Genomic DNA, 115,343 nt, shown 5'->3' on the forward strand with positions numbered 1-115,343 from the left:
TCTAATCTTGATGAGATTATCTAGTTGTTCCTTGGTCTTCTCATTGTAGATTGGGTAGTTTTGTGTCATCTTGATATGCTCTTCGACACGCTGAATTTCTTTTTCAAAGTTAAGCAGATTATCAGGATTTGTGCAGAAGTTTGGACAAGTCAAGCAGGGCGTCACCACATATGGACAACCTTCTTTTTTAGAAGCCAAGCAAAACCCAAGAGGTACTCGTACCGCCTCTACATTACTGAGTATGTACTCCCAATGGATCAGGTCTTCATCCATAGTCATCTCATTGACTTGACCCTTATCCAAATTAATACGAAGGAGAGGACCTTTTTTTTCTTGTGCTTTTTCCCATTCTCTTCTTAGTGTATCATCTTGAATCTCGGCATAGATGAGTGTCATTTCAGGAGAAGAATGAGCAAACCATTTCATAATATGAGTCAGATTCATACCTAGGTTAATCAACTCCACACCTTTGGTGTGGCGGAAAGCATGGTTTTCAAAGTGGTAAATATTTCCGTGTTGATCTACAATGTTATATCGCTTATCCGCCAACCAGTAGCCATGAGCAAAATCACGATAGGGATATATTCTTTATCATTCTCCTTCATGGGAGGGTTAAGCCTATCAAAATTCTGACTTAATATCATTTCTAACTGACTCATAATAGTGTCAGGAATATATTTGATCCCATTTTCATTTTGTCTTCGTTGCTTAGGAAAATCTTCTTTAAAAAACAAAGCAGAAACAGGTATAGTAGGAGATTCGGGGTGTTCCGAACGTTGAAGATACTCTATGAAAGCTTTTATTGAGTATAGGTATTTGCCTTTTCTGCCAACTGAAAAATCCCCAAAACTCTGATTGAAATAAATCAAATACTCTTCAATATGTGATCTCTTTAAAGTAGTCAAGTTATTCCAATCAGGGTGATTCCTCTGTAAGAATTCTGTGAAATATCTTATCCCAGTTAATTTAATGTTTAGCTCTGATTGGCTCAAATAAGTTATTGCATATTTAAAATATTTTTTCACCGTCTCTCTGTAAACAGGATGAACTCTATCAAATCGAAGAAGATATGCGGAATGGTGTTTGGAATAACAAGCATTCGGTATTTTCCTCACATCCCAGACATCTTTCTCAAATTCTATTCTTGTATCGTATAAATCAAAAAAGAACTTATAGACCCGAGTGAAGGCTCTGATATAAAGAGAGTTGTGCCCTTCAGAAGTTGTAATTTTGGTTCTGGTGCAAAAATCATTTGATAGAGACATAGAAACCTACATAGACTGTTCAATGGCAGATTATGATGCAATTCCAAACAATTTATGTATGAACCTAACTTCATTTTGGGCAGACTTCACCTGTGAGTGAAGTTGTCCTTTTTTCATCATATGCATGGCTTCAACACCACTCAATATAGAGGTTGCTGTTTTAAATGACTTGAATCCCAACATAGAACGCACGCGTTTCTTAATAAAACGATGATCCTGTTCCACTATATTATTGAGATATCTAACTTGCCTTAGTTGTATACCTTCAGGCATATGTTTCTCTTCTTTCAACTCTTGAATCGCTACAGGATAGGCAGGATTCTTATCTACTGTTATCACGCGAGGTTTAGAAACGTACGAAAAAGCCAAGGCTTTCTTGAAAAAGCGCTTGGCTGCTTGTTTATCTCTTGATTGACTTAGATAAAAATCAATTGTATCCCCTTCTGAATCGACTGCACGATATAAATACATCCATTGCCCTTTTACTTTGATATATGTTTCATCGACTCTCCAAGAGTCATTTGTTGACTTAAGATGATGTCGTACTTTCTCTTCTAATTGAGGTCCATATTGATGAACCCAGCGCATAATCGTTGTGTGAGCAATTGATAATCCTCTTTCCTCCATCATTTCCACCAGGTTACGAAAGCTCAAATTGTACCGTAGGTACCACCTTACTGTTAATAAGATTAGTTCAGGCTGATAATGCTTCCATTTGAAAAAATTCTCCTTTTCCATACTGATCACACACCTTTTGTAGAGTAGTAATATCAGTATGTCCAAGTTTAAGAGATTTTTTGCACCAGAACCAAAAACGCCATCCTTTCCTATGATTCTACAGAAAGAATAGCGCATTTTTTCATTTTAGGGGCATTTCTTTTTATTAGCTTGATAGCGATGGGGTATCGCCACATTTCTATCAAGCTCCTTATAGAAGCAACGGGGGAACTTTAATATAATAAGAATTAAAGATAGTATAAAGGACCAAAAATTAAATATATTAAAGGTGGAAAATGACATGGAAAGAAAGTACCGATTATATCAAATTGATTCATTTACGAAGAAAAAATTATCAGGTAATCCGGCTGGTGTAATAACAAATGCAGATGGTTTATCCTCGGGTGAGATGCAGAGGATTGCTAGAGAGCTTAACAATTCGGAAACGGCATTTATCTTTAAATCAGACAATAGCGAATCTGATGTACATATTCGTTTTTTTACGCCTACTCATGAGGTCCCTATCTGTGGACATGCGACGATTGCTGCCCACTATGCTCGTGCAGTTGAAAATAGTTTAAATACAGTTAAAGTTTATCATAAAACTGGTGCCGGCATTTTACCAGTCGATGTGATTAATGAAGATAATGATTACAAAATTATTATGACGCAGGGTAGTATAAGTTTTGAAACTGTGATTGAAGGTGTAGCTTTAGAGAATATATTTACAGCTTTCAATATTAGTGAAAATGATTTATTAGAAGATTGTCCAGTACAAATCGTTTCAACCGGGCATTCTAAGGTGATGATTGGAATTAAAAATTCGGAACTTCTTAACCAATTAAACCCTAATATGGATTTACTCACAAAAGTCAGTGGATTAATTAATTGCAATGGTTTCTATGTGTTTACGATGAATGCTCCCGACTCTGATATTTTAATTCATGGAAGAATGTTTGCTCCTGCAATTGGTATTAACGAAGACCCTGTTACAGGTAATGCGAACGGTCCTTTAGGCGCATACTTGATACATCATAGACTTGTCAAACATGATAATACTTTATTTAGTTTTAAAGCAGTGCAGGGCGAAGCTATAAAACGGGCGGGTATCATTGATGTTCAAGTGAAAATTTGTAATCAGGAACCAGAGGAAGTAAGAATTGCAGGAAATGCTGTAATCGTATTTAAGTCCGATTTATTACTTGATTAGCAATTCATATGCAAAGTTCGAATCGTAAATGGAGGTCTTTATTAATATGAATTTCAGTCATTGTAAACTGTAAATCATAATAAAGTTATTTCTATGACGGGGAATTTGTGAAATAATACATTCAAACAAAAAGGTGCTTTTGTTAAATAGAATAAATAAGAAAAGTAAACACCCCCAGAACGAAAATTTTGTGCATGTTGCTCGTATTTATTGTTTGGGGATAAATCGTTCTTTAAGATTGATGGCGAGTTGGTGCTATCCCTAAAACATCTGGACTTTAATAGCCAACTAAAAAATGCAAACAAAACGACCTTTAATCAGTCGTTTTGTTTGCATTTCCTTTTTCTAAAACCACAGAAAAGATAAGTACTATAGTTAACACCATAATAAACCTTACTTCACTTCCATCACTTACAAAAAATGAATACAAAGTATAAATTAAAATTAATATTCCATAAATAACTTTGTGCAATGAACTCCCCCCTTTTTGCCGTATATATTTTAGTGTAAAAATTTAATTCAAGCCCTATATCAAAATGAAAAGCACCTGTGATATACACAAAGTGCTTTTCTCTTGTCAATTTATCTATTTTCTTTTTATAACTCAAATTTCTTTGAATCGTACTTTTCTAGAGTTTGCTGCAATTCATTTTGTTCATATGGAATATGTTTATCTGTCTGCACATCTTCAACATTTTCTCCACCTGTTAATAATCTCCTGTACCTAAAAGAGTGCCCTGTTAATACTGTTTTAATCATTTTGTATTGCCCTCCTTTTGTTTGATTACTTGTATCATAAAACAAGTATCTGAAGTTGATATGTAGTCTATCTAGAGTGTGTGTAAATTTAAAAAATCTCTAATAAAATGTTTATGTTGTAACGTTACCACCAAAACTAGTGCTTCAAACACCATAATTTGAAGAGACAGTAACCCATATTCTAGCTTGAATTCCCTCTACAGTTCTATATTGAGTAAAACCAGTTGATCCCTATAATATAAAAAGAGCACCACTTTTTGGATGCTCTTCGTTATAACTATATAGTATTTAATTTCCTTCTTTTGTTGGTACCATTTTTCCTTCTTGAGAACCTGTACCTTCTGTTCTTTCAACAGTTTTTGCATCTCCTTTAGGAGTTGCTGGCACTGCATCTTTAGGTACATCAAAGTTTTGTGAGAAAGACGTTGTTCCATCTGCACTCCGTGTAATTACTTGATTTGAACTATCTTCATTTGATTTTAAATTGTCCATTTTCGCATCATCTGCACCTACTGCACCCCCCGCTACCAATCCTGTACTTAAAAGTGCTCCTGCTAATAATGTTTTAAACATCTTTCATTACCTCCTGTTTATTTGTAATATTCATCAAAAAAGTATCTAGAGTTAATGTTTTAGTCATTATCTTTATCTACTTACTTTTTGATTACATTTAGCATAAGACAAGAATCTATAGTTGATATGGACTGTATCTGGAGATTATGTAAAGAAAAATAGATGGTCGCTTGGTGTGTAGGCAAGAACATATTATTAAAATCAATTTTGAATTAAGACCATAATGGGGCCCCACCACATCGCTATCAACTTAAGAAATTAAATGTTCCCCAAAACGAAAATTTGATATCTCTACGGTTATTTATGAGAACTTAGCCCATTTTTTTCGTTTTGTGGAAAGTTATTCTGATTAGGTTGATGGGCATAGGGTATCACCAGCATTTCGGAAAAAAAACACGCTAAGAAAAATAAAATCCTTGCTGCATATGAAATGTAGCAAGGATTTTTTAAGTTGTTTCATTCTTATACTACTAATGTCTTTGTTAGCTAACAATTTAATTGTTTTAATAGCCTTTTGTTTAATTCCCACAATGCTGTTTTGTTGCTATCCCATTTCAAAAGCGTTACTGCTTCCTCAAAGCATAACCATTTAAAATTGAAGTGCTCTTTGGATAATGAAATATTTTTTGTAGGCACTTTAACTCCAAAAGAAAATTCTTTTATTACATAAACATCTTCTCCCCAAAGGAATCCTCCAACTACATCCTCTACTGGTAGTGAAGACACAGAATCTAATTTTATATATGGACATTCTCTTATAATACCAGCCTCTTCAAACGCTTCCCGTTTTGCTGATTCAATCGGAGTCTCACCATCTTCTCCACCACCAGCTATTCCTTGCCAATAACCATAATCACTTCGGTTAAAAATAGCATATTGAATAGAATCGTCAGTTTTTATATAAGGAAATACCAATACTTGATATGGTGCTCTCATTGCTTAACCTCCTCCCTGTGTAATGATAATAAAGTTGTTTAATTTCAGCTCAAAAAACACAGTAGCCTTCTGTATATTTGAATGACAGAAAGCTTTCAAAGTTATTTGGAAATCTAGTTGTGTCATAGAAAATGGATTTTTAAATTAATAATAAAGTTGTTTCATTCGAGAGCCGAAAAACACGAATTAGCCCCATGCCATCAAGCTAAAATTTTATAGTACCCCCAGAACGAAATTTTGTACTAACTTGTAACAAAAAAGCTCATTTTTTCGTTTTGGGGTATTTGCTTTTCTTAACTTGATGGCGATGTGACGCTACCCCATTATACAAAAGACAAAAATTAGAAGCCGATAAATGAAAAATAATAATTCCTTATTCAACTAACGAATGCATTATTTGAACAACCTAAGGCTGCTTCGGTAGCCATTTTTTGTACCAACTGGCAGTTTAGTTTTCAATATGTGAAAAGGGATTTCTAAGCGATTAATTGAATATATATTTATTGTTTACTAATTTTTAGGAGGTCCCTTTATGGGAGATAAGCTTTACTGTATTGCTGCATATCAAGTTCTTAATGAAGAAAGACTAGGAGCTTCGCACGGTTCTATAATAACTTATAGTGATGCTGTGACAGGATCTCCTGTTAGTGAGCTAGGGTATTTTTTAATTTATTTATTATAGTAACGTAACCGAAGAGGTTGATATGGTGACATATCAACAAACTGAGGTGGTACACTCTCGTCCTCAAGAATTATTTCCTTGGGGTGAAAGTTTTTTTGTTATGTCATAATTTAAAGTTTTTGAGAGGAGAAATTATATGAATCCTATTTTATTAGATGTTCCGTTACAAATAGAAACAGACAGACTAATTCTTCGAGCGCCACTTCAAGCTGATGACGGGAATGTAGTATACCAAGCTATTAAGGATTCAATTAATGAGTTAAAACAATGGTTGCTTTTATTCCAGTCAATTCCTACTGTTGAAGAAACGGAAATTATCCTGAGAAATGCCCATATAGATTTTTTGAAAAGAGAAAGCTTTCGCTATCTTATCTATCATAAAGGTACTAATGATTTTATTGGAACTGCTAGCCTTCACGGAATTAATTGGAAGATTTCTAAATGTGAAATTGGATACTGGATTAACACGCAATTTAGTGGCAAGGGATATATGACAGAAGCAGTAAGTGAGTTAACAAACCTTGGATTTCAGTTACTCAAATTTAGAAGGATTGAAATACGATGTGAATCTAATAACACTAAAAGTCGTATGATCCCTGAAAAACTAGGTTTTGAGCTTGAAGGGATATTACGTAATGAAGATCTTTCAGCTGACGGTAAAAAACTAACTGATACCTGCATCTATGCAAAGGTAAATTAGATTAAAATTTTAATACTCAATTGAGTCTGTGTACATAGTTTATTCCCCTTCTAATTCATTATTGTGATTTGTTTAGAACTATAGTACATCAATATGTTTAAAATGAAATGTACTGAAATGGGTATATTCTATTAAAACAAGAAGATTTACTTCTCATAATAATATCAGTATTATATACAAATGTTACAATCATTTTATAAATAAATTACTTCATGAAGTTATAAAATTAGGACCGTACATATTAGACATATCTAAAATGTACGGTCCTTTTGTTTACTAGTGGTTCACTTATCTAACCTAAAGATAAGTATGTGGTCCTTTTACAATTTGAATTTCTGTTTAAGCTTCTTATATTTTCTATATGAACGTCTAACAATGTTTAACATGAAATACGGTATTTTAACAGGGAAAGGCAATTTATAAATGAAAGGCAAGTAAAATGTAAAATATGCCTTTTCTAAGTCTCTCCACTTACTATCTTCTTTTGTTTTTAAGAAATCAGATACATCGACTACATATCCCCTTCCGTTTTCCATCATCACATTTTTCCCGTGAACATCACAAGGAGTTAATCCTTGTTCCCTTGCATACTCTATAGCTTCATTGATATCAAGGATTACCTGCTTAGGAATTTTAATCCCCTTATGAATAGCATCGTATAAGGTAATTTCTTTTAAACGTTTCAATACTATGAAATTTCCCCCTTTATATATAAGATTCGAATAAGAAGGATGATTTCCGATTCTTCGGTATACTTCTGACTCTTTTTCAATTCCTTCTCCTTCTCGCGCGTAAACTTTCACTACCCAATCTTTGTATTCTTTGTGCATAAATACTGCGGCATAATTACCTGTCCCTAAACACTTCCAAAGTCTAGGAATATCTTTAACTACTACAGGCTCGAATTCATCCTCACTTCTTATGCTTACCTCTTTTAATAATTCGTCCTTTATCAATCCCACAAAACTATTTATACTCATCATTCCCACTCCGGTTTTGCTAAAAGGGGTACTACCCCATACCCATCAAGTTAAAAAGTACCTTCTTCCCTAATACGAAAAAATGAGCAGACTTCACTAAGTAACTAACTTTAGAGAAATAAATTTTTCATTTAGGGGGGTACTTCAAAACCTTAAAATGGATATTCTACGCAAATATATACTATTGATACAATAAGTTATGTTAACTTCACATGATTATATTATACAAAAACTCAGCAAATACCGTTACAAAAAGTGTACAAGCCATATCTACTCTCTCTAAATAGTTTATTGCGAATCTATTTTAAGGAGATAAGTAAATGGCATATTATGTAGGCTTAAATATATTTGTTGCCCAAAATGCCAATAGTAGTAATGATAGACTTGCTCAAATGTTTATAGGAGCTCAAGACTATTGATTTGCCTATACCAATGAAGAGTATTCCGCAGATAAAATTGACTGTTTTAATCCAGATACTTTAAATAATTTACTCCCATATACTCAAGGAATTAACCAATGGATTGGATTATTTTTTGTCGGAGGAAATAGATTAGCAGATGGAGAAAGCTCTGGGTGCACTTCGTATGTACCGATTGTTCAGAATGGTGAAATAACTGATTTTCAAGCTAATATTGTTGTCACTGATGAAGCAGATCATTTGTTACTTGCTCATGAAATCGGACATGCATTATTTGCTAGAATGGTAGGAAACAATATAGAAAGCACAGCACCTTGTTCTCCAAATGATCCTACAGGTCATAGTAACGAAGAAAATGATCTAACGCTTCCGATAGTACCAGGAATTCCCAATCCTATTCTCACACAAGAAGAGGTAGAAAAAGCTCTGCAAAGTCCTAAAGCTTTTTATGTTCAATAATTAATATAAAAAAGAGGAAAAGAAAATTCTTACATCACAATTCCCCCCCATTTCTCTACTTATCAAGTAACATTAATAAATGAGGTACCGTCACATTTTCATAAATCTAAGGTTACACACTATTCATTAAACAAAAAAGACCGTATCACTACGGTCCTTTCCTCTCTCTTATGCAAACACTATGACTGTGTAACTTTATTAGAAACAAGTAATTTTTCAATACATATAGGTAACATATCTAATAGCGTTTCAAATGCGTAATTTATGTCCAGACGCTCCGTCCATTGATGTGCATCTTTTCCTACTGGCCCCATATTTAATACTGGAACGTCAAACTCTTCTAATTCCTGAAGTGGAATCGAATAACCTTTATCCCATAATGGCATATTGTCTACAAGGGAACTCATTGAATCCAATGGGTACTGCAAGCCCACATAGCTCAAATCTGAAATTCCTCCAAAATAATTTTGATTTTCAAATGTAATACTATGATTATAGTGGGCATACTTTTCCATTTCTACAACTACCTCTTTAATTAAAGGATTGTTGCGTGAACTCACAGCTGGATAGTACGGCGGAGCAAAGAAAAGTACAATCATCGGAGCCTTTTCTTTACATAAGATAGATAATTTGTCTACTAAATCAATGGTTACCGCACGATCATCTTTATCTTCTCTATTTTTTATAATATTAGATTGAATTTCATCTATTTTTTCTCTTCCATGTTGTTCAATTGCATAAGTGATAAGCTCTTCATACGTTAATACATTTACTTTGAGATTAGGCGGTATGAACGGATTATGCTTAGAAAAATGATACGCTCGCTCCTCATACGATTCTTCGATTTTCTCTGCTACTTTCGTTACTTTTTGACGTAATAATGAAACTACATCTGTCATCGTTTTTTCTAGTAAAAACAAGTTAAATAATGTGACAGCACGATGAGGAATTTGTACAGAATAATCCTCCTTTAAGTCTCTTTGAAGCAAGTTAGTTGGTGGTGGACTCGCTTCACCATCTACAATATCACAAAGGTCCGTATTCAACTCTAATTCTGCTGTTAATAATGCAGCCATATAACTCCCATTTAATCCTGCAAAAGGTTCGCCTACATGTGTCTCTTTTCCATAGCAAAGGAAACCAGGTAACACCTTACCAATAGAACCAGTATAAATATACTTATTTTGGTCACCAGGATGCCTTGAAAACATAGGCTCTGAATTTAGAACCGTTTTATACTCTAAGTCATGTTCTCTTGCTAAGTCTAATAATCTCGGAACAGCAGCCCTCATCCCTACAGAGTTCACTTCTTCATCTGGAACAGCTAATAAAAGAACATTCCCATCAAATCTTCCTTCACAAGCTTGCTCAACCATTGCCATTTGTAAAGCTAGACCACATTTCATATCCATTGTTCCTCTACCAAATAGCCAATCTCCTTGTTCTATATCTTCACGTACGTGATCTGGTAGCTCATCTTTATGAGAATAAAACATAGATGTTAACTTTTTAGGGTTAAATGCATCTTCTTTCCACACTCCGTAATCTTGTACATCTACAACATCAAAGTGACTAACAAGAATTACGGTATTTTTCGTACTATCACTTTTCTTTACTAGCGCTGTAACAAAATATCTTCCATCCCCGGTCGGATTTTTTTGCAAATGATGCGGATTTTGTTTAAAATACTGTAAGTCAGATAATTGTTCTACAACAAAGTCTGGCAATATAACTTCAGCCTCTGAACCTGTAATACTAGGAATTTCAACAAGATTGCTTAATAATTGAACCAATTGTTCTTTAGATTGCCACTTTGACATATAAATCCTCCTATTTTTCCGCATTATGAAAATCAATTCCAGTATATGAATAAAAAATGACGACAGCTATCAAAATTATAATTCTGATGTACTGCCGATTTTTATTGATATTTCATGAGCTGCTTGTTTTACCTTACTAATAAGAAAAGATAGTCGATCATCATTAATGCGATGACTAATTAACCCAACACTTAATGCTCCTACTACTTTATGATTAAATCCGATAATAGGTGCAGCTACTGATGCTGTCCCTTCTGTTTTTTCACCATAACTGACAGCATATCCTTCATTTCTTATTTGCTTTATTTGATCGAAAAGAATTTGCTTTTGTTCTGGTAAAGAAGAAAGTAAATGTTCTACAATGTGTTCCATTTCATTCGTGTTCATATTGGCAAGCATCGTTTTATTTGCGGCGCCAATTGAAAGTGGAATCTGTTCCCCTAAGTTATCGATAACTCGAATTTTTAAAGGGCTATCAATTCTTTCAATGATAATAGAATGTGTTCCATTTGGAATGTTCAAATAAACACTTTCTTCAACTTCAGAGGCCAAACGCTTCATTACTTCTCTTGCAACAGATCTGTAGTCTACCTTCTCCAATTGACGTAATCCTATTTCCATCCACATTGGCCCAATCTTGTACTGTTTTGTTTCTGAAATTTGCGTAACTAACCCATGCTCCATCAAAGAGTTCAGTAACCTATGTACTGTACTAACCGGGAGATGTGTTCTATCAGCTATATCAGAAATAGCCCAATACTCTTTTTCATTTGTAGAATTCAGTAACTTAATAATACCTATCGCTCGATCAATGGACTGTACCATAACTCGCCTCAACTTTACTTGTAGTATGTTTAGCCTAATTAACTATCAATTTAACAAAAATTCAAACTGAAATCAATTAATTTATTTAATTTTCTAAAAATAGAGATATAACACTATCAAAAAAATGAAAACGTAAACAAAAAAATATTGACTTTTCTTTTTAATTATCTGAAAATTAGAACAAGATTTCACATCACGGAATACATTCCATAATACGGAAAAACATCAATCTTCATACTACCAATTATGAAAGTGAGGAAAACAATGACGCAAGTAAACAATACAAACAATGAATTAAAGCGCACGATGAAAGGTAGACATTTATTCATGATTGCACTCGGTGGTGTGATTGGAACGGGGTTATTTAACGGATCTGGTTTTATTATAAGTCAAGCTGGACCTGGTGGATCCGTACTTGCCTTTATGGCCGGTGGATTATTAATGTATCTCGTTATGCTATGTCTTGGTGAGCTTGCTGTAGCAATGCCAGTTTCAGGTTCCTTCCAGGAATATGCCACTAAGTTCATCAATCCCGCAACTGGATTTACCATCGGATGGTTGTATTGGCTAAGCTGGGCGAATACGACTGGTCTTGAATTTACAACTGCTGGTATTACAATGCAGCGATGGTTTCCTGATATTCCTGTCTGGGTTTGGTGTTTAATATTTGGTGTTACAATATTCACTATTAACGCATTATCCGCTCGTAGTTATGCAGAAACAGAATTTTGGTTTTCAAGTATAAAAGTATCTGCCATTATCGCTTTCATTATTCTTGGCGGCGCCGCTATGTTCGGTTTTATTGATTTAAAAGGAAACGAACCCGCTCCGCTTCTTTCAAATTTCGTAAATCATGGTGGTTTATTCCCAAATGGACTTGCCGCTATCTTATTAACAATGGTTACAGTCAATTATTCCTTCCAAGGTACAGAACTTGTTGGAATCGCAGCAGGTGAAAGTGAAGATCCAGCAAAGACTTTACCTCGTTCTATTAGAAATATAATATGGCGCACGATGTTTTTCTTCGTCTTAGCAATCTTTGTTCTCGTGGCTTTAATTCCTTGGGAAGAGGCAGGATTAACAAAAAGTCCGTTTGTTGCTGTATTTGATAATATAGGTATTCCATATGCAGCTGATATTATGAACTTTGTTATTCTTACTGCTGTTCTTTCTGTCGCAAACTCAGGACTGTACGCCGCAACTCGAATGCTTTGGTCATTATCAAAAAATGATATGGCTCCAGCCTTTTTAAAGAAATTATCATCACGAGGGATACCTCTAAACGCTTTACTCTTGACGATAGCTATTTCTGCTTTTTCTCTTTTGACAAGCGTTGTAGCTGCTGAAACGGTTTACTTATGGCTGATTTCAATTTCTGGAGTCATTACAATTATTGTTTGGATGTCAATTTGTGTTTCTCAATTCTTTTTCCGTAAACATTATTTAGCCGAAGGTGGAAAATTAGAAGACTTAAAATTTAAAACTCCACTTTATCCACTTGTACCAATTCTTGGTTTTGGATTGTATGGCATTATATTAATAAGTCTTATCTTTATCCCAAGTCAAAGACTAGGAATCTATTGCACTGTACCATTTATCATCTTTTGCTACACCTACTATCACTTTAAGATAAAGAAAAGAATTGCTACTAACACTCATACAGAAACTAAAATTAGCGAAACTTCGTAATACTATGCTTAAAAGCCCGCACATTACTCTTACTTAATGTACGGGCTTTTATCATTCCTTCATTCATTTTCCCAGAAACAGTTCCCCTATTTTTTCTATACTATTGAAAGGAGTATTTATAAGCGTTTTGGATTGTTCAGGCGAACTTTGAGTTGAAGAATTATCCTCAAACGAGTCAGTATTGTTATACTCCTTTGCTCGGACTTCAATTGTATCTTGCTTTTGTTTCTCAAATTCTGCAAAGGATGATGTCGGTATCGTTAATATAGTAAATGCTACACCAGCAATTATGATTTTTTACTGTTCATAAGTTGCTGATTTTCCTTACTATTCCTGTTTTGTTTTGATATATTAAATACATACTACGTCACATTAAAAATTAAAAGACAGACAGGAGTTAAATACAATGATAAAAGGTTTCGGAGGAATATTTTGGAGAACTAAAAATCTTGATGTTATAAAAAAATGGTACAGTGAAGTGTTGAAGATTGAAATAGAAAATTGGAATGGGACTGTGATTAAACCCGAATTAGGAACTGCGACTATCTTTTCTTTCTTTACCGAGAATGACAGTTATTTTCCAACAGAACAACAAGTGATGTTAAATTTCCAAGTACATAATCTAAACGAGACTATTCAGCATCTTGAACATATTGGTGTACCTCTTGAAAAGAAAGAAGAGATTAGTGAATTCGGAAAGTTTATTTGGATTAAAGATCCTGAAGGGCGATTAATTGAACTTTGGGAGAAATAGCGGATTATAATCATTTGCTATTAAGCTAATGGGTGCTTTAGTTCAATAAATAGCGGGATAAAAAAAGTTGATTCCTTTAAAGTGCACCTCCGATTGTTAGCAACAGTCTAACAATCGGAGGTGCACTTTTTTATAGATTAAAACTTCTTAGTGTTATCCGTATTTTCCTGATTCTCCCCCTTGTCGGGATTGATTATCAAAATGATTATATTCATTGAATAATGCTTATTTACTCTAAAAGTTAGAATTAGAACCGATAATGACAGTAGCATCCAGTTCCTTGTTTCTAGCCACTTTCGTGGTAAGCCCAGCGCCAGCAAAGATTTTAAAGGCCTCGGGTGCCTGAACTTCGCTCGTCTCTATCAAAAGATGTCCATCCAAAGCTAACCAGAGTAATGCTTCTTCTGCCACTCTTCGCAGAATATTAAGGCCATCTTTACCTCCGTCAAGCGTCACATTGGGTTCATGTAGGCGTGCCTCCCGGGGGAGAAACTTTATTATTTCGGTAGGAACGTAAGGTACGTTCGCAACTAGGATGTTTACATTTCCCTTAAGTGAGCGGGGTAGAGCTTTATATAAGTCACCTTCAAAAGCATGACCGCCAAAATTCATTACATTGCGACTAGCGCATTGTACTGCGATAGGGTCAATATCAACAGAATACAATTCAACTCGTCCCAAAGTTGCTGCCAGTGCTGCACCCACAGCACCTGACCCACAACATAGGTCAACAATGATATCGCTAGAACGTGACAACGCCTCTGTTTGATGAACAAGGAACTCGGTACGTTTACGCGGTACAAAAACGCCTCGATCCACTTCTACTCGTAAACCACAGAACTCCGTATATCCAACAACGTATTCCAGAGGTAAACCGTTGACTCGCATTTCTACCATTTTCATAAGGTCCTCGGGAGTTAGTGCCTCTGAAATAAGTAACCGGGTCTCATCTTCTGCGAAAACACAACCGGCGCTCCGAAGCTTGCTAACTATATATTTTTCCATTTTCATATCCAAAAAGAAATTTGTTTTATTCCCTATATTATCTCACCACTTTTAATAAAGTTTGTTTGTAATTCAGAATTCGTTAAAAATAGCTGATATCCTTCTTGAAGGGTATTAAAAATATTGACTCGTAGCAGCGTCCATTCTTACAAATTTTTGCTGTTCTAACATGTACATTAAATACAGTATTTTACTTCAGTTTCCGTTCTACGCAGGAATTATGGGGATGATGATTGGAGTAAATAGTGAAGGTCTGTCGCTTGGAGGAGCTATTTCTACTTTCTTTATTAGCATTTCAAATGAAACTACATTCCCGCTCTTTACATTTTTAAGTGCTGGCATTGTAAATATTTTCGTTCCATCTGGAGGCGGTCAATGGGCAGTGTAAGCACCCATTATGATTCCAGCTGGCGCTGAACTTGGTGTACCTGCCGCGAAAACAGCGATGGCAATTGCATGGGGCGATGCTTGGACAAATTTAATTCAACCTTTCTGGGCATTACCGGCATTAGCGATAGCTGGTTTAGGCGCTCGTGATATTATGGGATTTTGTGTTGTTAACTTACTATATGCAGGATTTATCATTAGTCTATGTTTCTTATTTATTATCTATACAGCTTATTACCTTCCTCCACTCTACCTCTGCATGATTTAATGCTTCATATGTAAACAAATCTTCACACACTTTTTCAATCATATGAGGATTGTTCTTAAGGAAATTCCACTGCAATACTTTAGGAAGAAAATATGTTTCATATTCTTTACTTCCCTTTATTACCTCATCAACTTCTCTTTCACAAATCCCTCTTATTAAATAATCATTTCTTAATTGTATTTGAATTTGTTGAAACGTTTCGCTGTATTTCTTCAATTGGACTAAACAATTAATATACGTACGCAAAAGTTCGTCATCACAATTGCAACACTTTATAATACGATCTATTTCATTCATAATGTACGAGCCTTTTCTTCTATTTGTAATAGCCATTTTTCACGCTTCTCTAGTTTACTCGTTTTCACAGATTGAAAAACTGACCGTTTTATATCGCGAATACCACAAAAACGTAAAACCCCTCGTTTCATCATAATCCAATCCGCTGATCGATATAATAGGGCCACATACCATAACGGTGAGTCTAACGTATTAATAACCCACGCCTTCTTTCCTTTCAATAACCCTTTCGGTAATGACCCCTCATATTTATAAGCAAATCCAGCTACAAAAATACGATCGATAAATCCTTTTAAAATAGCAGGCATGCCCCACCACCATATCGGATATATGAAAAGAAGCATATCCGCCTTCTGCACTAATTCTCTATATCGCTCCGTCTCTTCTTCATGTAATAAATCACGTCTTTTTTTCTCTTCATTAAATACAAGCACTGGATCAAATTGTTCTCTATACAAATCAAGTATTGTAACAGAATGATTTGTTTCCCCAAGTCCTTTTTGCACATGCTCTAAAATTGCCCCGTTTAAGCTTGAAGGATTAGGATGAGCATATATAATTAGTACGTTCACTACAAAACAACTCCCTCTTTAGTTAATCTTTCCCCTTCTTTAACATCTTCTCTACAATTCGCACATTTTTCGAACTTTGTAACAAACGATTTAATACTGTTAGTAACTCTTCTTTTTCTAAACCGTTCACTTTCTCTTTAACCGTACTCTCACCAGCACCTTGAATATCATACACAACTGCCGCCATATGCTTACAATAATTTTCATACGGACACTCACAGCTACTTTCTGCAAAATCTTCAAGATCAATAATCACTTCATAATTCCCTGCATTTCCAGTAACGAACGCAAATACTTTCTTGTCGTGTATTTCAACATCTTCTACATGTCCCTCTTCATAATATTCATATCCTCTATCTATAATGTACTTTGGAATCCATTTCATTATATCTTTTAATAAGTACGCATACATCACAATACCTCTTCCTCTAATTCCCTTTTGACTTCCAAAATCCTGCATGTTATTCTAATAACTGTCAAGTAGCGAGTCTACGTGACAAAACGACTGACACCTATTCGGCGGAGGTGTCTCTTTTCATTTGCAGCCGATATGAAGTGCCTCTTTCAGGCACATTCAATCTTTGACACTACACACTCAACACCATTCCCTTGTATCAGGCTGCTTCAGCAGTCTTTTACTTTACATACTTCAAAAAAAAGAGAGCCTAGCTCCCTTTTCCCGCTTTATAAAATACCCCTTTTTCAGCATAGCGATATTCATCATCAGCTAAAGTAATTTTCCCATCCAGTTTGAGTTCATCTAATAGTCTTGATAAATAAAATTGATGTAACATTTTTTTAGTGAATTTTCCTTCATGATGCGAAACGATATGTTCTTGAATATCTAACAATGATATTGGCTTATCTTGCTCTATCATATATTCATAAACTGTACTACGCAGTTTTACGTATTTTTCGAGTGTCACAGTACTTCGCAACCCCTTTCTTCTTATTATATGTTTTCGTAATCGGTTTTTTTGCAACAAAAAAACCTCTCCGATAAGAAGAAGTTACGTATATCTTCGTCTTATCTCCCAGAACAAAAATGTTCTGCTGGAATTAGCACCTGCATCGCGGTTGCTGGGTTTCATCGGGCCAGTCCCTCCACCTCTCTGGATAAGAAAATATTCACTTTAAATTTAACTATACGTAATTTTATTATAATTGTCAAATAAATATAAAAATTATATTTTCTTCTTTATTGTTCATACTACAAAAAGATGTACAAAAGGAGGCTACTACGTTGCAAAAGAATGCTCGTGGATACGTACAAGATTCTTTTCAATCATTACAAGAAGCAAAACATTGTTTAGAAGATGCATTACAAACTGTTGAAGAAGATTTTAATCGTGCACGTATTGAACAATCCCTTTACGCTGTAGAACAAGCATTACAAAGATGCGATTATACCGTTCATATTTTAGAACAAGAATGAAAACTTCCCATCAAAAGATGGGAAGTTTTTTTTCAAATGGCATACTTCATCATTATTACCGTTATGATTAAAAAATATACAGAATTAACAATTTCTAAAATCCCTACTTTTAATATAGAAATCTTTTTGCCATACAACATAATGGCCCGAATTACACTTGGTACAAATATGAGTGAACACCACGGATTTATAGTAAATACGATTACCGTTAATATAATATGATATCCCCAAGATATAAAACGATACTTCGGATTATTTTTTTCACGAATCATCGTTTTCACATAAAACGTACTTCCTAAAAAATATAGAAATGAAATAAGCGCAATGAATAATGCGGTTCTATCAATAAATTTCATTGAGAAATAATAACTTATTAAGCCACCTATACAAAACACAATAATCGCGCAAATATCATTTAGTAATGCTCGTTCATTTTTTTGACGAGCGTAATACATATTTACAATAAACAATGGAATCATTAATACTGCGAATAAAAGAATTCGCCATTCATATAATAAAGAAATCATCCCAAATACAAATGCAATGATAAAATAAACAATTGCAGCGTGTAGAAATTCTTTTTTTCGTCTTTGCCTTATGTACATGAGAAATGGATAAGTAGCTAGATAGATAAAGAACCAGGCTAAAAACAATGGGATATGATAAAAAGTAGGTTGACCAAGTAATACACTTAATAGAAATGGTATGACAAGCATCGCCCATGCTCCATGTTGCTTCGGAATAACTAACTTCATTAACTATACACCTCCCTCTTGAAAATAGTTCTCACCTACTATTATACAAATAATTTCATATAATAACGGATATATATTGAATCTATTTTTTGACAATAAAAAATGCTTCTTACAATATGTAAGAAGCATGAAAGAGGCAAACGAATATGTAAGTCGCGACCCTACCTTATATGAGTATGCTTTTCTATGTCACGTTATGCTCATCTAATATACCGTATTTCTTTTTAAATCTTGTGAGGATCGTAATCCATGACGTGCTAAATAACAGAAGGAAAATAACATTCGATATCGCATGACTCAGATCAAAGTAAAAACTTGCGACATAGTAGGCAATAACTGTTTCCCACGTTGCTTCTTGTATAAAACCAAGAAGACCCCACAAATTCATAATCCAGCCAAATAGAAATCCAACGGCAAATCCATATATGAGTCGTCCCCATAGTTTTTTCATCAAAAATGTATTTCGGAGTAATCCTGCTATAAAACCGATCATGCCCCAAGAGAACATTTGCCACGGAGTCCACGGACCTTGTCCTAAAAAAATGTTAGATACAATAGCCGCCGTTGCCCCAATCATAAAGCCAGTTTCACTCCCAAAAACAATTGCAGCAACGATAATGACAAAAGAAGTCGGTTGTACACTTGGTAAAATAGAAAATGGTACCCGGCTAACCGCTGCAATCGCCGCTAACACAGCAACGATAACAATTTCACGTGAAACAAACGCCTTCCTTTCAAAACGGACGTAGAAAGGTAGCATAATGACAGCTAATAAAAACAAACTACTTACCATGTAATACCCGTCCATAATAAGAGTCGTAAAGAGTAGTGTACATATTGCAACGGCAAAAATAAATATTATAAATGCGACATATCGTTTGGACACGCTTCGTACACATCCTCCCACGTTAATGCAAATGGCAACTCTCTACGGATGAATCGGTTAATAGATGTTGTATAAAAGAAGTTACCACTAAAGAACTCTTTCTGTGCATCATTCATAATGACTTTCCCGTCAAATAACATCATACATTGATCAACGTATTTCGCTGCAAACTCAATATCGTGCGTTGCCATTACAATTGTTGTACCTTCTTTTTGCAACTGTTTAAATAGCTCTCCGACTCTTTCCTTTTTCCATGGATCTAGTCCCTTTGTCGGCTCATCCAGTAATAATAACGTTGGCTTTGACAATAACGTTGTACATAATGCGAGTAGTTGCTGCTCTCCGCCGCTACAATCATGTGGATGGCGCTCTTTAAGTGAATCTAACCAGAATTTTTTCAACATTTCTTCTGCTATTACTTTTCCCTCTTCGCCATATAATTCATTAGCACGCTCATAAACCTCTTCCCATACTGTATCAAATGTAAAATGATAGTACGGATGTTGCGATACGTACCCTATACTTTTAAATCGTTCTTTCGAATCAATTTTATGTATCACTTTTCCATTCCACTTTACCTTACCTCTTCTAGCTTTTTGCAATCCTGCTAAAATCGTTAACAGTGTAGACTTCCCAGTTCCGTTTTTCCCAACTAGAGCTGTCCATTTTCCCTTTTCGATGTTCACTGTTAAATCTCGTAAAATAAGTGGACTATTTTTTTCATATTGAAAAGATATATGTTCTGCACTTAAAATTACTTCTTGCTTTTCACATTGTTCTACTTGCCCATTCCTATATGATATCGCTGAAAAATCATTCATTTTCATTTGCGCTTCTCGCACTGTAAATGGAATCTCTTTCACATTCCACTCTAAAAACAATCTTGGAATTTGCGGAATGAATGGACGGAACTTTTCTACTTCCCACATGTTCGCTATAACCGTTTTAGGGCTACCATCATAAACGATTCGGCCCTTATCCATACAAACGACACGAGTCGCTAGCGACATCACTTCATCTAAACGATGTTCACTTAAAATAATCGTAATTCCAAGTTCTTCATTAATACGCTTTAACAATCCTAAAAACTCTTTCGCTGCAATCGGATCTAGTTGTGCTGTCGGTTCATCCAGTAATAGTAACTTCGGCTGCATGACTAATACCGCCGCTAAATTTACTAGTTGTTTTTGACCACCAGATAAAGTATGAACAGATTGATGTAACAAATCTTGAAATCCTAAAAAACTAATGAGTTCCGCTATTCTTTGTTGAATAATATGTGATGGTAGCCCGATATTTTCTAAGGAGAATGCTAATTCTTGAATAACTGTATCCATTACGAGCTGATTTTCTGGATTTTGAAATACCATACCAATTTCTTGTGCAGATAATAAATCAGGTACTTCTTCTAATAAAGCACCATCATAATATGTATGTCCAGAACGCGTGCCAATTGGAAGTAGCTCCTTTTTGAAATGCTTTAATAAAGTTGTCTTCCCAGAACCTGAACCACCAGCAAGTACTATAAATTCTCCTTTTTGAACAGAAAGAGAAATATGCTGTAACGCTTCTTCATTTTCATCAGCATATATAAATGATAAATTCTTTATTTCTGCATGCGCCACCATATCCATTCCCTTCCTTCCATCATAATTGGTAAACTAATAAACATCATAAATAGGAAAAACATCATTCCATCGTATTGCTGGAATAGTATTGATTCCACTTTCGGGTAAATGATCAATTTCCCTCCACCATAATAACTAAATATGAATGAGGTTATAAGTAGAATACTTAAATAACTTAGCGTGTACCAATCGCGTCTTTCCATTCTATATCGAATATAAGTCGTACGCTTCGTTACACCAAATCCGCGAGCTTGCATAGAATCTGCTGTTTGTAGTGCATCTTCTAACGAACAAACTAATAACACTTGCAGTAACTTCATCCCATTTCTTATACGCTCAATGAGTGAACCTGAATCTAATTGTACACCTTTCGTTTTTTGGACGAGTGTAATTTTCTTTAACCGCCTAATAAACAAAGGAACAAATCGCACTGTAATCATCGTTAACAATGCAACTTTCGGTGAAATTCTTGAAAACAAATATAAAAATTTATGACTCGAAATAATATCGTTATAAGAAGCAAACGTAAACATAATCGTAACTAATAATAGCCCCATAACAAGCCCAAACATAACTGCCTCAAGCTTAATCCGGCTATCTCCTAACCAAAATAACGTAGTCGCCCCTCTATGTGTTAATAAAGAATTAAATAAAATTACCATTAGAAAGAATACGATAGTACTAGGCAGCATGTTTCTTATTTTCTCGCCATTTCCTTGCACTATATTTAAGATTACTATTAGTACAATCGCTCCAATTAAAAAAAGAGGATGAAGACACATCATACATAGTATCATCACCCCAATATAATAGAAAAAATTCACAAAAGGATGTAAAGAAGAAAAGCTTATTTTCATAGTCCTTTACCGAAGGTCCTTTCTTATTTTAATACATACACCCATTCAATTGTATCTCCTGGTTTTACTGTAACTACACCAGCACTACGATTCGGAAATGCACCGTTCACACGGTATTTCCAACCACTTGTATCACTTATATCTTTTTCGTATAAATCATTAATCCCTTTTACGTAAACATCACCTTTAGATCCACTTGCATCAACATCTAATCCTGTACTATTTAGTACACTATATACAGTAGCACCTTCTTGTACATCAACCTTTTTCGCACCTAATAAGTATCCTTCATGTCCTTTTACCGAGATAGTGACTTGTTTCGCTTGCGGTTTCGGTACTGGTACTGGATCTGGTTTTGGTGGTTCAGGAGTTGGTACTGCCGGAGTCGGTATCGTTTTCTCCTCTTTATTCGGATCTTCCTTTTGCTCCTGCTTCGGTGTTTCTTTCGGCTGATTCACAACCTTTGCTTCTTCTTTTACTTCTGGTGCTTTCGGTTGCTGAGGTTTCTCTTCTTGTACTTTTTGTTGCTCTGGTTGTTTATTTGCAGCAGGCTGTTCCTTTGGTTTCTCTTCTTTCTTTACTTCAGGTTGTTCCTGCGCTTTTTCTTCTTTTTGTTTCTCTTCTACTTTTTGTTCTTGTTTATCTTTCTGCTCTTCTTGTGGTTTCTGTTCCGGTTTAGCTTGTGTCTCTTCCGGTTTCGGTACATCTTTTTGTTCTTCCTGTTTCGCTACTTCTTTTTGCTCTTCTTGCTTCGGTTCTGCCTTCTTCTCAGGTTTTACAGCCGTTTCTTCACATCCAACTAATAATCCCAATGAAAGAATTAAAGAAATGAACCATTTCATCTTACTCATGCTGCCCCTCACCTTTCATAATAAAGTGAAACTTTAATGAGTGGAGATTTTGTTCATCTCCACTCATTATTAGCCCTCACCTTTTATAATAAAATTAGGAGCAAATGATTGCTCCTAATTTTTGTTAAGCTGCTTTACGTCTCCATAATACATATGCAGAAGCGATACATAATACACCCATACCTACTTGTGTAGCTGCACTATGAGAAGATGCTCCTGTTTGTGGTAATTGATTCTTATTCTTATTTGTTTCTTTATTAACTCGTTCGTTATTTACAACAACTTTCAGATTTTCATCTTTTGGTTGTTTTTGTAATTCTTCTTGTTGTTTCGGCTGTTCTACAACTTCTTTTTCTTCTACAGTTGTCTCTGGCTCTACAATTGGTTTCGTATCGATTTCATTCTCTACTACATTTGACCAATCATAAATCGATTTCCCAAGATCTTTAAACTGAAGTAAAGCTAAAAATGCTTGCTCTGTAGCCATTCCACTACCGTTTTGATCACTTGGTAACCATTTGAACTCACCATTTGGAAGCTGATATGACATTAAATTTTGTACTGCTTTATTAAGACGATTGTGATCTACATCTTTAACTAGCGATAGTCCAATAATTGCTTGTGCAGTACTATTAGAATTCTCTTGTCCATCAGCAGCAAAACCACCATTACCTAACTGCTGCTTGTATAAGTAATCCACAGCTTTTTGAATAGCTGGCTTAACGTCTTGTTGTTCTTGATAAGGAGCTAATGCTGCTAATACCATACTTGTTACATCAACGTTACTAGCACTTTCTTTACTACTTGAACTATTATACGTCCAGCCACCGTCTGTATGCTGCGCCTGTAAAAGTGCTTGTACTAAAGCAGCTCGATTCCATTTCGCTTCAACTGGAACCTCATATTTCTTTGTATCTAATGCCAGTAATGTAAATGCGTATCCTGTAACGGAATTCACTTTATCTGATTCAAATAAATTTTGTACTAAATTTTGTCCCTCTACCTTTGTAGGATCTACGTTCATTGCATTCATCATAATAATCGTTCTAGCTAAATCTGTTGCTGAAAAACGATTTAAACGCTTCTTAACCTTTTCAGCTACTGGCTTAACATAGTTTATTTTCGTTTCAAGCGGAACATTTACACCTGAACGAGCAAGTCCAATCGCAACCCAATCACTACCAATTCCATCTTGTAACATCTTTTCTGACGTTTTAGAAATCGCTTCGTTTAATTGTGCTGCTGGAATTTCGACTTTCTCTTGCTTTGGTTGTTCTGTTACTTTATCTTCTGGTTTACCATCTGGTTTTTCTGTTTTCGGTTCTTCTGGTTTACCATCTGGCTTTTCTGTTTTCGGTTCTTCTGGCTTACCATCTGGCTTTTCTGTTTTCGGTTCTTCTGGTTTACCATCTGGCTTTTCTGTTTTCGGTTCCTCTGGTTTACCATCTGGTTTTTCTGTTTTCGGTTCCTCTGGTTTTGGCTCTTCTACAGTTTTACAAGTGCCAAATTTATCTAACGTTTGTTGCAATGTTTCTTGACTCATATTGCTCCAGTCTGCGACGTAACGAAATGCAACAACATCCCCAGACTCTAATTTATAACTATCCGCCCCAACTTCTGCAGATTTGTCATTTACATCATACAACCAACCGCTCGTTGCTCCGGCCATTAATCCATCGATGCCCTTTATATAAGTTCCAAATGACATACTTTCAGATGTTACTTTGTCACCCATGACTTTTTGTAGCAAACTAAAAGCTGTTTCTCCATCTTCAATGGAAACTTCTTTCGGACATAACATAATTCCTTTTTGTGATTCACCAATAATTGCAAGTTTCGCTGTCTTTCCTTCAGCAAACGTAATATGTACTGTATTCGAAAAAGAAACAAATACAAGTGCCACTGTCATTAATGATGTAAGCAGCCATTTCTTTAACATTGCCATCCCAAAATTCCCTCCCTTTACTAACATTCACACAAAAAAAGACCCTTTAAGGGTATGCGGTTGACACTCTCTTTTTGTAAGTGTCGAACAAAAATGTACAACACCTCCTACCCGCATTAACGAGCAGTAAGACCCCCACCTCAAATTCAGCGAAAGCAAAGAAGTTAGGTGGGGATCAACTGCCCGTAAATGCCCGATTGGTGAAGGCTAATAATCAGTGGGGATGAACAAAATCCCCACTGATTAAAGTTTCACTTTATCGTAAATACGATAAACCTATACATTCTGCAAATTTTGATTTTCTGTATTATTTTACTATTGACAAAGAATTTTGTCCATGCTTTATCGGATTTATTTTCTAAGAATAATAGCTTAATAGCCTTCCATTAATAGAAGTCATCCCTCACTATGTAAGCTTTTATCACTAACAATAATTCCATCTTCATCTACATAAACATATTCATTCGGTTTCCATTCAACTTCACCAAATTGCAATGAAATATTTCGCTCTCCTTTTCCTTCTTTTACACTTCTATTTGGCATCGTCCCCAATGCTAAAATACCGATATTAATATTTTTTAGCTCCATAGAATCACGAACATATCCATTTACAATAATTCCTGCTAAGTTTCTTTCTTCCGCAATAGCTGCTAAATTATCACCAAGTAACGCACAATTTTTAGAAGCTCCACCATCAACCACTAATACCGTTCCTTCTGGCAGTGTTTGTAACCCCTCTTTTACTAGTACATTATCATCCTTCACTTTTACTGTTGCGATTTTCCCGTAAAATTGTTCTTTCTTTCCATAAGATTGAAAAGACTGGCGACATATTTGTAGTTCTTGTTCAAATTCATCACATAGATCGGTAGTTTTCCACATCTCTTTCCCTCTTTTCCTTTTATATTACATATTCTTGGATTTTTTTCGTTTCCCTGTCTAATGTTGCAATAATTTGTATGTGCGGTGAAAGTCATATATAAATGAAGTAAAATAAAGCTTACCACTTGAAACTATTGCTTTAAGTAAAAAGCTTTATTATAATCTATTGCACTCCTATGAAAAACATTTATTCTAGCATAAACATAAGAAGGGATGGATCATAATGATCCATCCCTTCTGTCAAAGTATAATGTCACTAAAAATTCTTTGAAAATCTTAGTTCCAAATTTTATTTACCCATTCAGGATGATCAATAAAAGGATTACGATTATGTTGATATTTTGTAAAAATCACTTCATTACGCTTTCGCTCTAAATCATCGACAGGGTCTTGTTCATTCCATTTTAGTAAAACAGATAGTTTCCCCATGTATGGATCTTTGTTGTTATTCACCTTTTCATTTAGTTCTAAGTCTATTTCGCCGTTGTCTCCTTCGTAACGAACAGCCATGTAAAACAGCATTCTAGCGATATCTCCTTTTACACTATCACGAGGTTCCCAAGAATCACTATCATATTTACATTCTGTTGCTTCCGAATGATTCATACCACCATTATCAAAATCCAGATTTCCACGTGAACTATTTACAGATACATCTGTCGCTCTTAAATGATGCAGATCTGTTCCTGGTCCTGCAGCCGTTCCAAAATCACCGTGTGATTTTGCCCAAACATGCTCTCGGTTCCAGTTATCAACTCCTGAACCATTCGTAAATTTCTCTTGCGAACGCCCAGTATATAAGAGCAACACATTATTTTTATTATTTGGATCTTCATCAGTATCTCTTAGCGCTTCCCAAACCGCACTGTATGATATCTTTGTATGATTATCAATAACATTATGAAGTTCCTTCTTTAATTCTAAACCCGTTTTTCCTATAGCGTTATTATAATATGTATCGTCATAGTTTTTTACAGTAATCTCTTGTGCTGAAAACGTATCTACTTGTGGAGATGCAGAAACTACTTCACCATGTATGATATCTGTGAATGATAGAGATGCAGAACCTAAAATAAAAAATGATGATAGTGTAACCATAGCAAGTTTTGTGTTTCGGAACTTCATATACCCATTTCCCCTTTAAAATATAATTTGAATTGATTAATCAAAAAAGCCTATGTACATAGTTTCTTTTTCATACTGTTCTCCTAAATTTTAGTTTCTTCAATTACATAAACAATTTTTATTTTCACAAAGAATATTCTTCTCTAGTAAAGACTATTAAAATATTCTCTTACAGTAAAAAGTAGTTTAATGATAACTTATAAACTTCAATTTCTTTATGCAATTATACATATTTATTGAATAGTTCATAAAAAAAATTTACATAAAAAAGCTCATTTCTTATCTTTTCAAATAAGAAACAAGCTTTTCTTTTCCAACTACTAATCCTAATATAGGTCTATCTGTCTCGAAAACTTTTGGAGTTACTTGATGTTTATGTTGAGAATAGAACTACCTTTATTTACTTATTCATTTGGCATCGAATCTATATACTTTTTAACTACTTCATATACATATTCTTGATTTGCCGCTGCTGTATTCGGGTTGTATTTTCCGCCGTTTGTTTTATTGTTAGATAATACTCGAATTCCTAAGAATGGTACGTCATAAGCTTTTGCGATTTGCGCTGCTGCAGCGCCTTCCATTTCTTCTACAGATGTACCGTATTTTGTATGGAACCACTTAATTCGATCAACTTCATTATTCCAAACGTCTGCTGAACCTATAGTACCTTCTACCACTTTACCTTTTGTATACTTGTCTTTTACTGCATTAGCTGCTACAAGTAAATCCTTATCTCCCTCGTAATATCGGATTTTCTCAGCATTTGGATCTTCTCCCGCACTTCCTTCAGAAGCCATTAAATCCATAGATATCCATTTTGCCGGCTCAATTCCTTGGTTCTCATCCATATTTGTTGTTTTTAATGAACCTATATTCGCGACTTTTTTTCCTAAAACAATATCAAATACGTTTAAATTAGGATCATGCCCGCCTGATGTTCCTTGGTTAATAATCGCTATAGGCTTATATTTTTCAATAGCCACTGCTGTAGCGGCTGCTGTATTTTCCATTCCTTTACCTGTTTTCGCAACGATTACAGGATAATTGTCTACAGTACCTTTATAAAATACAAAAGTTCCAGATTTTTCTTCTTTCACATTTTTTAACCTTTTTGCAAATTTTTCAGCTTCTATTGGCATTGGGCCTTGAATTAAGATAGGATTTTGAGTACTTTTCGCCTCTGCTGCTTGTTTTGGACTAGCATTACATCCTGCAAGTATTGAGAATGATAATGCGATAGTAGTTGCTAGAGCACCATATTTTTCCAACAGGTTTTTCTTCATAAATAATCTCTCCTCTTTCTCTTGTTGTTTTCTATACTCGATGTTTTGGTCCAAAGAAAAAAGCTCTAGAAATTGTAGAAGAATCTCTACTTTCTAGAACTACGGTAGTCAAAGTTAATTAAGCAAAAGATGAGACCATTGCTAAATTATAGATCGGTAGCGCTCAATACAGAAAGCGACCGAATACTTTAACCCGTAGTCCAGTTCTTTCATTGGGAACTAGGTAGAAACGCTCGGACCATATTACCGAGTATATACGAGTGATGTTATTTAAAATTATTATATTGCTAATATAACAAACTATTTGTGAATATACAACAAAAATATGAACATTTTTGTTTAATTAAATAAAAATGTTCGTCTTTAAAAGTATAACAGGTGAAAAATATTATTTTCCGATGAATTAATCCATTAAAAACCATAAATACCTTTAGAGTTATATAACGGTATACCTAGTAAAAGTTTTATCTTTTTCTTTCCATACACGATATTTTAAAAATAATGCAGTTGTTTAATTTTACATTTCAAGCAGAAAAATCCCACAACATATTTAATATGCTGTGGGATTTTATTTCAAATTCGCTGGTTTACTAGCACTTCTTTTTTCAAATATGTAAGGATTCTACCTTTAAATTTCACTATTTACTTCGTTACCTCACCAAACTGCGCTCTCGTCACTTTCGCTAAGTCATCAACTTTAAGCTCAATTTGTGTACCAATTTTCCCGCCGCTTACAATGATTGTTTCAAGTGATTGAGCACTCTCATCAATACATGTAGAAAATAACTTCTTCATCCCTACTGGTGAACAACCACCGCGAATATACCCTGAAACTTTCGTAATATCTTTAACAGGAATCATTTCAATCTTCTTTTCACTTACTGCCTTTGCTGCCGCTTTTAAATTTAGTTCCTCATCTACCGGGATAATGAACACATGATAATCTTTACTATTCCCTTGAGCGACAAGTGTTTTATATACTGCTCTCACTTCTCGTCCAATCTTCTCCGCTACTGATACACCATCAATTTTCCCATCGTCTGGATTATATGACATCATGGAATATTCAATTTTTTCTTTATCTAATATTCGCATCGCATTTGTTTTATCTTTTTTCATGAGCTTCTCCTTAAAAGTTATTTCATATTATTAAGTTTTCTTTTATTATACACTCTTTTCAATTTCTCCTACATAACTTCACGTATTCTTCAAAACTGAAAATATTGATATTTCCAAATTCATCTGATATAATTTGGAAAAACTTATGTTAAGGAGAGATTTGTAATGCGAAATTTTAATACTTCTTTCCAAATTCATCATCATACGTAACGCCGTGTATCCGAAGAAAAATTTTTCTTCGTGGGTACAGGGCTTTTCCTGTTAACCCACGAAGCGTTCATAAAGCTATGTGGGTATTTTTATACCTGCATAGCTTTTTTAAATTTAAAAGAGGAGTGATTATGGTGGAAATGAAAAATGTAAAAGGAACAAAAGACTATTTACCAGAGGAACAAGTACTGCGAAATAAAATTAAAAGAGCTTGTGAAGATACGTTTGAACGTTATGGATGTAAACCGTTAGAAACACCAACGTTAAATATGTATGATCTTATGTCATATAAATACGGTGGTGGTGATGAAATTTTAAAAGAAATATATACACTTCAAGATCAAGGAAAACGCGCTCTTGCCTTACGTTACGATTTAACAATTCCCTTCGCAAAAGTTGTCGCGATGAATCCGAACATCCGCCTCCCTTTTAAACGTTATGAAATTGGTAAAGTATTTCGAGATGGTCCGATTAAACAAGGAAGATTCCGTGAGTTCATTCAATGTGATGTTGATATAGTCGGTGTAGAGTCTGTCCTGGCAGAAGCTGAACTCATGAGTATGGCATTTGAACTATTCCGAACGTTAAACTTAGAAGTAACGATTCAATATAATAATCGAAAATTATTAAACGGTATTCTCCAGTCTATTAACATTCCTACCGAATTAACGAGTGACGTAATTTTATCATTGGATAGAATCGAAAAGATCGGGATTGACGGTGTACGAAAAGATGTATTGGAGCGTGGAATTTCTGTAGAAATGGCCGATACAATATGTAATACCGTTGTATCTTGCCTAAAACTTACTATTGCCGACTTTAAAGAAACTTTCAATACTACACTTGTTACCGAGGGAGTAAACGAATTACAACAATTGCAGCAATACTTACTCGCTCTCGGAATAAATGAAAATACGATATTCAATCCATTTTTAGCAAGAGGACTCACAATGTATACAGGCACTGTGTATGAAATCTTTCTAAAAGATGGCACGATTACATCTAGTATCGGTAGCGGTGGTCGTTACGATAATATTATCGGAGCCTTCCGTGGTGATAATATGAGCTATCCAACTGTAGGGATTTCATTCGGTTTAGATGTCATTTATGCAGCTCTATCACAGAAATCAACAACATCATCTACAGCGGATCTTTTTATCATTCCACTCGGGACAGAATTACAATGTTTACAAATCGCCCAGCAATTGCGCTCTACTACTTCCTTAAAAGTCGAACTTGAACTAGCAGGACGCAAATTAAAACGTGCCCTGAACTATGCAAATAAAGAAAATATCCCATACGTACTTATAATTGGTGAAGAGGAACTATCTACAGAAACAGTTGTGCTGCGAAATATGAAAGAAGGTAGTGAAGTAAAGGTTCCCCTTTCTTCTTTACGTAATTATTTATAATACGAACCACCCTCATTTGGGTGGTTTTTCTAGTGCATAAATAAAGAGTCATTCAGTTTACATAATATAATTATCGATTGCTATAAATATGATTTTCAACCATATACAAAAAAAAGGGCAGATATGCATCTCCCTCTTTTGTCTAACTATTATTATTCTTGTTCTTGCTCGTCCATAATCTTCTCAAACGCAGCAGATACTTTTTCAAATTCCTCGTCATTCTCTATGTATGAGAATTCATTATCTTCTTCTACTTTTAAAAAGAAGATATCAATGTCTTCCTCGGTTTCTGTTTGAATGTCTTCTACAAAGGCAACCGCAATGTATTCTGCTCCTTCGACATCCATCGCTCCAAGCACTTCAACTTCCTGTTCTTCATTATTCTCATCGGTAAGACTAAAAATTTCGCCTACTTCAATTGCTTCCATATTCATTCTCCTCCTATCATACTCTAAAAAATAAAACGTTCAAATTGCACACTTACTAACATATCTTTCCATAAAAAAGTTGAATTCATACAGAAAGAACAACAAATTCTTGCTGGTTCAGCAAAAGTATTCAACTATAAGGATATCATTTATGAATAGGAATGAACATATTTTTAATTGGATAATTGGATTAACTAATTTTAAATCCTCTATGTTCCATAACGATTCTTTCATATAGGTAGCAGATATGTCACCTTTCAATCTGTAAGTAACTACTAAAATGGTACCTCATACCCTGATTCGTTTCCGTACGTTTTTAGGATGAGAGATAAATCCTTCTATATAATAAACTAAAGAGACTTATGCAGCAATTCCAGTACATCTTTCATCGCAAAAGGACCGTCTTTTTTTACATGCTCAGCGAATTCAGAAACGAGACGTAATGTTTTCACACTTTCAATTGGATGATCCCCTGACGCGCTTTCAGCAGAAAGCATAACAGCATTCGTTCCGTCCAATACAGCCTGAAATACATCAGTTACCTCAGCTCTTGTAGGAATAGAGTGATCTACCATAGATTGAAGCATTTGTGTCGCTGTAATTACATATGTATTCGTTCGATTGCACTCACGAATCATCATTTTTTGTAAAAGCGGAATAAATTGATACGGCAGTTCCACACCTAAATCTCCCCTTGCAATCATAATGCCATCTACTTCTTTGCATATGTCTTGAAAATTCTCGATTGCTTCCATCGTTTCTATTTTTGCAATTAAATTCGGGGAAGTTTCTTTATGTTCTTGTATAAACTCTCGTATTTCCTTTATATGACTAGGTTTTCGCACAAAGGAACACGCAATAAAATCAACATTCTCTTCTAATAGAAACTGAATGTCTTTTTTATCTTTCTCTGTAATAGCTGGTAAACTAACAATTGCACCTGGTAAATTCACCCCTTTATGAGAGGCAATATTTCCACCTGTTTTTATCCTCGTTTCTATTTTGTCCGCACTTACCTTTTCAGCGATTAACTCAACTTCTCCATCATTTATAAGAATCCTACTACCAACTTTCACGTCATTCGCAATCTCTACATAATCAACACTTGCCTCTTCTTTATTCCCTTGTACTGGATGAGTATGTAAAATAAATAACTCCCCTGCTTCAAGTGTAATTTGTTCCTCTTTCATTTCACCCAATCTTATTTTAGGACCTTGTACATCCCCTAGAATTTTAATAGAATCGTCTAACGATTTTACTAAACGAATGATATCTTTATGACTTTCATGCGTGCCATGTGATAAATTCAACCGAACAATTTTCATACCATTGTTTATTAACTGCGCTAATGTTTCTTTATTATTACTTGCTGGACCAATTGTACAAACTCGATCAATTGTCATTTTCCCACCATCCTTTTTTAAATGTTTCCCATAAAATAAAGAGAAGATTCTTTTTATAGGAAAGACCGTGCAACTAAGGGTACACAGAGGTTTATATGAGGAGAAGCGATTGCTGAGTAAGTAGCTTAAATTTAACTTTTTGACTCCATAGTTATTGTTAGTTTCGTTGCAATAGGGTACTACTAATAATAAATCTTGTTAACATACGAACGTTAGATTCGGATATTGAAAACAACCTATGGAGGAACCACAATGACTACTCTTCGTAAAAAAATAATAGGACTAACTTTAGCGGGAACGGTAGCACTATGGTCATTAGCAGCAGGAGTCATGATGAACGATAACGAGGTAAAAGCTGAGGTGAAAAAAGCAGGAAAGCAACCTAAAAATGTAATTTTTATGGTTATAGATGGGACAAGCTCTTCTGCTACAACATTAGCCCGGTGGTACAAAGGTTCATCTCTTGCACTAGATCAAATTGTATCCGGAGGTGTTCGTACGTATTCAGCAGAATCAGCTATTACGGACTCTGCACCGGCAGCCACAGCTTTAGCGACCGGAAATAAATCTAATTCAGGCTACGTGGGCGTATTACCTTCTGTTGTGAATTCACCTGGCTTAGAACCAGTGAAAGAAGACTGCAAGTTTCGTCCAGTTGCCAACGTCTTAGAAGGCGCAAAACGTTCCGGCCGCGCGACAGGAATCATTGCTACATCAGAAATTCAGCATGCTACTCCGGCTAGTTTCTCTGCCCACCATGCTAACCGCAAGAATTTTGAAGTGCTTGGTGAACAGCAAGTTTATCAAAATATAGAAGTTGTATTAGGTGGTGGAAAGGCAGCACTTCAGCCTACGACAAGCAATGGAATTCGTAAAGACAACGAAGATTTAGTAAAAGTGATTCAAGGAAAAGGGTACGACTTTGTCGAAACAAAAGATGCGTTATTAAACTCCAACTCAAATAAAATCTGGGGTTCTTTCTCTAATACTGCCCTTGCGTTCGATATGGATCGTGAAGAAAATAATCCTGAGCAGCCCACTCTTTCCCTGATGACGAGAAAAGCAATTCAAACATTATCAAAAGATAAAGATGGTTTCTTCTTATTCGTAGAAGGTAGTAAGGCAGATTGGGCAGCACATGCAAATGACCCAATCGGGATGATTAGCGATGTATTGGCGTTTGATGATGCGGTTACAGAAGCATTAGAATTTGCGAAGAAAGATGGTAACACTATGGTCATTGCTCTAGCGGATCATGGTAATAGCGGTATTTCCATCGGTAACAGCAATACAACAAAAGGATATGATACTACACCAGTATCAGCTTACATTGACCCACTGAAAAAGGCGAAAATGACACTTGAAGGTGCTACAAGTAAACTAAAAGATGATTTATCTAATATAAAAGAAGTAATTGCTCTTTACGGTTTAGACAACCTAACTGATGATGAAAGAGAAAAGTTAAAAGCTGCACATAAGAAAGCTGATGTAGGTCCAATCCTTACTAAATTATTGGCCAACCGTGCGAACATCGGTTTTACAACTGGTGGTCATACAGGTGAAGATGTATTTTTATACTCTTACGGTCCTCAAAAGCCATACGGTTTAGTCCAAAATACAGACATTGCGAAAATAATGGCCAAAGCAATGGGCTTTCAATTAGGAGAAATAACTAAGAAATTATTCTTAGATGCTGAAACAGCCTTTAAACAAATTGGTGCAACTGTAACGATTGACAAAAAAGATGTACGAAACCCAGTGCTTGTAGTAAAACGCAATAATACGAAGGCCAAATTATTTGTTAATAAAAACATTATCTGTATCGGTGGAAAAGATTATGAATTAGGAAGTGTTGTTGTAGAAAGCAATGGAAAATTCTATGTACCTGAAAAAGCAATTCAACTATTCGCAATGCATTCTCGCTAAAAAAAATTGCCTCTTAGTATACAGGCAATTTTTTTTTAAGTAAAAGGATTATTTTGTTTAAATCTTCCTTAAATCGCACTCCTATTCGTTAATCTCAAAGCAACTTCCTGTATAATACAATTAAGTAATTAATAGGAGTGTTATTCATGCCAGATATATTAAGACTCGTTATCTTTATTGTTGTTGTAATTGGTGCAATCATTAACTTATATCTAGAGTTTAAAAAGCCTAAAAAAAGTATATTCTCAATAATTTTTCTATCGATACTCCTTATTGGGGCCTCAGGTTTAATTAAAGATATTTTATCTCGACTTTTATAGACGAATGAATAAAACCCGATATTCCGTCAATAATGTAGACAACATTATATTTTCTCCATTCCCCCTTGGAGATGAGCAGTTAGCTTTTGCTAGCTGCTCTTTTTACGGATTCACTACATAAACTTCTGCTGCATATGATTTTCCTGTTAAATAATTATCGATGAAAAAGTAATCATTTCGAGGTACATTCAAAATCAATTCATTTATACGATTAATTATGCAAGAATCATGATGTGTGATTTCTCCTAACTCCTTGTACTGCCTTGCTCCTTGTTTCCATTTCACAATTACAACATCACTCTTTTACAACTGATCCAATTGTTCTTGCGTTTCAAGTTTCACAAAATTCATATCCATTCCCCTTTGTATTAAAATGAAATTTCCGTTAAAAACAATGAACTTTAAAAACTACTAAATTGTAAATATAAATACAAGGGAGCGTTTTATATGACTTCCTATCAAAGAATATCTTTAATAGTTATCACTCTTTTTTATCATTGTGATGTTCCTTTCAAATGAAGTCTTTATTTCTTAACACCCAACGAGAATGTACAACAAACTAAAAAGGCCTACTCACACGAGTAGGCTTTTGAAACTATGAAAGCTTCGTCAATAACTGATTTAAATCTTTTTTCGTTTTCGTCGTTAATGACTTCATTTTATTAACATCTATCTTTTCTTTTTCCGCTCTTATAATTAATGGATACAAACTTTGTTCAATTGTTTTGTATTCAGTTGGATGTGATGCCTCTATATCTTTTTCAATTACATCCCACTTCTCATTAATTTGTTTTCCAAGTTTATTTACTGTTTCTAATTTAGGATTTGCAGCTAATTGCTTGTCTAAGCTTTCAATTAAGGTAACAACTTCTTTTACATTTGCTTTCACAGCGACACTTTTCTTCGGATCTTTCGTTGTCTTTCCGTTATTGTTTGTACTTGTACTTTGATCCGTTGTTTTTCCGCTAGTAGTTTGATCATTCGTTTTTCCTGTCGTTTCTTTTTCTTTTGTTGTTTTGCCGTTACTTTCTGTTCCTGATGATTCCTTTGTATTTTTTGCATCCTTATCTGTTTTTTCATTCGAAGAAGTATTTGTGTCTTTTTCAGTATCTTTCGTTGTTTTTGACGCTTCATCTGCACTTGTCGTTTTTGATTGCTCTTCATTTTGCGCTGTTGCTGGATCCTTCTTCGCTTCATCTTTATCTGTGAAGGTACTACAAGCTGCCATTGAAAGCATTGTACCAATTGCTACTGATGCGATAGCGACCTTTTTCATTTTCATAAAAATCCCCCTATGTTTATATAATTTATCCTCCTCTTTACGATTCTATTTTCTCTTAAAAATCCCTTTTCACACGAATCACCATCTTTCCGACAGTAATCTTCATAATAATACGTACAAAAAACGATAAATTTATTTTAATATTCGAGTTTCTTCTACCTCATTTTTCTTCTCTGTAGCAAAAGAAAAAGAGTATATTGTCACATGAAGATTTACAATCTACAAATGACAACATACTCTCCTATCAATTTTTTATCTTTCTTGACATTTTATTTACACAAAAAAATAAAATAATTCCTAATTTTTTTATTTCTCAACACTTGTTAACATAATATTTTTATGAAAAACCACCGTTCGAATGAATGACTTGCCCAGTAACCCACTTCGCCTCTTCACTTACTAAAAAAGCAATTAAACGGGCAGCATCCACCGGTTCTCCCACTCTACCTTGCGGGAATTTCCATACTAAATGATGCTGTAATTCCTCTGTAATCCATCCTGTATTCGTTGGTCCTGGATCAACAGCATTGACTGTAATCCCCTTCTCCATAGCTACTGGTGCAACTGACTTTGTAAATGCTTCTATTGCTCCCTTTGTTGCTACGTATGCCAGTTCACCTGGCATTGGCGCTAGTGACTGCCCAGAAGTAAGATTGATAATACTTCCACTCGTTTTAAGTGAAAAATGTTTCATAAATAATGAACTTAATAGCATAGGAGCACGAACATTGACCGTATAATGTTTATCTAACTGCTCTACATCTAACTCTTCAATTTTCGTATGAGTAGAATACGCCGCATTATTAATAAGAATAGATGGCTCACCTAAACGTTCTGATACCATATACAATACACGATTAGGCGAATAAGACTGCGATAAGTTGATTTCTGCCATTTCACATCGAACGCCGTAACTTTCAATTTCCTTTTTCAACAAAAAGGGTTCTTGATCATTCATTCCCCACGGCATTGCTTTATCATACCGAGGCCAGTACGTGAAAAAGACGTCTATCCCCTTTTGAGCAAGCACCTTGCATACAGCTGCACCAATTCCATTCAGACGAGTTGCCCCTGTTACAATTGCTATTTTCTTCACCTTTTCTCCTCCATCTATAGATAGATCCTCTGCACGAATACAGAGGATCTACCTTCTTATTGAATATTTGACAATATACGCTCTGCACCTAATTTTAAAATTCTAATTAAAATTAAATTGGCAATGGTAAACAGTATAAATAAAATAATAAACATAACCCACAGTCCTACCTGAAGGACAAAGTATAATACACTTACTCCCGCTACAATAATTAAAGCTATTAAAATATTAGCTAAAAAATTCCATAAAGTTGTGTATCGACTCTTAAATAATTTCTGTTCTGTATCCCAATGTATATCTGCAGTTTGTGCATCCCAGCGCGTACCGATTAAATTAATTAACAATAACCCGTTCGCACTTAGCAAGAACCAAAGTATCATAAAGACTGGGGAAACTTTTGCTACCACTGCCATCGTAATACCGAATACTGCTAAAATGACCACATTAATTAACCAAGCAGTTATTGCTTTCGCAAAAAAGATATCCGAAGCCTTTACTGGTAAATAACGATTCACAAACCAAGAGCTTCCATCTCGTGAGAATGACGTTGTTGCAATAACGTTACTCCCCATTAAAAATAAGGATGCACAAAGGCCAACACCAATTGCGAAACCTGCAGATTCTGGATTATCAATATATTCCGTAATCCATTTTAAATTTCCATCTTGTACAAATAAAACAAAGAACAGCATAATTGGCATAACGAAAGTTTGCACAATACAATTTAAGAAAAATTGTGGCGTGCGGAATAACGTTTTAAATTCTTTTTTCACATATGCTTTTAAATGTGAACTTTGTACCGTTGATTTCTGTAAACCTTCTGCTGAAATTACCTCTTTCTTTGCTGTACTCGTTGAAAGACCAATAACCCCTTTTAAATATGTACGCTCTGCAATGTAATAAAATATCCCGAAACATACGATTGAAATAAGGATAAAAATAATTACATATAAAAGACCTTTCCACGATGCGTTTTCTACTAATCCCATCGCTCCAAAATATGTAGTCGGAAAATAATTTGTCATTTGAACGAAAAGAGAGGATTGATTATTTACAAGGTAGTCCGCAGCTGTGTCTCCAGAAAACGCACTTTTATTTCTCCACTGCATAAATACATTAATCCCTACGATAAACAGTATACTTACGATTCCGATAAATATATTTCCCCGGTCTTTATTTTTCGCTATATTCGTATACCTCATAATAATTGTCATAATCAATGAAGCTAAAACTAACGGAAGGATCGGGAAGAATAAGTAAATGACAATCATATATAGGTAGTATGTAATAAACGCACCACTCTTTAAACCGTAAGTAATAAAGATAGGCCATAAAATAAACGAACTCATTACGTATTGTGTAATTAATACTGTAAAAAACTTCGCTGAAATAATTTGGGATGGTTTTAATGGTAATGGTAACAACATTTCAATGTCATTACTATAATAAAATACCGTCAAAATGTTCGTTATACTCATTAAAAATACCCATATACTCGCAATCGCTAGTCCCATTGCAATAATAATTCCTGGCTCCTGACCTATTTGTTTCATACCTTCATATATTCCATGCGTCATCGAACCAAATATTAAAAACCCAACAAATAAAATCGCTGCAAAGGAGAATAAATATGCCCATCGTTTCTTTTTATCAGTTATAAAATCTGCATAATTTAATTTCAATAATACCTTCGTTAACGTCCAAATTTTACTCATTACCCGTCATCTCCAAGAACATTTTTTCAAGTGATTCATTGGATTTAAAATGATCTCTCATTTCATTTAAATTTCCTTTAAACTGCAAATTCCCCTTATTAATAATAGCGACGCGGTCACATATTTTTTCCGCCACTTCTAATACGTGTGTAGAGAAAAATACAATCTTCCCTTTATCTGCATGTTCTCTCATCATTTCTTTCAAAATATATGCAGATTTCGGATCAAGCCCTGTTAACGGTTCATCTAAAATCCATACATCCGGCTCATGTATAAGCACACCAATAATAACAATCTTTTGCCTCATACCGTGTGAATAACTTTGAATTTGATCAGATAAAGCATTATAAAGATCAAACTTCTTCGCTAAAGACTCTATTCGTTCTTGCCTTACTTCCTTCGGCACTTCGTACATATCAGCCATAAAGTTTAAATATTCAATTCCTTTTAATCGTAAAAACATATCCGGGCTATCTGGAACATAGCCAAATGTTTTCTTCGCTTCCATCGGGTTTTTCATAATATCTTTACCATTGATTGTAATGGTCCCTTTGTCCACCCCATGAATACCAGTAATCATCTTAATTGTCGTTGATTTACCTGCACCATTCGGTCCTAAAAATCCGAATATTTCTCCGCTAGGTACAGATAAACTTAAATCTTTTACTGCGTAGTTAGATCCATTATAACTTTTTGACACATTCACAATTTCAATCATTACATCCAATCCTTTCCTTAATTACCAATTAACTATATTGATATTATAGCATACTTATATTTTCAGATTTTTACATTTTTCAGTTTTTTAACCTTTAAAATAAATATAAACTCCTAATCCAACGATTAAAACAACGGCTAGTATAATATAAATCATCGTAAGTCGTTTAATATTTCCTTTTGTCGCTTTACTATAATTCGCATCACCATTTCGCCCAATTAACACCGTTCCAATTACAGTAATCACTACAAGTAATATAACGATCATTATCCCAGTTAACATTTCTTCCTCCCCCTCCTTACAACCATTTTACGATATTTCCCTTTTTATTTTACAGAATATTTAACCTTTTTTACTATTATTATGAAATAAACCGCAAAACTATTATTATTATGAATTTCCATATGTGATATATTTATAACATATAGTGATTTATTTCTAACATCGAAAGGAGAATCTATCGTGAAAACAACTTGGATTAAATATTTAGGATTTCTCGGTTTCTTTGGGTTTCTCGGATTTTTTTACGAAAAAGGATTGTTTACTATGTTCTGTTTCTTCTCCTTTTTCACGACATATAGAAAAGTTCATCACGATGAGCTTTTTGAACAAATCGTCAATAAATCATGCCGCAATGCCTTTATCATTACATTACTAACAACAACTATCATTATGTTTATTGAAATGTTATTTCCGAATCCATTTTTACAAGAGATTGATATCGCTCTTATTTTCAGCACACTCATTCTTACATTCGGATTCTCTATCTTCTTTTACGATAAACCTGTGGATGAAATGGAAGATGCACCATGGCGTTCGTAACGAAGATAAAAGAATACCGCGCCAAAGTGCATATGACGCAGGAAGATTTAGCGAAAAAGGTTGGTGTACGTCGTGAAACGATTAGCCATCTTGAAAAAGGAAAATATAATCCTTCCTTACAGCTTGCTCATGATATAGCGAGGGCACTTCATAGTACGATTGATAAGATTTTTATTTTTGAGGATTAATAAAGGGGTACTCAAAAAACTCTAACCAACAACTGTTAAATATTTTATTATTGATGTTTTTGGACTTTTATTACTATATGGTTGCATATACATTATTCTTAATATACTCTAGTGAACAGCATGATTAATAAATCTTTTAGAGAATACCTTATGCTTTCTCTTTGTATGAATGCCGACAAGCAGATAAAAAAGGAGGCTAATCAAAATCAGCCTCCCTCCTCATTATTTATCCCACTAGTTACGGGCAGTAAGACTCCCACTGATTAAAGTTTCACTTTATCACCCATACAAAACCGCATGAAATACACCTAACAGTAAGTATTGATCCTCTATATAATCCTCATCATATACATTCATCTCGATGTAATACATATCTTCCTCAAGACGAATATTCCAATCTGCTATTACATAGCCCTTTCGTAATACCTTTCCAATCCCAAGTGAATTTTTGTGAACAACATATTCTTCTGTCTTATATGTAAAGGTAAATAAGAAATTTGCATCCAATAACTTTCCGTCACATACAATTATTTCATGCTCTGCACCATTATTATCGATGTACGTTACTAAAATCTTTCTTTGGCGCCGCCTACTTGCATCCTTTGCAATGATGCGAATATTGTCCTTACTATCCTTTATTTCATAATTGATATTACTACCAACTTTTGGAATGAAGTCTAGCACTTTCATCAAAGTATTTTTATAATAGCCCCGTACTACACTTACTTGTTTGCTTCCATTGTAAACCTCTATCGGCATCGTGTCTGCCTTACTATCACACAGTCGTTTGTAAGAAAGCTGCATAATCCGCTCTCCTCTTAAGTACTGATCAAACGTCACAGGATATTCTATCGCGCGCAGTGCCTTATTTAGCTCATATAAATAGCGTTGAACGCTCTCTACTAATGTTGCAGTAGATATACGCTCCTGAAGTTCAAATTCTTGCCAACCGGAAGAAATTCTCCACTGATTGTCCTCTTCATAGAAAAAACAAAGAATTAACTCATCATCTTCAATCGTTTCATAATTCATATGTATGTTCTGCCCGTGTTGAACTTGTTCCATCCACTGTCCTAAATAAATGCCCAGCTCTGCGACCTTCATGCATGACTTTTGAAAAAGTACTCTATCACCCACACAAATCGTTAAATCCCCTTCGATAAAGCCATTTGTATAAGCAACATACCGTGGCTCATCCTTCTGTGGAATAGCCTTGTCTAACTCAAATGAAAACGTTAACATCCTTCACTCACCTCTAGTTGTTACACAGCTCATACTTGACATCGCATTACTCTGAGAAACTATGTATTATATACACATATTTAACTAATACCTTATAACACGTGAATGACATTAGTATAGTAGCGCTATTTTTTCTTTGCGAATTCCCTCAAAACAACATACTCCCAATATATCGACCACAACTCAAATTATATCAGCGATTTTTTCAATATATCGATTTACCGACACCCATCGACAATAGGAAAATCTTATGAGAAGGAAACTACTTTTCCTTCTACAATTTCCATAATACGAAGCAGACTCTCCACTTCATAGGTCGGCTTAACACTTGTCTTGTTTTCTTTCAGACTCGGGTTATACCAACACGTATCAATACCGTAATCTTCTCCGCCTTTCATATCAGAAGTTAAGGAATCTCCAACCATTAGTACACTTGATTTATCAGTAATTCCAAGCTTTTCAAATGCATAATCAAAAATCTCACGTGCTGGTTTTTGATGGCCTACCTCTTCAGAAATAATGATATGATCAAAGAAGTTACATAAAGGCGAATTTCCAATTCTAGATTGTTGCACCTTAGTGTATCCATTCGTAATAATACCTAACTTACAATCTTGAAGATTCTCACATAGTTTCACTGCACCTTCTATAAGATGTACTTCTTTCCCTAAGTTTTCAAGGTATACGTCACTAAATTGCTGCGCGTCTACTTCTATATTATGAAGAACAAATAATTGTCTAAATCGATCTACCGCTAATTCACTTAGCGTAATCATTTTATTTTCTAAATCTCTCCATAATCCATTACTAATCTCTTTATAACTTGCAAGATAATCATTATACCCTGTAGGCATGCCAAATTGTACAAACGTGCTATTTAATGCGTTTCTTTCCGTTTCAGGGAAATCTAATAATGTATCGTCTACGTCGAATAGTATAACTTTGTATTTCATGATGTTCTCCTCAATTCCTATATTCTCATAGCTTAATTATAGCAACAATAAGAAAAGGAGGCTAATCCAAACCAGCCTCCCTTCTCATTATTTACCTTCTAGCAATAATTCTTTCATTTCCTCTAACGATTCTTTCGTAAATCCAAGAGCTTTTTCAGCGTATGCTTCAACTGATCCATACTGCTTTTTAATTTCATCAATCGCAGCTTGTAAATACTCAGCACGAGCTTCAAACATCGCACCTAATATCGCTCTACTTTCATCGTTTTGTAATTTCGCACCTAAAAATGCCATCATTTTTTCGTTTAACTTCTCACGGAAACCGTTACTTAATAAATAGTCTTGCATTACCGTTTCTTCTGATACACCTAATAGAAGTAATAATAATGCGGAACCAAATCCAGTACGGTCTTTTCCAGCTGTACAGTGGTTTACTAAAGGTAAGTTTTCCGGATTTTGCGCGAGTTTTAAGAAGCTCACGAACGCCTCGTTGCCACCTACGAAATCTTGATTCATTTTCACAAGATATTCGCCTGGTTTTCCTAACATAGAAAGGTCACCAACTTGGAAAAACTCATTTATATTTAAATCTTTCGCTAAGTCTTGCATAACTGGTAAGCATACTTGACGAGCACCTGTAATGCCTGGGTTCGGCTTATGCTTTACTTCAAAATCTGTACGGTAATCACAAATTAATTTTAAGCCTGACTTCTGTAAATACTCAATATCCCATTCTGTTAATCCTGCTAATTCTTCAGAACGATACAATTTACCCCATTTTACTTTACGGCCTTCAGTCGTTTCATATCCGCCCATATCACGGAAGTTAAACGCACCTTGTAATGGTAATCTACGCTCCGCGACTGTAACTGCTTGTCCATTACTTCCTACTAACCTAAAATAGGGACGCTCATTTTCACTCGGATTGGCAATTGTAGTAAATGACTCTCCATTTACCGTCACAAGTAATTCACCATTTTCTTCAATATGATCTGGTGAAGTACCCCAATAAATTTTAACTTCTTCTATATTATTTTCCCACTCTATATGTAACGTGTTATCTTCATTTCGTTCTACAGTTGCTTGTAACCAATTTATTTGTTGCTTCATACTTCCACCAACACTTTCTTCGTATAGTATAATCCTTCTCTATTGTATTATAGGAAAGCTTACTTTGTCGTTTCGATTTTTCTTTTTATCTTACAAACATGCAAAAAGTTCTTTTACTCGTTCAAAATTTGTACATGGATTCCCACTAAATGAGTTCGCGAGACTACATCATTCATCCTTCTAAACCCTTTTCACATATCGCTCACTACAACTCAGCTGCTGACATCCACTCTTTTCAAAAACATCCTTCATCCACTCATTTTGCACATTTGCCTCACCGATATAATAAGTGGCTCCTATTTCCTTTAATACAAACATCGTTTTTGTAAATAAGTCAGATTCATATCCTTTATTTCGCATACTCGGAGCGACTGCGAAATACATAAGTTTCCCTTCTTCTAACGTACCCCGTTCAATATGAGGAACTACTATTCCTATTGGCTTTTCATTCAAGATTACTGTTAAACAATGTTCTTTCCATTGCCCACCAATTTCTTGTTCCATCATATTTACAAATTGATCATACGCTATTTCTTCTTCCATCAGCTCATTCCAAAGAGAATAAAAAGCGTCTTCTCCAATCTCTTCAATAAGCTTAAAATCAATATCACTTTCTATATCTTCCACTTCATATATATCTTTAAATACTATTATATTTTCAGCAATATGTTCAAATGAATACTTTCCAAAGCATTTCTTATATACATCATAATTGGGACTTTTTGAAGAAACCTCAAATTGTAGATTTTCTAATCCACCTTTTTTCGCCTCAGTAACAAAATATTGCACCATTTCTTCAATTTGCTCTTCTGTAAAAACCTCTGCATTATTTTCTTTTATTATTATAGAAGAAGCACTTCTTCTTATTTTAAAATGTTTTTCTAATTGTTTTATAATCGTCATACTCTTCCCTCATCTATGTAATACTTGAATTTAAGTTTGGTCTCCTTGCATGAGCAGGATTGTCCTTGAATATATAGAATACTAGAAAAGATCGCATCTTTAAAGTGCGGAGGAGGTTCTCCATTGGATATTACAGCGCTGCAACAACAGTTAGAGCTTATACAACAAAATGATTATTCGCACATGCAACATATAGATATAAATGAGTTAACAACGAACATGCTTCAGCACATTGGAACTACTGACAGTTACATTCGCTATCAGCTGATTTATAATTGTTTTTCTCACTTTATTCAATATGAGCTTCTACTCGATGATCAACTTAAATTACTTTTACATACTTGTTTAAGCGATGAATACTTATATTTTGATATTAATTCCCCATATACAGATGGGGTTTTCACACGCTCTTATACTGTTTCATTAATTGCTTTAATCCTCCAATTTTCCAACTCCCACTACTTTCTAACTGAGGAGGATGTTACAGAAATAAAACAAAATCTCATAACATATACAAATTTAGAGACTGATTTCCGTGGATATATTGAAGATAAAGGCTGGGCTCATTGTATTGCACACGTTTCTGATGCATTTAATGAAATTATCCAAAATTCCTATATTACCTTTGAATGCTATGAAGAAATGATACATTGTTTATTAAATAAAATCTTCACTTCGGCAGATATTTATCATAATAATGAAGATGAAAGAGTTGTCACTCCGTTAGTATCAATGGTATATCATGACTTTGCACAAGAAGATTTAATTTCAATTATTCATAAAAAAGTACAGAGACTTCCTCAAATTAGAAAACGCCTTTCTCTCAATGAATATTGCATTTTATGCGCCAACATTAAAACATTTTTACGTACATTATTCTTTAGAACAAAAAATGATCACAACTTAGCTTTTACCGCACATAAGACGGAAAAAATGTTAAAGGAACTGCCCAACTATTATTAAGTACAAGGAGAAAAAATATGGGTTATATTGAAGATATGAGACAACGAGTAGGAAATCATCCACTCATTTTAATAGGATCACATGCCATTATATTAAATGAAAATAATGAAATATTACTGCAGCTCCGTACAGATTTTAACCGCTGGGGGATTATTGGGGGTGCATTAGAATATAATGAAACACTGGAAGACGCTGTGAAACGCGAAGTATTTGAAGAAACTGGACTTACCGTAAAAAATGTAGAACTGTTCCGTACATACTCTGGACCAGATTTCTTTCAAATCTATCCAAACGGCGATCAAGTTCATGGTGTACTTGTTATTTATATTTGCCGTGAATCTCAAGGTGAGCTTGTATGCGATCAAACTGAATCAAAAGAATTACGCTTCTTTCCGCTTGATGAGTTGCCTAGCAATCTTCCTCCTGTTATTGAGAGAATTATTAAGGAATTTCAGCACTCCAATTAATACATTAAAAATAGTCAAGATAGAACCTATCTTGACTATACTTTTCTAGAAAGAATGGTTCTTCCTTTCATTTTAAATAGTAATATAAAAAACCTCATTTCCCGTCATTATAACGCGAAATGAGGTTTTTATCGTTCACCGTAAATCCGTATTGTCCCCATAATAGATACTTTATTAAATATTTTTTCTGTAACAATATTATTCCTTAAATAAACGATATTCGTGTTCTCTTTCTACAACTTTATATCCCTTTACAAATAACATAGTTATATAAGAAACAATAAATGAAAAAATAGTATACATGCCCACCCAAAAGAAAAATGCTGGATCATACACTGTAACATTTAATATAAGAAAAACAACAAATATTACAATTGGCATCACATAAAATGTGCTCATTCTATACGTCCCAGCAATTGAAAGCATACAAATAAGTAATGGATACATACATAAAACAAAAATGAATTCACTCACGTTTTTGTCCCCCTTTCTGAAGAGATAATAGGTTTCTCGTAAACATTTTGGGGAACAACAAAGTTTTATATCTTTTAGCCCGTTATTAATAAATTCTTGCAAATATAATGTTAGATTGTTATCTCTATTTGATTTCCTTCAGGATCACTTACTACACTTTCATAATAACCATCCCCTGTAGTACGTGGACCATTTAACACAGGGTATCCTGCTTCTCTTAACATTTCAGTTAATTGGTTCACTTTTTCTTTACTACCTACAGAAAAAGCAATATGCGCATATCCTATTGTTTGTACTTGTATTTTATCGTCTATCCCTACCTGCTTCATAAGTTCTAGACGAGCACCACCTTCAAAAGTTATAAAATAAGATTCAAACTGCTTTTTCGGATTGTGATATAATCTATTCTCTTCACCTTTGAAATACTGTTTATAGAAATCACGCATGACTTCTAAATCATTAACCCAAATAGCTACATGTTCAATTTTCATAACCGACACCTTTTCTTTTATGTTATACAACCAACAATTTGATGTTTAATTGCAAGTACACTTAATTTTCTTTGTTTGTTCTAGTAATCATGAGATCAAGTCCAAGGCTTTTTAATCCATATAAATAATCTTCTTTCCAATCGCTCACTGTTATTTTTGGAATATGTTCCGCTGGAATGTACTTCGGACAACTTTTTACAATTTGATCTATTACAAATTGATTCACTTCATCGTTACAGAAAATAAACGCATGAGGATTAATAATAGCTATAAATGCAGAGATTAAACGGGTAATAGCATCTATATTATATTTCTCTGGATTATTAGAATCTCTCACTTCATCTCCACTTCTCAAAGCTTGTAAGAAATTTTTATTATCATACTGCGGAACGAAAGATATCTCTCCTGAGAAAAATGTACTTCCTCGTACCACATCTCCATTTATCATAATACCTGCACCTGGACCATTTTGACCTGAATACAAATATACAAGAGATGAATTATCATTATTTCCAGTGTTTTTATGATAGCCAAGGACTGCGGCATTCATATCGTTTTCTATTACTACAGGTATAGAGAATAGGTCCTCCAAGTGACTTTTCAAATTAAAATTCTGAAACTTTTCATAACCAGGTATATAAAAAATACGACCATTATCAACCGAACCGGGCACACCAATTGATATAGAGCTTATTTTCGGAAATGTAGCTATAAGACTTTCTATATGTTTAGATAATAGGTTTACGCCAGTATCAATTAATACACTTGAAGTACTTCCTTGTTCTTTTACTTCCCCTAAACAGTTAAAAATTGTATAGTTCGTCTCATTTTTTTCTAAAAATATCGCTAAACCTAACATATATTCCGGATTATACGCATATCGTTTTGCTCTTCTTCCACCACTTGAATCATCTAGACCGACTAAAGTGACTTCACCGTCTTGTTTCATTTTTTCTATAAATTTACTTACAGTTGGAAAACTGATTTCTAATGTATTACTAAGTTCAACTTTCGTTGCACTGCCTTGCTCTAAAAGAGCTGTACGAATACCGCGAAGGATCGTCTCTTTAATCGATTTTGGAGTAACAAATTGTTCACTCACATCGCTCACCGCCTTAATCAACATACTTATTAAACATTTTTAATAAGTTGCGTTGACAATATATCATACATCATTTTCTAAAGCAATAAAGATGATATATTTCCGCTGCATGCACTCCTTGTTTAGCTCGATTTATTTTCTCTCGTAACAGACGATACAATTCCAGATAAGAAAACAAATAATAAAACAGCTAGCAAGGCATTGCGTATTCCGAATGATTCCCCTAATATACCTAAAAATGGTGGTCCGACTAAAAACGCTGTATAACCGATGATAGAAACTGCAGCAACATTAGAAATCGCATTTTCACGATCATCTCCAGCAGCAGAAAGACCAATTGGGAAACCTAGCGCCGCACCAATCCCCCACAGCACTACACCAACTGCTAGAAAATACGAGTTACTCCCAAATATTACGATTGAAATTCCTATAATCGCCATAATAATAGTAGCACGTATGACAGCGACACGACCGAATTGATCAAGAAAATAACTACTACACATACGAGCTAACGTCATTGCCAATACAAAAATTGTGTACATAATAGAACCTGTCACTACACTTTGCTGATGTCCATCTACCATCACGATAGGTAGCCAATCATTTGCACTTCCTTCTGCAAATGCCATTCCAAGCACAAAAAGACCAATTAAAAGCACCTTTTTTTCCATACGTAAGGAAGTACGCTTCGCTCTCTTTTTGTTCCACGATTTCTCCTTCTTTCCTGTTCCATTCGGAAGAAAACGATACACCATACATACAAATAATAAAAACACGACCGAAATCGCAAGAAACTGATACAGAATTGGGATGTGAAGCGAGGCGGCGACGGAGCCACTAAGCGCGCCTACTAAAGTTCCTACGCTAAAAAAACCGTGGAATTTCGGTAAAAGTGTCGTTCCTAATTTCTGCTCAATTGAAGAACCTTCTACATTCAATGCTACTTCTGCCAATCCATATCCTACTCCAAATACTAGTAAGCTACCAAAAGTCCCTATGCTAGAAACAAGATAAATATTAATGCCTAAACAAATTAATCCAACGATCATAAAGAACATACTACCTATAATGACGTCTCTAGCTCCCTTACAGTCAATGAAATGACTTGCACTCAGTAAACCAATTATTGAACCGACAGATAAACCGAACAAAATCCAGCCCATTTCTGCATTTGAAACTCCTAAAATATCTCGCGCCGCTGCTGTTCTAGAAATCCATGTAGCAAACGCGACACCCGGCAAAGCAAATAAGAGAAAAAGAGCGTTTCGAGAGGCACGTAATGTCTTTGTATGATTGTCCGCACTATATTTCTTCATATGAAACACCTTTCACATTGTCTATACGATACGACACCAGTTTATTCATGCACCCGTGAAAAACGATTTCTATTCGTCTATCGTTTTCATAACTTTAGCTGGGTTACCACCAACAACTACATTATTAGGTACATCTTTTGTCACAACTGCTCCTGAAGCAATTACAACATTGTCTCCAATTGAAATACCAGGGTTAATAATTGCTCCCCCACCAACCCAAACATTGTTGCCAATCTTTACAGGTTTCCCATATTCTTTACCAGAATTCCGCTCTACCGGGTGTAAAGGATGAGTGGCAGTATAAATATGGACACCAGGTGCAAACATACAATTATCACCGATTCGAACTTCACAAACATCCAAAATAACACAATTAAAATTTGCGAAAAAGCTCTTTCCAATGTGGATATTGTAGCCGTAATCACAACGAAAATCAGGATTAATGTGGGTTTTTCCGTCAGCTGAAGAACCTAAAAGCTGCTCTAACAAGGTAAAGCGTCGTTCATCACCAGTCTCCATAGCCTCGTTATAAAGACGTGTTAAACGTTTTGCCTCAATCCTATCAGCTACTAATTCTTCATCATCCGCAATATACATTTCTCCCGCTAACATCTTTTCTTTCTCAGTTTTCATATAATCATCTCCTTTTTTATCTAGTTAGCCACACTTATTAAACTAATTTAATAAGTGACTCTAATTATACTTATTAAACAAGTTTAATAAGTATCCCTATATTAGCATATTTTTTTAAATATGCAACTAATAAGTTTAGAAAAAACAAGGGAGCGCTCAGCGTCCCCTCTCAAATCCAATCCGTTTTTTAATTTCCGCTAAATTTACCTTCGCAATAGCCCGTGCCTTTTCCGCACCTTTTTCTAACGCCTCATATAGTAAATGCGGCTCATTCATATACTTAACGTATTTTTCGCGATAATCTGCTAACTCACGGTCTACAATGCGAAATAACTCTTTTTTCACATCCCCCCAACCAATCCCGGTCTCATACTTTTCACGCATCGACTGAATTTCATCTTCTGTCGCAAATTCTTTATAAATCATAAATAACGTTTCCAGTTCTTTCGGTTCATTCGGAAGTGAGGAATCTGTTTTTATTTTAAAAATAAGCTTTCGTAGTTTTTCTGGCTCTGCAAATAATGGGATAACATTCCCGTAACTTTTACTCATTTTTCTTCCATCAAGACCAGGTAAAATCGCTCCTTCTTCTTGTATCACATACTCCGGAAGTGTAAATGTCATGCCAAATGTATGATTAAAGTACGTCGCAATATCACGCGCAATTTCAATATGCTGAATTTGGTCTTTTCCGACAGGTACATGTGTAGCTTGAAATAATAAAATATCCGCCGCCATTAAAATCGGATACGTATATAATCCCATATTAACTCCAGCATCTATCTCTAATCCCGCTTCTTTATTTTGCTCTACCTTCGCCTTATATGCATGAGCACGGTTCATAAGACCTTTCGGGGTTAGGCAAGATAGTATCCACGTTAATTCTAAAATCTCCGGTATTTCTGTTTGTCGATAAAAAATAACATCTTCGCTAAGTCCAAGTGATAACCAAGTAGCTGCTACCTCTTTCGTATAACTACTGAACTTCGCCGGATCATGCACAGCATTTAACGCATGATAGTCTGCTATGAAATATAACGCTTTTCCTTCTTTGTTTTTTGACATTTGTAACGCAGGTTTAATCGCACCAATATAATTGCCTAAATGCGGGTAACCTGTTGGTTTAATTCCTGTTAACATAATTTTCTTGCTCATCCCAACTCCTCCTTTCTCAAAATAAAAAGAGCCCCTCATCCTTAAAAAAGGACGAGAAACTCCCGCGGTACCACCTTAATTAGCTATATTATAGCTCACTTCAAGCTTCTATAACGTGAAGTAACCGTCTTCGCCTACTCATTTCAGCTAGAAGCTCCAGAGCCCATTCCATATTCATCCCTTACTGATTCCCACCAAATATCAGCTCTCTGAAAAGTTTTGAATATGTACTCTTCTCTTTCATTGCTTTTTAGTTATTTTTTTACAGTTTATCACATTTGACCTTAATATAAACCTGAATTTTCTGATTTTATAACAAAGATTTTCATTCTTGGACCCTTTAACCATAATTAACTCCTTGTTTTTAACATTCCGTGGAGGCTTAGGAATTTTAGCAATAGTTATTACCAATTTATCCCTTATAATATATAATCAATATATAGAGAATTTCTTTACAATACAAAAACGGGGTGAAGTTATGGGTTGGTTTACTAAAAAAATTGGTAAGTTTAAGAGCAGTATTCAGACTGACGATGATACTTTAGGGGTTATTATACATTTCACACCTATCGCTATATATTTATACACCTGCGATGAGTATATAGAAACATTTGACGGTGCGCTCACTTTTGAGACTGAAAACGGAAATCAAGTAGAAATCGGGGGTACTTTCATTTCTCTTGAAGTTGATGCGAATTTTCGCATGGACGATATAATATTTGATTACAAACTAAAGGAAAGCAATCTACCTATTGTTGAATTAAAAGCCTACGTATGATGTTTATTGATGGATCAGTCATGGCACAGCTGGGTACTCCTAATATGCAAATCAATTATCAATAAAAAAGAGCTAAAACAGATAAAACTGTTTTAGCTCTTTTTTACGTATTCAACTTAACAAATCTATAACTATGCGTAACTAACACTTTTAATATCGCATATCCTGGAATTGCTAAAATAACCCCCATAATTCCAAATAAATTTCCGGCAGTTAAAATAATAAAAATGATAGTAATTGGATGAATGTCTAACTTTTTCCCCATTACTTGTGGTGAAATAAATTTCCCCTCTGCTAATTGTACAACCATCATGACAATAATTACTTTTAAAATCATTGCTGGTGAGTCAATAAAAGCAATAATTAACGCTGGCGTTATCGCAATAACAGGACCTACATATGGAACGACGTTTACAATCATCGCCAAAATAGCAAGTAATACCGCGTATTTAATGCCGATTATAAGATAACCAATGAATAGCATAATACCGATAAATAAACTAACGATAATTTGTCCTCTAATGTACGAACTAATCGCATAATGCATATCATCTAATATTCTCTTCGCAGCTGGTTGTCTTTGCTCAGATATAAACTTTAAAAAATGATTTGGTAATTGCTCACCATCTTTTAAAAGATAGAACAATATAAACGGAACCATTACAAATGTTAAAACAACTTCAGTAAGTGTACTTAAAAATCCAGTTACATTTCCTGTTACTGATGATAATGATTTTGTAAAATTCATTGTAGAATCTTTTACGATATTAGCAACATCAATATTTAAACTTTCCTGCATTCTACCAATTACATTACTTTCTCCAAATTTACGTGCTGCCCTTTCGATTTCATGCCCGAAATATGGCAAGTTGTCTATTAAAGCATTTACTTGATCTTTAATAATCGGAATAACCGTCACCGCAAGAAAAACAAATAATCCAAGAACAAGTATATATATCGAGGCAATTGACACAATTCTCGACACACCTTTTCTTTCTAAAAGAGAAACGAATGGATGCAATATATAAAATAGTACTCCCGCTAATAATACTGGGAAAAAGATTGTTTTTAAAAATACGACGAACGGTGTAAAGACGAATGATATTTTTGTAAGTAATAATATATTTACAAACAGCAACGCAAATCCAAGTAGTACAGCTAAATAATTTTGTTCTTTAAAAAACTTTTTCAACTTATCTCTTTTTCTTATATTTACTTTCTCCAAGGGTACCACCTCTCTAATTAGGAAAAGCCCTAAAAAGGGCTTTATAAAATAATTAATAATAGCCTTTATTTCCTTGCAGCTTTTACTACAAATGATACAATAAGAATTAACACAATTGCCCCTAATAGTGCTGGCACGACATGAATCCCACCAAATGATGGCCCAAAAGATCCAAATAATCTACTACCTAACAAAGCTCCTAGTAAACCAGCAATTATATTTCCAAACATACCAGCCGGAAAATTTTTACCCGTTATAGAACTAGCAATTGCACCTATAATAGCACCAACTATTAATGTGATAATCCATCCCATTTTTAGTCCTCCATTTCTATTATAGAATAAATCTATTTATCAACTAACTTATTACGTAACCCTTGTAATTATTATATCCAGAAATGAAAAATCTTGTCAAACGCATGAAAATACAGAAAAAAGGAGCGTTATTATTTATGATTCAAAAATTAATAGCAAACTCTTATAATACTGCTTTGTCTATTTTAAACATTCAAATTCTTGCTTACGAAATTGAAGCAAAATACATAAATAGTACGGCCATCCCCCGTTTATACGATACCGTAACTGATATTCAAAACTGCGATGAGACATTCCATGGATATTTCCTGGAAAATTCACTCATTGGATTTATTTCTTTTAAAGTTGATGAAGATATAGTTGATATCCATCGTTTAGTGGTCTCACCCAATCATTTCCATAAAGGGATAGCAACTAAGTTACTACTTTTTATATTTGACATGTTCTCTTCTTCAAAAGCGTATATTGTACAAACAGGGAAGAACAATACGCCTGCCCTTTCTTTATATAAAAAACATGGTTTTATTGAAATTCAAGATATCGTACTTCCTGATGGAATGGTTTTGACCTCACTAAAAAGACAGAATACACAAAATAGTTTGACTTAACTATTTATTTATGTTATTTTTTACCTTATAAAACCTTTTGCTGAATCCAAATTTTGGAGCGGGGGAACCATTTATGTAGCTTTTTGCTACTTGGGGCGAATCTTTTTTAAGTAGGGACACTCTCACTTCCCGAGTCCGACAGCTAACCTCGTAAGCGTAATGGGAGAGGAAGGTGCTTTTTTGCCTATGTTACACAGTATGCCTCCTTAGTTATAAATATGGGAACGATACCAATTAAAAACCTATATTTATAGAAAAGGAGAAATGTATAATGTTACGTTTATCAGATCACGCAATAAAAATGATGGAGCAAAGACTTCGACTAGAACAACACCGCACATATCAAGCAAATAAAGTTGTAGATAACTTACATCACAAATACTTCTTTCAGCATATTTTCCAGCCCAAAAGATAAGTACTGACCTTTAACAAAATACAGCGTACACTTTTTCGGTGTACGCTGTATTTTTCATTTTCTCGCCTTAATAATAAAAGTAGTCGGTACCATTCTAGCCTTATATAAAGAATAGTACTTCGTAGACGGCTCTGCTACTTCTCCATCAAATAGACAAGATGGTTCAGGCTCTTCTATTCTCTCAATTGTAAATCCAGCTCTATTTAACTCATTTATATATGTACTCATTTTTCTCTTATATAATGTCGCTTGTACTTCTTCCCCTTTAAATGTTTCAAACGTATTAGGAGTTTCCTCATGATATGAAGAGCATAAAACAATTTCTTCTGTTCCATACTGCAAATTTGAATATACCGGATGCTCCCAGCTAAAAATAAAGCTTCCTCCTGGTTTTACATATGAATATATAAGTTCCAATGTTTTTCTTAAATTAGAAGTCCATCCTAATGCATAGATGGAATATACAATATCAAAATGTTCTTCTGGAATATTTAGCTCCTCTTCCATCGCACCACATATTAACTTTGGATTCCAATCTTTTAGCGTTTCATTTGCTGTTTCAATTTGTGTCTCTGAAAGATCGAGCCCCCACAACTCTTTCGCGCCACGCTCCGCCATATATTCCAAAGAATGTCCACTACCACATCCGATATCTAGAACCGTCTTATTCTCAATTAAATCAAATAAATGAATTTCATCTTCTGATGCCGTATACGGTCCATATTTAGGTAGACAATCTACTTGAAAAAAATGAGGTGCTACTACGTCCCAACACTTTTTATTCACTTGTAACATTTCTGTTTGTTCCATACTTTGCATTCCCCCTTCGTTCTCTTCCACCAGTACTTTTTATACGTGATGGCCTCATTTTCCTTTCAGATTGATGATATTCGCTAACAAAAAAAGAGTAGCTTCTCAGCTACTCCCTTTTCTTACGATGCATGCTCATCTTTCTTCTTCTTCATTAACGCTCTCTTCTTCATCGCCTTCGTCAAGTATCCACCTTTAAACGAACGGATTTCATAAGAAGACATAAACGCTTTCGGTGCAATTTCATTAATAATTTCTAAAAGTTCTTTTTCTCTTGAACGCTTCGCAACGATATCTAAGCGATAACGTATAGAATTTATTCCTTCACCTTCAAATACTGTAACGCCAAATCCAGAATGGCGTAATTCATTTACTAATTCATTACAACGGTCTAGTAAACTAACTTGATACGTAATATATCCAATTGCTAATTTATTCTCTATATAACCGCCTAATAATAGTCCCGCACTAAAGCCGATGACATAGGCAACAATGTTCATCCAATTTGATAAATCTTGAAATACAATACCTAAACTGACAATGTAAATTGCTCCTTCTAACAATCCTACACCTGCAGCGGATCTTGTTTGATTCTTTACAAGCAAAATCGTACGGATTGTTAAAGTTGGAACGTAAATAATTTGAAGCACAAAAATAAGTAACGCTTGTAACATTGGTATCCACCTCTTTCGCAAATTCTTTTGTCATGATAACATACATAAGCTTTAGAAATCGATGGGTTTTTTAATTTTTTTTAATTTTTTTTCATACTATTGAAATGCCTCAAAAATAAGCGTATTATATTTGGCGTAAATCCGATAAATACCAGTAAATCACTCGTATTATATCATTTATTTTTAAACGCAAAAAAGGAACCAGATTAGGTCCCTTTCCTCATAACTCTATGTTTTTCGAAGCATGTTCTCTTTGTTTCTCTTCTTCTTTTACTAGCTGCATATTTGCATAAGCTAAATTCGCAATCATTAAAAAGTGTCCACCTAATATTCCAGTACCAAATGCCCACATTTCCATTTCATGCTCAATTTCATACATAATGATAGCCCCTAATATTGCGGCTGCAAATCGGTTTAGAACTCCTAATCCAGGAGCCTTTTCTTTCATCACAATACTTCTTCCTAATTTTTCAACTCTGCGAGCTAATAACCAAAGACAGTATGCACTTACAGCTAATCCAATACCGAATCCTGTCACTTGTTTTCCAAACGGAGTAACCGCCCACATTAGTAGTAAACCACTAAAGATCGTATACAATTGTAATCGATATACACGTAAGGCTACTTGAATCAAAATATCCGCTCCTAATTTCACATTTTATTATGTGTCAGAAGAAAAGCAGCAACTTACACAGTTGCTGCTTTCTCTTGTTCTTGTTCATGATCCATTTTTTGAATTTCAACACGTTTAATTTGATAAGCATCTTTTTCTAACACTTTAAATTCATAGCCTTCTGCTTCAACGCATTGTCCTTCTTCGATTTCATGATTTTGCATCATAATCCATCCACCGATTGTATCCACATCGTCTTCTTCAATGTGTAATCCAAACAAATCTTTTACTTCTGTGATAAGCACTTTTCCATCAACAATTTTATGATACTCGTTCACATGTTGAATTGGTGGTGCTTCATCTTCATCATATTCATCACGAATTTCGCCGACGATTTCCTCCAATATATCTTCAAGCGTTACAATTCCAGCTGTTCCTCCGTACTCATCATATAAAACAGCCATTGGAATTCGCTTCTTCTGCATTTGCAGTAATAAATCATGAATTGGAGTCGTTTCCATAACTTCAATAATCGGACGCATATACGTGCGAATCGATGATAAATCTTCTTGATCGTTGTTCATATATCGAATAAAGAAATCTTTTACATTGACCATACCGATAATATCATCTTTATCTTCTCCAAAAATCGGATAACGTGTGTATCGTTCATTTTGGATTACTTTCATGTGTTCTTCTACTGAATCTTCAAGATAGAAACCAACGATTTCTGTACGCGGTACCATGATTTCTTTCGCAATGCGATTATCAAATTCAAAGATATTATTTACATACTTGTATTCAGCTTGATTAATTTCTCCACTTTCGTAGCTCTCTGAAAGAATAAGACGTAACTCTTCTTCTGTATGAGCTACTTCATGTTCAGAAGCTGGCTTCAAACCGAATAAACCAGTTACAACACGAGCAGAACCATTCAATACCCAAATAAATGGATACATAACTTTATAGAATATCATTAACGGACCTGCTAATAACAATGTCACTTTTTCAGCTTTTTGAATTGCCATCGTTTTCGGAGCTAATTCCCCAACTACAACGTGCAAGTACGTCATCGTCATAAATGCAAGACCAAATGTTACTACTGATGAGATAGAAGGATTTAAGTTCCATTTCTCAAATAACGGGTGTAATAATTTTTCTATCGTCGGTTCACCTAACCAACCAAGTCCCATCGCTGTAACTGTAATACCTAATTGACAAGCAGATAAATATTCATCTAAATTTGTTGTTACCTTTTTCGCTGCTAACGCACCGCGTTTCCCTTCCGCAACAAGCTGATCAATGCGACTTGAACGTATCTTAACAATCGCAAACTCTGCTGCTACGAAAAATCCAGTAAATGCGATTAAAATCGCAACCATGACTAAATTAAATATTTCCAATGAATCCCCTTAGTTAAAAAACTAAGGTGTCCACCTCCTGTATACTATAATGTTTTCTTATTTGTTCGTTAGAAAACATAGCCCGATACAAAAATTAAAGAGGTCGGATTTCACTTATTCTATAATAATAGAATAAGTGTCTGTATTAAAGCTGTCGTTTGACCTGATAAAGATTTCGATATTTTTTCACGTTGTGAATCAGTCAATTCATCTAAAAGAGGCTTTAACTCCGTTAGCTCTGCTTCTAATCTATGAATATGGTCTGTCACTTCATTCACTTGTTTCGAAACGTGTTCATTGATACCGAGCAGCTTTTTCTTCTCCTCGATTCTCTCTTTAATCTCACAAAGCGGCATATGCATTTCTTTGCACTTCTCAATAAATTGTAATGTCTCAAATGCTGTTTCGTCGTAATAGCGATAATTAGATTGAGATCGCTCCGCTTTTAAGATTCCTAGATTCGTATAATAATCAATCGTTCGTTTCGACACGTGAGCCATGAGAGCCAACTGTCCGATTCGATACACCTTCCCAACGATCTTCCCCCCTTGTTTATATTACTATTATCATACAATACATAAACTGTACAGTCAAACGTGACGGTTTGTTATACACATTGTATACACAATTTCATAACGTTCTACAATAATCAGAAAATTAAGTTATAATATCATTATAAAAGAAGAAGGGAGGCTACGCTCATGTACTACAACACTTCATTCGAAAACGATCAACCTGTAGGCCGTCTATAATCTAAGACGGGCATTCATATAACAAGTGCGCTATGCCTCGTCTTAGGGAATAAATCATAACCCTAAAAATAGACGGAGGTCATTCAAATGAAACAAACAATTTTAGGAGCTATATGTTTATCACTAGCAGCAAGTATTTGGGGCGGTATGTACGTCGTTAGTAAATACGTACTCGACTTTATCCCGCCACTTACACTCGTTTGGCTACGCTTTATTATCGCTTTTGTTGTTTTATATGTGATTTTGAAAACAACTGAAAAAAAGCAAAAGAAAAAAGTAACCATACACAAAAAAGATTGGCTATTATTCGCTTGGATTGGCTTCATCGGATACTTCATTTCGATTACATGTCAATTCATCGGGACAAAATTATCCGACGCTCATACAGGCTCTTTAGTAACATCAGCTACACCTGCATTTATGGTTATATTTGCAGCGCTTATTTTAAAAGAAAAACTAACCACTCGTAGACTTTTATCTACTATCATAGCGACAATCGGTGTCATTATCGTTATCGGATGGGATATTGAAATCGGCTCCTATTTTATCGGTACAATCATTTTAGTTGGAGCCGCTATTACATGGGCTTTACTGTCCATTTATGTAAAAATCGCTTCAACTCGATTTTCATCTTTAATTATTACAACGTATGCAATATTCTTTTCACTCTTTTTTATTACACCTTTTATGGTGTGGGAATTCCAATCAACTCCTATTGAACATATGAACATGTACGTATTATTAGGAGTACTCTATTTAGGAATCGTCTCAACCGCAGGTGCATTTTTCCTTTGGAATAAAGGATTAGAATTAATGGATGCTAGCATCGGTTCATTATTTTTCTTCTTCCAACCTATCGTTGGTTCGCTACTGGGCTGGCTTTTATTAAATGAAACATTAAGCAGTAACTTTTTCATTGGTGGTATCCTTATTATATGCAGTGTTCTAATTACTACTTTTGAAAAGTAAAAATAGTATAAAAAAAACAGGCAGAGACTTAGTCTCTGCCTGTTCGCATAATTGGGTCTTGATCATGGAATCCTATACAAATTGGTATACTACTTTGTACTCCACTACATGCACTTATAAAACTACACACTGTTCTTGCGATTAAATATAGAGTAATACCTACAGCCCTTTTATCTGAATCAAAGCCATTTTCACCATAAATATCAGCTAACTCTCCTAAAGACGGTCCTTCTATTTCATCCGTCCAATCACTGGCCCAATCATCATCATCATCTTCTTCTTCAAGAAACATGTAATCGTCACAAATATAGAACTGACTATCCCACTCATTATCAAGATCATACTCAAAATAAATTGCCTTCGCTTCTTCACTTTCAGCGACTTTTAATGCTTCTTTCAAACCTATCCTCATACTTTCCTTGTATGAATCTACTGCAATCAATTTAATGCGCTCCGCATCCTCACTTGACGCTAGTGTGCTACAAATATCATAATACTTCGATTCTATTTGAGATACTGATAACGAAAATACGTCTCCCTGCATTCCCTCTAAATACTGAAAAATATCCAAACTATTTCACTCCATACTCTTTACGCAGTCCAATGACCTGGACGAGACAACCATTTCGGTAATTTCGTATATTTGTCCCCTTTCGCCGCATTAATTTGAACTTGCGTAAGAAAAATACTATTTGTAAAATCTGTCCCGCGAATGTCTGCATCTCGCAAATCTGCTCCGATGAGATCCGCTCCCCTTAAATTTGCATCTCGTAAATTAGCCGCAATAAGATAAGCCCCTCTTAAATTTGCTCCTTGTAAATCTTTCTTTTTCAGATTCGCTCCCATAAGGTCTGCTCCGCGATGACTGATTCGTTTTTTACGTGCAACATTCATTTCCTTCCATACTAATTCACTCGTCTCTAAAAGGAGAATGTTCACGTCTGCACGGTGTAATGGCACATTTACTTTCATTAACTCATCCGGACTTAAATTCGATAGGCGTTCTGTCTCTTCAATTGCTTCCTTCAGCTCTTTATGAATTGTCTGCGTCGCCTTTAATAGAATAGCCTCATTCAAATACCACAGCATTTCATGAAGCTGATGCATAATCGGAAAAGCATCATACATTTCTCTCGCATGCTCGGCATCCTTCCGCCAATCAATTCCTTTAAACGTAACTTGAGAAATCTTTTGTCCAGCACCGAAACATTCAAATACTGTACAACCTTTATACCCTTTTCCTCTAAGATCTCTATGTATACTACATTTATAATCTGATTGTAAATTTGCACAAGGTTTACCACCATCTTTATTCACCGCAAAATCTATTGATGCCGCGAACGGTAATGCTACACAACATAAACCAAAACATTTTTCACAATCCGCTTTTAAACTATTGTGATTTACATCCTCTTCTATATGAAAATAATCGTTATGATTAGTCAAAATATATACCCCCTGTTGTCTTTTGACTATTTCATAATATTCCAACTGCACTAAATAATCAATTTAAAAACAAATGGACCTATTTCATTTCAAACAACAACATAATCCTTTTATTTCTTTTCATTTAAAAAGGACTTCCACTACAATATTAATTATAATTAAATTATGAACTTTCGAATAATAAGGAGGATTACAATGGCATTAGAAATGAAAACAAACTGTCAAATTTGCGACCATTCCCTTCAGCCCGATTCTGAAGCATACATATGCGTGTATGAATGTACATTTTGTGCACCATGTACAGAGGAAAGACAAAACGTTTGCCCGAATTGTGGCGGCGAGTTAGTACGTAGACCGAAAAAGAAATAATAAAAAGGCAAAAACGAACAGGAATATGTTCATTTTTGCCTTTTTATTTAACCTTTAAAATTACTTCTATTATTGATTTAAATGATTTTTAACTGCTCTTATAACCAATTCATGATCTACTTCTGGTGGTAATCCTGAGACTGTTATCATCCCAATAACCCCTACGTTTTTTATTTGGATAGGAAAGCATCCACCAAACGCAGCATATTCCGAGCCATCTAAACGGTATTTTTCATGATATGGAATTCCGCTTATTTCACTTTCTATCTGCATATAATACGAGCTATGATTATGCAGAGAAACGACCCGTTTTTTACGCTCAATCCATTTCGTATTTTCCTCAGTTGTCCCTGTCATCTTGAAATGAAATAATTGCACACCATTTTTCGCTATATCAACAGCAATCAATTTCCCCTCTCGCTTTGCTGTTTCAACGATAAATAAACCTAATTGCAAGGCATCTTCATTTGTAAAAGAGGAAAATTGAAGTGTTTCCTCCTCTATTAAAATTTGTTTACTTATTTCACTCACATTTGAAGTGCTCATATCTTTAACCTCCCTAATCGTTTTATACCACATTGGCATTTTTTGAAATTCTCTATAGTACCGTAAAGCTTGTTTTCTTCTTAATGGTGCTATTATGAATTATATTTAACTCATTAAAAATGTATGTACTTTAAAGTGCTATAGGTACTAAACATTTAGTATAGGAATCGTCTACTTCTGTGATTCAGCTAATTCATTATAAGAAGTACAAAAAAAGCAAAGCGCCCACGCTTTGCTTCTTACAGAATCCCTTTTAACTTTTCACAAATTAACTTCGCTAAATACTCATAACCTTGTGGTCCGAAGTGTAATCCATCTTTTTCTTCATCTTCTACGAATATTTTATAATTTTCTTCTTGAATCATCTCAGCATATAAATTGAGAAAATGGCTCCCTGTTTTTCTTGCTACTTCCTCTACCGCCGCTGCATACTGACCGAGTATTTCATTTGTTCTATTACGTTGTCTTTCTTCATCAACTGGTGCAGGACTAATAAGTAATACTTTTTCTGGTGAGATCGCACTTACAATTTTCTCTAAATTTTCTTTATATGCTTGTAATGGAACTTGAGCAAAAGAAACTGCATCATTCGTACCAAGAAAAACTGTTATAAAGTCTGGTTTATATGATAATACATCATCTTCAATCCTATTTAACGCATCGAACGTATTATCACCCGGAACACCTGCATTAACCACTTTCCAATTTGGAAACATCTCTTGCAAACGTGGTGTTAACCTCGGCGTTCCATCAAAAAATGTTTCGTCAGCTGTAATACTATCCCCAAAGCATACTAACGTTTTCATAAAGCTAACTCTCCTTTTACGTATGAAACAGCTTTCCTTCTATCGCTTTCATATATCTTTCCGCAGAACGTTCCACTGCCTCATTTGCATTTTCTTTTACTACTCGGTGAAAAGCATTATATAAACGATCAAATTGTAACGGTTTCACTCGATTCGCCATTTCCTCAACTTTTCTCGCCGGTAATGGAATTAAATTTGGATAGCTGTACATGAAGCTCACCCACTGTTGATCCGCTACAACTTGTATGATATCACCTGTTAATAAAATACCTTTCCCATCATTTCCTTCTTCCCAGTGTAATACAGAACCGCCACTAAAATGTCCTCCGAGACGATGAACAGTAATTCCATCCGCTAATCGTAAAGACTCGCCAGTCCAATAAATGATACGACTACTTGGGCGCATTACCCACTCTTTGTCGTCTTCGTGTATATAAATCGGTACATCAAATGTTTCTGCCCATTCTACTTGTGTTGAATAATAATGCGGATGAGATAGTGCAATCGCATCTAATCCGCCCCACTCTTTTATCTTCTCAATTGTCGTTTCATCTAAATAAGTAATACAATCCCATAGTAAACGATATGACTCTGTTTTTACTACAAATGCCGTTTGACCAATCGCAAATTCTGGTTTTGTCGTAATACTATAAAGCCCATTTTCTTCTTCTATCATTTCATTTTTATATGTATCACTCGTTTGCAAGTTTTCTAAAGTCGTCCAAGACTGCCCTTTCGGATTAATATATTGTCTCTCCTCATCACAAATAAGACAACTTACCGGTTCTTCTACACTCACTGCATACTGAACGCCACACGTTGTACAAACGAAATTGTTCATAGTCATTCTCCTATCCTTATATTTTTAACTACGCCGATATTTGTTGATAGTTTTCTGCTTTTTTATTTTCAATCAATAAGCTTATAAGAGTAACAAAGTAGACAACTGTAACCGCCAGTGGAATTACGGTAAATCCTTTTTCCGCAAAAAGAATCCCACATACTGACGTTACTAATACAGTTCCCACTGATAATAATCCATAACTTTTACTCTCATAAATCCATACATACGGTAAAAAATGAACTCCCACTAACACCGCCACTACAAAAGGTAACCACTCTGGAAATTGAAAATATGCAAGTAACACAAGCGGAATATTCAATACATTAATCGCACCAATTACTCCACCTAAAGTCCCTAACGGATTCCCTTTCGCAAACATATCAATTTTTAATATGGCAGCTAACATTAAGCCAAAAGGAAACACACAACCCATACCAATTAAATATACCCACACAACTTGTTTTTCAGAAAGAACAACACCAGTTATACTTGCTATAATCCAAAATAGAAAACCCGCTAGTACAACAGGAAATCCCCTTTTCGTTTTTTGCGCTAAATCTTTTTTCGCTTCTGAAACGTTCATTTCTATATCTCCCCCAAAATATAAGTGCTATAATGTCGTCTTATTTTCGCTATCGAACATAATCTCATTCATCCAATAACGCCAAGCTACTAAGTAATCTTCTAAATCTTTTGGGTGGTGTCTTATACACGTATCTATACGTAAATATAAGCCTATGACTATTTCCTCATATAAATCTCGTTCTTTTTTATGAAATATACATGGTTTTATCGCATAACCAATAACTTCTTTTGTTAAATCTTCCGGAATTGAACAGAATGCGTAAATTAAATCGTATATAGGATCTATCACACCATATAACTTATTATCCTGAAATATTAAGTTATGGAATCCAAGATCACCATGTATTAAAAACGGCCTATCCATTCCAGTACTTCTTTTTGGACTATTTACAAGTGTAAGAACAAGCTGATGTTCTTCATCACTTATGTACTGCCTCAATTTTTCACGAACTTTCATTACATTTGTTAATAAAAATTCTGCCCAAGGTTGAACCGGACTATCTTTCCATCCCCATCTATCTACCTCTGGAACTATTTCATACGTATTAATTACTTCTTTTACAAGTGTACAAAGTGTGCTCCTCTTATACCCAAGTTCGCACGAAGTAGTCCCTACAAGAAAGGAATACACAATATATCTGTTTAAAGGATCCTTAAACAAAAGTGTTGAAAATAAAGTATTCCCATCATAAAAAGAAAGAAAATCAGCTTCTTCACGTACCACTTCCGATTTATTCAACTTTACAACATATCTTCCATCCAACAAATATACCGTACTTCTCGTTCCTCCGCTCAACACTTTCATGCTATTTGGATAATGTGAAATAACCTTCTCATTAACTAGTTGTTTAGCGATTACTGAAATGTCCATTCACTCACCCTTACATCTGAAGATTCCCTCAATTCAAAAGACAACTTTACTATTATTTGACAATCACAAGAGAATCCCTTCCAACATCTTAATATTACAGAAATTAATTTTCATTTTATTAAAACGGCTTCCTTCAAGATTTCATCATATAATTCATTCCATTTATAATGATACGCTGCACTCTCTTCTACTCTAACAAACATCCTTTTATCGGATTCATACTCACCGTCAAACTTATACACTTCATTAATCTCCATCCGGTAGAACGGCTGATACCCTACTTTTGGATACGGACTATTTTCATTCCAATTTGGATTATCACTATGGTCAACGATAATATATCCAAATAAAGTACATTCTCCTTTTACATAACCTTCTTCCCACGCTTCTCTTTTAAAACATTCTTCTGGTAGTTCCCCTTCTTCTATATGCCCACCAGGAAAGTCCCAACCACGCTGCTCATGGTCTATTAGTAAAACCTTTTTATTATGAAAACAAAAACCGTGAACACTCGTAATTCTTTCGTATTCTGGCAATATACAATCTTTTTTCCACGTTAACTTCACCTTTGATTCCCCATAATTTGCATATATCGTTACCATTTCCCTCACTCCAAATGATCTTCATTTAATCTAGTAATTTCTATTGAATTATCTCTTTCTTTTAACTTACGAGCTAAACTTTCCACACCAAATACTTCTGTAAATGTGTGACTACCTACAATTAAGTTAATGTCTTTAAATTTCGCATGTTGTACTGTATATAATGTTTTTTCTCCTGTTATGTACGTATCACAACCTTTTTCTAGTGCACGCTCAATAAGGTTTGTATTATTTCCTGCACCTGTTAAAATCGCAATCCGTTTTACTGGCTTATCATGATTTTTCCAACTCTTCACTTTCTCTTCCATTCTCTCTTCAAGTTTTCCAACTAAGTTTGAAAAGGGAATCGCTTCTTTATATTCTCCTATTCCCGGTAGCTCTTCTTCCTCATACGTGGAATATTCCAGTATTGTATCTATCCCAATTTCGTTAAATAACGACGTACACGTGCCAAACTTTACAAAATCTAACGGCAAATGAATCCAAAAATGATTCATTTCATATTCTTTTAATTTCTCAATACAAGCCTCTTCCATACCAAATAAAAAGCTCCACGGCGCATGATGTGTAAGTATCATATCAACCCCATTTTGATATGCTTCTTCAATCGTCTCTAGCGTCAAATTTGTCGTGTAACCTATTTTGTGAAATTCCTCTTTACTAATGTGAGTGAAGTCATACTCGTCATCACCGTATTTATTAAGATGCTCTTCAAAAAGTGATGCAATATGTTCTTTAAACTGCGTTATATGCATTTTCATTTCTCCTTTCTTCTACTTTTATATTTCAAAAATAAGGAAATACTATGTAACGACGTTACATACATATAGGAGGACAATATGAAACCTGAATTTTTAAAAGCTATACATGAAGCGATTGGAAATGTTGAACATATTCATATAGAAGAAAGTGGTTCAGATAGTTTACTCATTCATCATGATGATGCACAGCAATTAAAACAAGTTGCTGAAACTTTAGAACACAATAATTTCCGCTCTACTATTAGAACAGCTGGAGATGCTTCGTATATTGAAGTGTTGAACAGGTAAGAAGAAGTCCCGGTTATATACTGGGCTTCATTCTTTTATATTGAAATTTCAAACTCTTTTACATACACTGCTGTTCCAGAAATATCTATTTGTAACTTCTCATTTTCTACATCTTTCGTTACATAAACCGTTACACGACCATCTTTATTCATTTCCTGTCCTTGCTCAATGATTAACTCCAATTCATGGTCAAAATCTTTCTCCAAATACATCGCATAATACGCTCCCATTACACCTGAAGCTGTTCCTGTAACAGGATCTTCAATCGTTCCAGAATAAGGTGATGAAAAATGACGACCGTGCATTTGCACCTGTTCATCATAAGTTTCTAGACAAACTGGATGAATAGAAGCCTTTTGTATTTCTTTTAATATCGATGGAAATTTATCATTATTAGGTTTCATTCTTTCACATGCATCAAGTTTTTTTATAGGTACAATTACAGTCCAATTACCCGTACTTCCATATACAATTGGTAAACTTGCATCTAAATCATTTACTTCCAAACCGATACTATGAGCTAATTCTTCTTTTGAACCTGCAAAATCTTTAAACTGAGGTGCTGCCTGCCTCATTTTAATAAAGATTTCTTCATTTTCATTTACACCTATTTGTACCGGTAAAATCCCTGCCTTCGTTTCAATCGTAAGGTTTGTTTTCTCTTCTAATAAACCTCTTTCACGCAAAGCATATATAGTCCCAACTGTCCCATGACCACATAAATCCATTTCATAACCAGGTGTAAAATAACGCATTCTTATATCTGCTACTTCCGAAGAAAGAACGAAAGACGTTTCGTTAAATCCAACTTTTTCAGCAATACGCTGCATTTCCTCTTCCGTTAATCCATCCGCCTCTAATACAACACCTGCTGGATTTCCCATATTTGGTTTATTCGTAAATGCATCGTAATGAAATACGTTTATGTTTTTCATTTTCTTATCCCCTTATTTGTTCGTTTCATTATTTTTATAATAAATAAGAAAATCCGCCCACTTACCATTCCCCATAGAAAACGCCTCTCTCATACATTCAAATGAAAAACCAGCTCTTTCTGCAAGTCGAACGGATGGCTCATTATCAATATGTATATGTAATTCAATTCTATGAAATTGAAGGCTATTAAAAAATAACGGCAGCGCCGCTATTACACTTTCTACTCCGTATCCATTTTTCCAATATTGATTATGAATAGAGTAGCCCATCATTGCCCATTGATAATCCATTCGTAAAATTTTTATAAGTTCTAGCTTTCCAATATTGGCGCCATCCTCTTTCTGAAAAATACCTAGAACGTACATTTCATCCCGTCGTGCCGCCTCATCAAATCCTCTTATCCATTCCGTGAACCATTCTTTTGTTGAAGACGACATGGCATGATAGCCATCATCGTATTTATATTGGGATGGTAACCTCTTATTGAATCCATCTAACCAACTTTCATAATCCTCTTTTTGAAATGGACGGATAATAAGTCTCTCTGTCTCTACTTGTAATAGTGGCAGCTTCATTTATATCTCTTCCTTTAATTATTAATTGAATATTCTTTATTATTTTACACAAAATACAAAATCTAGTAAATTATTATGTTTTTTATAAACAAAAATCCAGTTATGCTTTGTACATAACTGGATTTTACTTTTCCTTATATATTAGAATACTTCTTATTCATAACATATTGCACATACTCTGGTGCACTTATGTCAATCTCTTCATCACTGATTTCATATTCTGCTCCGTATAAATAAAATGATGGTATAAATTCCATACCTGTATATAAACATGTAGCGTGAAATGGTTTCGTTAACTCATCCATTGTAATTCCACTATCTTTATAGTCTTTTTCTAATCCCCCTATAGAAATAGCTAAACCAAATTCTTTTCCCTTCACTTTATCTCCCTTTGATCCGTACGCAAATCCATATGTTAATACATCATCAAACCATTTTTTTAATAATGGTGGTGCGCTGTACCAGTAAAGCGGAAATTGGAAAATATATCGATCGTGTTCTACTAACAGCTTTTGTTCCTCTTCAATATTAAACTCCCAATTCGGTGCCACTTTATATAATTCATGTACCGTAATATCATCCGAATATTTCTCAAGTTCTTCTACCCATCTTTTATTAATTCGAGACTTTTCAATATCAGGATGTGCTACAATTACAAGTGTTTTCATATATTTTCTTCCCCCTTATAAATAATTCAAACGCTTTAGTATTAGTATGAATGAGTCACATATAATTGAAAAGTACGTACTTTCAGGTACTATAGGAACCTTAAAGTACCTTTGGAGGTGTTATATGAATCAAAATGATGACTGCCCAATCGCAACGACACTCGACGTGATCGGCGGAAAATGGAAAGTTCATATTTTATGTGTTTTGACGGATGGAAAAATGCGAACAAATGAAATCAAACGGGAAATTCCAAACATTACGCAAAAAGTTCTCACACAACAACTTCGGCAACTTGAGGCTGATGGGATTATCCATCGTACTGTATATCAAGAAGTACCACCAAAGGTTGAGTACACAATAAGCGAACACGGAAAATCTTTAATGCAAATTATGAATGAACTATTTGAATGGGGAAAAGATCATCAGATCAAAAGGTTAAATGACTAAAAGAACCCTACCAACTTTTTTACATACTCTACGTTTATATTTAGCAATCTCAAAATTTCTTATGAACTTACATACTAGTGGGAACTTCACATCACTATCAAGCTAACAAAAAGATCCCTAATAAGAAATTTTTTATTTTTGTGGTACATTAAAACTTTAGCTTGATAGCGATGCGGCAGGACCCAAACAAAGAAATACATTAGACAAATTAAAAACAACACTGCATACGACTAATTTTAATAAGAATTATAGGCACAGAATTACATTCGTATCCTCTTCTTAATTTTAAAATCTGAACAGTCAGCATTTAAAACAAACTTAATAATATCGCTTTTGTACGATTGTCCGTTACTTCATAATAAATTTCTAACCCTTTCCGAGTACCTGTAATGATTTTAACAGCTCGTAGTTTAGATAAATGTTGACTAATTGTACTTTGAGGCATTTGTAATGTTTCATACATCGTTGTTACATTAGTAGGGCCTTTTGTAAGCATTATTTCTACTAAGGATAAACGGACAGGATGTGCCAATACCTTCAATACTTCAGTAATCTCTTCATACATTTCTTTTTTTTCTTTCATATTTCTTTCTCCCCTTTTATATAAATATTAATGATATCCATATATATAATTCGAAATGATATATGATTTTGTGTCCGTCATTTAAAAAAAATATTTAAAAACCCCTTCAGTCCGAAACTAAAGGGGTTTCTTCATATAACGCCTCACTATTAGTAGTCAATAATGAATAGAAATTTCGTTATAGGAGATTTTGATTTTTCAGGTTAACGGAAGGTTTTTCGTCTTCTCTAGACTCAACTAACTAAAGTCAATAACAAAAAGAGAGCAGATTATCTGCTCTCTTATGATGCCTCCTTATGTTCAGGGGAATGCTCAACACTTCCCATTCTCTTTAGTTTATTCCATCCTACCGCTACCCCTCGAATGGATGAAAATATAGATTTAATTACAACATAAGTCATAAATTGACGATAAATAAAGCGTTGTAAAATTAACCATACTAGTGGTTTAGGATTCTCCTTCTCTAATTTAAATGCAAACAGAGAAGCGAGAAGATCCATTAAAAAGAATACAAAATAAAATCCTAAAACTTTTAGCGGATCGCTGCCAAATAGCCCCATAATCATTAATATATCTGCTAAAGGAGCAATGAATTGCAGAACATATTGGAATAACCACATGTTAGGCAATGCAATAAATCCTAATGTTTTATGCTTTGCATTAAACAATGCTTTTCGATGTTTCCAAAGACATTGGAGTGTACCATATGACCAACGATATCGCTGTTTAATAAGACTTTTCACATCTTCAGGTGACTCCGTATAAGCATACGCTTTTTCTTCATATACGATTCTATGCCCTTCACGTAAAAATGTAATAGTAAGATCCGTATCTTCTGCCAATGTATCTTCGCTTAAATATCCAGATTCGACTACATTCTTTTTACGCCATGCTCCAATAGCTCCTGGAACTACCGTAATACAATTTAACTCATCAAAAGCTCTGCGTTCTAAATTAAATCCTGTAATATATTCAACATGTTGCCAAGTAGTTAACAAGTTCCGTCTATTTCCCACTTTGACATTACCTGAAACTGCTGCTACATTATGATCTTCAAAGTGTCTGATCATTAGAGAAATAGCGTCTTGCGCAATAATTGTATCCGCATCTAAAGTGACAATGATTTCTCCTGTTGATTTTTGAAATCCTAAGTTCATTGCGGATGATTTCCCACCATTTTCTTTCTGAATTAAACGAACTTTAGGATGTTTATAGAATGTTTCTTGAATTACTTTTGACGTATCATCTTTCGATCCGTCATCAACGACAATAACTTCAAACTCTCTATAATTACTATCCAAAATTGAGCGAATCGTCTTAGCTATAACCTTCTCTTCATTATATGCTGCTATCACAACACTAACAAAAGGTCGATAAGACGAATTAGCAAATAAACGAGAGTTTGTTTTCTTTTTTTGCTTGAATGAAAAATAAATTAAAAATAGGAATCGGAAAATACCTAATCCAATAGCAATATAAAAAATAGTTGTTAATATATGCTTAGAATATCCTGCTCCTGAAAAAACAGCTTTATTGTAAAGTAAATATTGCTTATCCTCTGAAGAAACGGGAGGCATAACTTCATCTCGTTCTTTATTCATTAAATCTGAAATTGTTACAAAACTATATCCATTCTTTTTAAGATCTTTAATAATCATCGGCAGCGCCTCTACCGTATGGGTACGATTCCCTCCTGCATCATGGAGAAGAATAACATTTCCCTCCCCCTTATAAATGGGATTAAGAGTACGCTTTACTAATTCATTTGTTGATGGAGTCGCCCAATCCTCAGGATCAACTTCTTCTGCCACCATTGTATAGTTCATATTTTGTGCACGCAAAATAGGCAGTATTTCATTTGATGAATCCGGGTTAGCATCTGCTTCATACGGTGGCCTAAATAAAACCGTAGAATGCCCAGTTATTTCCTGGATTAGGCGCTGAGTTGTATTAAGTTCTACTTTTGTACGTAGCAAAGACGTATTAGCGACGTTAGGATGCTTGAAAGTATGATTGCCAATTTCATGCCCTTCATCGTATATTCTTTTAACAATACTAGGATTTAATTGCGCATTTTCACCAAGTACAAAAAAGGCAGCTTTTATTTTATACTCTTTTAATATATCTAGAATTTCCGGTGTATATTTCGGATCTGGTCCATCATCAAATGTTAATGCTATTTGTTTGCCTTTTGGCTTTCCATATCGTTGCACTTCATATGCAGATGGCAGTGATTGATACACTTCATCTGTAAAATAACCATTTTTGTCTACTTTAAAATCTCTCAGTCCATTGTGTCTCTCATTCTCAACCTGCAAAATTTCGCCTTGTCCAGAATAATTCACTTCATCTAAACTAGCGATTTTATGTAATGCATCAGGATTTTTTTGTACCTCAATAGGATTCTTTAATACTTTCCATATAGTAGGATCTTCTGCTCCTAGTCTCCATAACGCAAATCCCTTTGCATTGTTGTTCATTGCGATTTTTACTTGATTATAAAGAGTAACACCATCTAAGAACCAAGCAGTATGTTCTGTCTCGCCTGTTTTATATCGAAAATAAGGGTTTCCACTAATGTTATCCCATTGAATTTTTATATTTGAATCCTGAGCCATTGTCATAACTTCTGAGAAAGTTACAGACTTCGCAGGTTCTTTACTATTTACTTCCCAATCATATCCATAGTTACCGAAAGCAACTATAAGTTTCTCAGACGGAATGTCTAGTTCATTGAGCGTATGTTCAAACCATTTATTTGAAGCAATTGGTCCTGGTACCCCTGCTCCATAGTGCTCGTCATACATCATTACAATCATACGATCTATTACTTTGGCTAACGCACCATAATCAAAAGCCTTATCATTAGCGGGGACATCTTGCGTAACAAGCAAATGATGTTTATGAAAGACCGTTGTAAGTTCTATCATGAAATTTGTTAAGTTTTCTCTATCGCTTTCAGGTATTGCCTCAAAGTCAATATTAATACCTGAAAATTGATTCTTTTCAACCTGCTTTACTAAATCGTTAATAAACGTTGTCTTTACATGATCTGGAGAACTCAATAACTTATGAATAAGTTCACTATCAGGACCAGAAGCTTCCTCTGTATAGTTAGTAAGTAAAGGCATAATTTTCACATGATTTTTTTCTGCTAACTTTACAATCTCAGATTTTATCTCACTACTAACTGTTAAGTCTGCTTTTAAGTGATACCATTCTGGTACTAACGTGGTTAAAGAATCGATATTTTCTTTTAAAGAAGCAGTACTATTTTCATCCCAGTTTACATAAAAACCATACACTTCTTTAGATTGTTTGCTATCGTTCGTTGAATTCACCGAATTTTCAACGTTTTCCATTTCGGTATTAGCTTTAAATTCTTCTTTCTTTAACTGCTCGTCGCTGAGTTCTTGATTAATAGGTACAAGTTTAGTATCTTGTTTTACAGCAGGATTCATATTTGGAATTTCTGGTGTCGAAAAAATACTTTGGAAGAAAAAATAAAATACAATACTTATACTAACTATTAAGATACATAGAAACCAACTAAAAGCTTTTTTTCTTCTTCCTTTAGGATCATAAAAAACAGGTTTTGATTTATCTTTCTCTTGTTGAATTTTTTTCTCCATTATATTTTTTACATACTCCTTTTCTTCTTATTCTAAGTACAAATGCAAACTCTAACCTTCTAGGGTTTTGATACAAAATAGCTTAATAGGAATATAGAATAATAAGTTCCTTTTAGCTTTGAAATCAAATAACTAACCCAAATAACTTACAAATGAATTTCACCATTTGGTGAGGTTGCTGTACAAAATGATATCCGTCCTAATATGAAACGAATCTCCATCTTCAATATTCTATGGATTCTTCTTTTCATTCCCTTGATGTTGTGTGACAGGAATGTTTTTGTCCTCATTTTTAGGTCCGTTATTTTCGTTTATATTTCCTTGCTGAGATCCTCTACCGTTGTTCTCTTGCTGGTGTCCATTATTTCCTTGAGACTCTCTACCATTGTTCTCTTGCTGGTGTCCGTTATTTCCTTGAGACTCTCTACCATTGTTCTCTTGCTGGTGTCCATTATTTCCTTGAGACTCTCTACCATTGTTCTCTTGCTGGTGTCCATTATTTCCTTGAGGCTCTCTACCATTGTTCTCTTGCTGGTGTCCGTTATTTCCTTGAGACTCTCTACCATTGTTCTCTTGCTGATGTCCATTATTTCCTTGAGACTCTCTACCATTATTCTCTTGCTGATGTCCATTATTTCCTTGCTGAGATCCTCTACCATTATTCTCTTGCTGATGTCCATTATTTTCTTTTATTTGCTTCGGTTGCTGTTCCTTGTATTGCTTTTGTTCTATATACTCCTGCTTATCATGTATTTTTTCTTTTACAGGAGACGAATCCGATGATATATCAGGAGATGACTTTTGTTGCGAATGTATCTCCTCATCGCGCTCCTCTTGATTAGACGGCGGTGCAGGAGGAGTAAGTGATTTCTGCTTCTCATTCTCTCGCTTTATATAAACACCTGTGCCAACTCCTGCTTTCATGGCATTCTCCCGCATTTGCATCGTACTGCTTTGATATACGACTGTAACGTGTTTTGTCTCATACTCTTTCTTTAATTTTTGCATAGCCTTTTCCAACTGTGGTTCTAGCGTCTTGTCCTTTGTAACAGCTGTTAGCATAACTTGCTTATCATTCGTTAAGTACTTATCCTCTTGACTCTGCTTTATAATAGTACGTATTACGTCTTGCAGGTCTTTATTTTCCCATCGTTTCATTTCTTTTAAAATACGCCTTCCATCATCATTACAAGCTCGCAAATCTATAACACGAAGATCCTTTGTTACGCTCACCTCTAAACTTGGATTTATATCCACTGAGACATAAGCAAATACTTTTTCTTCCGGTTGGTTGTAGAAAAACAGCAACACACATAGAAAACAAGTAACAAGTAATGATGCAGGCTTTAAGAAAGAAGGGATTGAATAACGCGGTGCTCTTTGCTCTTGTTTGTTAAACGAGATTTCCTCTCCAATCATGTAAGAGTGTACTTTTCTTTTAAACGTAATAAACTCTCCATTTGGAGTTAAAACAACTACGCTATGTTTTTTTATATCCATCACAATTCCTTTATTCATCATGCTTCTCCCCTCTTATATAATCAAGAATATATGTATAGTTGTTTGCAAAAATAATACACATCGCAATAATGTATTTTCTATGTCGCTCCAACGTTTTACGACTTACCCTAACACGCGGTTCAATATGTTTCAGCGGTAACTTTTTCTTTCTGAACAGCTCTTCCATCATTTTCTCGTCTTTTATAATAATCTTTACAATTTCTATTAAGTGCTCACGCGTATCACGATGCTTAGGAGATTCCTTAGCAAGCTCTGAAAATGTGATTTTAAACTCAGCTAGCACACTTTGAAAATGAAGAATTTCCTCCTTACGGTTACTATTTTCCATCTCTTTCATATACTCCGTAAGCGATACTTGCATTTCTAATATTTCCTCTTGCTTATCTTCTTTTAAAAAGACAAGATTATGCTTAGACTCCTTGCGTATATAGTCAATTACATCTCTTTTTATAAGAAGATTAGCAAACGCTAGAAAAGATTTCCCTTTTTTATATGAATACTGTTCAATTGCTTCGTTAAACGCAAACAACCCAATGCTATATTCATCATCCTGTTCTGTAATATATCGGCGGCAGACAGACGAAATTGATTTTCTAATAAACGGCTGATACTGTACGATAAAAGCTTCCTTATCTCCTCCGTTGTTTTGTATGTTAAATACGATATCTTCTATTTTCGTTTTTTTTAAGATCTTCATTACTAAACTCAACACTAGTAATCTCCCTGCCTCCTTCTGCTTCAAATAGCAAAATGGTCACTAAACAAGTGACCATTTAACCACATTTTCTTAGTACTTTTCTTTGGGCTTGTCTCCTTGCTATTACTCATATTTTTCGAGGCCAACTTTTTTTAGATGACTATTTTTTCCACTTGCACTAAAGTGAAGTCTATATTTTGTACTGCTTTTTTGTTTTCTTTTGCAATACCACTTGTTCTTCTTGTTCTTCTTGCTCTTTTTCTATTTTATCTGCAATCTTTGAATAACTCTTCTCTATATTTTTGGTAATTTTAGCTTTTTCTTTCATTTGCTTTCTTCTACTGCTTTCTTCTACTTATATATATTCGAAGGAATAAATAATTTTATGGGGGTCAAAAAAATATTTTTTATAAAATAGTTATTTTTTCAAAAATAAAAACCATCAATTTGAAAAAAGATTGTTCAAATTGATGGTTTTCTTGTAATATTTATTAATTTTTTATAACTAAGTTGAATCATGTCAGCCTTTAATTATTGTTATCCTTTTTTCTGTTGCTTCTACTACAAGATTTTATCGGCCACCAATCCACTAAAAACGTACAGTAGACCGGCTTTACTTTTGACATAATTCCCGTTCTCGGAAGTAAGGATTTAAAAGTAACCTATCCATAGTGATATTAAAGTTACTACTAACAGGGCAAGAAGAAATATGATATTTCGAATCCACTTTTGTATATCATCAAAATACCGCTCTATACATGCAACGTTGATATAAAACATGAGAAATACAACAAAGAAGGTAAAGTTACCAAATTTATCGTTCAATTTTTCATTGGTAAATGTGCTTACATGAAGGAATAGTAAAGCAAAAGTTACTAAGAATAACTCAAATAGCCTTTTTTTGCTCACCCCACCACCCCCTTATAGTAATTTCCTTTTGTTTCATTTTATAAGAACGTCGCGTGTAGCAGACTATGAATATTATACTTATGTGAAAAAAGACTAACAATTCAAGATTGTTAGCCTTAATCGCATCTTTTAAAAAAATAACCCAATACAACAAATGACTGGTTCTTCAACTTGCACTATATTCTCCTTTTATTACAAAAAACGAACCCCGAATTGTTCCAGCAAGTTTAGACTTCTGCCTAGCAAACTTAAACTTCTCTGCTAACTCCTTTGGTATCTCCATTCCCTCAGAAAGCTTAAATCCAACAGCCCGCTTCTTCGGGTTATCCAACGTATACATGACGTTGACTGCAAGACCATCCTCATAGAAGACATAGGCAAATTTAATATTTTCCACTTGAAAACACGATATTTCTAAAGGTTTTGCCGCAAACTCAATATCACGTTCTTCTTTCAAAACGCGGTTCACGTAATCTAGAGTCTCCTCGCTTTCACTAGCTGGTACAACCGTAAATTCATGCTTGTATTTGTTCATAAAGTAACGTGCTTCATGAGCACGTAAACCAGCAAGCGCTTCCGCTATAGGTGAAGACTCTAAGCCAGCTGTAGTTACGTTTTTAAAATCAACGATATCGGACAATTCCATCTCTCCTTTAATCTCTTTACTTCCTAACAACAGGAATCCACATTTCACCAAAAACTAAGCCGTTTCGCTGCCCCATCTCAACCGTCGCATTTGGCCCACCAACATAGGCAAAATCCTTAACTTCAGGTAAGACTTGACCAAAGGCAATGCCAGTAAGCTTATTACTTAGCTCCTCAGCCGTCTTGCCTTCCCCTTTAACTACTAAATATTCCCCCATAGGAAACTGGATAACTCTAGATTCTTCTTGTATTTGTGCCTCTGTCATAACACCAGCATAATACATCATCTTGTTATTCACCGCTTCGCTCACAGAAAAAATGTAATCATTTGTAGCTAAATCCTTTAAAGTGTCAAGCCTTCCATCTTGTTTAACGGCCTCCCAAAAGTCTTCTTTTTCTTTATTTATTCCAGCAAAGTCTGTGTATTCGCTCTTAAGTTCAGTTCCAATACCTAACACGATAAAGCTATCTTTTTCTTCTAAAGTATAATTTTTCATCTTCAAAACCTTCCTCTTTTTTAAATTAATCAAATGATTTATCTTTTCATCTGATAAGTTTATAATATCCTTAAATCATGTCAAAAAATGATACTGTTTAGGAGACCAACATGAAAAAAGTTGAACGGATTAATACCATCATGCGGTACATCAACAACCGCTCCCACTTTACAATTTCTGAAATCATACGAGAATTTAACATCTCACGATCGACAGCTATTAGAGACATTAGAGAGGTTGAAGCCATGGGGATGCCGCTCGTCGCTGAAGTTGGAAGGGCTGGGGGCTATTTTGTCATGCATAACTCTATCCTGCCCGTCGTTCGCTTTACTGATAATGAGGTCAAAGCTCTTTTTATTGCCTTTATGGCCACAAGAAATCAACAACTTCCCTATTTGAAAAGTCGTCAGTCTCTAGCTGAAAAACTACTAGGACTCATCTCAGAAATCCAGCAAGATGACCTTGTTCTTTTAAATCAAATCTTGCTTTTTGAAGGGACTAACCCTCATAATCCTGACCTACTTGAGCTTTCTGACCTCCCCCATCCTATGTTAGAAAAACTCATCCAAATCCTTCTTTTGGATAGCCATTTATTGATTACCATAAAAGAAGAAGCGGAAATCAAGTCTTATCCAATTTATCTACTACACCTTTATCAAGAAAAAAGCCATTGGATAATTGAAGGCTTTGACATAAAAGAAGAAAAAAAGAAGATGTTTCTTGTCGATCATCTCATTAATGTCGAACCCTATACGATGAAAAATAGATTAAGCAAGAAAAAAATTTTAGAAAAACTCAGTAAGAAGGACGAAGCAATCAACCTTGTACTTGAACTTGGTCCAAAAGCGATTGCCCAGTTCAAAAAATACCATCCTATAAAAATTTCTATTTCCTATACAAATCCTTACCAATCCACAGCCATTTTAAAGACTTTTATCAATGTTAACAATCTCGATGAATTAACAGAAATAACAAATTGGCTACTTTTCCTAGGTAAGGGTATCAAAATTAGGGAAGTACCTGAAGAATTGTTAGAAGGTTTAAAAGAGAGATTATGTTTATACTGCCCATAAGCAGTGACCAGTTACACTCAAAATAATATTGAGTTTGACTAGATGCCAGTTACCCCTATTTAAATACCTAGTAAAAACATTTTATTCGTTACCGCTACTTTAAACGCTCTTCTAAGAATAACGCCAACACAAAAAAAGACATGAACTAATCTTTGTTCATGTCTTTTTATATTAGATTTTAACCCTCACTAAATTACTTGTTTAATATTCTAATGTGGATTTATCTTATCCATAATCTCTTTCATTCTTTTTTCAAATCCCACTATTTTAGCACTTGAACTAACAATAGCGAATTAGAATAATGACTTAATACTTGCTAGGACAGTAAGTATACCTACAATAATGACAAATACATTGCTCATTTTCCCTCTGTATTTAGCCAGTACTGGTACTTTACGAATCGCATACATTGGTAATAGACATAAGATCGCAGCAACTAACGGACCGCTAAGGGCATCAATGATTCCAAGAATACTTGGATTTGCATAAGCAACATACCAACATGTTAATACGACAAAAGCAAGAATCATTGTCTTAACTGTTTTTTCTTCGATAGCTTTTCCGCGTGTTTTACCAAACTTGATAATTACGTCACGCATTACCTCATATGCCCCTATATAATGGCCAAGGAAAGACTTAGTTATAGCCACAAAAGCAATGATAGGAGCTGCAATAGTGATTACTGGTGAATTAAGCTCATTAGCAAGATACGATAGAATTGATAAGTTTTGTTCTTTAGCCATCATAAGATCTTTTGGAGTTAAACTCAGTGCACTACTCCAAACAAAGAACATAACTACTACGAATGTCATAATATAACAAACTTTTTGTATTTGAGCACATTTGGCATCAGTAGCTTCTATTCCATAGGTAGCTCTCTGTTTTATAACAAATGACGAAATCAGAGGAGAATGATTAAATGAGAATACTATGATTGGTAGTATCATCAATATCACTCCAAAATACCCTGTTCCTGTTGAAGCAGTAGAAACACTTGAAAAACTGAGCATTGACGTATTCCACTGTGGAATTAAAGATATTGAGATAAAAAGTAAAGACACGATAAAAGGATATACTAGCATGCTCATTATCTTTACAATGATATCTTGACCAAAATTTAGTATAGCTATAAGGCCGAGCACTAATACAAGAGATAAAATGGCCCTTGGAGGCTCCGGCATGTGCAATTGATGCACGATAAAACTACTTGCAGTATTTGTAAGTGCAACCGAATACATCAGCACGATCGTATAAATTGAAACGAAATATACTATGTTAAAAATGATACTTGCCTTATTTCCAAAATACTCTCTTATTGTACCTGTGATCCCCTCATCAGCAGAATTAGAAGCGTATATCATTTTAGCAAGTGCCCTATGTGAGTAATACATAACAGGAAATGCAAGTATCGTAATTAACAGTAATGATAATAAACCACCTGAACCTGCATTAATAGGTAAAAAGAGTACTCCTGCTCCAATTGCTGTTCCAAAAAGGCTCAATGCCCAGGTAGTATCTTGTTTATGCCACTTTTTAGGATCTAGATATTCCTCATTTTTCACTGCAGTATTTTCAGCTTGAAATTCTATTTTTTTTGCAGTATTCCCATTCATATAATAAATCCCCCTTGTATCCTATTCTTACGTCTCTTTTTAGGCTTAAGAATATAGACCATTCTTAAAAATGAATCGCTTACTTGATGCACCATATTGTAAACGATTCCACCTAAAGCTGTCTCTCTTAATGTGCGAGGCATTTATCCTCCAACCCTATACTTCGTCAGCATTGATGATATTGTTTACACCAGCTAATACGATATCCGCTGCTACTAAACTATTTTGAAGAAATTCTCCTTCTGGTCACACACCTTTCTGCAATTAATCGTTTCAGTCTGTCCAATTTTAAAATGTTTGATATTTTCTCCGTAGGTAATCGGTTACCTCTCGACGCCCTCATTATAACGTTTATATTTGCGAGTCTAATTTTTTTTTATTTTTAGAAAGACAGAATAAACAGAATTATGAATAGATAATAAATTACAATTGGCATGTAGCAATTGTGTCTATTTTTTGAAGCTGTATTAGTTAGCAAAAAGGAGAAAATAATACAGATATCCTTTTTGTTAAAACGTTGACTATATTGGGAACTCATTATAAAGATAGTTATATTCCCTTTTGCTGAAACATCTTATTTTAGACGCGAAAACTGTTATAATAAATAATCATTGTAGATGTAAAGGAATAAATTAAGAAAACATAAAATCATCCAACTGAATATTTATCACAAATATCGAATTAATATGCATTTTTCAGAAAAAAAGAACTTCTCTAACTTAGTACCAGCGCACCTTCTATAACGTTTGACATGTTACACCTTTTAAAAGAATAACACCATAAGTTTCCATTTACTATATGTAATATTTATTAAGTGTAGTTTTTTCTAAATATGCATAATTTCATATTTAGAAAAAGAGAGTATACTTTCGTATTGTGTAATAAAGATATGGCCCACCTACGGAAATAGGTGGGCTTTTCATGTATAAAAATTGCATTTATTATATGACGATTAGAATTGCGGTCAAAATATTATCTCTTCCCCTTTAACTCTCTCAGTCTGCTTTTTTCAGCGTCTGAATCTACTTACGTACCAACTACATAACCAGTAAAAATACTAACAATTATAGCAATAACTAAGATTAATGTGATTTTAATCCACTTTTCCAAGCATATATTTCATTTCAGAAGATTTAGTTACCATAGGGCACCGAACCGATGGTGCACTTACCCTAACTGACGTTTAAATGCTTTACCGGCGAAGAAGTAAGCGATAACCATGATGCCAACGCACCAAGCAAGTGCAATCCAAATATCGTTACCAACAGTCCCTTCATATAAGAGGGCACGAATCGCATTCACGATTGAAGTTACAGGCTGGTTCTCAGCGAACGCACGAACAATTTTTGGCATCGTTTCGGTAGGAACAAAGGCCGAACTAATAAAGGGCAGAAAAATTAGCGGGTATGAGTAGGCTGTCGCCCCTTCCATAGACTTCGCTGTCAACCCGGGAATGATAGCCAACCATGTTAGCGCCAGCGTAAACATCCCAAGTATTCCAGCTACCGCAAGCCAATCCAGAATATTAGCGCTGGAACGGAAGCCCATTAAGAGCGCAACAAGGATAACCACCACGATAGTAAGTACATTAGCAACAAGTGAGGTTAATACGTGAGCCCATAATACCGACGAGCGCTTGATAGGCATAGTAATGAAACGTGCCATCAGCCCACTCTTTACATCCGTAAACAACCGCACGGATGTGTAAGCGACACCGGATGCGATAGCCATCAGCAAGATTCCCGGCAATAAATAATTGACGTAGTTATCCGTTCCTGTCTTTATGGCGCCGCCAAATACGTAGACAAACAACAGCATCATCATAATCGGTGTAATCGCTACCGTAATAATCGTATCTGGACTCCGCATAATGTTGCGCATTAAGCGCCCTAGTAATACCCCTGTTTTGCTTTTCATTTACATCTCCTCCTTTTTGCCGATGATCGCAAGGAAAATTTCTTCCAATGTCGGCTGCTTCTCGATATACTCCACTTTTGCTGGCGGGAACATCTCTTTAAGTTCAGTAAGAGTACCAGTCGTAATAATTTTTCCGCCATGCAAGATAGCGATACGGTCCGCCAGTTGTTCGGCTTCCTCCAGGTACTGGGTTGTCAGCAAGATGGTTGTGCCACCGCCGGCAAGTTCCTTGACGGTATCCCACACTTCAATCCGCGCTTCGGGGTCAAGCCCTGTCGTCGGTTCATCGAGAAAAATGACTGCTGGCGTTCCGATCAAACTCATCGCGATGTCAAGCCGGCGCTTCATCCCACCTGAATACTGGTCTGCCCTCTGGTTGGCTGCATCGGTCAGGCTAAATCTTGCAAGCAAATTATCAGCGACTTGAGCAGGACTAGAAACTCCACGCAAATTGGCAATCATTATCAAGTTTTCTCTCCCCGTGAGCATACCGTCTAAAGCTGCAAACTGCCCTGTCAGACTGATACTTTGACGAACATGATCCGATTGACGCTGGACGTCAAAACCGCAAACACCTACTTCGCCGCCATCTTGCTTCATCAGCGTAGAGAGGATATTGACCATCGTCGTCTTGCCCGCTCCATTTGAGCCCAGCAGCGCGAAAATTTCGCCACGCTGCACTTCAAAATCTACCCCTTTTAACACTTCCTTATCTTTAAAGGATTTTTTTAACCCTTTTACAGAAATCACTGTGTTGCTCATGCTTTTTTCCTCCTTAAAAAATGTTTTGTAAAGCTAGACTGCCTACACTCCTCTATTTAGTATTACTGATATTCTGTATTACTTAGTACTGATTTAAAAATATAACTGAATAGCGATGGTGGCAATTCACATTTGTAACCAGCTAATCAGTCGGTATTACCTTTTGCATTTATTTTTTTCTCAATTGCTTCATGATACTTTCATTCAAATCTTCACGATACTTGGAGACATAAGTTTTAGCGTTTGCCACTAGTTCGTCAGCAAAGGATGCCACGTCCTCCCCAGTGATTTCCAGCACTTGTCTGCCTTCCGCCGCACCGGCTTCAAACAAATCGATTAATTCATACTGTATGTGTAGCATATCCATCCCGTTGCCCGCTGAGAAATTCCACATGTAGTTTTGGATTTTCTTAAACACAAATTGGTAGTCCTCTGGCAGAACTCCAACCCGTGCCATCATCATTTTGTACTCTTTTTTATCACCAATTAATTTTTTGAACATTTCCAACATATTATTTTTCCTCCTTTTTTATAAAGCAGAACAAGAAACTCCCAAAATATCGGCCGAATATTTTATCTTATGAGGCTAGTTTGACTTCAAGACGTTAATTTTTGATGATACAAAATCCCATTTTCTCCAAAATAATTCAAGCTCCTGACGGCCATCCTCATTTAGTGAATAAAACTTACGAGGCGGCCCCATATCTGATGGTTTCTTTTCAATATTCACAAGTTTTTTCTTCTCTAATCGCACAAGGATGGTATAGACCGTTCCTTCCACGACTTCGGTAAACCCAAGATCATTCAGGTGACGGGTAATCTCATAGCCATAGGTTTCACGGCGGCTGATGATTTCCAGTACACATCCTTCCAGCGAACCTTTCAGCATTTCAGTTAAATTTTCCATATTCTGATCCTCCTCTACCCCCTATTCTGTCTGACTTATATTCAGTATCACAGAGTACTAAGGCGAATTTTTTACTGAATAGATTTTGAGAAACCACACTATTCAGTATTACTTATTACAACTACATTTTATGACTAAGTAGATAGAATGTCAACTCGATTTTTAAATTTTTTCTTAAATCCGCTTTTTCCTATTGTTTACTAAATATATTTCAAGAAATCACGCTATTCAGTATTACTTATTACAAGTACATTGTATGACTAAGTAGAGGTGAATGTCAACTGGACTTTTAAATTTTTTAAAAAATCCGCTATTACCTATTGGATACTGCCTATTTTCTTTTTAAAAAATCTCACCACATACCTATCCAGCTAAGAAAAGGAAATACCCCAAAACAAAAATTCCGCATTTTTGTTTTGGGCGTTATAATATTCCGAAGTTAATGAATGTGGCTAGCTCTCCTTATTAAGAAGACGGATCATTTTTTTTGTTCTTCTACTAATGCACCTGTGCATCTAATACATGAGCTTGCGAATACATACAAATTCTTTATAAAGCCAACTCTACATATAGGACATCCTTTTTGTTACGATAACATCATATTCATGTCTTCTGCTGCGGTTGTAATTAGTTTTAAACCAAATGTTTCTTGTAATACATCAAGCACACCAGGTGAAATAAATTCAGGGGCCTTTGGACCAATGCGAATATCTTGAATACCAAGACTAAATAGCCCAAGTAAAATGGCAACTGCTTTTTGTTCAAACCATGATAGGACAATACTCACTGGCAATTCATTTACTTCACATTGAAAAGCATCTGCTAAAGCGGCCGCTATTTTCACTGTAGAAATTGAGTTATTACATTGCCCTAAGTCAATGTAACGCGGAATCTCCGTACCAGGTACAACACCATAACTTACATCATTAAAGCGGAATTTCCCACAAGAAGTTGTTAAAATAACCGTTTCTGGAGGAAGTGACGTTGCTAATTCACGATAGTATTCCCCGCCTTTTCCTGGTGCATCACAACCTGCGATGACAAAGAAACGCTTTATTTTCCCTTCCTTTACTGCCTCAATAATTTCTGGAGCTAATGATAATACTGTATTATGATGAAATCCTGTTACTAACTGTTCATCCGACTCCATATGTACTTCGGGAAGCTCTAGCGCTTTTTGAATCAATGGTGCAAAATCATCATTTTCAATTTTTTGTACGCCCTCTAAGCCTGCAATATCATATGAAAAGAATCGATCAGAGTATGATCCTTTAATTGGCATAACACAGTTCGTTGTAGCTAATATGGCACCAGTGAATTTTTCAAAAAGGCGTCGTTGATCGTACCATGCCTTACCAATGTTTCCTTTTAAATGTTTATATTTTTTCAGCTTTGGATATCCGTGTGCTGGTAACATTTCAGAATGCGTATAAATATTAATTTCTTTTCCTTCTGTTTGCTTTAATAATTCCTCTAATGCAAATAAATTATGACCAGTAACTACAATTGCCTTACCTTCTACATGATTTTGTGTAATTTGAACAGGCTCTGGAACACCAAAGTGGTTCGTATGTGCCTCATCTAATAACTCCATCACCCGTAAAGCTGCCTTTCCGACTTTCATAGCCATATCAATATGTTCTTGTTCATTAAAATTAGAATTTGTTAATGTCATATATAACGCTTCTTGCGTTGTAGCATCTACAAATGCATCTGTATACCCTAGCTGAGCAGCATGAGTACGATAAGCAGCAATTCCTTTTAATCCAAACACAATCGTATCTTGTAAACTTGCAATGGTTTCATTCTTACCGCAAACACCCATCACTTTGCATCCGCCTGTTGGCGTTTGTTCACATTGATAACAAAACATTATCATCCCACCCTCTCCCAATCATTCCTTACAAACTAAGCATAATACCCATTGAGAAAAAGGGATGTGATATCAATCACAATAATATATGAAAATTTGTGACAGTTCACATTGTTTACATAATATTTTTATTGACACTCTAAAATTTATACATAAGCATGCACACTTCTGTTGATGCTTCCAAATCACTAAATAATTGCTTTAAAGAAAGTCTAACAATATATAAATAAAAATGAATCTTTTACTAGCTCATTGTACAAAACTAAGATTTCTTACTATATTTGGCGATAAAGCATTTTGAATCTCTTGCGTAAATAATTTTGATTTATAAAATACAAAATTTCACATATAAATACGCTATTCTTTCTTATAATCCAAAAGAAAGAATAGCGTATTTTATTAGTTGAGAATGTTTTAAGGTTATTATGAGAACTCCCTTTATTTACAGTACTTTTACACTACCTTAACATTGTTTACATTAATTTATGATATATTAATATAGAAACTACTTAAGAAATTTCATGTACATTTTATCTTTATGACCTCTTATTTAATTGATAGAGAGATCATGTTATATCTTTATAACAGGGGTGAATTAGGATGACTGAAACTTTAAAGACACTTATAATGCTTGATGTTACTTACGTTGTTATAGCAATTATGACGGTACTGGTATTTGTATACTTAGAATTAAAATCTCAGTGACATATGCAGGCGTAATCGATAGCTTCAGCATTTCAATATAGTTAGAAAAAAGAGAGGAGAAAATTGTTTTCTCCTCTCTTTTTTCTTCCAAAAATTTCTTACATCTACAATAAGCTTCATCATTATTTTATTCTTTGTTTCTTATTTCAACAAATCCAGTGTATGTAAAAGCAATCCTTTGTCCCCTACATCACCATGACCAGGTACTACTGAATTCATATTTCCATATCGGTTCAACACATTTTCAATTGATGTGGACCATTCATTTACATATGCATCAGCAACATTCCCTAAATCTTTCGCTTCAGCAGATTTCACTAAACAGCCTCCAGCTAAAATTTTATATTGTGGTAACCATACAACAATATTATCTTCTGTATGACCTTTCCCCGGATAGAACGTTTCTACTTTCATATTTCCAAACTTCAAATTTGTAATTGTTTGTAAGTCTCCAAGCGGCTCTTCATATCCATTTTTCTTTGCTAATTCCGCAGTTAGTGCTGTACTATGCGCTTTAATACCTCTTTCTTTCAACGTTTTTATCCCGCCAATTCGATCAGCGTGCGCATGTGTAATAATGACATCCGTTACGCGCTTCTTAAATTTCTTTTCTACCATCTCTATTAATTCCTTCGTTAACTTATCATCCCAAGAAGAATCGACAAGTACTAACCCTTTAGAAGTAGTAAGAACTAGACCACTCGAAGGAACTGCTTCTCCGTTAAAATAACCTAACTCCGTATGAACCCATACATTTTTGTTTAACTGAGAAAGTGAAATAGTTCCGGTCTCATTCTTTATTACTTTTTGCTCTAGCTTTTGTTCTGCTTTCACAGAAGAAATTGTGCTAACAAATTGAGTTGTTCCTAGTAAACTAACACATACCCCTAATTTTAATAATGTATTCTTTTTCATTTTCTCCACCCTTTCTTTCAAACTAAATAGTTATTACCTATATTAGACAATTCATCTCAAAAGTTTGTTCCATCTTTTTTTACATATTTTTCATGCAACTAATAAAAAAGCGTGCAAAATTCTGTACGCTTTAAAACTTAAAATCACAAATTGGTAGTGTCTTCACTACTCCTAATGTCAAAATCATTATTCCTATCATTGTAATTGGACACTTTATAATAGCAATTTATGTAAATACACGTATGATTCATTAAAAAAAGATCATCCAATTGGATGATCTTCTTCATAATTTATCGACATATTGCTTTGCTTCTAGTATTGAAAAACCAAATGCTTCTCTTACTCTCTTAACTACTGTAATCGTTTTTCCATCTTCCACAAGCTGACGTAATTCTTTATTAATCTCAGGTTCTCTTTCTACAATTCCCATCTCTTTCGTAATTAATTGTAATCTATCTTCCATCCTCTTTAAACGCGCATCATTTTTCTTTTGGATTTTATTTAATTTTTCAGCAATATACATAAATCCAAAATTCCATGACTGCTCCTCCTTCACTAGCTTTCATATGTTTTATTTAAGTAACTTATGTAAATTTTACCATAGGACACGTTTAATGTATAATAGTGATATACAACACTATTGATAAACCTTTTATATTAGGGGGACACTTTATGAAACGATTTTTGAATACGTTACTATAATTTGTAGTTCTTTCAATTGCACTACATTTATTATTTGATATAGTTGGTTGGCTTGTTTTCAATGCACCAATTGAAAACAAAGGAGCACTTATTTCCTACATATCAACTCTATGGCTAATGTATATGTATAGAGATAAATTACTTCAGTTTATAATGCGAATTTCTGCAAAATAAAAGAGGACACTTCATCAAAAATGATGAGGTTTTTTCTTTTATTCTCTTTCTCTATATTAAAAATTAACTTTTAATTCCATTCACATCACCTCTCATAGATTAACAATGTATAATAAAGTTAATATTCTATTTTTAAAAAGAAAGGAGCAACTATGAACTTAAAAAGTAACAATATATACGAGAAAATGAACCAATATTCCGTTGCTGGTTTAAGCCTTGCCGTCATACGTGATGGCAAACTAAACGAAGCGACTGCCTTTGGAACACTTGAATCTGGAACAAATAGAACTGTCACTACGGATTCCATCCTCAATTCTTGTTCTATTAGCAAATTCATCACCACAATGCTCGTACTAACATTATCAGATCAAGAAATCGTACATTTAGATGAAGACGTAACTGATAGACTCACATCCTGGAACATCCCTACCAATCTATTTACTTCACAGAAAAAAGTCACGTTGCGAAACTTATTAAGTCACCAATCTGGAATCATTGATCCTCCTAATAGTTTTGAACATTATAAGCTAGAGAAAGGAATACCTAAAATTCCTGAAGTCCTTTCTGGTAGAACATTATATTGCCCAGTACCTATAGAAATGAATTATGAACCAGAAAGTGAATTTCACTACTCAGACGCAAACTTTTGTATAATCGAACAACTACTAGAAGATATTACTGGGAAATCATTTAGTCAGTTACTAGAAGAACTTATCTTCCAGCCACTACAAATGAAAAATAGTACACTCTTCTCTCCCGAAGTCATAGATAAAACCGATGCTTTTGCTTGCGGGCATAATAAAGATGAAACTGTAACAAATGAGAACTATCCATTTTATCCATTCGCAGCTGCTTCAGGCATTTGGACAACACCAACCGACTTATCAGCTTTAGTAATCGAACTCATTCATTCCTTACAAGGAAATAGCAAACTAGAACTTTCTCAAAAAACAGTACTAGATATGATTTCTCCTCAAGGCTGCTCAAAATGGACTGGATTAGGTATTTTTCTAGATGATTCTAATGAAGACTTACAAATTTACTCACTTGGATGGGGTGTTGGATTTCAATGTATGATTGTATGTAATCCATACCGAGGTAATGGCGCTGTTATTATGACGAACTCGGATTTAGGTGTTCATCAAAAGGATGGGATTATTGGTGAGGTTTTAAAAATGTTATCCCTATAATGAACGAAACAGATATAAAGAAAGAAGCTGATTCTCCCAGCTTCTTTCTTTATATAACATTTTTCACCACAATTTTAATATGTTCTGGTGCTATAATTTCCGATATACTTTCTTGGAAATCTTCATGCAGCAGTTCTTCAATATGTTCTAACTGCACTTCGACATGTGTACATTCTAAATTATGTATGTTTAATAGTGCATAATGATCTTTCTTCTTAATTACTAAATATTGATTTTCTTCTGTTATGAGTACAGAACCTAATCGTATTCCTAGTAGACGTTGATCATCAAACTTCACAATCTTTTCCCCTTTCCAACTGTGAATGTAATTACTATACAAAAAACCTAATTTAAGGAAATAAATCTTATATCGACTATATCATACTTACTAAAATATAAATATCATATTTTCTTTCAATAGAAATCCCTGGTTTTTTATATATTTCGATACAAAAAACTTTCTCAACAAAAAATGAGAATTTTCAGTTTTTTATTTCATGAAAATCTATTATAATAAAGCTAATAAACGTTTGAAATGTTTGACCTCTCCTAATTCATGTACATATGGATGATCAGTAGCTGTTGCTACTGATCTATTTTTTTGATTTCAGAACGCAAATACGCCGCATCCTTTCCTACACCACAAATAAGTGCCGAACCCCTTTGAGATTGCCATGGCAAACCAATATAATATAATCCTCTTACTGGACTTATTCCCTTTATATGATTAGGAAATCCTTTCTCGTTCACTGCCTTTTCTATTTCAATCCATTTATAATCTTGCATAAAACCAGTTGACCATATAACGCTTTCTGCACTATATGTATCACCATTTTGAAACATAATGTTATTTCCTGATGCACTTACCACTTTTTTCTGTAGTTTTATTGCTCCATTACGAATGAGTTCTTTACCTTCAAAACCAAAAATGGGGTCCTTTTTCCCCTGAAACCACCTTCCTCTCTTTGTATTTATTTCGGCATATAATAAACCTGTTTTTTCTAACCAATAAAAAATACTTTTTCCTAATAGATGTAACGGTAAAAACGTTAAAGGATGACTGATAGACATCGTAACTTCATAAGTTTTTGCAAGTTCTACTGCTATTTGCATTCCTGAATTCCCACCACCTACTACTAGTATTTTCCCTTTAGGAATTTGTGATGGTGTTTTATATTGTGATGAATGTATTTGAAAAATATGTGATGAAAGATGTTGTGAAAATGAGGGGATGAATGGTTGCTGAAAACCGCCTGATGCGATAATAATTTTTTTTGATTGTAATATTTCTTTAGAAGTATGTAATTCGAATATATCTTTTTCTTTCTTTATTTTTAAAACTTCAGTTTGCAATTGTACAGGTAATTTAAAATACGTTGCATATCCTTCTAAATAATTTGCAATCTCATCTTTATATGGAAATCCATTTTTCTCTCCTATTAATGCCATACCTGGCAAGCTACTATATGCCCTCGGTGTAAAAAGCTGCAAAGAATCATATCGGTTTCTCCATGAATCACCAATTCGGTTTCCCGCCTCAAGTAATAAGAAACTATATCCTTCCTGCTTCAAGTAGTATCCCATTGCTAATCCAGCTTGACCAGCTCCAACGATAATTATATCTTTCACTCCAATCCCTCCTTCCCACAAACACATGAATACATGTTCATATGTTCATACGTTTCCATAATCATAACATTTTATTTTTATATAATTCAATATCTACCCAAAATAAAAAGAGCAGTTCACTATAAAGTAAACGCCCCTTAATATGTATCATCTCGTTACTCATTAATATTTCAATTGTCCCTAAAGGATCTAACGGCCCATACACACTATCACCTAAATTTATTATCATTTCGACCTTACGACGTGAAATATCTTTTAATACCGCCTTTAAAGCGTGACTATTTCCATAAATATCTGAAATTATCACTATTTTTCTTTTCATTGTAACCCCTATTTTGATAAATTATTTATGACACCTCAATTTCTAAACCATTTCCTCATAAAATGTAATTCTATTTGAAAATGGATCAATCACTGTTAATTCAAGTGTATCCCAAGGTGTTTTTTCTATATTAGGTTTAGAATATAAATATTCTTTACTCGATAATACAGTTTGGTAGTTTTTTAAATCTTTCATTTTCACACGAATCGCACCGCCTGGTGATGCATCACCATGATGCTCAGATAAATGTATCACAGCATCCTTTAACGAAATTTGCATATATAATGGCATATTTTCCTCATACCGATGTTCCCAATCCAGTTTAAATCCTAAAAAATTAAAGTAAAATAACTGAGCCTTTTCAATATCAAAAATTCTAAATATAGGTGTAATCATTTATAATACCCTCCTATTTATATACATCCGCCGCCAATTCCCGCAAAACATCTACATTCATCACTTCAAAACATCCATTATTTTTCTTTATAATCTCTTTATCACAAAAAACATTTAATGTTCGTAATAAATGCCGATAACTCGTTCCTAACAATTCGGCTGTTTCCGTTAAATTCCCACTAAACACAATTCTATTTCCGTGCTGAACCGCTCGTTCCCCTGCTGCTAACATATAACTCGCAAGTCGATTTTCAAGCGGATATAGTAAATTAATTGTACTATTTTTTGAAAGTCGATTTAATTTATTGGCTAAAGAACCGCAAATGCATCTTAAAAATTTCGCATCATGAAACAACTGATTTCTAACTTTCCCTAAAGGCAAACCAACACAATAAGAATCTGCCATTACTTGTACGTTTGAAGTGATCCTTTGAGAGTGAATTAACTCTACATCCCCTAACAATTGCAAGCTATCATAAAAACATAATAATACGGACTTTCCATTACTTAATGTGTTAAACGCTTTCGCTTTTCCTTCAACAAAGAAATATAAATAATCTATCTCTTCATTTTCTCTACAAATGAACTCATTCTTTTTAAAAAATATAAGTTCCATATATGGCTTCATATCACTACTAAAAAATGAGTCAATATTATTTTGTTTCATATAATCTGCTAATTTATTTGAATTACATACTTTCTTCATAGTTCCCCACCTTTACAACTCATCCCCATTTTAATCAAAATTTTCTTCTTCTACTATGACATATGTCATAGTAATACACAATTTCAACATGATACAGTCATTACAAACATGAAATACAAAGGGGATATTACATTGTATAACTTTCTTTCTGTCTTTATTGGTGTGCTTATTGCCATTATGCTTCCATTGAACGGAATTTTATCTGAGTTGATTGGCAATTATACAGCGAGTGTTGTCATTCATCTTGTAGGTTTAATAGCAGTTGTTTTCGTGCTAGTCCTTAACAAAAATAAAATTCACTTTGAAAAAGGTATTCCACTTTATTTATATAGCGCTGGAGCGATTGGTGTATTCACTGTTCTTTTTAGCAATATAAGCTTCTCTGCTCTTGGTGCCTCTATTACTATCGCATTAGGCTTACTTGGTCAATCTATTGCTTCTATCGTAATTGATCATTTCGGTTTATTAGGTATGAAAGTTGCGAAGTTTGAAAAGAAAAAACTAGTTGGGTTATTATTCATCTCTTCTGGAATTATTATCATGACAATTTATTAATGGGGGCAAGAATATGTTATATATTTGTATCGCTATTTTAGTTGGAGTATCCATCGTTGTTGCTAGAATTATTAACGCGAATTTAGCAAAGAAAATTGGAAATTGGGAAGGTACGTTTTTTAATTATATTACTGGATTATTTTTCTCTATGTTATTTTTAATTTTCAGTTCAGATTCGTTGTATATTTCTAGTCATACACTGCAATCCATACCTATCGCTGTATACTTAGGCGGATTAGTAGGTGTTATCGTCATCTCATTATCAAACTATATTACTCCTAAAATTCCAGCATTTTATTTAACGTTACTCATCTTTATCGGACAATTGTTTACGGGGACTATCATTGATTTCTTCTTGTCACACGAACTCTCAATGGGCAAAATTGTCGGTGGAATTTTCGTATTAATAGGGCTTACTTACAATTTACTCGTTGATCGCCCTATAAAAACTGTGAAGCATAGCCACGTACAACTATAATACTTTACGCTTACCTATCATATATTAATAGAAAAGCTCTTCAAACGAAGTAATAGAGAGGAGAATATTCTATTAAGAAAATTATTTTACTGCTAGGTAGTGTATTGATTATTTTTGGAATCGTATGGTTTTTCAACTCTGGAAAATCTATTCAAGATTTCTATACAGCAAGCAAACCAAAGAAGAAAGCTACTATTATTTCAACTCAAAGAGACCCAAATGCACCTCCTGTCTTTTTAGGAAAACAGGAAATAAAAGATATACATGTAGAGTCAATTAAAACAAAAAAATCTATCTTCCTTACAAAAACAGATGAATTAAAAACATTCATTAACAGTATGGACACAGCAAAAAAAGGCGATTTAACGCTAGATGAAGAAGGTTCTGATTCAGTAGATTGTAACATGTGGATTACTTTCCAAGATGGGACTTATAAACAATATTTAATTTGGATAGTAGATAACAACAGTAGTGAAGTTATGATTGCCCATCAAAACACTCCTGATGACGTAGACCTTACTTATTATCAATTAAATGAAGGTAATTCGAAAAAAGTATATAACTTATTTAAAAAGGTTATTTAATAGAAAAAGTCATGAGCTAATAGGCCCATGACTTTTTCTATTTATATATATTCAGGGAACACTTTACAGCTCTTTTCCTGCTCCATATCATGACCAAAGAAAACAATCGGGTTCTCTTTTATCACAACCTCTTTCAAACGTTTAATTGAAGCTAAAGCTAATCCCGGATCAAATCCCGCGAACGGCACTTCATCTTCAAAATTTTCTTTCGTATAAGATGCATCAATCGTTAATAACACAGGACCGGATTTTTCTGTCTCAATTAATAGCGATTGATGCCCTGGAGAATGCCCCGGTGTATACAACAGTTGAACACCTGGTACAACTTCATAATCCCCTTCAATAATTTTATAGTTTAAATTCGGCAAAATACACTCTTTTAAATATTCTTCTCTATACTGCGCTGCCTCATATTCAGCACGCTGTACAATGATCGGTGTATTCGAAAAAGCACCATTTCCCCCTGCATGATCAAAATGCAAATGCGAACTAATAATATATAAAAGATCTTCTGGCTCATACCCTGCACGCTTTAAAATATTTACGATTCTATCTTCTTCAGTCATTTTTGGTAAAATCTGTCCCTCAACAAATGTACCGTTAAAAAGCCCTTCATTATTAACTGCACTTTCTGGCATACCTGTATCTACTAAAATAGGCCCCTCTTCTGTCTCCAACAAATAGCACCATACAGGTAAGTTCAATAAATTCCCCGGTGTGAGCGTACTATTAACAGAAGAATGGTCTAACATACAACGACCTGCTGGGACGAAATAAAGCTTTTTCACTGTCATTATGTATCCACCTTTACATTTAATTTCGTATAAAGTAATACAGTAAAAAATTCTTCTTTTTAGAAATAAAATCCTTCTACTTTTTCATTCCATCTTCACTTACTATTTTTAAATTTACGAATAGCAAAAAACAATACAGTAGCTGTGATGTAACATATAGCAATTCCTACGAAACTAACGCTAAAATCATCTGTATGAATAGCCATAACTTTTAAAACATCTAAATTTAATACGTGACCAATTAACGAATACATAATGATAATTGCCATTACGATTAAATAATCGCTTTTGCTTAGTTTTGCTGTCATTAGTCATTCACCTCGCATTGTTTTCTATACCGATTGTACATTATTTATCAGAATTTTAAAACTAAATCAACGACAGCATAAAAAGGAGGGTACTTTTTTACATAACAACACTTCCCATCTATAATGAAAGAGAAAAAGACTCTTACTTTAATGGAGGGAATAAAAATGAAAGCAATTGGTTTACATGAATACTTACCTATTGAAGAAGAAAACAGTTTAATTGATATTGAAGTTGAAAGACCTGTTGCCACAGGAAGAGATATACTCGTTAAGATCAATGCGATTTCCGTTAACCCAGTTGATACAAAAGTTCGATCTCCGAAAGATAAAAAAGAAGATGTAGCAAAAATACTTGGCTGGGATGCTTGTGGCGTTGTCGTACAAACTGGCGAAGGTTGTACATTATTTAAAGAAGGCGATGAAGTATTTTACGCTGGAAGCATAACGAGACAAGGTACATATAGTGAATACCATCTAGTTGATGAAAGAATTGTTGGTAAAAAACCAAAAACGTTGAGTGATGCTGAATCTGCAGCAATTCCTTTAACAGCCATTACCGCGTGGGAAGGTTTATTTGAGCGTTTAGGGATTGATTACTCTAAAAAAAGCGAAAACACATTTAAAAACATTTTAATTATCGGCGGAGCTGGTGGTGTTGGCTCGATTGCTATTCAGTTAGCTAAATGGGCTGGACTAAACGTAATCGCAACCGCATCCCGCAACGAAACCATACACTGGGTTGAAAAATTCGGTGCCGATTATATAATTAATCATCACCAACCTTTAAAAGATCAAATATTAGAATTTGGGCTAAAAGATGTAGATTATATCTTCTGCTTAAACAATACTGATCAACATTGGCACGCAATCGGTGACCTCATTAAACCACAAGGGAAAATTTGCTCTATCGTAGAAAATGAGCACCCTCTTGAGATGGGGATTTTAAAAAGTAAAAGTGCTACATTCGTTTGGGAGTTTATGTTTACAAAAGCGATGTATGAAACTGGTGATATGAGTACGCAGCACGAACTATTAAATAAAGTAAGCGAGCTATTAGATGAAGGTATTCTTCAAACTACTTTAAATGATACGTTAACACCAATTAATGCAGAAAACCTTAAAAAAGCACATGTATTACTTGAAAGTGGACGTACAATTGGGAAGATTGTATTAGAGAAATTTTAATAACAAAAGTCCGATTTCTAAATAAGAAATCGGACTTTTTTATTACCTTTATTTACTTGAAACCTCTTGATTATTTTGAACGTCTAACGGAGCTCTCTTCCCTATTCCGAAAGCATAGAAACTAATTGTTACGATAGCTAAGAAAACAATACCTACAACTAGTGAAATACGAGTATCATCGTTAAACCACATACCGATTAATACCATAATTAAAAAGGCAATTGTTAAATAGTTTGTAACAGGAGCAAATGGCATTTTGAATGGATGATCTTTCATCTCTGCTCCCTTTTCTTTTCTAAAACGAATTTGACTAATTAAAATAACAAACCATGGCACCATACCAGGAAGTACACTCGCACTATATACATATACGAATAAGTTTTTTGGCGCGATATAACTTAAAACAACACCAACCGCTAAACCGATAATTACACCAACTGTACCGAATAAAGGTACACCGTTACTAGAAATCTTCGCAAAGTATTTCGGTGCTTGCCCATTTACACCTAACGTATAAAGCATACGTCCAGCACTATAAATACCACTGTTACAACCAGACATTGCCGCTGTAATAACAACGAAGTTAATAAGTCCCGCAGCTGCCGTAATACCAACCTTCGCAAAAGTTGCTACGAACGGACTACCAATTGAACTTAATTGATCCCAAGGATAAACAGTTACAATAACGAAAATAGCACCAATATAGAAAATTAGAATACGCCAAATTGTGCTTTGAATTGCTCTAGTAAGTGTCTTCTTCGGATCTTTCGCTTCACCAGCAGTAATCCCGATTAATTCCACACCTTGATATGCCCCAACTACAAGTGATAGCGCAAAGAAGAATCCTGAAAAACCACCTGTGAAGAAACCACCATTTTTCCACAGATTAGATATACCAATTGCTTCTCCTCCGTTCCCAATTCCGAAGAAAATGAGACCGAATCCGGCAATAATCATTAATAAAATCGTAACAATTTTAATCATTGCAAACCAAAATTCAAATTCACCAAATGACTTAACCGAAATTAAGTTAGCAGCACCAAGAATAACCATTGCAATAACACCAGGTATCCAAGCCGGTAAATCTGGGAACCAATATTTCATATACGCCCCAACTGCGATAATCTCTGACATCCCAACGATAACCCACTGGAACCAGTTACTCCACGCTGTCATATAACCAGCTAGCGGATGAATATACTTGTGGCCAAATGTCGCAAATGAACCTGTGCTTGGCTCCATATACAACATTTCTCCCATGGCACGCATAATGAAGAAGATGAAAACACCTGCGATTGCATATGCAAGCATTACTGACGGACCTGTCCATTTAATCGTGCTGGCTGACCCCATAAACAAACCAACACCAATTGTTCCGCCTAAAGCAATCATTTGAATATGACGTGCTTCTAAACCTCGTTTCAATTCTTTGTTTGCCACTTCATTTCCCCCTCTTAGATGATTCATAGCCGCATTTTAAAGTAAGATGTTTTACCCCTAATTCCTCTTTGGCTTGAAAATGATGAAACAAACGTCATTTTAGACTAACTTTAAAGCTATCCTAAAATCTTATTTTGTCTCTTATAAAATTTCCAAAACCCCTCATCTTCCTATTTTCTATAAAACTTAAAATTGCTTACTTCATATTAATTCATTTATCTGAAAAGTTCAATTATTTTTTCAATAAATCATTATACATAAATCTGATTAATTTTTAACTAAATTAACAATAAAATACATCTATTCAATATGATTCTAGTATGGATATTATTACAATATAAATAACCGAGGAGAAAGTATTCACCTCGGTTATTTATCACATACACATTAATATGTATTGTTTATACTACACTTTTCCACCATTTAAATGAATTTCATTTCCATTGCTACTGTCAATTTTAAATTCTATTTCCACATTCCCCATACGCTCTGTTCACATATCTGCCTGAAGGTTTAATATATTAGTAAAATTACTTCTCTTTGCATACCCAATACATCCGTCCAGTCTTAATCACTCAATTCTCATTTCTGAAAAGTGATCCTTAGTAGTACAAAAACAAAAAAGCCCAGCAATTCATCACTGGACTTCTTCTTTATCTTCCAACAAAACTTCCTTATCAAAACGAACAAATTTACTCTGTACTTCCATTCCAGCTGCTTCATATACGCGAGGTGCTCCTGTAATATTCTCAGAATCTACATTCAGATGCACTTTTGAAATCCCCTCTTCGTACAATTGACCAAATGCATACTGTAACAGAGCTAATCCTAACCCTTGTTTCCGCTTAGAACGCCTTACACCTAAATGAGTAATTTCAGCTTTATTATCAGTACCCTTTTTACTAAAAATAAAGCCCACTACTTCATCCTCAACCATTGCTAGTGACCATAACGTAGGATGAAACCCAGCTCTTTCAGTACGCTGCAAAAACTCTTCTAGCTTTGAAGGTCGCGAATTCCAGTGGTCTGCAAAGGCTTCATTAAAAGCTTGATGTAACCTTTCATCATCTAAACCTGGTATGTAATGTCGCACTGTAACATCCTTTGGCCATAGTGGCGATGGAACATTTCTCTTTAATTCAATCCCCATCCCCCACCATATACGAGTTGGGATAAATCCATCTTCTTCTAATACTTTTTCCTCATAGAAATTATTTGCTTGTGTTACAATCGTGCCATTCAAGCAAGACGAATTACTTACAAGCTCCGTAGCACGCTCTTCAAGCTTTGACCATATTACATGTTCAATTCCTTGATTTATATAATCAGGGTTTACAAATACGACAGATGGAAACTCCCTTTCATTTCCTGTCAAAATTCCATAAGCGATTATTTCTTCTTCATTCATAACAACATAAGAGCTTTTACTAACATCAATACCTTCCCATGAGTTAGTAATGTCCTCTACCGTTGTATCAATTTCACCGTACATAGCTTGATCATAAATTGTACATAGTTTTAAAATTTGTTGTAAATCTTCTTGTGTAGTTGCTTTAACATTTAGATTGTTTACTAAGTTCCGCATACCTTTCACCTCATTTAAACGAAATAATAAGATTATAATAATTAAAAATTCGAATCCTCTTGCAAAAAAACATTTCACACTGCTACTATTTTACGAAAAATATTATTGCTCCTAAAACAATCAACAATACACCCGAAAGCGGAAAACTCTTTTCTTCCTCTTTTATCTTTCTTTCAATAATGCCTTTAATTTTCGTCTTCATATCCTCTGGACATTTTCTAAATAGAATATCAGTAGTATGAAACGGCCTATTTAAAATTCGAATCTTAGCAGGAGATTCCGATAAATATATATTATTTTTATCCAACGTAAATTCTATATTTGCTTCAGTAAGTCCTTCTTTCACTAATATATTCACTCGGCTAGAAGGTAAATTAAACACTGTATAATCGTTAAAAGCTAGCCCTCTAATATCGAAATGTGAGTATATGAGAACTAAAGTTATAAACAACAAAACTAGTACAACTATTGTTTTCACTAATGAAAGTTGATTTAACATATAAGAAGATGTTGTCATATAAGCACAAAAAAATGCCATTAAATTACAAAGATAGTGGTTTAAAATGAAAGTTTTTCTTACAACTATAGTAAGTCCGGAAATGATTAGTAGAGTACATACTAGATTCATTAACATATTTAACCCTCCAAAAAAACTATAACTATACAACTTTGTTATATTTTAACATTAATTACATGTTCATACCTATAATTATTTTCATAAAATATAAAAGAGGTTGTCCCAAAAGTAGCTATTCAGCTACTTTTGGGACAACCTCTTTTTATGCATTCATCTTAAATTATAATAATACTTATATTATTTGAGGTATTACCGTCCTAGTTTTCGCTACATATCCATCTGGCTAATAAATTCAAATAACCCGAACCGAGAAGACTGACATCTCCAACAGAAAGATTTGATATCTTTATAACCTTATATGTCCCCCCATCCATATAGACAGGGGGACATATACCGCATCATTCTTTACTTAATACTTTCTAATTCCCATTGGTGATAATTACCTGGTGAAGTTGTATGCTCAGATTTTAAAACAAGCTCACCAGCACCTACAAGCGGGGCAATACCATTATCTGCAACAGAACTAGTCCACTGGTTTTCTCTTGATGTTATATAATTAGAATCAGATTTTATATAGAAGTTCTTCTGATTAGTAAGCTTGTCTAGTTTAATAGTAGATTTATTGTATTCAGTATCTAACCAACTATAGTCATAACCATTTCCAATATTTAAATACTGATAATTACTATGACTACTATTCGTAAACTTCATAAACACTTCTTCATCTTTTTTGAATGGTTCTTCCGGTTTAGATTTACCTTTTCTTTCAAGTATTACTGGTGTTGCTTGAACGTCTGGTCCATGTATTGCTTGTTGGATAGGACCGAGTCTCAATCCATCCCAATTATTCCCCTTAAGTGAAAAGTGTACATATCTCCCATTAATTGATTGGCTTAAAGTACCAGCGCTCCAAGATTCGTTTACACCGTTAGCGAAGTTAGTAGCTGACTTCAAATAATACTGTTTTCCTTCTACTATAGGTTCTCCGGAATTATCTACTACTATTTTATCGATAGCGTCTAGATAGTTTTTATTTGAAACAAGAGGCGTGAAAACTTCAGTTTTATTGTCTTTTACATCAATTAATTCAAACTTAGCGTGAGATTCCCCAAGAGATGCACGGTTAACTGCTATGTCTACAGGTTCATTTTCTTTAGATTCATATACATTTGAATTCTGATTTCGAACTAATGTTACCTTTTGGCTCTCACCTTTTTTATTACGAACCGTAACAAAGATTTCTTTATTTAAATTAAATATACCTGGTATAACCGAAGCATAAATCTTTTTCTTGCTATAATCATAACTGCTATATGATAGAGTTGGTTGTAGTGCGCGTTGATCAAAGAAGCCAAGGTTCACACCTCGTTCTAAAAGAGAACGATTTGGACCATAACGAACTAGATTTTCTTTTGGCTGACCATTTACAATATGCTTCGCTACCCAAGCCCCCTTGCCTATCCCGCTATTTTCAAAAAATTCGTCCAGTGAAAGATTATAATCAACGCTAGCAGGTTTTGTTTTGTTCGTTCTTGGTGTATACACTCTAAATTTTGGTATAGAACCCAAATTTGTTTCTACTAATGTAGTAGAAGCATTTACATTTGATGCAAAATGCGACCAATCACCTAAATTTTCAAACTTTCCATCTTTCATTGTATATACATTCATTGTACTGGTAGGCAAGACCTCAATAGAAAGGGGTGCCCCTTGTTCTACCGCTTTTAATTCATCTAGTGTTAGAGAAATTTTTACATCCGCTTGACCTTCTATACTATCCATTAGAATTTCAGTTTTATTGTTTCCGCCTTTTGCTGTAGTTAACAAGTTGGCTTTATAACGATCTTGTGTCGCCTTAACAGTATTAATAATTTTATTACCTAATCGAATGTTAAAGTGAGGTGAAACATCCCCAGCAGACGCTGTACCCGTGTTTTTATATTCTAGATGGAAGCGCACATTTGCTGCTTTAGCTGAATCAACAGTTGTTGCTGTTGACCAATCAAAACTATTAGAGATGCTTTCTGTTTCCGTTTTTGTATTAGAGTAACCATATCCTACATTTAACGATCCTTTTCCTGAAGGTACAGGACCCACTGCCGATCCCTCAGCGCCGCCTTCAACCGCTAAACCAACATTAAAAGAATGTTGTACAGATAGACTTTTTTCCCAGCTCTTAGTACGTGATTCACCATTTGAATCTGTAATACTAGCAACCGGAGTAATATCGATACGTTTTACAGCAATTTGTAGATTTGGCACATTCGCGATCATGGGGTTAAAATCTGTATCAGAATCACTATCATAATGCTCCACTTCATAGCTATCTGTAAAAGGGTCTCCATCTGAGTTTGCACTCTTCGGGTTTGTTATAAATCTCTTTTTTCCAAAGTCTTTCACTAGATCATATAACTGAGCTTCATTTTTTCCTGTCTTTTCATTAAATACAATTTTAAATCCTTTTTCTTCCACGTCATTAGGAATACCATCATCGTCCCAATCATTATTTTCCTGAGATTCTTCCATAATCATGATTCCCTTTTTTCCAGAATCACCATAGATAATATTTTGTCCTTCCTTTAGATTGGTATCTTCTTGAAAGGTTTCCACTTTTCCGCCTTGTTCAGGCTTTGTTTCAGCTAAAGCAGGGGATGTTATCGTCAATGCCATAGTTAAACTACTTACTGCACCAAGTATTGGCTTTAATTTTTTCATCTTAGTTTTCCTCCATATTTCCTATACATGTTTGAACATCTACTAGTAAGATTGATTTCATAATATCTCACAAGTCTTTCATTTCCCTTTCGCAAATGTTACAAAAGTCTTTCACAAATTTTTTTTTACTTTATTGATATAACGGGTTCCGTTGCAGAATTTCTTAACACATAGAAAGATGAGAAAATTGCAGAAACAAATTTTATAAATTATTTCCTAACCAAACAAAAAGGCAGTTTTACTTTGCTATTTAATAAATTGTAAATCTGATAGGTGACAAAAATAAAAGGAACACAACTTTTTTAAAGTTGTGTTCCTTTTATTTATAAACTATTTAATTATAAAAGATAAAATCCCTATAATTACACATGCAATTCCGCTTAAGAATTGTCCCAGCCCCGCTGTTTCTCCTAAAATAAAGAAATTAAAAATATTTTTTCTTGTTTGTGTTTTCCCTATAAATGCTTCATCCGTTTTCATTCTATATATACCCCATAATACTAAGACTACGCCAAAAAGTATAAATAATAACTTTAAAATCATCGTGTAATTACCTCTGTTCAATATATTTTTTATGTATGTGATTCCTTTATTTTTATTCCATAAAGGCAGTTTAGAAAATAATGTTCCTTTTTCCATACCTCTTTATTTTTCTAGTACATCTGAACGAACTAGTTTTTAATCATCTGTTTTAATTACACCTGTTGAAATTGAACCTTTCTTCTGGCACCTGTCCATTTTTAATATTTAATGACAGGTTTTCTTTTTCAACAGAAGTGATTGAACTAGAGGAGTAAGATACTGTACTTACTTCTACTTTTAAAGAAAAAGCTGGACTTACTAGAACAAGCACACGCTAAAGCTGCGGGAGTTATTTTTTCATTTGACCCATTTTATTTCTTCCTCTCTTTCATCATATCTACAAGATTACAAAAGATGAAATTATACTTATACTATTCACTTCAGATTAAAATATAATCACCCTCGATACAGTAATCTTATTATATATATCTTTCAATTTCCTTTCGTAAATGTTACAAAAGTCTTTCAACCGACTCATTTTTTTCTGATGTAACAGGAAGAGTAAACCAAAATTCACATCCCTGTTTCCCATCTTGGCGGTCCCGAACACCAATTTGTCCTTTATGCAGTTCAACTAGCGATTTTGCAATAGCTAAACCAAGCCCAGAACCTCCAGATTGTGAACTTCTTGATGGATCCGTTCTAAAAAAACGGTCAAATATACGCAATTGATCATCTGGAGAAATCCCTTCTCCTTCATCACACAAAGTGAATTGAACTTGCTGCTTCTGTTTATTTTCCTCTACAATTAATTCGATTGTTCCACATGTAGGAGAATGCCGAATCGCGTTATGCAACAAATTATTGATAACTCGTGCTATTTTACATGGCATAATCCAAATTCGTGGTAATGTCTCAGAAACATGCAATTGCAAATCAATCTCTTTATCTTGCAATAAGATATCATGTGAATCTATTACTTTTAATAGAATGCTATCTACATGTATTAAACTTGGATGAAAAACTTCTTGTCCAAGTTCTAACTTAGAAAGGTCAAATAAATCATTAATTAATCCACTTAATCGTTGTATATCATTTAGGATTGTCTTTAAATATTGTTGTTTCATATCAGGGTCTTCAATTAATCCATCTTGTAACGCTTCTACCATCAATTGTATGCTAGCCATAGGAGTTCGTAAGTCGTGGGAAATATTCGCAATCAGCTCTGTACGTGCTTTTTCTCCTTTTTCTAACTTAGCAAAGCTTTCGTCTAGTTTTTTGGCCATTTCTTGAAAAGCTTCTGCTAATTCTTTAAATTCTTCCGGTTCTTTTCCTATTATGTACATCGTTCCAAATTGTCTATCACTAAATTGTTTGGTTAAGGCAATTAAATTTTGAATAGATCTCATAATAGGGCGTGTCATTAACCAGTAAATAATCGTAGAAATAATCATTGCTACAATTACTATTACTATTAATAATCGTGTCTGTTCTGGTCTAAGTAGCATTTGCCTTTCACTGTACCATATAGAAATCACCATGATACCCGTGCTTAATAGATTCATCAATAACAGTTGATATCGTAACTTCATTTATCGTTTCCTCCATCTGGTTCAAAACAATAACCGATGCCCCAAACCGTATGAACCCAACGATTCTTTGTTGTATGTTTCTCCAATTTCTCACGTAAACGACTCATTAATACAGTTACTGCATTTGTGCAACCTTCATACTCAAATCCCCAAATTTGTTCAAGAAGTTGAGACCGTGAAAACACCTGTTTAGGATGTTTTGCCATGAGATAAAGCACCTCAAACTCTTTCACCGTTAGCTCTATTTCATATTGACAAACAAATACACGTCTTTTCGTTGGATCAATTTTCAAATCTAGAAACTCTATCATTCCTGATTCAGGCTCTATTCCTTGAGGTGTTACTTGATTTCCTCTTCTTAGTATAATTTGTACCCTTAATACTAATTCACGAGGCGAAAAGGGTTTTGTTACATAATCATCTGCCCCCATTGTTAATCCTAAAATCCGCTCCCTTTCTTCTCCTCTCGCGGTTAACATAATAATAGGTACATTGGAATGTTGGCGAATTTCCTCACATAGTTCCCAACCATCTTTTTCTGGCATCATCAAATCTAAAATAATTAGATCTGGTTGAAATTGTTGAAATACATTCCATCCTTTTGCTCCATTCACAGCAGTGTATACCTCATACCCTTCCCTTTCTAAGTACCGTTTACATATCTCCCGTATATTATCTTCATCTTCTATAATTGCAATTCTTGTTTTCATACATTAAATCTCCTCTGTTCCTTCATCAATGGCAAATGATATAAAATTAATATTCTTAAGTTCATATTAGTTTATATACATTACATTTTTCTTTCAAAAATATAACAAAACTCTTTCACAGCCATCATAAAAAATTATCACTCAAGTAAAAAAGTTTCTTTTTCTATAGCTGAGAAAAAGAAACTTTTCACTTTAAAGATATACATGTGACTTAACCTAAATGGTATTTAGAGCAACCTTCTTTTCTCTAAATTAATTTTTCATCTCCCGTTACATTATGAATCTAACTTTTTAAGTGACTTTTGAAAGGAGCCTCTTACTTCTATGCATAAAATATAACGTCTACTGAAAATAGGAGTTGTACTTCAAATTCAAATTCAAGTTACATTATCTCTATTAAATCCATTTTTCTTTGCCTGATCAAATCACTTCAGACCACCTATATTTCTACAAGATAATCGTCTGATTTTTCATTTTCAGAGATTTATTTGCTAGTTATGATTACATGCTATTTGGACTAACATCACCAACTGAGTCACCGTTATAAATTGGGAAAAACAGAGTAACAGTAGTTCCTTTCCCAACTTGGCTTTTTATACTTATTTTCCCACCATGACTTTCAATAATTCGATAACTCATCATGAGCCCAACACCCGTCCCTTTTTCTTTTGTACTATAAAAAGGTTCACCTAGTCTTTTAATTCTTTCTGAAGGAATACCTACTCCTTTATCTAAAATACAAATCTTAACCTCGGTACTATTATGTTTTTTCACATTAATGATGATTTCTTGACCATTTTGTATAGCCTCAATAGAATTTTGTAAAATACTATAGAAAACTTGTTTTAATTGAATTTCGCAACACTCAATCAATAAGTTTTCAACATCCATGTTCAATGCAATACGAATATTCTTCATAATTGCTTGTGTACTTATTAAGTCGACTACATTATCTAATATAGTACAAAGGTTTTTCGGTTCAAATACTGTAGCATTCGGTTTTGCAATAGATAAAAATTCTTGAATAACTTTTTCAATACTACTGATTTCAGAAAGCATTAGACTTAAATATTCTTTATCCTTCCCTACTTCCTGCTGCAATAATTGCATGAATCCTTTAATTACTGTTAATGGGTTACGAACTTTATGAGCGACCCCAGCTGCCAATTGCCCTACTGCATTAAGGGTATCTGATTTCTTTAATAATTCCGTCGTTATTGTACGCTCTGTAATATCACGTACAATAATCATAATTTTATCCTCAAAAAGCGGTAAAAGTCTTGCTTCAAAATAATAAATTTCATCATCTAATTGTAGAGAATAATCTATTAATACAGGAGCGGCTGAAGTTTTTATTTGATTAATAGCATTCTCAAATTGCTTTATAATAGAAACTGGTAATATTTCTTGGAATTTCTTTCCTATAAATTCTTCAATTGGAACATAAAATTTAGATATGGAATTAACTTTACAGTCCCTAATGGTCCCATCAAGGTCCGACAAAAAATACAAATCAGGAATTGCTTTAAAAATCAATTCTAGTTCAGTCGAGGTTTGTTTAAGTTTCTCTTCCATCCTCTTACGCTTAGTAATATCAATTCCAATTGCTCCGAAACTCCATCCTAAAGTTGGAATACTATGTAATATATTGGACCACATAATAGTTTTTATCTCACCATTTTTACATGTGATATCCATCTCCCAATCTCTAAAATCGTGACCACTTTGCAACAAATCGTTACGATTAGGTCTATGAGGATGTAGCAATTTCATCGCTTTTGGATTGTTAATTATTTCATCTGCATTATATCCAGTTACTAATTCACATTCCCGATTCCACATAATAATATTTCCTTTTTCATCAATAGCATTAATCATAATCGGCATATTTTGTAATATACTGCCTAAACAATTTTCCTCATGATTTGTTATCACATTCATTTGTGAATCTTTTTCATGAATTTTTTTAAGGTGTAATTGTTGTGTTGCCATCTCTTCAATTAGATTTGCAATGCATTTAAAATGTGTTATATGAGAATCCCCAATAACCTCTTTATTACTACTTGTTCCTATAACAAAGGTTGCTATATGTTCCTGCTCAATAATGATAGGAATATGCATTTCTTGGGACGATTGGATTTTTGGATTATGAAAAAAAGGGTCACCTTTGGAAAATATAACATTTTGATTATTATCAAGGAGACAGAATGGAACTTTAGTTAAATTATAAAATTGCTCTGTTATATTCTTAAACTTGTTTATATTTATAAGATCTTTAAGTGTGTATTTCATTATTTAACCCATCTCCTTTATATTTACTATATCTTTAAGACTCCCAATATAAATTTTCAAACTAGAAACAATAAACAATTCCCTATTACAATGATAATCTTGTCCTGAATTACCATAGGATTAACCGCGTACTTGTATAGAGTAATAAAACAAGGGTTTAAACTATAACAAGGGCCACAAAACTTTCTTAAAAAAAGGCTCTGCGGCCTTATGCTTTCTTGTTTCACCTAAATAAAAATCAATTGTATTTCTTTCTGAATCAACGGCACGCTATAAGTAAATCTATTATCTTCTTACTTTTATATAAACTATTTAATTCTAAATCATACTTATAAACTTAGTTTATAATCATTGTACAAACAAAAAATAATCTATATTTCCCTATTATCTTTACTAATTTTAATATTTACAAACTAAGCAATTACTGATAACGTTGTAATTGAAATAATTACAACATTTCATCATCCCTATCAAATCTCGAAATCTTATGTTGTATCATATCTGCCATCTTAAAATGAGCATAAATTTTTGAGTAATAATGTTTTCATTTAAATGCTATTGGTTTATTCATACTATTTCCCTTTATGTTTAGATTCATAACATGAGTATGTCCAAGTTTGATAATACATTTTTATTCACCAAAATTTTTTGTCCCCTCCTAAAGACATTTTTTCATGCTCTCCTCCGTAATATAAGTCTATTTTGATAACAAAAATAGATTTTGTAACTTTTGTAACTAATTTTGTAATTAATGAAACCAAACATAAACCAAACGAAAACGAAACATAAACCAAATATAAACCAAGCATAAACCAAATATAAACCAAGCATAAACCAAATATAAACCAAACGTAGAACAAACACAGGCCAATACCAGGTTTTAGATAAAATCTTATATCCCCCCACATGGCAACTATATTCACAATTTATTGTAGATGATAAAAAACAGTTGCTAAAAAATCTCTTGTTTAATAAATAAAATTTGTAAAACTGTAGTACTAAAAATTATCAGCACGAATGATAATTTTTATAAAAAAGAGAGTCTCATTTTTCAATGAGACTCTCTTTTTTATATATTTAAACAGAATTTTCAGCTCTATCATTCAAAATAAATACTCGAGTGAAAACCACCATAATTACTACAATAACTAAAAAATATAGGGGCATGACTACTAAGGAACCTGTATGCAGCTGGCTCATTCCCCAAATTGTCAGCGTGACTATTATATAGTACCCTAAGCTAAATAATGCGCCTGCTGTACCAATGACATTTTGAAAATCTACTAATGCTAGACTGAGACAGTTAGGTAACGCTATCCCAATTCCTAATAGCAATATAAACATCGCTACTAAAAATCCAATCATATATATTATGTTGGGATTTGATCCAACATAAGTAATAACAGATAAAATGACTGCTCCCCCTGTCATTACAATACAACCTATATATATGATTTTCTCCGGTTTATAAATAGGCAGTAACCGTTTTGAAACTTTCGCTCCAATAATAGAAGCAGACGCAACTACAATTCCTAGAAATCCGTACATACTAGGTGATAACTGAAAGTATTCAATAAAGATAAACGGCGCTTCTGCGTAGTAGCTAAATAAAACACCATTCGCTCCTCCAATTAATAGACCGTATGTTACTACTTTCGGATTTGTGATTAATCTTTTTAACACTGAAAAGACATTTATTTTATTCGTTACTGAGTCCATTTTTGTTTCCGGAAGAGAAACAAAAGTATACAGAAAAATCCCCACACTCATAACAACTAAACTTAAAAATACTATTTTAAATCCAAACATTTGATCCAGAAAGCCCCCAATTAGCGGACCTATCGCTGGTGTAAAAGCAATGACTGCCGAAATTTGAGCGAACATAACATGACGTTTATGCCCTTCTACACTTTCACGAAGAATCGTTTGTGTCACAACTGAGCCAGCACTTGCTCCAAACGCTTGAATAAAACGACTTAACAATAAAAATTCAATGGAACTTGCAATATAGCATAAGAAACTTCCAGCGCCATATACTACAATTCCAAGTAGCATCGCCCGGCGACGACCAATTATATCTGATAACCATCCAATAAAAAATACACCTAAAGCAAATCCAGCAAAATAAACACTAAGCGTTAACTGCACCTCATTATTACTTACATGTAGCGCCTTTGAAATGTCTGGTAAAGACGGTGTGTAAATTGTTTCACTAATTTGCGGAAATGCCACAAGAATAATCATTAACCACAGTGATGGTACTGAGACTTTTTTCATTTTTCATACCCTCCTATAACTTTGAAAATCTCAGAAATGAATAGACTTTCCTTAGCTACGGAACAGGAGGGGCCATTATAGAAATTCGATCATAAAACAACAAAGAAAACACCTCAATTACGCATGTTAATACTTATAGGAGGGTAATATTAACATTGATTTTACAATATAGTCTTTCAATTATATGATAGGTTGTATTTGTTTTCTAGTGTTCATGATCTGAATATTTGTTAGTACACGAATGTCCTTTTTATTCTCTCGGAAAATCGATTCGTTTCAAAAAAAGTTAATAACTTAATACAATTACCTTATTATGAAATAATTCTCGCATTCGTACCTTCACGATTATGAATTGACCAATCAAAAACATAATGCAGTGACCCTTGTCAATTAGAAAAGATTTAAAAAGCTTAACTAAACAGCTGAACTCTCCCTCCAATTGTTATACATAGTCTAACAATTGGAGGGGGAGTTTTTTATGGCTAAATTTTCACTGATTGTTCTTTTTGATAGATAATTTCACCATCAATAATTGTTGTTTCTACTTTTAAATCTTTAATTTGGTTTGGATTGACACTTAAGATGCTGTCATTTAATATAACTAAATCCGCCAACTTTCCGGTCTCTATGCTTCCTTTTATCTCTTCTTCAAAACTCGCATAAGCACCATTCCATGTGTATAGTTTAATAGCTTCCATTACGCTTATAGATTGATTAGCACCAACCTCTATTCCAGACTTGGTTTTTCTATTGACAGCAACATGAATTCCTAATAAAGGATTATAGTCAGTAACTGGTGCATCCGAACTACCTGCTGCAATGATACCACGATCAATAAAATCACGAGCAGCGTACATGTGATTCACACGATCACCATAGTGCTCTACATATATCTCTCCGAATTCATATGGAAATGGAGGATTTGGAATAGGAATCATCTCAAGTTTTTTCATTCTCTCTTGTAAATCTGGTGAAGAAATTCCCGCGTGCTCGATTCGATGACGGTGATTTTTTCTTGGTGATTCCTCTAGCGCCCTTTCTACACAGTTTAAATACATTTCAATAGCTTTATCGCCTTGTGCATGTACAGTGATTTGATAACCTTTTTTATGCGCTTCACCTAAAACCCGGTAAATTTCTTCCTCACTATAATAAAGAATGCCATAATTGGTAGGGTCACTCGAGTACGACTTACGGGTTGCAATTGTAGGCCCAGTGCTACTTCCATCTGTAAACAATTTAGCTGGTCCGACTTTGAATCTCTCATCTCCGGTACCAGTTACCACACCAGCTTCGACCATTTTATTAACAAATTCATGGGAGTTATTTATTTGACATATCATTGCATATATTCGGACACGAATATCCCTACTCTTCACAGCTTGTTGTAGTAAACGATAACTCTCAGGTCCATCTCCACCTGCGTCATGTATACTTGTTATGCCCGCTGCAACGAAATGATCTGATGCAATTTTCACAGCCTTCATCATTTCACTTTCTGTATAACTTGCAACCTCGCTCATCCTCATATTTGCTGCTTCAATTAACTTTCCTGTAAGCCTACCTGCCTGATTCTTTTCAATAACCCCCCCACTCGTGTTCGGTGTGTTCTCGTTAATTTGCGCAATTTCTAATGCTTTGCTGTTCACCACACTTATGTGGTGGCAAGTACGGGTTACAATAATAGGGTGTTCAACTGAAATTTCATCCAGCTCAGTAATTGTTGGATAACGCTTTTCCTTCACAGCGGTTTCATTAAAGCCCCAAGCACGTATCCATTCACCTTTTGGCGTTTCTAATGCCTTCTTTTTCAGATTATCTAACAAAGCCTCGATAGAATCAATATGTTCAGCTTTACAACTGACAGCCAACTGATTTAGTCCATGAGAAATGATGTGAAGATGGGAATCAATGAATCCAGGAAGAAGCGTTTTTCCTTGCAGGTCAATTACATCCGTTTTTTCTCCTATAAAACTCTTAACCTCCTGATTTGAGCCAACAACTACGATGCGATTATCTTTTATTGCTACAGCTTCGACTACTGTATTCTTTTTGTCTACTGTAATAACTTCTCCATTTATCAATACAACATCAGCTTTCATAAACTCAACCCTTTCGGAATTACTCTTTTCGAGTAATTCATTCAATATTTAAAGTTATATCTCTCAATAGGCTCTTCCGCTTTTTAACAAGATTTATCAATAATTAATTAAAGTTGAGATAAACATTCTTTCATTGTTTTAACGATAAAAGTAAAGTCTTCCTCTGTGATGCTTAATGGAGGAGCAAGCTGCAAAATATTATTGTAACCTGCAACAGTGTCACCATTTTTACCAATAATTAGACCTTTTTCTTTACAAGCATTGATGACTTTGTTCATCTTTTCAATAGAAGCTGGTTCTTTTGTTTGCTTATCTTCCACTAGTTCAATGCCTAAAAGAAGGCCTTTTCCGCGAACATCTCCTACATTTGGATGCTCTTTTACATCCTCAAGTTCATATAACAGTCGTTCACCCAATTCTTTGGAACGTTCAATGAGTTTCTCATTCTCCATAATTTCTAAATTCTTCAAAGCTAAAGCACAAGCAGCAGGATTTCCTCCGAACGTATTCACATGGCGGAAGCGATCATAATCATCACTACCTACGAATGCCTCATAAACCTCTCGTCTAACTGCTGTTGCTGACAAAGGAAGATACGCACTTGTAATACCTTTTGCCATTGTAATGATATCTGGTTTGACGCCATAATTCATAAATCCAAACGGCTTCCCTGTCCGTCCAAATCCACATATAACTTCATCACAAACGAGCAACGCACCGTGCTTCTCGCAAATTTCTTTTACTTTTTCCATATATCCATCAGGAGGCATTAAAATTCCGCCCCCGGTAATAATTGGCTCCATAATCACACCGGCTACTGTTTGGCTTAACTCCCATGTCATGACACGATCGATTTCATTAGCACTTGCCAGTGTATGAACATCATCTGGATTTCGATACGTATCAGGCGGTGCTACATGCAAGAATCCTTGCCCGAGTGGTTCATATTTATACTTTCGCTGCGCTTGACCTGTTGCTGCAAGAGCCCCCATTGTGTTACCGTGGTAAGCACGATAGCGTGAAATAAACTTATAGCGTCCATGATCACCTTTTTGTTGATGATATTGACGAGCAATTTTAAACGCTGTTTCATTCGCTTCCGATCCACTGTTAGAAAAGAAAATGACGTATTCGTCACCAAGCCATTCATTCAATTTTTCTGCTAATTTAATAGCAGGAACATGACTTTGTGTCAGAGGGAAATACGGCATTTCTTCAAGCTGTTCAAAAGCCGCTCTTGCAAGCTCTTTTCGGCCATACCCAACATTCACGCACCAAAGACCGGACATACCGTCTAAATAACGGTTTCCATCAATATCCGTCACCCATGCCCCTTCTGCTTTTGTGATAATTAAATTCGTTGGACTAGGGGCTGCTCCTCTCATTGCGTGCCAAAGGTACTTTTCATCTGTTTTTTTCAAACTTTGTGTTTGCTCTGTCGCTTGCACAATCACCAACTCCATTCTATCTTTTTATGATTTCATATCATTCTTTCAATAACGAGCCGTAAGCATTTTCTTGCGAGTATAGAATTCTACGCCGTCTTTTCCATTTGCATGGAGATCACCATAGAAGGATTTCTTATAACCTGAGAATGGGAAGAATGCCATTGGAGCTGGAACTCCAAGATTAACCCCAAGCATACCTGCATCAATTTCTTCACGGAATTCACGAATAGCTTTAGCGCTATCGGTGTACAGGCATGCACCATTTGCGAATGGTGATGCATTAGCAACACGAATCGCTTCCATTAAGTCTTTTACGCGTACAATAGAAAGAACCGGTGCGAAGATTTCATCTTGCCAAATTTTCATTTCCTGTGTCACATTGTCAAAAATCGTTGGGCCAACAAAATAACCTTGGCTGTTTGCTGCATCGTCTTCACGTCCGTCACGAATAAGTGTCGCTCCCTGCTCTACACCGGATTGAATGTATCCGAGTGTCCGCTCTTTATGTCCTTCACGAATAACAGGACCAAGGAAAACACCTTCTTCCAGGCCATTACCAATCGTAATTGCATTAGCCTCTTGAAGCAGTCTATTAACGAGCTCATCTGCAACGTCTTCTTCCACGACAACAACAGCCGCAGCCATGCATCGTTCACCAGCTGAACCGAAAGCAGCATTTATAATTTCTTTCACTGTAGAACTAAGGTCCGCATCTTTTAATACGATCGAATGATTTTTTGCCCCTGCAAGAGCTTGTACACGTTTGCCGTTAGCTGCTGCTGTTTTATATATATACTCAGCCACAGGTTGGGAACCAACGAAAGATATAGCCTTCACATCCTCATTGTCAAGAATGCCGTTAACGACGTCATGTGCACCATGCACAATATTTAGTACTCCATCTGGAAGACCTGCTTCTTTAAACAGTTCAGCTATGCGATTAGCCAATAGCGGTGTTCTTTCAGATGGTTTTAATACAAACGTATTTCCGCATGCAATCGCGAGTGGAAACATCCAGCATGGCACCATCATCGGAAAGTTAAATGGCGTTATTCCTGCGATTACTCCGATCGGGTAACGATACATCCCT

The 115,343-nt window shown here is 34.6% G+C and carries 121 protein-coding genes, 7 pseudogenes, 3 riboswitches and 1 other annotated feature (2 of these 132 running past the window's edge); of the genes and pseudogenes, 28 read left to right on the forward strand and 100 right to left on the reverse strand.

Annotated features, from left to right (window positions below):
• From NSQ47_RS10210 to NSQ47_RS10220, 3 genes are all read right to left on the reverse strand, one after another.
• A protein-coding gene (locus tag NSQ47_RS10210; RefSeq protein ID WP_341036776.1) for a recombinase XerD crosses the window boundary here: on the reverse strand, window positions 1-459 show its 5' portion. The gene continues 96 nt to the left of window position 1, outside the view; only the first 459 of its 555 coding nucleotides appear in the window; its start codon is at window positions 457-459; its stop codon lies off the left edge, out of view.
• Window positions 460-521: 62 nt separating this feature from the next.
• Window positions 522-1,265: a hypothetical protein gene (locus NSQ47_RS10215; RefSeq protein ID WP_341036777.1), complete on the reverse strand. Its 744-nt coding sequence runs from the start codon at window positions 1,263-1,265 to the stop codon at window positions 522-524.
• 30 nt (window positions 1,266-1,295) lie between these two features.
• A complete protein-coding gene (locus tag NSQ47_RS10220) occupies window positions 1,296-2,003 on the reverse strand; it encodes an IS6 family transposase (RefSeq protein WP_341036778.1) in 708 nt (235 codons plus the stop codon).
• Window positions 2,004-2,283: 280 nt separating this feature from the next.
• On the opposite strand from NSQ47_RS10220, the gene NSQ47_RS10225 reads away from it, so the two are divergent.
• A complete protein-coding gene (locus NSQ47_RS10225) occupies window positions 2,284-3,192 on the forward strand; it encodes a PhzF family isomerase (RefSeq protein ID WP_002161204.1) in 909 nt (302 codons plus the stop codon).
• Window positions 3,193-3,505: 313 nt separating this feature from the next.
• Here the strand turns inward: NSQ47_RS10225 and NSQ47_RS10230 are convergent, their stop codons facing one another.
• The 4 genes and pseudogenes from NSQ47_RS10230 to NSQ47_RS10245 form a co-directional block, all read right to left on the reverse strand.
• Window positions 3,506-3,664, reverse strand: a complete 159-nt coding sequence (locus NSQ47_RS10230) for a hypothetical protein (RefSeq protein WP_002087303.1) — start codon at window positions 3,662-3,664, stop codon at window positions 3,506-3,508.
• Between the two features lie 125 nt (window positions 3,665-3,789).
• Window positions 3,790-3,951: a hypothetical protein gene (locus NSQ47_RS10235; protein WP_165497516.1), complete on the reverse strand. Its 162-nt coding sequence runs from the start codon at window positions 3,949-3,951 to the stop codon at window positions 3,790-3,792.
• 294 nt (window positions 3,952-4,245) lie between these two features.
• Window positions 4,246-4,524: pseudogene (locus tag NSQ47_RS10240) on the reverse strand (hypothetical protein); the annotation flags it as partial.
• Window positions 4,525-5,010: 486 nt separating this feature from the next.
• A complete protein-coding gene (locus NSQ47_RS10245) occupies window positions 5,011-5,460 on the reverse strand; it encodes an NUDIX hydrolase (protein ID WP_088078927.1) in 450 nt (149 codons plus the stop codon).
• 532 nt (window positions 5,461-5,992) lie between these two features.
• Between NSQ47_RS10245 and NSQ47_RS10250 the strand changes: the two genes are divergently transcribed.
• Window positions 5,993-6,142, forward strand: a complete 150-nt coding sequence (locus NSQ47_RS10250) for a hypothetical protein (protein ID WP_341036780.1) — start codon at window positions 5,993-5,995, stop codon at window positions 6,140-6,142.
• A 136-nt stretch (window positions 6,143-6,278) separates the two neighbouring features.
• Entirely contained in the window at window positions 6,279-6,842 is a 564-nt protein-coding gene (locus tag NSQ47_RS10255) for a GNAT family N-acetyltransferase (RefSeq protein ID WP_341036782.1), read from the forward strand.
• A gap of 320 nt (window positions 6,843-7,162) precedes the next feature.
• Here NSQ47_RS10255 and NSQ47_RS10260 read toward each other — a convergent pair whose 3' ends face one another.
• Window positions 7,163-7,822, reverse strand: a complete 660-nt coding sequence (locus NSQ47_RS10260; RefSeq protein WP_341036784.1) for a serine/threonine protein kinase — start codon at window positions 7,820-7,822, stop codon at window positions 7,163-7,165.
• Between the two features lie 659 nt (window positions 7,823-8,481).
• Between NSQ47_RS10260 and NSQ47_RS10265 the strand changes: the two genes are divergently transcribed.
• Window positions 8,482-8,700 (forward strand): hypothetical protein, encoded by a 219-nt coding sequence (locus tag NSQ47_RS10265; RefSeq protein ID WP_341036786.1) that lies wholly within the window; start codon window positions 8,482-8,484, stop codon window positions 8,698-8,700.
• Window positions 8,701-8,879: 179 nt separating this feature from the next.
• On the opposite strand, the gene NSQ47_RS10270 is transcribed toward NSQ47_RS10265, so the two are convergent.
• A complete protein-coding gene (locus NSQ47_RS10270; RefSeq protein ID WP_341036787.1) occupies window positions 8,880-10,520 on the reverse strand; it encodes a M20 family metallopeptidase in 1,641 nt (546 codons plus the stop codon).
• Between the two features lie 75 nt (window positions 10,521-10,595).
• Window positions 10,596-11,345, reverse strand: coding sequence for an IclR family transcriptional regulator (locus NSQ47_RS10275; protein ID WP_002120836.1), 750 nt, complete (start codon window positions 11,343-11,345; stop codon window positions 10,596-10,598).
• A gap of 264 nt (window positions 11,346-11,609) precedes the next feature.
• Between NSQ47_RS10275 and NSQ47_RS10280 the strand changes: the two genes are divergently transcribed.
• Together NSQ47_RS10280 and NSQ47_RS10285 are read left to right on the forward strand one after the other, a co-directional pair.
• Complete coding sequence (locus tag NSQ47_RS10280) at window positions 11,610-13,034, forward strand: amino acid permease (protein WP_002161112.1); 1,425 nt, start codon at window positions 11,610-11,612, stop codon at window positions 13,032-13,034.
• A 406-nt stretch (window positions 13,035-13,440) separates the two neighbouring features.
• The gene (locus NSQ47_RS10285; RefSeq protein WP_341036788.1) at window positions 13,441-13,788 is read left to right on the forward strand and encodes a VOC family protein; all 348 of its coding nucleotides are present in this window, start codon (window positions 13,441-13,443) and stop codon (window positions 13,786-13,788) included.
• Window positions 13,789-14,022: 234 nt separating this feature from the next.
• Here the strand turns inward: NSQ47_RS10285 and NSQ47_RS10290 are convergent, their stop codons facing one another.
• The gene (locus NSQ47_RS10290; protein WP_341036791.1) at window positions 14,023-14,793 is read right to left on the reverse strand and encodes a putative protein N(5)-glutamine methyltransferase; all 771 of its coding nucleotides are present in this window, start codon (window positions 14,791-14,793) and stop codon (window positions 14,023-14,025) included.
• 187 nt (window positions 14,794-14,980) lie between these two features.
• Here NSQ47_RS10290 and NSQ47_RS10295 point away from each other — a divergent pair.
• Window positions 14,981-15,448 (forward strand): annotated as a pseudogene (locus NSQ47_RS10295) (TIGR00366 family protein); the annotation flags it as partial.
• Here NSQ47_RS10295 and NSQ47_RS10300 read toward each other — a convergent pair.
• The 4 genes from NSQ47_RS10300 to NSQ47_RS10315 form a co-directional block, all read right to left on the reverse strand.
• Window positions 15,392-15,745: a group-specific protein gene (locus tag NSQ47_RS10300; RefSeq protein ID WP_340824817.1), complete on the reverse strand. Its 354-nt coding sequence runs from the start codon at window positions 15,743-15,745 to the stop codon at window positions 15,392-15,394. The pseudogene NSQ47_RS10295 and the gene NSQ47_RS10300 overlap by 57 nt on opposite strands.
• On the reverse strand, window positions 15,742-16,317 hold the full coding sequence (locus tag NSQ47_RS10305; protein WP_131232944.1) for an NAD(P)H-dependent oxidoreductase: 576 nt from the start codon (window positions 16,315-16,317) through the stop codon (window positions 15,742-15,744). The genes NSQ47_RS10300 and NSQ47_RS10305 overlap by 4 nt, the downstream gene beginning before the upstream one ends.
• 22 nt (window positions 16,318-16,339) lie before the next feature.
• Window positions 16,340-16,729, reverse strand: a complete 390-nt coding sequence (locus NSQ47_RS10310) for an SWIM zinc finger family protein (protein ID WP_341036794.1) — start codon at window positions 16,727-16,729, stop codon at window positions 16,340-16,342.
• Between the two features lie 253 nt (window positions 16,730-16,982).
• Window positions 16,983-17,303 carry a hypothetical protein gene (locus tag NSQ47_RS10315; protein WP_002110869.1) on the reverse strand — a complete coding sequence of 107 codons (321 nt, stop codon included), beginning with the start codon at window positions 17,301-17,303 and terminating at the stop codon, window positions 16,983-16,985.
• A gap of 38 nt (window positions 17,304-17,341) precedes the next feature.
• Window positions 17,342-17,440: riboswitch (SAM riboswitch) on the reverse strand.
• Window positions 17,441-17,560: 120 nt separating this feature from the next.
• Between NSQ47_RS10315 and NSQ47_RS10320 the strand changes: the two genes are divergently transcribed.
• Window positions 17,561-17,752: a hypothetical protein gene (locus NSQ47_RS10320; protein ID WP_002110871.1), complete on the forward strand. Its 192-nt coding sequence runs from the start codon at window positions 17,561-17,563 to the stop codon at window positions 17,750-17,752.
• A gap of 32 nt (window positions 17,753-17,784) precedes the next feature.
• On the opposite strand, the gene NSQ47_RS10325 is transcribed toward NSQ47_RS10320, so the two are convergent.
• The 10 genes from NSQ47_RS10325 to ybaK all read right to left on the reverse strand — a co-directional run bounded on the left by NSQ47_RS10325 (window position 17,785) and on the right by ybaK (window position 29,086).
• Window positions 17,785-18,507, reverse strand: a complete 723-nt coding sequence (locus tag NSQ47_RS10325) for a YwiC-like family protein (RefSeq protein WP_199661616.1) — start codon at window positions 18,505-18,507, stop codon at window positions 17,785-17,787.
• A gap of 184 nt (window positions 18,508-18,691) precedes the next feature.
• On the reverse strand, window positions 18,692-19,393 hold the full coding sequence (locus tag NSQ47_RS10330; RefSeq protein WP_016105485.1) for an ECF transporter S component: 702 nt from the start codon (window positions 19,391-19,393) through the stop codon (window positions 18,692-18,694).
• Window positions 19,366-21,027, reverse strand: a complete 1,662-nt coding sequence (locus NSQ47_RS10335; RefSeq protein ID WP_341036798.1) for an ABC transporter ATP-binding protein — start codon at window positions 21,025-21,027, stop codon at window positions 19,366-19,368. The genes NSQ47_RS10330 and NSQ47_RS10335 overlap by 28 nt, the downstream gene beginning before the upstream one ends.
• Window positions 21,000-21,878 (reverse strand): energy-coupling factor transporter transmembrane component T, encoded by an 879-nt coding sequence (locus NSQ47_RS10340; protein ID WP_341036800.1) that lies wholly within the window; start codon window positions 21,876-21,878, stop codon window positions 21,000-21,002. The genes NSQ47_RS10335 and NSQ47_RS10340 overlap by 28 nt, the downstream gene beginning before the upstream one ends.
• A gap of 23 nt (window positions 21,879-21,901) precedes the next feature.
• Complete coding sequence (locus tag NSQ47_RS10345) at window positions 21,902-22,729, reverse strand: DUF4430 domain-containing protein (protein ID WP_341036802.1); 828 nt, start codon at window positions 22,727-22,729, stop codon at window positions 21,902-21,904.
• A gap of 124 nt (window positions 22,730-22,853) precedes the next feature.
• On the reverse strand, window positions 22,854-24,674 hold the full coding sequence (locus tag NSQ47_RS10350; RefSeq protein WP_341036804.1) for a DUF4430 domain-containing protein: 1,821 nt from the start codon (window positions 24,672-24,674) through the stop codon (window positions 22,854-22,856).
• Window positions 24,675-25,070: 396 nt separating this feature from the next.
• Window positions 25,071-25,556 (reverse strand): ribonuclease E activity regulator RraA, encoded by a 486-nt coding sequence (gene rraA / locus NSQ47_RS10355; RefSeq protein WP_070139707.1) that lies wholly within the window; start codon window positions 25,554-25,556, stop codon window positions 25,071-25,073.
• Window positions 25,557-25,832: 276 nt separating this feature from the next.
• A complete protein-coding gene (locus NSQ47_RS10360) occupies window positions 25,833-26,681 on the reverse strand; it encodes an endonuclease I family protein (RefSeq protein WP_078174484.1) in 849 nt (282 codons plus the stop codon).
• 404 nt (window positions 26,682-27,085) lie between these two features.
• Complete coding sequence (locus NSQ47_RS10365) at window positions 27,086-27,967, reverse strand: 5'-methylthioadenosine/S-adenosylhomocysteine nucleosidase (RefSeq protein WP_341036805.1); 882 nt, start codon at window positions 27,965-27,967, stop codon at window positions 27,086-27,088.
• A 176-nt stretch (window positions 27,968-28,143) separates the two neighbouring features.
• Window positions 28,144-28,247, reverse strand: a riboswitch (purine riboswitch).
• Between the two features lie 362 nt (window positions 28,248-28,609).
• Window positions 28,610-29,086 (reverse strand): Cys-tRNA(Pro) deacylase, encoded by a 477-nt coding sequence (gene ybaK, locus NSQ47_RS10370; RefSeq protein ID WP_341036806.1) that lies wholly within the window; start codon window positions 29,084-29,086, stop codon window positions 28,610-28,612.
• Between the two features lie 341 nt (window positions 29,087-29,427).
• Between ybaK and NSQ47_RS10375 the strand changes: the two genes are divergently transcribed.
• Window positions 29,428-30,708 carry a histidine--tRNA ligase gene (locus NSQ47_RS10375; protein ID WP_341036807.1) on the forward strand — a complete coding sequence of 427 codons (1,281 nt, stop codon included), beginning with the start codon at window positions 29,428-29,430 and terminating at the stop codon, window positions 30,706-30,708.
• A gap of 152 nt (window positions 30,709-30,860) precedes the next feature.
• On the opposite strand, the gene NSQ47_RS10380 is transcribed toward NSQ47_RS10375, so the two are convergent.
• Together NSQ47_RS10380 and NSQ47_RS10385 are read right to left on the reverse strand one after the other, a co-directional pair.
• Window positions 30,861-31,142: a DUF1292 domain-containing protein gene (locus tag NSQ47_RS10380; protein WP_002013967.1), complete on the reverse strand. Its 282-nt coding sequence runs from the start codon at window positions 31,140-31,142 to the stop codon at window positions 30,861-30,863.
• A 344-nt stretch (window positions 31,143-31,486) separates the two neighbouring features.
• Window positions 31,487-32,539 (reverse strand): pyruvate kinase, encoded by a 1,053-nt coding sequence (locus tag NSQ47_RS10385; RefSeq protein ID WP_341036808.1) that lies wholly within the window; start codon window positions 32,537-32,539, stop codon window positions 31,487-31,489.
• A gap of 252 nt (window positions 32,540-32,791) precedes the next feature.
• Here NSQ47_RS10385 and NSQ47_RS10390 point away from each other — a divergent pair, with 252 nt between their 5' ends.
• Window positions 32,792-34,465 (forward strand): alkaline phosphatase, encoded by a 1,674-nt coding sequence (locus NSQ47_RS10390; protein WP_341036809.1) that lies wholly within the window; start codon window positions 32,792-32,794, stop codon window positions 34,463-34,465.
• Between the two features lie 422 nt (window positions 34,466-34,887).
• Here NSQ47_RS10390 and NSQ47_RS10395 read toward each other — a convergent pair whose 3' ends face one another.
• The 6 genes from NSQ47_RS10395 to NSQ47_RS10420 form a co-directional block, all read right to left on the reverse strand.
• Window positions 34,888-35,070, reverse strand: coding sequence for a hypothetical protein (locus NSQ47_RS10395; RefSeq protein ID WP_223260385.1), 183 nt, complete (start codon window positions 35,068-35,070; stop codon window positions 34,888-34,890).
• A 310-nt stretch (window positions 35,071-35,380) separates the two neighbouring features.
• On the reverse strand, window positions 35,381-36,067 hold the full coding sequence (locus NSQ47_RS10400) for a hypothetical protein (RefSeq protein ID WP_341036811.1): 687 nt from the start codon (window positions 36,065-36,067) through the stop codon (window positions 35,381-35,383).
• A 337-nt stretch (window positions 36,068-36,404) separates the two neighbouring features.
• A complete protein-coding gene (locus NSQ47_RS10405; protein ID WP_341036812.1) occupies window positions 36,405-37,163 on the reverse strand; it encodes an SDR family oxidoreductase in 759 nt (252 codons plus the stop codon).
• A 56-nt stretch (window positions 37,164-37,219) separates the two neighbouring features.
• On the reverse strand, window positions 37,220-38,878 hold the full coding sequence (locus NSQ47_RS10410) for a putative ABC transporter permease subunit (RefSeq protein WP_002161087.1): 1,659 nt from the start codon (window positions 38,876-38,878) through the stop codon (window positions 37,220-37,222).
• On the reverse strand, window positions 38,871-39,596 hold the full coding sequence (locus NSQ47_RS10415; protein WP_002146599.1) for an ABC transporter ATP-binding protein: 726 nt from the start codon (window positions 39,594-39,596) through the stop codon (window positions 38,871-38,873). Before NSQ47_RS10415 ends, NSQ47_RS10410 begins: the two co-directional genes overlap by 8 nt.
• A gap of 87 nt (window positions 39,597-39,683) precedes the next feature.
• Window positions 39,684-39,878 carry a hypothetical protein gene (locus NSQ47_RS10420; protein WP_002142517.1) on the reverse strand — a complete coding sequence of 65 codons (195 nt, stop codon included), beginning with the start codon at window positions 39,876-39,878 and terminating at the stop codon, window positions 39,684-39,686.
• A gap of 180 nt (window positions 39,879-40,058) precedes the next feature.
• Here NSQ47_RS10420 and NSQ47_RS10425 point away from each other — a divergent pair, with 180 nt between their 5' ends.
• Together NSQ47_RS10425 and NSQ47_RS10430 are read left to right on the forward strand one after the other, a co-directional pair.
• A complete protein-coding gene (locus tag NSQ47_RS10425; RefSeq protein WP_002110899.1) occupies window positions 40,059-40,418 on the forward strand; it encodes a DUF3796 domain-containing protein in 360 nt (119 codons plus the stop codon).
• Window positions 40,406-40,606: a helix-turn-helix transcriptional regulator gene (locus NSQ47_RS10430; protein ID WP_002110900.1), complete on the forward strand. Its 201-nt coding sequence runs from the start codon at window positions 40,406-40,408 to the stop codon at window positions 40,604-40,606. Before NSQ47_RS10425 ends, NSQ47_RS10430 begins: the two co-directional genes overlap by 13 nt.
• A 279-nt stretch (window positions 40,607-40,885) precedes the next feature.
• Here NSQ47_RS10430 and NSQ47_RS10435 read toward each other — a convergent pair whose 3' ends face one another.
• From NSQ47_RS10435 to NSQ47_RS10450, 4 genes are all read right to left on the reverse strand, one after another.
• A complete protein-coding gene (locus NSQ47_RS10435; protein ID WP_341036813.1) occupies window positions 40,886-41,848 on the reverse strand; it encodes a tubby C-terminal domain-like protein in 963 nt (320 codons plus the stop codon).
• Between the two features lie 248 nt (window positions 41,849-42,096).
• Window positions 42,097-42,801 (reverse strand): YjjG family noncanonical pyrimidine nucleotidase, encoded by a 705-nt coding sequence (locus tag NSQ47_RS10440; protein ID WP_002110902.1) that lies wholly within the window; start codon window positions 42,799-42,801, stop codon window positions 42,097-42,099.
• 87 nt (window positions 42,802-42,888) lie between these two features.
• Window positions 42,889-43,911 (reverse strand): tyrosine-protein phosphatase, encoded by a 1,023-nt coding sequence (locus NSQ47_RS10445; RefSeq protein ID WP_340824866.1) that lies wholly within the window; start codon window positions 43,909-43,911, stop codon window positions 42,889-42,891.
• Between the two features lie 180 nt (window positions 43,912-44,091).
• On the reverse strand, window positions 44,092-44,814 hold the full coding sequence (locus tag NSQ47_RS10450) for a GNAT family N-acetyltransferase (protein WP_341036814.1): 723 nt from the start codon (window positions 44,812-44,814) through the stop codon (window positions 44,092-44,094).
• 123 nt (window positions 44,815-44,937) lie between these two features.
• Here NSQ47_RS10450 and NSQ47_RS10455 point away from each other — a divergent pair, with 123 nt between their 5' ends.
• Both NSQ47_RS10455 and NSQ47_RS10460 read left to right on the forward strand, forming a co-directional pair.
• Window positions 44,938-45,777, forward strand: a complete 840-nt coding sequence (locus NSQ47_RS10455; protein ID WP_002110905.1) for a DUF2785 domain-containing protein — start codon at window positions 44,938-44,940, stop codon at window positions 45,775-45,777.
• A 17-nt stretch (window positions 45,778-45,794) separates the two neighbouring features.
• Window positions 45,795-46,244: an NUDIX hydrolase gene (locus tag NSQ47_RS10460; protein ID WP_088078946.1), complete on the forward strand. Its 450-nt coding sequence runs from the start codon at window positions 45,795-45,797 to the stop codon at window positions 46,242-46,244.
• A gap of 198 nt (window positions 46,245-46,442) precedes the next feature.
• Here the strand turns inward: NSQ47_RS10460 and NSQ47_RS10465 are convergent, their stop codons facing one another.
• From NSQ47_RS10465 to NSQ47_RS10490, 6 genes are all read right to left on the reverse strand, one after another.
• Window positions 46,443-46,718, reverse strand: a complete 276-nt coding sequence (locus NSQ47_RS10465) for a YbeF family protein (protein WP_341036815.1) — start codon at window positions 46,716-46,718, stop codon at window positions 46,443-46,445.
• A gap of 110 nt (window positions 46,719-46,828) precedes the next feature.
• Window positions 46,829-47,209 (reverse strand): VOC family protein, encoded by a 381-nt coding sequence (locus NSQ47_RS10470; protein ID WP_341036817.1) that lies wholly within the window; start codon window positions 47,207-47,209, stop codon window positions 46,829-46,831.
• Window positions 47,210-47,270: 61 nt separating this feature from the next.
• A complete protein-coding gene (locus tag NSQ47_RS10475; RefSeq protein ID WP_341036820.1) occupies window positions 47,271-48,311 on the reverse strand; it encodes an ROK family transcriptional regulator in 1,041 nt (346 codons plus the stop codon).
• 122 nt (window positions 48,312-48,433) lie between these two features.
• Window positions 48,434-49,627: an MFS transporter gene (locus NSQ47_RS10480; RefSeq protein ID WP_341036822.1), complete on the reverse strand. Its 1,194-nt coding sequence runs from the start codon at window positions 49,625-49,627 to the stop codon at window positions 48,434-48,436.
• A 69-nt stretch (window positions 49,628-49,696) separates the two neighbouring features.
• Window positions 49,697-50,260 (reverse strand): maltose acetyltransferase domain-containing protein, encoded by a 564-nt coding sequence (locus NSQ47_RS10485; RefSeq protein WP_078174502.1) that lies wholly within the window; start codon window positions 50,258-50,260, stop codon window positions 49,697-49,699.
• 156 nt (window positions 50,261-50,416) lie between these two features.
• Window positions 50,417-51,415, reverse strand: coding sequence for a tryptophan--tRNA ligase (locus tag NSQ47_RS10490; RefSeq protein WP_341036824.1), 999 nt, complete (start codon window positions 51,413-51,415; stop codon window positions 50,417-50,419).
• A 44-nt stretch (window positions 51,416-51,459) separates the two neighbouring features.
• Window positions 51,460-51,668, reverse strand: a binding site (T-box leader).
• Between the two features lie 225 nt (window positions 51,669-51,893).
• Between NSQ47_RS10490 and NSQ47_RS10495 the strand changes: the two genes are divergently transcribed.
• A complete protein-coding gene (locus NSQ47_RS10495) occupies window positions 51,894-52,193 on the forward strand; it encodes a hypothetical protein (protein WP_033714105.1) in 300 nt (99 codons plus the stop codon).
• Between the two features lie 103 nt (window positions 52,194-52,296).
• On the opposite strand, the gene NSQ47_RS10500 is transcribed toward NSQ47_RS10495, so the two are convergent.
• Both NSQ47_RS10500 and NSQ47_RS10505 read right to left on the reverse strand, forming a co-directional pair.
• On the reverse strand, window positions 52,297-53,418 hold the full coding sequence (locus NSQ47_RS10500; protein WP_002110910.1) for an AI-2E family transporter: 1,122 nt from the start codon (window positions 53,416-53,418) through the stop codon (window positions 52,297-52,299).
• Window positions 53,419-53,483: 65 nt separating this feature from the next.
• On the reverse strand, window positions 53,484-53,732 hold the full coding sequence (locus tag NSQ47_RS10505; protein ID WP_002110912.1) for a GlsB/YeaQ/YmgE family stress response membrane protein: 249 nt from the start codon (window positions 53,730-53,732) through the stop codon (window positions 53,484-53,486).
• Between the two features lie 137 nt (window positions 53,733-53,869).
• Between NSQ47_RS10505 and NSQ47_RS10510 the strand changes: the two genes are divergently transcribed.
• Together NSQ47_RS10510 and NSQ47_RS10515 are read left to right on the forward strand one after the other, a co-directional pair.
• A complete protein-coding gene (locus tag NSQ47_RS10510; RefSeq protein WP_341036825.1) occupies window positions 53,870-54,340 on the forward strand; it encodes a GNAT family N-acetyltransferase in 471 nt (156 codons plus the stop codon).
• Window positions 54,341-54,368: 28 nt separating this feature from the next.
• Window positions 54,369-54,513: riboswitch (cyclic di-AMP (ydaO/yuaA leader) on the forward strand.
• A 98-nt stretch (window positions 54,514-54,611) separates the two neighbouring features.
• Complete coding sequence (locus tag NSQ47_RS10515) at window positions 54,612-54,755, forward strand: hypothetical protein (protein ID WP_000945246.1); 144 nt, start codon at window positions 54,612-54,614, stop codon at window positions 54,753-54,755.
• Window positions 54,756-54,809: 54 nt separating this feature from the next.
• Here the strand turns inward: NSQ47_RS10515 and NSQ47_RS10520 are convergent, their stop codons facing one another.
• From NSQ47_RS10520 to NSQ47_RS10540, 5 genes are all read right to left on the reverse strand, one after another.
• On the reverse strand, window positions 54,810-55,565 hold the full coding sequence (locus tag NSQ47_RS10520) for a class I SAM-dependent methyltransferase (protein WP_341036827.1): 756 nt from the start codon (window positions 55,563-55,565) through the stop codon (window positions 54,810-54,812).
• 122 nt (window positions 55,566-55,687) lie between these two features.
• Window positions 55,688-56,239 (reverse strand): DUF2179 domain-containing protein, encoded by a 552-nt coding sequence (locus tag NSQ47_RS10525; RefSeq protein WP_002110919.1) that lies wholly within the window; start codon window positions 56,237-56,239, stop codon window positions 55,688-55,690.
• A gap of 220 nt (window positions 56,240-56,459) precedes the next feature.
• The gene (locus NSQ47_RS10530; RefSeq protein ID WP_002110920.1) at window positions 56,460-56,873 is read right to left on the reverse strand and encodes an ATP synthase subunit I; all 414 of its coding nucleotides are present in this window, start codon (window positions 56,871-56,873) and stop codon (window positions 56,460-56,462) included.
• Between the two features lie 53 nt (window positions 56,874-56,926).
• The gene (locus NSQ47_RS10535; protein ID WP_002110921.1) at window positions 56,927-58,255 is read right to left on the reverse strand and encodes a hemolysin family protein; all 1,329 of its coding nucleotides are present in this window, start codon (window positions 58,253-58,255) and stop codon (window positions 56,927-56,929) included.
• 119 nt (window positions 58,256-58,374) lie between these two features.
• Window positions 58,375-58,782, reverse strand: coding sequence for a MerR family transcriptional regulator (locus tag NSQ47_RS10540; RefSeq protein ID WP_033710905.1), 408 nt, complete (start codon window positions 58,780-58,782; stop codon window positions 58,375-58,377).
• A 312-nt stretch (window positions 58,783-59,094) separates the two neighbouring features.
• Between NSQ47_RS10540 and NSQ47_RS10545 the strand changes: the two genes are divergently transcribed.
• On the forward strand, window positions 59,095-59,976 hold the full coding sequence (locus NSQ47_RS10545; RefSeq protein ID WP_002161071.1) for a DMT family transporter: 882 nt from the start codon (window positions 59,095-59,097) through the stop codon (window positions 59,974-59,976).
• Window positions 59,977-60,004: 28 nt separating this feature from the next.
• Here NSQ47_RS10545 and NSQ47_RS10550 read toward each other — a convergent pair whose 3' ends face one another.
• Window positions 60,005-60,547, reverse strand: a complete 543-nt coding sequence (locus NSQ47_RS10550) for a hypothetical protein (RefSeq protein WP_341036830.1) — start codon at window positions 60,545-60,547, stop codon at window positions 60,005-60,007.
• A 20-nt stretch (window positions 60,548-60,567) separates the two neighbouring features.
• Window positions 60,568-61,422, reverse strand: coding sequence for a pentapeptide repeat-containing protein (locus NSQ47_RS10555; protein WP_341036831.1), 855 nt, complete (start codon window positions 61,420-61,422; stop codon window positions 60,568-60,570).
• A gap of 195 nt (window positions 61,423-61,617) precedes the next feature.
• Between NSQ47_RS10555 and NSQ47_RS10560 the strand changes: the two genes are divergently transcribed.
• Window positions 61,618-61,791 (forward strand): DUF1272 domain-containing protein, encoded by a 174-nt coding sequence (locus NSQ47_RS10560; protein WP_001162783.1) that lies wholly within the window; start codon window positions 61,618-61,620, stop codon window positions 61,789-61,791.
• A gap of 69 nt (window positions 61,792-61,860) precedes the next feature.
• Here the strand turns inward: NSQ47_RS10560 and NSQ47_RS10565 are convergent, their stop codons facing one another.
• The 7 genes from NSQ47_RS10565 to NSQ47_RS10595 all read right to left on the reverse strand — a co-directional run bounded on the left by NSQ47_RS10565 (window position 61,861) and on the right by NSQ47_RS10595 (window position 66,800).
• Window positions 61,861-62,337 carry a heme-degrading domain-containing protein gene (locus NSQ47_RS10565; RefSeq protein ID WP_002161068.1) on the reverse strand — a complete coding sequence of 159 codons (477 nt, stop codon included), beginning with the start codon at window positions 62,335-62,337 and terminating at the stop codon, window positions 61,861-61,863.
• A 239-nt stretch (window positions 62,338-62,576) separates the two neighbouring features.
• Entirely contained in the window at window positions 62,577-63,143 is a 567-nt protein-coding gene (locus tag NSQ47_RS10570; protein ID WP_341036832.1) for an SGNH/GDSL hydrolase family protein, read from the reverse strand.
• Between the two features lie 16 nt (window positions 63,144-63,159).
• The gene (locus tag NSQ47_RS10575; protein WP_341036833.1) at window positions 63,160-63,984 is read right to left on the reverse strand and encodes a hypothetical protein; all 825 of its coding nucleotides are present in this window, start codon (window positions 63,982-63,984) and stop codon (window positions 63,160-63,162) included.
• Between the two features lie 28 nt (window positions 63,985-64,012).
• Window positions 64,013-64,570 (reverse strand): DUF7010 family protein, encoded by a 558-nt coding sequence (locus tag NSQ47_RS10580; protein ID WP_341036836.1) that lies wholly within the window; start codon window positions 64,568-64,570, stop codon window positions 64,013-64,015.
• A gap of 27 nt (window positions 64,571-64,597) precedes the next feature.
• A complete protein-coding gene (locus tag NSQ47_RS10585; protein ID WP_341036837.1) occupies window positions 64,598-65,443 on the reverse strand; it encodes an aminoglycoside phosphotransferase family protein in 846 nt (281 codons plus the stop codon).
• A gap of 110 nt (window positions 65,444-65,553) precedes the next feature.
• On the reverse strand, window positions 65,554-66,045 hold the full coding sequence (locus NSQ47_RS10590) for an NUDIX hydrolase (RefSeq protein ID WP_002161063.1): 492 nt from the start codon (window positions 66,043-66,045) through the stop codon (window positions 65,554-65,556).
• A gap of 5 nt (window positions 66,046-66,050) precedes the next feature.
• Window positions 66,051-66,800, reverse strand: a complete 750-nt coding sequence (locus NSQ47_RS10595; protein WP_002110940.1) for a Nif3-like dinuclear metal center hexameric protein — start codon at window positions 66,798-66,800, stop codon at window positions 66,051-66,053.
• Window positions 66,801-66,884: 84 nt separating this feature from the next.
• On the opposite strand from NSQ47_RS10595, the gene NSQ47_RS10600 reads away from it, so the two are divergent.
• Window positions 66,885-67,094 carry a hypothetical protein gene (locus NSQ47_RS10600; RefSeq protein ID WP_002121018.1) on the forward strand — a complete coding sequence of 70 codons (210 nt, stop codon included), beginning with the start codon at window positions 66,885-66,887 and terminating at the stop codon, window positions 67,092-67,094.
• Window positions 67,095-67,129: 35 nt separating this feature from the next.
• Here the strand turns inward: NSQ47_RS10600 and NSQ47_RS10605 are convergent, their stop codons facing one another.
• The 3 genes from NSQ47_RS10605 to NSQ47_RS10615 all read right to left on the reverse strand — a co-directional run bounded on the left by NSQ47_RS10605 (window position 67,130) and on the right by NSQ47_RS10615 (window position 69,273).
• The gene (locus NSQ47_RS10605) at window positions 67,130-68,029 is read right to left on the reverse strand and encodes a PhzF family phenazine biosynthesis protein (RefSeq protein ID WP_002110942.1); all 900 of its coding nucleotides are present in this window, start codon (window positions 68,027-68,029) and stop codon (window positions 67,130-67,132) included.
• A 12-nt stretch (window positions 68,030-68,041) separates the two neighbouring features.
• Window positions 68,042-68,605: a GNAT family N-acetyltransferase gene (locus NSQ47_RS10610; protein ID WP_341036839.1), complete on the reverse strand. Its 564-nt coding sequence runs from the start codon at window positions 68,603-68,605 to the stop codon at window positions 68,042-68,044.
• A gap of 134 nt (window positions 68,606-68,739) precedes the next feature.
• Window positions 68,740-69,273, reverse strand: coding sequence for an NAD(P)H-dependent oxidoreductase (locus NSQ47_RS10615; RefSeq protein ID WP_341036840.1), 534 nt, complete (start codon window positions 69,271-69,273; stop codon window positions 68,740-68,742).
• Window positions 69,274-69,397: 124 nt separating this feature from the next.
• Here NSQ47_RS10615 and NSQ47_RS10620 point away from each other — a divergent pair, with 124 nt between their 5' ends.
• Window positions 69,398-69,721: a winged helix-turn-helix transcriptional regulator gene (locus tag NSQ47_RS10620; RefSeq protein WP_341036841.1), complete on the forward strand. Its 324-nt coding sequence runs from the start codon at window positions 69,398-69,400 to the stop codon at window positions 69,719-69,721.
• Window positions 69,722-70,028: 307 nt separating this feature from the next.
• Here the strand turns inward: NSQ47_RS10620 and NSQ47_RS10625 are convergent, their stop codons facing one another.
• From NSQ47_RS10625 to NSQ47_RS10660, 8 genes are all read right to left on the reverse strand, one after another.
• Window positions 70,029-70,304, reverse strand: coding sequence for an ArsR/SmtB family transcription factor (locus tag NSQ47_RS10625; protein WP_341036842.1), 276 nt, complete (start codon window positions 70,302-70,304; stop codon window positions 70,029-70,031).
• Window positions 70,305-70,585: 281 nt separating this feature from the next.
• Complete coding sequence (locus NSQ47_RS10630) at window positions 70,586-73,936, reverse strand: glycosyltransferase (RefSeq protein WP_341036844.1); 3,351 nt, start codon at window positions 73,934-73,936, stop codon at window positions 70,586-70,588.
• A gap of 231 nt (window positions 73,937-74,167) precedes the next feature.
• The gene (locus NSQ47_RS10635) at window positions 74,168-75,454 is read right to left on the reverse strand and encodes an anti-sigma-I factor RsgI family protein (protein ID WP_341036845.1); all 1,287 of its coding nucleotides are present in this window, start codon (window positions 75,452-75,454) and stop codon (window positions 74,168-74,170) included.
• A complete protein-coding gene (gene sigI / locus NSQ47_RS10640; RefSeq protein WP_341036846.1) occupies window positions 75,447-76,169 on the reverse strand; it encodes an RNA polymerase sigma factor SigI in 723 nt (240 codons plus the stop codon). The genes NSQ47_RS10635 and sigI overlap by 8 nt, the downstream gene beginning before the upstream one ends.
• Before the next feature lie 175 nt (window positions 76,170-76,344).
• Complete coding sequence (locus NSQ47_RS10645) at window positions 76,345-76,482, reverse strand: hypothetical protein (protein ID WP_341036847.1); 138 nt, start codon at window positions 76,480-76,482, stop codon at window positions 76,345-76,347.
• A gap of 323 nt (window positions 76,483-76,805) precedes the next feature.
• On the reverse strand, window positions 76,806-77,063 hold the full coding sequence (locus NSQ47_RS10650) for a DUF3963 domain-containing protein (RefSeq protein WP_002110957.1): 258 nt from the start codon (window positions 77,061-77,063) through the stop codon (window positions 76,806-76,808).
• 166 nt (window positions 77,064-77,229) lie between these two features.
• Entirely contained in the window at window positions 77,230-77,739 is a 510-nt protein-coding gene (locus tag NSQ47_RS10655; protein WP_070170449.1) for a phage tail protein, read from the reverse strand.
• Entirely contained in the window at window positions 77,726-78,205 is a 480-nt protein-coding gene (locus NSQ47_RS10660) for a GyrI-like domain-containing protein (RefSeq protein ID WP_033710900.1), read from the reverse strand. The genes NSQ47_RS10655 and NSQ47_RS10660 overlap by 14 nt, the downstream gene beginning before the upstream one ends.
• 110 nt (window positions 78,206-78,315) lie before the next feature.
• On the opposite strand from NSQ47_RS10660, the gene NSQ47_RS10665 reads away from it, so the two are divergent.
• Complete coding sequence (locus NSQ47_RS10665) at window positions 78,316-79,278, forward strand: helix-turn-helix transcriptional regulator (RefSeq protein WP_341036848.1); 963 nt, start codon at window positions 78,316-78,318, stop codon at window positions 79,276-79,278.
• A gap of 293 nt (window positions 79,279-79,571) precedes the next feature.
• On the opposite strand, the gene NSQ47_RS10670 is transcribed toward NSQ47_RS10665, so the two are convergent.
• From NSQ47_RS10670 to bla2, 9 genes and pseudogenes are all read right to left on the reverse strand, one after another.
• Window positions 79,572-80,891, reverse strand: a complete 1,320-nt coding sequence (locus tag NSQ47_RS10670) for an aromatic amino acid transport family protein (protein ID WP_002110964.1) — start codon at window positions 80,889-80,891, stop codon at window positions 79,572-79,574.
• Window positions 80,892-81,037: 146 nt separating this feature from the next.
• Window positions 81,038-81,195 (reverse strand): annotated as a pseudogene (locus NSQ47_RS10675) (L-serine ammonia-lyase, iron-sulfur-dependent, subunit alpha); the annotation flags it as partial.
• A gap of 611 nt (window positions 81,196-81,806) precedes the next feature.
• Window positions 81,807-82,001: pseudogene (locus tag NSQ47_RS28225) on the reverse strand (PRK06770 family protein); the annotation flags it as partial.
• Between the two features lie 57 nt (window positions 82,002-82,058).
• Complete coding sequence (locus tag NSQ47_RS10680) at window positions 82,059-82,808, reverse strand: ABC transporter permease (RefSeq protein WP_002014105.1); 750 nt, start codon at window positions 82,806-82,808, stop codon at window positions 82,059-82,061.
• A complete protein-coding gene (locus tag NSQ47_RS10685) occupies window positions 82,809-83,570 on the reverse strand; it encodes an ABC transporter ATP-binding protein (RefSeq protein WP_341036849.1) in 762 nt (253 codons plus the stop codon). It abuts the gene before it with no gap.
• A 169-nt stretch (window positions 83,571-83,739) separates the two neighbouring features.
• Window positions 83,740-84,081, reverse strand: a complete 342-nt coding sequence (locus tag NSQ47_RS10690; protein WP_341036850.1) for a DUF1048 domain-containing protein — start codon at window positions 84,079-84,081, stop codon at window positions 83,740-83,742.
• A 75-nt stretch (window positions 84,082-84,156) separates the two neighbouring features.
• Complete coding sequence (locus NSQ47_RS10695) at window positions 84,157-84,477, reverse strand: PadR family transcriptional regulator (protein ID WP_002087595.1); 321 nt, start codon at window positions 84,475-84,477, stop codon at window positions 84,157-84,159.
• Between the two features lie 586 nt (window positions 84,478-85,063).
• Window positions 85,064-86,350: a hydroxylamine reductase gene (gene hcp / locus NSQ47_RS10700; protein WP_215571870.1), complete on the reverse strand. Its 1,287-nt coding sequence runs from the start codon at window positions 86,348-86,350 to the stop codon at window positions 85,064-85,066.
• A gap of 846 nt (window positions 86,351-87,196) precedes the next feature.
• Window positions 87,197-87,970, reverse strand: coding sequence for a BcII family subclass B1 metallo-beta-lactamase (bla2, locus tag NSQ47_RS10705; protein WP_341036851.1), 774 nt, complete (start codon window positions 87,968-87,970; stop codon window positions 87,197-87,199).
• Window positions 87,971-88,119: 149 nt separating this feature from the next.
• Between bla2 and NSQ47_RS10710 the strand changes: the two are divergent.
• Window positions 88,120-88,224, forward strand: a pseudogene (locus NSQ47_RS10710) (DUF3784 domain-containing protein); the annotation flags it as partial.
• A 29-nt stretch (window positions 88,225-88,253) separates the two neighbouring features.
• On the opposite strand, the gene NSQ47_RS10715 reads toward NSQ47_RS10710, so the two are convergent.
• The gene (locus NSQ47_RS10715; protein WP_002161040.1) at window positions 88,254-88,493 is read right to left on the reverse strand and encodes a hypothetical protein; all 240 of its coding nucleotides are present in this window, start codon (window positions 88,491-88,493) and stop codon (window positions 88,254-88,256) included.
• A gap of 505 nt (window positions 88,494-88,998) precedes the next feature.
• On the opposite strand from NSQ47_RS10715, the gene NSQ47_RS10720 reads away from it, so the two are divergent.
• On the forward strand, window positions 88,999-90,036 hold the full coding sequence (locus tag NSQ47_RS10720) for a serine hydrolase domain-containing protein (RefSeq protein ID WP_340824938.1): 1,038 nt from the start codon (window positions 88,999-89,001) through the stop codon (window positions 90,034-90,036).
• 49 nt (window positions 90,037-90,085) lie between these two features.
• Here NSQ47_RS10720 and NSQ47_RS10725 read toward each other — a convergent pair whose 3' ends face one another.
• The 5 genes and pseudogenes from NSQ47_RS10725 to yeiL all read right to left on the reverse strand — a co-directional run bounded on the left by NSQ47_RS10725 (window position 90,086) and on the right by yeiL (window position 93,089).
• On the reverse strand, window positions 90,086-90,334 hold the full coding sequence (locus NSQ47_RS10725; protein ID WP_341036852.1) for a hypothetical protein: 249 nt from the start codon (window positions 90,332-90,334) through the stop codon (window positions 90,086-90,088).
• A gap of 287 nt (window positions 90,335-90,621) precedes the next feature.
• Window positions 90,622-91,665, reverse strand: coding sequence for a flavin-containing monooxygenase (locus NSQ47_RS10730; protein WP_341036853.1), 1,044 nt, complete (start codon window positions 91,663-91,665; stop codon window positions 90,622-90,624).
• Window positions 91,666-91,798: 133 nt separating this feature from the next.
• Window positions 91,799-91,987: pseudogene (locus NSQ47_RS10735) on the reverse strand (metallophosphoesterase family protein); the annotation flags it as partial.
• A gap of 42 nt (window positions 91,988-92,029) precedes the next feature.
• Window positions 92,030-92,383 (reverse strand): glyoxalase superfamily protein, encoded by a 354-nt coding sequence (locus tag NSQ47_RS10740; RefSeq protein ID WP_002110987.1) that lies wholly within the window; start codon window positions 92,381-92,383, stop codon window positions 92,030-92,032.
• A 13-nt stretch (window positions 92,384-92,396) separates the two neighbouring features.
• Window positions 92,397-93,089 (reverse strand): transcriptional regulator YeiL, encoded by a 693-nt coding sequence (yeiL, locus tag NSQ47_RS10745; RefSeq protein WP_002110988.1) that lies wholly within the window; start codon window positions 93,087-93,089, stop codon window positions 92,397-92,399.
• 108 nt (window positions 93,090-93,197) lie between these two features.
• Between yeiL and NSQ47_RS10750 the strand changes: the two genes are divergently transcribed.
• From NSQ47_RS10750 to NSQ47_RS10760, 3 genes are all read left to right on the forward strand, one after another.
• On the forward strand, window positions 93,198-93,644 hold the full coding sequence (locus NSQ47_RS10750; RefSeq protein WP_002121099.1) for a DMT family transporter: 447 nt from the start codon (window positions 93,198-93,200) through the stop codon (window positions 93,642-93,644).
• Between the two features lie 13 nt (window positions 93,645-93,657).
• Window positions 93,658-94,122 (forward strand): DMT family transporter, encoded by a 465-nt coding sequence (locus NSQ47_RS10755; RefSeq protein ID WP_002121102.1) that lies wholly within the window; start codon window positions 93,658-93,660, stop codon window positions 94,120-94,122.
• A gap of 104 nt (window positions 94,123-94,226) precedes the next feature.
• Window positions 94,227-94,706 (forward strand): hypothetical protein, encoded by a 480-nt coding sequence (locus NSQ47_RS10760; RefSeq protein ID WP_002161034.1) that lies wholly within the window; start codon window positions 94,227-94,229, stop codon window positions 94,704-94,706.
• Window positions 94,707-94,747: 41 nt separating this feature from the next.
• Here NSQ47_RS10760 and aiiA read toward each other — a convergent pair whose 3' ends face one another.
• Both aiiA and NSQ47_RS10770 read right to left on the reverse strand, forming a co-directional pair.
• Complete coding sequence (gene aiiA / locus NSQ47_RS10765) at window positions 94,748-95,500, reverse strand: quorum-quenching N-acyl homoserine lactonase AiiA (RefSeq protein ID WP_341036854.1); 753 nt, start codon at window positions 95,498-95,500, stop codon at window positions 94,748-94,750.
• Window positions 95,501-95,595: 95 nt separating this feature from the next.
• Window positions 95,596-95,808, reverse strand: a complete 213-nt coding sequence (locus tag NSQ47_RS10770) for a hypothetical protein (protein WP_341036855.1) — start codon at window positions 95,806-95,808, stop codon at window positions 95,596-95,598.
• 165 nt (window positions 95,809-95,973) lie between these two features.
• On the opposite strand from NSQ47_RS10770, the gene NSQ47_RS10775 reads away from it, so the two are divergent.
• Window positions 95,974-96,993 (forward strand): zinc-binding alcohol dehydrogenase family protein, encoded by a 1,020-nt coding sequence (locus NSQ47_RS10775; RefSeq protein WP_341036856.1) that lies wholly within the window; start codon window positions 95,974-95,976, stop codon window positions 96,991-96,993.
• A 48-nt stretch (window positions 96,994-97,041) separates the two neighbouring features.
• Here the strand turns inward: NSQ47_RS10775 and NSQ47_RS10780 are convergent, their stop codons facing one another.
• From NSQ47_RS10780 to NSQ47_RS10835, 13 genes and pseudogenes are all read right to left on the reverse strand, one after another.
• Window positions 97,042-98,433: an amino acid permease gene (locus NSQ47_RS10780; protein ID WP_131231030.1), complete on the reverse strand. Its 1,392-nt coding sequence runs from the start codon at window positions 98,431-98,433 to the stop codon at window positions 97,042-97,044.
• Window positions 98,434-99,070: 637 nt separating this feature from the next.
• On the reverse strand, window positions 99,071-100,018 hold the full coding sequence (locus NSQ47_RS10785; protein WP_341036857.1) for a GNAT family N-acetyltransferase: 948 nt from the start codon (window positions 100,016-100,018) through the stop codon (window positions 99,071-99,073).
• A gap of 85 nt (window positions 100,019-100,103) precedes the next feature.
• A complete protein-coding gene (locus tag NSQ47_RS10790) occupies window positions 100,104-100,652 on the reverse strand; it encodes a hypothetical protein (RefSeq protein ID WP_341036858.1) in 549 nt (182 codons plus the stop codon).
• Window positions 100,653-101,000: 348 nt separating this feature from the next.
• Entirely contained in the window at window positions 101,001-103,310 is a 2,310-nt protein-coding gene (locus NSQ47_RS10795) for a binary toxin-like calcium binding domain-containing protein (protein ID WP_341036859.1), read from the reverse strand.
• A gap of 330 nt (window positions 103,311-103,640) precedes the next feature.
• A complete protein-coding gene (locus NSQ47_RS10800) occupies window positions 103,641-103,853 on the reverse strand; it encodes a hypothetical protein (protein ID WP_002110998.1) in 213 nt (70 codons plus the stop codon).
• A gap of 491 nt (window positions 103,854-104,344) precedes the next feature.
• The gene (locus NSQ47_RS10805; RefSeq protein ID WP_088059485.1) at window positions 104,345-105,424 is read right to left on the reverse strand and encodes a sensor histidine kinase; all 1,080 of its coding nucleotides are present in this window, start codon (window positions 105,422-105,424) and stop codon (window positions 104,345-104,347) included.
• Window positions 105,421-106,134 carry a response regulator transcription factor gene (locus NSQ47_RS10810; RefSeq protein ID WP_002111000.1) on the reverse strand — a complete coding sequence of 238 codons (714 nt, stop codon included), beginning with the start codon at window positions 106,132-106,134 and terminating at the stop codon, window positions 105,421-105,423. Before NSQ47_RS10810 ends, NSQ47_RS10805 begins: the two co-directional genes overlap by 4 nt.
• A gap of 501 nt (window positions 106,135-106,635) precedes the next feature.
• A complete protein-coding gene (locus NSQ47_RS10815; protein WP_341036861.1) occupies window positions 106,636-108,426 on the reverse strand; it encodes an ATP-binding protein in 1,791 nt (596 codons plus the stop codon).
• Between the two features lie 177 nt (window positions 108,427-108,603).
• A pseudogene (locus tag NSQ47_RS28230) lies at window positions 108,604-108,696 on the reverse strand (IS6 family transposase); the annotation flags it as partial.
• 807 nt (window positions 108,697-109,503) lie between these two features.
• A complete protein-coding gene (locus tag NSQ47_RS10820) occupies window positions 109,504-110,703 on the reverse strand; it encodes a multidrug effflux MFS transporter (RefSeq protein ID WP_002111003.1) in 1,200 nt (399 codons plus the stop codon).
• Between the two features lie 482 nt (window positions 110,704-111,185).
• Window positions 111,186-112,805 carry an amidohydrolase gene (locus NSQ47_RS10825; RefSeq protein ID WP_341036863.1) on the reverse strand — a complete coding sequence of 540 codons (1,620 nt, stop codon included), beginning with the start codon at window positions 112,803-112,805 and terminating at the stop codon, window positions 111,186-111,188.
• 107 nt (window positions 112,806-112,912) lie between these two features.
• Window positions 112,913-114,268, reverse strand: coding sequence for an aspartate aminotransferase family protein (locus NSQ47_RS10830; protein ID WP_341036865.1), 1,356 nt, complete (start codon window positions 114,266-114,268; stop codon window positions 112,913-112,915).
• Between the two features lie 30 nt (window positions 114,269-114,298).
• Window positions 114,299-115,343 carry the 3' portion of a CoA-acylating methylmalonate-semialdehyde dehydrogenase gene (locus NSQ47_RS10835; protein ID WP_341036868.1) on the reverse strand. Its footprint extends 416 nt past the window's final position, so only the last 1,045 of its 1,461 coding nucleotides appear in the window; the start codon falls outside the window, past its right edge; the stop codon is at window positions 114,299-114,301.

Source organism: Bacillus sp. FSL R10-2780, assembly GCF_038006125.1.
GTDB lineage: Bacteria > Bacillota > Bacilli > Bacillales > Bacillaceae_G > Bacillus_A > Bacillus_A cereus_U.

Excerpts from the sequence above, each read along its gene's own strand:
- NSQ47_RS10515 (WP_000945246.1), top strand. The coding sequence starts at position 54,612 with ATGTTACGTTTATCAGATCACGCAATAAAAATGATGGAGCAAAGACTT.
- NSQ47_RS10620 (WP_341036841.1), top strand. The coding sequence starts at position 69,398 with ATGAATCAAAATGATGACTGCCCAATCGCAACGACACTCGACGTGATC.
- bla2 (WP_341036851.1), bottom strand. The coding sequence starts at position 87,970 with ATGAAAAAGAATACATTATTAAAATTAGGGGTATGTGTTAGTTTACTA.
- NSQ47_RS10380 (WP_002013967.1), bottom strand. The coding sequence starts at position 31,142 with ATGAATATGGAAGCAATTGAAGTAGGCGAAATTTTTAGTCTTACCGAT.
- NSQ47_RS10775 (WP_341036856.1), top strand. The coding sequence starts at position 95,974 with ATGAAAGCAATTGGTTTACATGAATACTTACCTATTGAAGAAGAAAAC.
- NSQ47_RS10270 (WP_341036787.1), bottom strand. The coding sequence starts at position 10,520 with ATGTCAAAGTGGCAATCTAAAGAACAATTGGTTCAATTATTAAGCAAT.
- NSQ47_RS10635 (WP_341036845.1), bottom strand. The coding sequence starts at position 75,454 with ATGAATAAAGGAATTGTGATGGATATAAAAAAACATAGCGTAGTTGTT.
- NSQ47_RS10800 (WP_002110998.1), bottom strand. The coding sequence starts at position 103,853 with ATGATTTTAAAGTTATTATTTATACTTTTTGGCGTAGTCTTAGTATTA.
- NSQ47_RS10255 (WP_341036782.1), top strand. The coding sequence starts at position 6,279 with ATGAATCCTATTTTATTAGATGTTCCGTTACAAATAGAAACAGACAGA.
- NSQ47_RS10225 (WP_002161204.1), top strand. The coding sequence starts at position 2,284 with ATGGAAAGAAAGTACCGATTATATCAAATTGATTCATTTACGAAGAAA.
- NSQ47_RS10795 (WP_341036859.1), bottom strand. The coding sequence starts at position 103,310 with ATGAAAAAATTAAAGCCAATACTTGGTGCAGTAAGTAGTTTAACTATG.
- NSQ47_RS10570 (WP_341036832.1), bottom strand. The coding sequence starts at position 63,143 with ATGAAAACGTTAGTATGCTTTGGGGATAGTATTACAGCTGACGAAACA.
- NSQ47_RS10605 (WP_002110942.1), bottom strand. The coding sequence starts at position 68,029 with ATGAAAAACATAAACGTATTTCATTACGATGCATTTACGAATAAACCA.
- NSQ47_RS10585 (WP_341036837.1), bottom strand. The coding sequence starts at position 65,443 with ATGGACATTTCAGTAATCGCTAAACAACTAGTTAATGAGAAGGTTATT.
- NSQ47_RS10600 (WP_002121018.1), top strand. The coding sequence starts at position 66,885 with ATGAAACCTGAATTTTTAAAAGCTATACATGAAGCGATTGGAAATGTT.
- NSQ47_RS10830 (WP_341036865.1), bottom strand. The coding sequence starts at position 114,268 with ATGGAGTTGGTGATTGTGCAAGCGACAGAGCAAACACAAAGTTTGAAA.
- NSQ47_RS10615 (WP_341036840.1), bottom strand. The coding sequence starts at position 69,273 with ATGAAAACACTTGTAATTGTAGCACATCCTGATATTGAAAAGTCTCGA.
- NSQ47_RS10480 (WP_341036822.1), bottom strand. The coding sequence starts at position 49,627 with ATGAAGAAATATAGTGCGGACAATCATACAAAGACATTACGTGCCTCT.
- NSQ47_RS10670 (WP_002110964.1), bottom strand. The coding sequence starts at position 80,891 with ATGAATGGGAATACTGCAAAAAAAATAGAATTTCAAGCTGAAAATACT.
- NSQ47_RS10460 (WP_088078946.1), top strand. The coding sequence starts at position 45,795 with ATGGGTTATATTGAAGATATGAGACAACGAGTAGGAAATCATCCACTC.
- NSQ47_RS10715 (WP_002161040.1), bottom strand. The coding sequence starts at position 88,493 with ATGTATATTGCTGAAAAATTAAATAAAATCCAAAAGAAAAATGATGCG.
- NSQ47_RS10510 (WP_341036825.1), top strand. The coding sequence starts at position 53,870 with ATGATTCAAAAATTAATAGCAAACTCTTATAATACTGCTTTGTCTATT.
- NSQ47_RS10660 (WP_033710900.1), bottom strand. The coding sequence starts at position 78,205 with ATGAAAAATTATACTTTAGAAGAAAAAGATAGCTTTATCGTGTTAGGT.
- NSQ47_RS10390 (WP_341036809.1), top strand. The coding sequence starts at position 32,792 with ATGACTACTCTTCGTAAAAAAATAATAGGACTAACTTTAGCGGGAACG.
- NSQ47_RS10645 (WP_341036847.1), bottom strand. The coding sequence starts at position 76,482 with ATGAAAGAAAAAGCTAAAATTACCAAAAATATAGAGAAGAGTTATTCA.
- NSQ47_RS10665 (WP_341036848.1), top strand. The coding sequence starts at position 78,316 with ATGAAAAAAGTTGAACGGATTAATACCATCATGCGGTACATCAACAAC.
- NSQ47_RS10300 (WP_340824817.1), bottom strand. The coding sequence starts at position 15,745 with ATGAATGAAATAGATCGTATTATAAAGTGTTGCAATTGTGATGACGAA.
- NSQ47_RS10575 (WP_341036833.1), bottom strand. The coding sequence starts at position 63,984 with ATGAACAATTTCGTTTGTACAACGTGTGGCGTTCAGTATGCAGTGAGT.
- NSQ47_RS10770 (WP_341036855.1), bottom strand. The coding sequence starts at position 95,808 with ATGACAGCAAAACTAAGCAAAAGCGATTATTTAATCGTAATGGCAATT.
- NSQ47_RS10220 (WP_341036778.1), bottom strand. The coding sequence starts at position 2,003 with ATGGAAAAGGAGAATTTTTTCAAATGGAAGCATTATCAGCCTGAACTA.
- NSQ47_RS10825 (WP_341036863.1), bottom strand. The coding sequence starts at position 112,805 with ATGAAAGCTGATGTTGTATTGATAAATGGAGAAGTTATTACAGTAGAC.
- NSQ47_RS10560 (WP_001162783.1), top strand. The coding sequence starts at position 61,618 with ATGGCATTAGAAATGAAAACAAACTGTCAAATTTGCGACCATTCCCTT.
- NSQ47_RS10815 (WP_341036861.1), bottom strand. The coding sequence starts at position 108,426 with ATGAAATACACACTTAAAGATCTTATAAATATAAACAAGTTTAAGAAT.
- NSQ47_RS10810 (WP_002111000.1), bottom strand. The coding sequence starts at position 106,134 with ATGAAAACAAGAATTGCAATTATAGAAGATGAAGATAATATACGGGAG.
- NSQ47_RS10350 (WP_341036804.1), bottom strand. The coding sequence starts at position 24,674 with ATGGCAATGTTAAAGAAATGGCTGCTTACATCATTAATGACAGTGGCA.
- NSQ47_RS10410 (WP_002161087.1), bottom strand. The coding sequence starts at position 38,878 with ATGAGTAAAATTTGGACGTTAACGAAGGTATTATTGAAATTAAATTAT.
- NSQ47_RS10260 (WP_341036784.1), bottom strand. The coding sequence starts at position 7,822 with ATGAGTATAAATAGTTTTGTGGGATTGATAAAGGACGAATTATTAAAA.
- NSQ47_RS10740 (WP_002110987.1), bottom strand. The coding sequence starts at position 92,383 with ATGATTACACCTATATTTAGAATTTTTGATATTGAAAAGGCTCAGTTA.
- NSQ47_RS10610 (WP_341036839.1), bottom strand. The coding sequence starts at position 68,605 with ATGAAGCTGCCACTATTACAAGTAGAGACAGAGAGACTTATTATCCGT.
- NSQ47_RS10310 (WP_341036794.1), bottom strand. The coding sequence starts at position 16,729 with ATGTATGCGTACTTATTAAAAGATATAATGAAATGGATTCCAAAGTAC.
- NSQ47_RS10340 (WP_341036800.1), bottom strand. The coding sequence starts at position 21,878 with ATGAAAATAAGCTTTTCTTCTTTACATCCTTTTGTGAATTTTTTCTAT.
- NSQ47_RS10325 (WP_199661616.1), bottom strand. The coding sequence starts at position 18,507 with ATGAAGTTAGTTATTCCGAAGCAACATGGAGCATGGGCGATGCTTGTC.
- NSQ47_RS10400 (WP_341036811.1), bottom strand. The coding sequence starts at position 36,067 with ATGAAAATGAAAAAGGTCGCTATCGCATCAGTAGCAATTGGTACAATG.
- NSQ47_RS10430 (WP_002110900.1), top strand. The coding sequence starts at position 40,406 with ATGGCGTTCGTAACGAAGATAAAAGAATACCGCGCCAAAGTGCATATG.
- NSQ47_RS10485 (WP_078174502.1), bottom strand. The coding sequence starts at position 50,260 with ATGAAAACTGAGAAAGAAAAGATGTTAGCGGGAGAAATGTATATTGCG.
- NSQ47_RS10720 (WP_340824938.1), top strand. The coding sequence starts at position 88,999 with ATGAACTTAAAAAGTAACAATATATACGAGAAAATGAACCAATATTCC.
- NSQ47_RS10495 (WP_033714105.1), top strand. The coding sequence starts at position 51,894 with ATGGGTTGGTTTACTAAAAAAATTGGTAAGTTTAAGAGCAGTATTCAG.
- NSQ47_RS10245 (WP_088078927.1), bottom strand. The coding sequence starts at position 5,460 with ATGAGAGCACCATATCAAGTATTGGTATTTCCTTATATAAAAACTGAC.
- aiiA (WP_341036854.1), bottom strand. The coding sequence starts at position 95,500 with ATGACAGTGAAAAAGCTTTATTTCGTCCCAGCAGGTCGTTGTATGTTA.
- NSQ47_RS10235 (WP_165497516.1), bottom strand. The coding sequence starts at position 3,951 with ATGATTAAAACAGTATTAACAGGGCACTCTTTTAGGTACAGGAGATTA.
- NSQ47_RS10755 (WP_002121102.1), top strand. The coding sequence starts at position 93,658 with ATGTTATATATTTGTATCGCTATTTTAGTTGGAGTATCCATCGTTGTT.
- NSQ47_RS10275 (WP_002120836.1), bottom strand. The coding sequence starts at position 11,345 with ATGGTACAGTCCATTGATCGAGCGATAGGTATTATTAAGTTACTGAAT.
- NSQ47_RS10435 (WP_341036813.1), bottom strand. The coding sequence starts at position 41,848 with ATGTTAACGTTTTCATTTGAGTTAGACAAGGCTATTCCACAGAAGGAT.
- NSQ47_RS10290 (WP_341036791.1), bottom strand. The coding sequence starts at position 14,793 with ATGGAAAAATATATAGTTAGCAAGCTTCGGAGCGCCGGTTGTGTTTTC.
- hcp (WP_215571870.1), bottom strand. The coding sequence starts at position 86,350 with ATGTTTTGTTATCAATGTGAACAAACGCCAACAGGCGGATGCAAAGTG.
- yeiL (WP_002110988.1), bottom strand. The coding sequence starts at position 93,089 with ATGAAGAAAGTATGTAATTCAAATAAATTAGCAGATTATATGAAACAA.
- NSQ47_RS10685 (WP_341036849.1), bottom strand. The coding sequence starts at position 83,570 with ATGAGCAACACAGTGATTTCTGTAAAAGGGTTAAAAAAATCCTTTAAA.
- NSQ47_RS10360 (WP_078174484.1), bottom strand. The coding sequence starts at position 26,681 with ATGAAGTTCCGAAACACAAAACTTGCTATGGTTACACTATCATCATTT.
- NSQ47_RS10520 (WP_341036827.1), bottom strand. The coding sequence starts at position 55,565 with ATGGAACAAACAGAAATGTTACAAGTGAATAAAAAGTGTTGGGACGTA.
- ybaK (WP_341036806.1), bottom strand. The coding sequence starts at position 29,086 with ATGAAAAAAGATAAAACAAATGCGATGCGAATATTAGATAAAGAAAAA.
- NSQ47_RS10345 (WP_341036802.1), bottom strand. The coding sequence starts at position 22,729 with ATGAGTAAGATGAAATGGTTCATTTCTTTAATTCTTTCATTGGGATTA.
- NSQ47_RS10445 (WP_340824866.1), bottom strand. The coding sequence starts at position 43,911 with ATGAAGCAACAAATAAATTGGTTACAAGCAACTGTAGAACGAAATGAA.
- NSQ47_RS10335 (WP_341036798.1), bottom strand. The coding sequence starts at position 21,027 with ATGGATATGGTGGCGCATGCAGAAATAAAGAATTTATCATTTATATAT.
- NSQ47_RS10490 (WP_341036824.1), bottom strand. The coding sequence starts at position 51,415 with ATGAGCAAGAAAATTATGTTAACAGGAATTAAACCAACAGGTTACCCG.
- NSQ47_RS10595 (WP_002110940.1), bottom strand. The coding sequence starts at position 66,800 with ATGCATATAACGCAGTTTAAAGAACATATTGCATCACTTTTTGAAGAG.
- NSQ47_RS10790 (WP_341036858.1), bottom strand. The coding sequence starts at position 100,652 with ATGTTAATGAATCTAGTATGTACTCTACTAATCATTTCCGGACTTACT.
- NSQ47_RS10580 (WP_341036836.1), bottom strand. The coding sequence starts at position 64,570 with ATGAACGTTTCAGAAGCGAAAAAAGATTTAGCGCAAAAAACGAAAAGG.
- NSQ47_RS10630 (WP_341036844.1), bottom strand. The coding sequence starts at position 73,936 with ATGGAGAAAAAAATTCAACAAGAGAAAGATAAATCAAAACCTGTTTTT.
- NSQ47_RS10590 (WP_002161063.1), bottom strand. The coding sequence starts at position 66,045 with ATGGTAACGATATATGCAAATTATGGGGAATCAAAGGTGAAGTTAACG.
- NSQ47_RS10470 (WP_341036817.1), bottom strand. The coding sequence starts at position 47,209 with ATGAAAATTGAACATGTAGCTATTTGGGTTAATGATTTAGAAGTCATG.
- NSQ47_RS10680 (WP_002014105.1), bottom strand. The coding sequence starts at position 82,808 with ATGAAAAGCAAAACAGGGGTATTACTAGGGCGCTTAATGCGCAACATT.
- NSQ47_RS10450 (WP_341036814.1), bottom strand. The coding sequence starts at position 44,814 with ATGACGATTATAAAACAATTAGAAAAACATTTTAAAATAAGAAGAAGT.
- NSQ47_RS10215 (WP_341036777.1), bottom strand. The coding sequence starts at position 1,265 with ATGTCTCTATCAAATGATTTTTGCACCAGAACCAAAATTACAACTTCT.
- NSQ47_RS10250 (WP_341036780.1), top strand. The coding sequence starts at position 5,993 with ATGGGAGATAAGCTTTACTGTATTGCTGCATATCAAGTTCTTAATGAA.
- NSQ47_RS10505 (WP_002110912.1), bottom strand. The coding sequence starts at position 53,732 with ATGGGATGGATTATCACATTAATAGTTGGTGCTATTATAGGTGCAATT.
- NSQ47_RS10750 (WP_002121099.1), top strand. The coding sequence starts at position 93,198 with ATGAAATACAAAGGGGATATTACATTGTATAACTTTCTTTCTGTCTTT.
- NSQ47_RS10545 (WP_002161071.1), top strand. The coding sequence starts at position 59,095 with ATGAAACAAACAATTTTAGGAGCTATATGTTTATCACTAGCAGCAAGT.
- NSQ47_RS10690 (WP_341036850.1), bottom strand. The coding sequence starts at position 84,081 with ATGTTGGAAATGTTCAAAAAATTAATTGGTGATAAAAAAGAGTACAAA.
- NSQ47_RS10820 (WP_002111003.1), bottom strand. The coding sequence starts at position 110,703 with ATGAAAAAAGTCTCAGTACCATCACTGTGGTTAATGATTATTCTTGTG.
- NSQ47_RS10625 (WP_341036842.1), bottom strand. The coding sequence starts at position 70,304 with ATGAAAGAAAAAAAAGAAATGTATGAAGAGATTACTGAAGTATTGAAG.
- rraA (WP_070139707.1), bottom strand. The coding sequence starts at position 25,556 with ATGTGGAAAACTACCGATCTATGTGATGAATTTGAACAAGAACTACAA.
- NSQ47_RS10385 (WP_341036808.1), bottom strand. The coding sequence starts at position 32,539 with ATGACAATTGATCGAGTTTGTACAATTGGTCCAGCAAGTAATAATAAA.
- NSQ47_RS10695 (WP_002087595.1), bottom strand. The coding sequence starts at position 84,477 with ATGGAAAATTTAACTGAAATGCTGAAAGGTTCGCTGGAAGGATGTGTA.
- NSQ47_RS10375 (WP_341036807.1), top strand. The coding sequence starts at position 29,428 with ATGGTGGAAATGAAAAATGTAAAAGGAACAAAAGACTATTTACCAGAG.
- NSQ47_RS10785 (WP_341036857.1), bottom strand. The coding sequence starts at position 100,018 with ATGCGGAACTTAGTAAACAATCTAAATGTTAAAGCAACTACACAAGAA.
- NSQ47_RS10525 (WP_002110919.1), bottom strand. The coding sequence starts at position 56,239 with ATGTTACAAGCGTTACTTATTTTTGTGCTTCAAATTATTTACGTTCCA.
- NSQ47_RS10565 (WP_002161068.1), bottom strand. The coding sequence starts at position 62,337 with ATGAGCACTTCAAATGTGAGTGAAATAAGTAAACAAATTTTAATAGAG.
- NSQ47_RS10280 (WP_002161112.1), top strand. The coding sequence starts at position 11,610 with ATGACGCAAGTAAACAATACAAACAATGAATTAAAGCGCACGATGAAA.
- NSQ47_RS10440 (WP_002110902.1), bottom strand. The coding sequence starts at position 42,801 with ATGAAATACAAAGTTATACTATTCGACGTAGACGATACATTATTAGAT.
- NSQ47_RS10415 (WP_002146599.1), bottom strand. The coding sequence starts at position 39,596 with ATGATTGAAATTGTGAATGTGTCAAAAAGTTATAATGGATCTAACTAC.
- NSQ47_RS10285 (WP_341036788.1), top strand. The coding sequence starts at position 13,441 with ATGATAAAAGGTTTCGGAGGAATATTTTGGAGAACTAAAAATCTTGAT.
- NSQ47_RS10805 (WP_088059485.1), bottom strand. The coding sequence starts at position 105,424 with ATGAAGTTACGATATCAACTGTTATTGATGAATCTATTAAGCACGGGT.
- NSQ47_RS10365 (WP_341036805.1), bottom strand. The coding sequence starts at position 27,967 with ATGAAGAAAAACCTGTTGGAAAAATATGGTGCTCTAGCAACTACTATC.
- NSQ47_RS10420 (WP_002142517.1), bottom strand. The coding sequence starts at position 39,878 with ATGTTAACTGGGATAATGATCGTTATATTACTTGTAGTGATTACTGTA.